The 113498-nt window shown below is 66.5% G+C and carries 107 protein-coding genes, 2 tRNA genes, 1 pseudogene and 4 riboswitches (2 of these 114 cut by a window edge); of the genes and pseudogenes, 44 read left to right on the top strand and 66 right to left on the bottom strand.

Annotated elements, in window-relative coordinates; all coding sequences use genetic code 11:
- Both OXR00_RS00835 and OXR00_RS00830 read left to right on the top strand, forming a co-directional pair.
- Nucleotides 1-167, top strand: the 3' portion of a protein-coding gene (locus OXR00_RS00835) for a Flp family type IVb pilin (protein ID WP_242146059.1). The gene continues 19 nt to the left of window position 1, outside the view; the window shows 167 of its 186 coding nt (coding positions 20-186); its start codon lies off the left edge, out of view; it ends in the stop codon at nucleotides 165-167.
- 133 nt (nucleotides 168-300) lie between these two features.
- Nucleotides 301-468, top strand: a complete 168-nt coding sequence (locus OXR00_RS00830; RefSeq protein ID WP_242146058.1) for a Flp family type IVb pilin — start codon at nucleotides 301-303, stop codon at nucleotides 466-468.
- Between the two features lie 203 nt (nucleotides 469-671).
- On the opposite strand, the gene OXR00_RS00825 is transcribed toward OXR00_RS00830, so the two are convergent.
- From OXR00_RS00825 to OXR00_RS00805, 5 genes are all read right to left on the bottom strand, one after another.
- A complete protein-coding gene (locus OXR00_RS00825; RefSeq protein ID WP_242146057.1) occupies nucleotides 672-1619 on the bottom strand; it encodes an acetyl-CoA carboxylase carboxyltransferase subunit alpha in 948 nt (315 codons plus the stop codon).
- A 146-nt stretch (nucleotides 1620-1765) separates the two neighbouring features.
- On the bottom strand, nucleotides 1766-2089 hold the full coding sequence (locus tag OXR00_RS00820) for a hypothetical protein (RefSeq protein ID WP_242146056.1): 324 nt from the start codon (nucleotides 2087-2089) through the stop codon (nucleotides 1766-1768).
- A gap of 111 nt (nucleotides 2090-2200) precedes the next feature.
- Complete coding sequence (locus OXR00_RS00815) at nucleotides 2201-3139, bottom strand: tyrosine-type recombinase/integrase (RefSeq protein ID WP_267386129.1); 939 nt, start codon at nucleotides 3137-3139, stop codon at nucleotides 2201-2203.
- Nucleotides 3140-3144: 5 nt separating this feature from the next.
- Nucleotides 3145-4908, bottom strand: a complete 1764-nt coding sequence (locus OXR00_RS00810; protein ID WP_267386128.1) for a hypothetical protein — start codon at nucleotides 4906-4908, stop codon at nucleotides 3145-3147.
- A 40-nt stretch (nucleotides 4909-4948) separates the two neighbouring features.
- Nucleotides 4949-5086, bottom strand: a complete 138-nt coding sequence (locus OXR00_RS00805; RefSeq protein WP_242146054.1) for a hypothetical protein — start codon at nucleotides 5084-5086, stop codon at nucleotides 4949-4951.
- Nucleotides 5087-5170: 84 nt separating this feature from the next.
- Between OXR00_RS00805 and OXR00_RS00800 the strand changes: the two genes are divergently transcribed.
- Genes OXR00_RS00800 through OXR00_RS00785 form a run of 4 tightly spaced genes read left to right on the top strand, consistent with a single transcriptional unit; the run spans nucleotide 5171 to nucleotide 8688 of the window.
- Nucleotides 5171-5710 (top strand): shikimate kinase, encoded by a 540-nt coding sequence (locus OXR00_RS00800; RefSeq protein WP_267386127.1) that lies wholly within the window; start codon nucleotides 5171-5173, stop codon nucleotides 5708-5710.
- Nucleotides 5707-6807 carry a 3-dehydroquinate synthase gene (aroB, locus tag OXR00_RS00795; protein ID WP_267386126.1) on the top strand — a complete coding sequence of 367 codons (1101 nt, stop codon included), beginning with the start codon at nucleotides 5707-5709 and terminating at the stop codon, nucleotides 6805-6807. The genes OXR00_RS00800 and aroB overlap by 4 nt, the downstream gene beginning before the upstream one ends.
- Nucleotides 6804-7949 carry a patatin-like phospholipase family protein gene (locus OXR00_RS00790; RefSeq protein ID WP_267386125.1) on the top strand — a complete coding sequence of 382 codons (1146 nt, stop codon included), beginning with the start codon at nucleotides 6804-6806 and terminating at the stop codon, nucleotides 7947-7949. Before aroB ends, OXR00_RS00790 begins: the two co-directional genes overlap by 4 nt.
- A gap of 49 nt (nucleotides 7950-7998) precedes the next feature.
- Nucleotides 7999-8688, top strand: coding sequence for an HPP family protein (locus OXR00_RS00785; protein ID WP_267386124.1), 690 nt, complete (start codon nucleotides 7999-8001; stop codon nucleotides 8686-8688).
- Between the two features lie 3 nt (nucleotides 8689-8691).
- Here OXR00_RS00785 and OXR00_RS00780 read toward each other — a convergent pair whose 3' ends face one another.
- The 5 genes from OXR00_RS00780 to radA all read right to left on the bottom strand — a co-directional run bounded on the left by OXR00_RS00780 (nucleotide 8692) and on the right by radA (nucleotide 13297).
- A complete protein-coding gene (locus tag OXR00_RS00780; protein ID WP_267386123.1) occupies nucleotides 8692-9021 on the bottom strand; it encodes a DUF423 domain-containing protein in 330 nt (109 codons plus the stop codon).
- A complete protein-coding gene (locus OXR00_RS00775) occupies nucleotides 9021-10778 on the bottom strand; it encodes a cation:proton antiporter (protein WP_267386122.1) in 1758 nt (585 codons plus the stop codon). The genes OXR00_RS00780 and OXR00_RS00775 overlap by 1 nt, the downstream gene beginning before the upstream one ends.
- Nucleotides 10775-11209, bottom strand: coding sequence for an iron-sulfur cluster assembly scaffold protein (locus OXR00_RS00770; RefSeq protein WP_242146047.1), 435 nt, complete (start codon nucleotides 11207-11209; stop codon nucleotides 10775-10777). The genes OXR00_RS00775 and OXR00_RS00770 overlap by 4 nt, the downstream gene beginning before the upstream one ends.
- A gap of 88 nt (nucleotides 11210-11297) precedes the next feature.
- On the bottom strand, nucleotides 11298-11858 hold the full coding sequence (locus tag OXR00_RS00765) for a CvpA family protein (protein WP_267386121.1): 561 nt from the start codon (nucleotides 11856-11858) through the stop codon (nucleotides 11298-11300).
- Between the two features lie 68 nt (nucleotides 11859-11926).
- A complete protein-coding gene (gene radA / locus OXR00_RS00760) occupies nucleotides 11927-13297 on the bottom strand; it encodes a DNA repair protein RadA (RefSeq protein WP_267386120.1) in 1371 nt (456 codons plus the stop codon).
- Nucleotides 13298-13791: 494 nt separating this feature from the next.
- On the opposite strand from radA, the gene OXR00_RS00755 reads away from it, so the two are divergent.
- Together OXR00_RS00755 and OXR00_RS00750 are read left to right on the top strand one after the other, a co-directional pair.
- Entirely contained in the window at nucleotides 13792-14964 is a 1173-nt protein-coding gene (locus OXR00_RS00755; protein ID WP_267386119.1) for a glycosyltransferase family 1 protein, read from the top strand.
- Between the two features lie 35 nt (nucleotides 14965-14999).
- Nucleotides 15000-15605: a DUF938 domain-containing protein gene (locus tag OXR00_RS00750; protein ID WP_267386118.1), complete on the top strand. Its 606-nt coding sequence runs from the start codon at nucleotides 15000-15002 to the stop codon at nucleotides 15603-15605.
- Between the two features lie 6 nt (nucleotides 15606-15611).
- On the opposite strand, the gene trxC is transcribed toward OXR00_RS00750, so the two are convergent.
- A complete protein-coding gene (trxC, locus tag OXR00_RS00745) occupies nucleotides 15612-16046 on the bottom strand; it encodes a thioredoxin TrxC (RefSeq protein ID WP_267386117.1) in 435 nt (144 codons plus the stop codon).
- A gap of 59 nt (nucleotides 16047-16105) precedes the next feature.
- Nucleotides 16106-16212, top strand: a riboswitch (SAM-I-IV-variant riboswitch).
- Between the two features lie 39 nt (nucleotides 16213-16251).
- Between trxC and metA the strand changes: the two genes are divergently transcribed.
- Nucleotides 16252-17169, top strand: coding sequence for a homoserine O-succinyltransferase (metA, locus tag OXR00_RS00740; RefSeq protein ID WP_267386116.1), 918 nt, complete (start codon nucleotides 16252-16254; stop codon nucleotides 17167-17169).
- 909 nt (nucleotides 17170-18078) lie between these two features.
- Here metA and OXR00_RS00735 read toward each other — a convergent pair.
- The 11 genes from OXR00_RS00735 to OXR00_RS00685 all read right to left on the bottom strand — a co-directional run bounded on the left by OXR00_RS00735 (nucleotide 18079) and on the right by OXR00_RS00685 (nucleotide 28293).
- Nucleotides 18079-19512 carry an efflux transporter outer membrane subunit gene (locus OXR00_RS00735; RefSeq protein ID WP_267386114.1) on the bottom strand — a complete coding sequence of 478 codons (1434 nt, stop codon included), beginning with the start codon at nucleotides 19510-19512 and terminating at the stop codon, nucleotides 18079-18081.
- A complete protein-coding gene (locus OXR00_RS00730) occupies nucleotides 19509-20438 on the bottom strand; it encodes an efflux RND transporter periplasmic adaptor subunit (RefSeq protein ID WP_267386112.1) in 930 nt (309 codons plus the stop codon). Before OXR00_RS00730 ends, OXR00_RS00735 begins: the two co-directional genes overlap by 4 nt.
- Complete coding sequence (locus OXR00_RS00725) at nucleotides 20435-20650, bottom strand: DUF1656 domain-containing protein (protein WP_242146038.1); 216 nt, start codon at nucleotides 20648-20650, stop codon at nucleotides 20435-20437. The genes OXR00_RS00730 and OXR00_RS00725 overlap by 4 nt, the downstream gene beginning before the upstream one ends.
- Entirely contained in the window at nucleotides 20647-22695 is a 2049-nt protein-coding gene (locus OXR00_RS00720; RefSeq protein WP_267386111.1) for an FUSC family protein, read from the bottom strand. Before OXR00_RS00720 ends, OXR00_RS00725 begins: the two co-directional genes overlap by 4 nt.
- Nucleotides 22692-23141, bottom strand: a complete 450-nt coding sequence (locus OXR00_RS00715; protein ID WP_267386110.1) for a MarR family transcriptional regulator — start codon at nucleotides 23139-23141, stop codon at nucleotides 22692-22694. Before OXR00_RS00715 ends, OXR00_RS00720 begins: the two co-directional genes overlap by 4 nt.
- Nucleotides 23142-23199: 58 nt before the next feature.
- A complete protein-coding gene (locus OXR00_RS00710) occupies nucleotides 23200-23835 on the bottom strand; it encodes a glutathione S-transferase (RefSeq protein WP_267386109.1) in 636 nt (211 codons plus the stop codon).
- On the bottom strand, nucleotides 23832-24191 hold the full coding sequence (locus tag OXR00_RS00705) for a reverse transcriptase-like protein (protein ID WP_267386108.1): 360 nt from the start codon (nucleotides 24189-24191) through the stop codon (nucleotides 23832-23834). Before OXR00_RS00705 ends, OXR00_RS00710 begins: the two co-directional genes overlap by 4 nt.
- A 32-nt stretch (nucleotides 24192-24223) precedes the next feature.
- Nucleotides 24224-25603 carry a HAMP domain-containing sensor histidine kinase gene (locus OXR00_RS00700; protein ID WP_267386107.1) on the bottom strand — a complete coding sequence of 460 codons (1380 nt, stop codon included), beginning with the start codon at nucleotides 25601-25603 and terminating at the stop codon, nucleotides 24224-24226.
- Complete coding sequence (locus OXR00_RS00695; RefSeq protein ID WP_267386106.1) at nucleotides 25600-26730, bottom strand: DUF2336 domain-containing protein; 1131 nt, start codon at nucleotides 26728-26730, stop codon at nucleotides 25600-25602. Before OXR00_RS00695 ends, OXR00_RS00700 begins: the two co-directional genes overlap by 4 nt.
- Before the next feature lie 35 nt (nucleotides 26731-26765).
- Nucleotides 26766-27926, bottom strand: a complete 1161-nt coding sequence (locus OXR00_RS00690) for a hypothetical protein (RefSeq protein WP_267386105.1) — start codon at nucleotides 27924-27926, stop codon at nucleotides 26766-26768.
- A 73-nt stretch (nucleotides 27927-27999) separates the two neighbouring features.
- A complete protein-coding gene (locus tag OXR00_RS00685; RefSeq protein ID WP_242146030.1) occupies nucleotides 28000-28293 on the bottom strand; it encodes an Hpt domain-containing protein in 294 nt (97 codons plus the stop codon).
- An 82-nt stretch (nucleotides 28294-28375) separates the two neighbouring features.
- Between OXR00_RS00685 and OXR00_RS00680 the strand changes: the two genes are divergently transcribed.
- Nucleotides 28376-30685 (top strand): hypothetical protein, encoded by a 2310-nt coding sequence (locus OXR00_RS00680; protein WP_267386104.1) that lies wholly within the window; start codon nucleotides 28376-28378, stop codon nucleotides 30683-30685.
- 40 nt (nucleotides 30686-30725) lie between these two features.
- Here the strand turns inward: OXR00_RS00680 and OXR00_RS00675 are convergent, their stop codons facing one another.
- The 5 genes from OXR00_RS00675 to panB all read right to left on the bottom strand — a co-directional run bounded on the left by OXR00_RS00675 (nucleotide 30726) and on the right by panB (nucleotide 35827).
- Nucleotides 30726-31133 carry an Hpt domain-containing protein gene (locus OXR00_RS00675; protein ID WP_242146028.1) on the bottom strand — a complete coding sequence of 136 codons (408 nt, stop codon included), beginning with the start codon at nucleotides 31131-31133 and terminating at the stop codon, nucleotides 30726-30728.
- 117 nt (nucleotides 31134-31250) lie between these two features.
- The gene (gene der, locus OXR00_RS00670) at nucleotides 31251-32612 is read right to left on the bottom strand and encodes a ribosome biogenesis GTPase Der (RefSeq protein WP_267386103.1); all 1362 of its coding nucleotides are present in this window, start codon (nucleotides 32610-32612) and stop codon (nucleotides 31251-31253) included.
- 194 nt (nucleotides 32613-32806) lie between these two features.
- The gene (locus tag OXR00_RS00665; protein ID WP_267386102.1) at nucleotides 32807-34195 is read right to left on the bottom strand and encodes a PQQ-binding-like beta-propeller repeat protein; all 1389 of its coding nucleotides are present in this window, start codon (nucleotides 34193-34195) and stop codon (nucleotides 32807-32809) included.
- Complete coding sequence (locus OXR00_RS00660; RefSeq protein WP_267386101.1) at nucleotides 34192-34890, bottom strand: tetratricopeptide repeat protein; 699 nt, start codon at nucleotides 34888-34890, stop codon at nucleotides 34192-34194. The genes OXR00_RS00665 and OXR00_RS00660 overlap by 4 nt, the downstream gene beginning before the upstream one ends.
- Before the next feature lie 64 nt (nucleotides 34891-34954).
- A complete protein-coding gene (gene panB, locus OXR00_RS00655; protein ID WP_267386100.1) occupies nucleotides 34955-35827 on the bottom strand; it encodes a 3-methyl-2-oxobutanoate hydroxymethyltransferase in 873 nt (290 codons plus the stop codon).
- A gap of 363 nt (nucleotides 35828-36190) precedes the next feature.
- Here panB and OXR00_RS00650 point away from each other — a divergent pair, with 363 nt between their 5' ends.
- Nucleotides 36191-36325, top strand: coding sequence for an entericidin A/B family lipoprotein (locus tag OXR00_RS00650; protein ID WP_267386099.1), 135 nt, complete (start codon nucleotides 36191-36193; stop codon nucleotides 36323-36325).
- 61 nt (nucleotides 36326-36386) lie between these two features.
- Here the strand turns inward: OXR00_RS00650 and tatC are convergent, their stop codons facing one another.
- The 10 genes from tatC to OXR00_RS00600 form a co-directional block, all read right to left on the bottom strand.
- Complete coding sequence (gene tatC, locus OXR00_RS00645) at nucleotides 36387-37166, bottom strand: twin-arginine translocase subunit TatC (protein ID WP_242146022.1); 780 nt, start codon at nucleotides 37164-37166, stop codon at nucleotides 36387-36389.
- Complete coding sequence (tatB, locus tag OXR00_RS00640; protein WP_267386097.1) at nucleotides 37163-37600, bottom strand: Sec-independent protein translocase protein TatB; 438 nt, start codon at nucleotides 37598-37600, stop codon at nucleotides 37163-37165. Before tatB ends, tatC begins: the two co-directional genes overlap by 4 nt.
- 44 nt (nucleotides 37601-37644) lie before the next feature.
- Nucleotides 37645-37878 (bottom strand): Sec-independent protein translocase TatA, encoded by a 234-nt coding sequence (locus tag OXR00_RS00635; protein ID WP_242146020.1) that lies wholly within the window; start codon nucleotides 37876-37878, stop codon nucleotides 37645-37647.
- Between the two features lie 26 nt (nucleotides 37879-37904).
- Nucleotides 37905-38495 (bottom strand): SMC-Scp complex subunit ScpB, encoded by a 591-nt coding sequence (scpB, locus tag OXR00_RS00630; protein ID WP_267386096.1) that lies wholly within the window; start codon nucleotides 38493-38495, stop codon nucleotides 37905-37907.
- A complete protein-coding gene (locus OXR00_RS00625; protein WP_267386095.1) occupies nucleotides 38492-39220 on the bottom strand; it encodes a ScpA family protein in 729 nt (242 codons plus the stop codon). Before OXR00_RS00625 ends, scpB begins: the two co-directional genes overlap by 4 nt.
- A gap of 76 nt (nucleotides 39221-39296) precedes the next feature.
- Nucleotides 39297-40304, bottom strand: coding sequence for a glycoside hydrolase family 3 N-terminal domain-containing protein (locus OXR00_RS00620; protein ID WP_267386094.1), 1008 nt, complete (start codon nucleotides 40302-40304; stop codon nucleotides 39297-39299).
- 116 nt (nucleotides 40305-40420) lie between these two features.
- Nucleotides 40421-41140, bottom strand: coding sequence for an SPOR domain-containing protein (locus OXR00_RS00615; RefSeq protein ID WP_267386093.1), 720 nt, complete (start codon nucleotides 41138-41140; stop codon nucleotides 40421-40423).
- Nucleotides 41140-42867, bottom strand: coding sequence for an arginine--tRNA ligase (gene argS / locus OXR00_RS00610; RefSeq protein WP_267386092.1), 1728 nt, complete (start codon nucleotides 42865-42867; stop codon nucleotides 41140-41142). The genes OXR00_RS00615 and argS overlap by 1 nt, the downstream gene beginning before the upstream one ends.
- 69 nt (nucleotides 42868-42936) lie before the next feature.
- Nucleotides 42937-44082 (bottom strand): DUF1501 domain-containing protein, encoded by a 1146-nt coding sequence (locus tag OXR00_RS00605; RefSeq protein ID WP_267386091.1) that lies wholly within the window; start codon nucleotides 44080-44082, stop codon nucleotides 42937-42939.
- 3 nt (nucleotides 44083-44085) lie between these two features.
- The gene (locus OXR00_RS00600) at nucleotides 44086-45591 is read right to left on the bottom strand and encodes a DUF1800 domain-containing protein (protein ID WP_267386090.1); all 1506 of its coding nucleotides are present in this window, start codon (nucleotides 45589-45591) and stop codon (nucleotides 44086-44088) included.
- A 206-nt stretch (nucleotides 45592-45797) separates the two neighbouring features.
- On the opposite strand from OXR00_RS00600, the gene OXR00_RS00595 reads away from it, so the two are divergent.
- Nucleotides 45798-46085, top strand: coding sequence for a hypothetical protein (locus OXR00_RS00595; RefSeq protein ID WP_242146011.1), 288 nt, complete (start codon nucleotides 45798-45800; stop codon nucleotides 46083-46085).
- A gap of 68 nt (nucleotides 46086-46153) precedes the next feature.
- Here OXR00_RS00595 and OXR00_RS00590 read toward each other — a convergent pair whose 3' ends face one another.
- From OXR00_RS00590 to OXR00_RS00550, 9 genes are all read right to left on the bottom strand, one after another.
- The gene (locus OXR00_RS00590; protein WP_267386089.1) at nucleotides 46154-46435 is read right to left on the bottom strand and encodes a DUF427 domain-containing protein; all 282 of its coding nucleotides are present in this window, start codon (nucleotides 46433-46435) and stop codon (nucleotides 46154-46156) included.
- A gap of 2 nt (nucleotides 46436-46437) precedes the next feature.
- Nucleotides 46438-46797 (bottom strand): arsenate reductase, encoded by a 360-nt coding sequence (locus OXR00_RS00585; RefSeq protein WP_267386088.1) that lies wholly within the window; start codon nucleotides 46795-46797, stop codon nucleotides 46438-46440.
- Nucleotides 46794-47213, bottom strand: coding sequence for a GNAT family acetyltransferase (locus OXR00_RS00580; RefSeq protein WP_267386087.1), 420 nt, complete (start codon nucleotides 47211-47213; stop codon nucleotides 46794-46796). The genes OXR00_RS00585 and OXR00_RS00580 overlap by 4 nt, the downstream gene beginning before the upstream one ends.
- Nucleotides 47210-47680 (bottom strand): GNAT family N-acetyltransferase, encoded by a 471-nt coding sequence (locus OXR00_RS00575; protein ID WP_267386086.1) that lies wholly within the window; start codon nucleotides 47678-47680, stop codon nucleotides 47210-47212. Before OXR00_RS00575 ends, OXR00_RS00580 begins: the two co-directional genes overlap by 4 nt.
- Entirely contained in the window at nucleotides 47677-48828 is a 1152-nt protein-coding gene (locus tag OXR00_RS00570; protein WP_267386085.1) for an acyl-CoA dehydrogenase family protein, read from the bottom strand. Before OXR00_RS00570 ends, OXR00_RS00575 begins: the two co-directional genes overlap by 4 nt.
- An 80-nt stretch (nucleotides 48829-48908) precedes the next feature.
- Entirely contained in the window at nucleotides 48909-50492 is a 1584-nt protein-coding gene (locus tag OXR00_RS00565; protein ID WP_267386084.1) for a DUF6311 domain-containing protein, read from the bottom strand.
- A 59-nt stretch (nucleotides 50493-50551) separates the two neighbouring features.
- Nucleotides 50552-50998, bottom strand: coding sequence for a DUF1810 domain-containing protein (locus OXR00_RS00560; RefSeq protein WP_267386083.1), 447 nt, complete (start codon nucleotides 50996-50998; stop codon nucleotides 50552-50554).
- Nucleotides 50995-52632 carry a cyclic nucleotide-binding domain-containing thioredoxin-disulfide reductase gene (locus tag OXR00_RS00555; protein ID WP_267386082.1) on the bottom strand — a complete coding sequence of 546 codons (1638 nt, stop codon included), beginning with the start codon at nucleotides 52630-52632 and terminating at the stop codon, nucleotides 50995-50997. The genes OXR00_RS00560 and OXR00_RS00555 overlap by 4 nt, the downstream gene beginning before the upstream one ends.
- Nucleotides 52633-52798: 166 nt before the next feature.
- A complete protein-coding gene (locus OXR00_RS00550) occupies nucleotides 52799-54127 on the bottom strand; it encodes a chloride channel protein (protein WP_267387105.1) in 1329 nt (442 codons plus the stop codon).
- A 99-nt stretch (nucleotides 54128-54226) separates the two neighbouring features.
- Here OXR00_RS00550 and OXR00_RS00545 point away from each other — a divergent pair, with 99 nt between their 5' ends.
- The 3 genes from OXR00_RS00545 (at nucleotide 54227) to OXR00_RS00535 (ending at nucleotide 56834) form a co-directional block, all read left to right on the top strand.
- The gene (locus tag OXR00_RS00545; protein WP_267386081.1) at nucleotides 54227-55159 is read left to right on the top strand and encodes a glutaminase; all 933 of its coding nucleotides are present in this window, start codon (nucleotides 54227-54229) and stop codon (nucleotides 55157-55159) included.
- A 71-nt stretch (nucleotides 55160-55230) separates the two neighbouring features.
- A complete protein-coding gene (locus tag OXR00_RS00540) occupies nucleotides 55231-56547 on the top strand; it encodes an Nramp family divalent metal transporter (protein ID WP_267386080.1) in 1317 nt (438 codons plus the stop codon).
- A gap of 65 nt (nucleotides 56548-56612) precedes the next feature.
- Complete coding sequence (locus OXR00_RS00535; RefSeq protein WP_242146000.1) at nucleotides 56613-56834, top strand: hypothetical protein; 222 nt, start codon at nucleotides 56613-56615, stop codon at nucleotides 56832-56834.
- A gap of 15 nt (nucleotides 56835-56849) precedes the next feature.
- On the opposite strand, the gene OXR00_RS00530 is transcribed toward OXR00_RS00535, so the two are convergent.
- Nucleotides 56850-57584: a Crp/Fnr family transcriptional regulator gene (locus OXR00_RS00530; protein WP_267386079.1), complete on the bottom strand. Its 735-nt coding sequence runs from the start codon at nucleotides 57582-57584 to the stop codon at nucleotides 56850-56852.
- 175 nt (nucleotides 57585-57759) lie between these two features.
- On the opposite strand from OXR00_RS00530, the gene OXR00_RS00525 reads away from it, so the two are divergent.
- The 3 genes from OXR00_RS00525 (at nucleotide 57760) to OXR00_RS00515 (ending at nucleotide 59404) form a co-directional block, all read left to right on the top strand.
- Nucleotides 57760-58032: a hypothetical protein gene (locus OXR00_RS00525; protein ID WP_242145998.1), complete on the top strand. Its 273-nt coding sequence runs from the start codon at nucleotides 57760-57762 to the stop codon at nucleotides 58030-58032.
- A gap of 80 nt (nucleotides 58033-58112) precedes the next feature.
- Nucleotides 58113-58817: a guanitoxin biosynthesis heme-dependent pre-guanitoxin N-hydroxylase GntA gene (gene gntA / locus OXR00_RS00520; protein WP_242145997.1), complete on the top strand. Its 705-nt coding sequence runs from the start codon at nucleotides 58113-58115 to the stop codon at nucleotides 58815-58817.
- The gene (locus tag OXR00_RS00515) at nucleotides 58814-59404 is read left to right on the top strand and encodes an urea carboxylase-associated family protein (protein ID WP_242145996.1); all 591 of its coding nucleotides are present in this window, start codon (nucleotides 58814-58816) and stop codon (nucleotides 59402-59404) included. Before gntA ends, OXR00_RS00515 begins: the two co-directional genes overlap by 4 nt.
- 42 nt (nucleotides 59405-59446) lie before the next feature.
- Here OXR00_RS00515 and OXR00_RS00510 read toward each other — a convergent pair whose 3' ends face one another.
- The 7 genes from OXR00_RS00510 to OXR00_RS19630 form a co-directional block, all read right to left on the bottom strand.
- A complete protein-coding gene (locus tag OXR00_RS00510) occupies nucleotides 59447-59989 on the bottom strand; it encodes a hemerythrin domain-containing protein (RefSeq protein ID WP_242145995.1) in 543 nt (180 codons plus the stop codon).
- 235 nt (nucleotides 59990-60224) lie between these two features.
- Nucleotides 60225-60566, bottom strand: a complete 342-nt coding sequence (locus tag OXR00_RS00505) for an SWIB/MDM2 domain-containing protein (protein WP_276592848.1) — start codon at nucleotides 60564-60566, stop codon at nucleotides 60225-60227.
- A gap of 133 nt (nucleotides 60567-60699) precedes the next feature.
- Nucleotides 60700-61779, bottom strand: coding sequence for an L-glyceraldehyde 3-phosphate reductase (gene mgrA, locus OXR00_RS00500; RefSeq protein ID WP_267386077.1), 1080 nt, complete (start codon nucleotides 61777-61779; stop codon nucleotides 60700-60702).
- A 99-nt stretch (nucleotides 61780-61878) separates the two neighbouring features.
- A complete protein-coding gene (locus OXR00_RS00495) occupies nucleotides 61879-62892 on the bottom strand; it encodes an inorganic phosphate transporter (RefSeq protein WP_267386076.1) in 1014 nt (337 codons plus the stop codon).
- A 6-nt stretch (nucleotides 62893-62898) separates the two neighbouring features.
- The gene (locus OXR00_RS00490; protein ID WP_242145992.1) at nucleotides 62899-63984 is read right to left on the bottom strand and encodes a DUF47 family protein; all 1086 of its coding nucleotides are present in this window, start codon (nucleotides 63982-63984) and stop codon (nucleotides 62899-62901) included.
- Nucleotides 63985-64114: 130 nt separating this feature from the next.
- Nucleotides 64115-64606 carry a hypothetical protein gene (locus OXR00_RS00485; RefSeq protein ID WP_267386074.1) on the bottom strand — a complete coding sequence of 164 codons (492 nt, stop codon included), beginning with the start codon at nucleotides 64604-64606 and terminating at the stop codon, nucleotides 64115-64117.
- Between the two features lie 85 nt (nucleotides 64607-64691).
- Complete coding sequence (locus tag OXR00_RS19630) at nucleotides 64692-65729, bottom strand: methyl-accepting chemotaxis protein (protein WP_276592847.1); 1038 nt, start codon at nucleotides 65727-65729, stop codon at nucleotides 64692-64694.
- 232 nt (nucleotides 65730-65961) lie between these two features.
- Between OXR00_RS19630 and OXR00_RS00475 the strand changes: the two genes are divergently transcribed.
- On the top strand, nucleotides 65962-66192 hold the full coding sequence (locus tag OXR00_RS00475; protein WP_267386073.1) for a hypothetical protein: 231 nt from the start codon (nucleotides 65962-65964) through the stop codon (nucleotides 66190-66192).
- A gap of 289 nt (nucleotides 66193-66481) precedes the next feature.
- Here OXR00_RS00475 and malQ read toward each other — a convergent pair whose 3' ends face one another.
- The 4 genes from malQ to OXR00_RS00455 are packed head-to-tail and all read right to left on the bottom strand — an operon-like array spanning nucleotide 66482 to nucleotide 76948.
- Nucleotides 66482-68518, bottom strand: a complete 2037-nt coding sequence (malQ, locus tag OXR00_RS00470) for a 4-alpha-glucanotransferase (RefSeq protein ID WP_267386072.1) — start codon at nucleotides 68516-68518, stop codon at nucleotides 66482-66484.
- Nucleotides 68515-70692: a 1,4-alpha-glucan branching protein GlgB gene (gene glgB, locus OXR00_RS00465; RefSeq protein WP_267386071.1), complete on the bottom strand. Its 2178-nt coding sequence runs from the start codon at nucleotides 70690-70692 to the stop codon at nucleotides 68515-68517. Before glgB ends, malQ begins: the two co-directional genes overlap by 4 nt.
- Entirely contained in the window at nucleotides 70689-73898 is a 3210-nt protein-coding gene (gene treS, locus OXR00_RS00460) for a maltose alpha-D-glucosyltransferase (RefSeq protein ID WP_267386070.1), read from the bottom strand. Before treS ends, glgB begins: the two co-directional genes overlap by 4 nt.
- Nucleotides 73895-76948, bottom strand: coding sequence for an alpha-1,4-glucan--maltose-1-phosphate maltosyltransferase (locus OXR00_RS00455; RefSeq protein WP_267386069.1), 3054 nt, complete (start codon nucleotides 76946-76948; stop codon nucleotides 73895-73897). The genes treS and OXR00_RS00455 overlap by 4 nt, the downstream gene beginning before the upstream one ends.
- A gap of 299 nt (nucleotides 76949-77247) precedes the next feature.
- Here OXR00_RS00455 and OXR00_RS00450 point away from each other — a divergent pair, with 299 nt between their 5' ends.
- On the top strand, nucleotides 77248-78273 hold the full coding sequence (locus OXR00_RS00450) for an alpha/beta hydrolase-fold protein (RefSeq protein WP_267386067.1): 1026 nt from the start codon (nucleotides 77248-77250) through the stop codon (nucleotides 78271-78273).
- Nucleotides 78274-78276: 3 nt separating this feature from the next.
- Here OXR00_RS00450 and OXR00_RS00445 read toward each other — a convergent pair whose 3' ends face one another.
- A complete protein-coding gene (locus tag OXR00_RS00445; protein WP_267386066.1) occupies nucleotides 78277-79167 on the bottom strand; it encodes a diacylglycerol kinase family protein in 891 nt (296 codons plus the stop codon).
- A 138-nt stretch (nucleotides 79168-79305) separates the two neighbouring features.
- Here OXR00_RS00445 and htpG point away from each other — a divergent pair, with 138 nt between their 5' ends.
- From htpG to cobJ, 10 genes are all read left to right on the top strand, one after another.
- Entirely contained in the window at nucleotides 79306-81192 is a 1887-nt protein-coding gene (gene htpG, locus OXR00_RS00440; RefSeq protein ID WP_267386065.1) for a molecular chaperone HtpG, read from the top strand.
- 102 nt (nucleotides 81193-81294) lie between these two features.
- Nucleotides 81295-81404: riboswitch (TPP riboswitch) on the top strand.
- A gap of 31 nt (nucleotides 81405-81435) precedes the next feature.
- Nucleotides 81436-83751, top strand: a complete 2316-nt coding sequence (locus OXR00_RS00435) for a TonB-dependent receptor (protein WP_267386064.1) — start codon at nucleotides 81436-81438, stop codon at nucleotides 83749-83751.
- 33 nt (nucleotides 83752-83784) lie between these two features.
- A complete protein-coding gene (locus OXR00_RS00430) occupies nucleotides 83785-84882 on the top strand; it encodes an aminoglycoside phosphotransferase family protein (RefSeq protein WP_267387104.1) in 1098 nt (365 codons plus the stop codon).
- Nucleotides 84882-85448: a nicotinamide riboside transporter PnuC gene (gene pnuC, locus OXR00_RS00425; protein WP_267386063.1), complete on the top strand. Its 567-nt coding sequence runs from the start codon at nucleotides 84882-84884 to the stop codon at nucleotides 85446-85448. The genes OXR00_RS00430 and pnuC overlap by 1 nt, the downstream gene beginning before the upstream one ends.
- Before the next feature lie 44 nt (nucleotides 85449-85492).
- Nucleotides 85493-85714: riboswitch (cobalamin riboswitch) on the top strand.
- Nucleotides 85715-85885: 171 nt separating this feature from the next.
- Complete coding sequence (cobW, locus tag OXR00_RS00420; protein WP_267386062.1) at nucleotides 85886-86923, top strand: cobalamin biosynthesis protein CobW; 1038 nt, start codon at nucleotides 85886-85888, stop codon at nucleotides 86921-86923.
- 6 nt (nucleotides 86924-86929) lie between these two features.
- A complete protein-coding gene (gene cobN, locus OXR00_RS00415; RefSeq protein ID WP_267386061.1) occupies nucleotides 86930-90190 on the top strand; it encodes a cobaltochelatase subunit CobN in 3261 nt (1086 codons plus the stop codon).
- Nucleotides 90187-91299, top strand: a complete 1113-nt coding sequence (locus tag OXR00_RS00410) for a cobalamin biosynthesis protein CobG (RefSeq protein WP_267386060.1) — start codon at nucleotides 90187-90189, stop codon at nucleotides 91297-91299. The genes cobN and OXR00_RS00410 overlap by 4 nt, the downstream gene beginning before the upstream one ends.
- Nucleotides 91299-91928 carry a precorrin-8X methylmutase gene (locus OXR00_RS00405; protein ID WP_267386059.1) on the top strand — a complete coding sequence of 210 codons (630 nt, stop codon included), beginning with the start codon at nucleotides 91299-91301 and terminating at the stop codon, nucleotides 91926-91928. Before OXR00_RS00410 ends, OXR00_RS00405 begins: the two co-directional genes overlap by 1 nt.
- Complete coding sequence (gene cobI, locus OXR00_RS00400) at nucleotides 91925-92650, top strand: precorrin-2 C(20)-methyltransferase (RefSeq protein ID WP_267386058.1); 726 nt, start codon at nucleotides 91925-91927, stop codon at nucleotides 92648-92650. Before OXR00_RS00405 ends, cobI begins: the two co-directional genes overlap by 4 nt.
- A complete protein-coding gene (cobJ, locus tag OXR00_RS00395) occupies nucleotides 92647-93396 on the top strand; it encodes a precorrin-3B C(17)-methyltransferase (protein ID WP_267386057.1) in 750 nt (249 codons plus the stop codon). The genes cobI and cobJ overlap by 4 nt, the downstream gene beginning before the upstream one ends.
- On the opposite strand, the gene OXR00_RS00390 is transcribed toward cobJ, so the two are convergent.
- Nucleotides 93372-94121 carry a cobalt-precorrin-6A reductase gene (locus tag OXR00_RS00390; protein ID WP_267386056.1) on the bottom strand — a complete coding sequence of 250 codons (750 nt, stop codon included), beginning with the start codon at nucleotides 94119-94121 and terminating at the stop codon, nucleotides 93372-93374. The genes cobJ and OXR00_RS00390 overlap by 25 nt on opposite strands.
- Here OXR00_RS00390 and cbiE point away from each other — a divergent pair.
- The 6 genes and pseudogenes from cbiE to bluB all read left to right on the top strand — a co-directional run bounded on the left by cbiE (nucleotide 94120) and on the right by bluB (nucleotide 99188).
- Nucleotides 94120-95319, top strand: a complete 1200-nt coding sequence (gene cbiE / locus OXR00_RS00385) for a precorrin-6y C5,15-methyltransferase (decarboxylating) subunit CbiE (RefSeq protein WP_267386055.1) — start codon at nucleotides 94120-94122, stop codon at nucleotides 95317-95319. The two genes, OXR00_RS00390 and cbiE, sit on opposite strands and share 2 nt — an antisense overlap.
- Nucleotides 95316-95681, top strand: coding sequence for a cobalamin biosynthesis protein (locus OXR00_RS00380; RefSeq protein WP_267386053.1), 366 nt, complete (start codon nucleotides 95316-95318; stop codon nucleotides 95679-95681). Before cbiE ends, OXR00_RS00380 begins: the two co-directional genes overlap by 4 nt.
- On the top strand, nucleotides 95678-96463 hold the full coding sequence (cobM, locus tag OXR00_RS00375; protein WP_267386051.1) for a precorrin-4 C(11)-methyltransferase: 786 nt from the start codon (nucleotides 95678-95680) through the stop codon (nucleotides 96461-96463). The genes OXR00_RS00380 and cobM overlap by 4 nt, the downstream gene beginning before the upstream one ends.
- Nucleotides 96460-97767 (top strand): cobyrinate a,c-diamide synthase, encoded by a 1308-nt coding sequence (locus OXR00_RS00370; protein ID WP_267386050.1) that lies wholly within the window; start codon nucleotides 96460-96462, stop codon nucleotides 97765-97767. Before cobM ends, OXR00_RS00370 begins: the two co-directional genes overlap by 4 nt.
- A gap of 29 nt (nucleotides 97768-97796) precedes the next feature.
- A pseudogene (cobF, locus tag OXR00_RS00365) lies at nucleotides 97797-98546 on the top strand (precorrin-6A synthase (deacetylating)); the annotation flags it as partial.
- Nucleotides 98547-98585: 39 nt separating this feature from the next.
- Nucleotides 98586-99188, top strand: coding sequence for a 5,6-dimethylbenzimidazole synthase (gene bluB, locus OXR00_RS00360; protein ID WP_267387103.1), 603 nt, complete (start codon nucleotides 98586-98588; stop codon nucleotides 99186-99188).
- Between the two features lie 13 nt (nucleotides 99189-99201).
- Here bluB and OXR00_RS00355 read toward each other — a convergent pair whose 3' ends face one another.
- The 3 genes from OXR00_RS00355 to OXR00_RS00345 form a co-directional block, all read right to left on the bottom strand.
- Nucleotides 99202-100239: a HoxN/HupN/NixA family nickel/cobalt transporter gene (locus tag OXR00_RS00355; protein ID WP_267386049.1), complete on the bottom strand. Its 1038-nt coding sequence runs from the start codon at nucleotides 100237-100239 to the stop codon at nucleotides 99202-99204.
- Nucleotides 100240-100415: 176 nt separating this feature from the next.
- Nucleotides 100416-100658: riboswitch (cobalamin riboswitch) on the bottom strand.
- A gap of 273 nt (nucleotides 100659-100931) precedes the next feature.
- Nucleotides 100932-101007 (bottom strand) — tRNA-Ala (locus OXR00_RS00350).
- 97 nt (nucleotides 101008-101104) lie between these two features.
- Nucleotides 101105-101419 (bottom strand): TIGR02300 family protein, encoded by a 315-nt coding sequence (locus OXR00_RS00345; RefSeq protein ID WP_242145968.1) that lies wholly within the window; start codon nucleotides 101417-101419, stop codon nucleotides 101105-101107.
- 121 nt (nucleotides 101420-101540) lie between these two features.
- On the opposite strand from OXR00_RS00345, the gene aroA reads away from it, so the two are divergent.
- From aroA to OXR00_RS00320, 5 genes are all read left to right on the top strand, one after another.
- Nucleotides 101541-102887 carry a 3-phosphoshikimate 1-carboxyvinyltransferase gene (gene aroA, locus OXR00_RS00340; protein ID WP_267386048.1) on the top strand — a complete coding sequence of 449 codons (1347 nt, stop codon included), beginning with the start codon at nucleotides 101541-101543 and terminating at the stop codon, nucleotides 102885-102887.
- Complete coding sequence (gene cmk / locus OXR00_RS00335) at nucleotides 102884-103525, top strand: (d)CMP kinase (RefSeq protein WP_267386047.1); 642 nt, start codon at nucleotides 102884-102886, stop codon at nucleotides 103523-103525. Before aroA ends, cmk begins: the two co-directional genes overlap by 4 nt.
- A 543-nt stretch (nucleotides 103526-104068) precedes the next feature.
- Nucleotides 104069-105787, top strand: a complete 1719-nt coding sequence (rpsA, locus tag OXR00_RS00330) for a 30S ribosomal protein S1 (RefSeq protein ID WP_267386046.1) — start codon at nucleotides 104069-104071, stop codon at nucleotides 105785-105787.
- 197 nt (nucleotides 105788-105984) lie between these two features.
- Nucleotides 105985-106263: an integration host factor subunit beta gene (locus OXR00_RS00325; protein WP_242145964.1), complete on the top strand. Its 279-nt coding sequence runs from the start codon at nucleotides 105985-105987 to the stop codon at nucleotides 106261-106263.
- Between the two features lie 52 nt (nucleotides 106264-106315).
- Nucleotides 106316-106398 (top strand) — tRNA-Leu (locus OXR00_RS00320).
- Between the two features lie 200 nt (nucleotides 106399-106598).
- On the opposite strand, the gene OXR00_RS00315 is transcribed toward OXR00_RS00320, so the two are convergent.
- Entirely contained in the window at nucleotides 106599-107411 is an 813-nt protein-coding gene (locus OXR00_RS00315) for a ferredoxin--NADP reductase (RefSeq protein ID WP_267386045.1), read from the bottom strand.
- A gap of 451 nt (nucleotides 107412-107862) precedes the next feature.
- Between OXR00_RS00315 and OXR00_RS00310 the strand changes: the two genes are divergently transcribed.
- Genes OXR00_RS00310 through xylA form a run of 3 tightly spaced genes read left to right on the top strand, consistent with a single transcriptional unit; the run spans nucleotide 107863 to nucleotide 111704 of the window.
- Complete coding sequence (locus OXR00_RS00310; RefSeq protein ID WP_267387102.1) at nucleotides 107863-108927, top strand: glycoside hydrolase family 43 protein; 1065 nt, start codon at nucleotides 107863-107865, stop codon at nucleotides 108925-108927.
- 6 nt (nucleotides 108928-108933) lie between these two features.
- On the top strand, nucleotides 108934-110394 hold the full coding sequence (gene xylB, locus OXR00_RS00305) for a xylulokinase (protein WP_267386044.1): 1461 nt from the start codon (nucleotides 108934-108936) through the stop codon (nucleotides 110392-110394).
- Entirely contained in the window at nucleotides 110394-111704 is a 1311-nt protein-coding gene (gene xylA / locus OXR00_RS00300; RefSeq protein ID WP_267386043.1) for a xylose isomerase, read from the top strand. The genes xylB and xylA overlap by 1 nt, the downstream gene beginning before the upstream one ends.
- Nucleotides 111705-111843: 139 nt before the next feature.
- On the opposite strand, the gene OXR00_RS00295 is transcribed toward xylA, so the two are convergent.
- Both OXR00_RS00295 and manD read right to left on the bottom strand, forming a co-directional pair.
- Nucleotides 111844-113067 carry an SGNH/GDSL hydrolase family protein gene (locus OXR00_RS00295; RefSeq protein ID WP_267386042.1) on the bottom strand — a complete coding sequence of 408 codons (1224 nt, stop codon included), beginning with the start codon at nucleotides 113065-113067 and terminating at the stop codon, nucleotides 111844-111846.
- 95 nt (nucleotides 113068-113162) lie between these two features.
- Nucleotides 113163-113498: the 3' portion of a D-mannonate dehydratase ManD gene (manD, locus tag OXR00_RS00290; protein WP_267386041.1), read on the bottom strand. Its footprint extends 876 nt past the window's final position; 336 of the gene's 1212 nt are visible here — the last part of the coding sequence; its start codon lies beyond the right edge, outside the window — the gene reads right to left on this strand; its stop codon occupies nucleotides 113163-113165.

Genomic DNA, 113498 nt, shown 5'->3' with positions numbered 1-113498 from the left:
AAACGGTTCTGCAGGATCGGCGGGGCGGCACCGCCATCGAATATGGCCTGATTGCCGCGCTGGTCGTCATCACGATGATTACCGCACTGGTTGAAATGGCAGGAACGACGACCGGCATCTGGAACAACGTCAGCTCCCAGGTTCAGCACGCCAGCAAGACCGGCTGAGCCGCAGGCTACGTAGAAGTTCTGCCCCGCCTTAAAGTTTTATCAAGAGTGACCGGCTAAACCAGCATCGCTGGCCCGGCACTCCCGGTTCAGCCGGGTAACTGAAGCTACTGAATCACTGGAGACCGGACACATGCAGACCATCCGCAAGTTTATCAAGAACAGCAAGGGCGCCACCGCAATCGAATACGGCCTGATCGCTGCTCTGATCGCCGTTGCCGCGATCGCCGCCATGCAGGGCCTGGGCAACCAGCTCAAGACCACCTTCGGCAACGTGTCGAGCAACATGAAGGCTTCGTAAGCGCCGAAAGCTTACATTACATAGGAAAGGGCGGCGGAACCAAGGTTCTGCCGCCCTTTTCTGTTACGGGACGTAACTGATCGCGTATTTGCTCGCGGTACTCGGCCACGCGTGACGCACCGCGATCCAACGACCCGGCGATCAGTTCACAGAGAGGTTTAGCAACCTCACCACTTTATCGAGGCGAGTTGCACGCCGACGGTTCAGAGGCGACCCATCGCCAGAAACTTCTCACGCCGAGCGCGGCGGAGCCCGTCCGCATCGAGCCCGCTTAATTCGCCAAGAGACTCGGCGATAGCATTGCCGAGCGCGCTGATCGCCGCAGTCGGATCACGATGCGCGCCACCAAGCGGCTCGGGCACGATCGTATCGATCACACCCAGGCCCTTAAGATCCTGCGCGGTGACTTTCATCGCCTCGGCAGCATCGGGCGCGCGCTCGTTGGTGCGCCACAGGATCGCGGCGCAACCCTCGGGCGAGATCACCGAATAGACCGCATTCTCGAACATCAGGACGCGACTTGCCGCCGCCAGCGCGATCGCGCCGCCGGATCCGCCCTCACCCACGATCGCCGCGATCATCGGCACGCCGAGCGCGAGACATTGTTCTGTAGACCGCGCGATCGCCTCGGCCTGCCCGCGCTCCTCCGCCTGCACGCCCGGGAACGCGCCGGAGGTGTCGACCAGCGTCAGAACCGGCAGACCGAAGCGATCGGCAAGCTGCATCAGGCGGATCGCTTTGCGGTAGCCCTCCGGCTTGCCGGACCCGAAGTTGTGACGGATGCGCGAGGCGGTGTCATTGCCCTTTTCGTGGCCGATCACCATCACGCGCTGGCCGCGAAAACGCGCGAAACCACCGAGGATCGCCTGATCGTCACCAAAAGCGCGATCACCGGCGAGAGGAACGAACCCCTCGAACAATCCGGCGACATAATCCTTGAAGTGCGGCCGCTCACCATGCCGTGCCACCAGCGTCTTCTGCCACGGCGTCAGCTTCGCGTAGGTATCGCGCAGCAATTTGTCGGATTTGGCCTGGAGCCTCGCGACATCGGCGGAAATGTCGACGGTACCGCCCGCGCCGGTTTCACGGAGTTCGTCGATGCGAGCCTGCAGCTCTGCGATCGGTTTTTCAAAGTCTAGAAAGCTTGCCATCAGGCCGTGTCGGTTACGGGCTGAGGGCGGAATTGGCAATGGTGCGCATCGCTGCAACCCCGTCTCGCCATCGCTAGCCCCACTCCAAAAATGCAATGGGCGCCGCATCGCCTTCGCAACGCGACGCCCAATAACTTCAATCGGGCTTAGTTGCCGTCCTTGACGCCCACGGTCGGTACGTCGACGGTCGTCTTCTTCGTCTCGACCTTCGGCACCGTCACGGTCTGCTTGCTGGTGCCGACGACAACTTCCTTGGAGTGCATGTCGACGTCTGGCATGTCACCGCCCTTGGCGCTGACGTTGACCTTGGGAAGCGATCCACCCTTCACGTCCGCGCTCCAGAAGCCGGTCGCGAACAAGATACCGACGACGATCACGATCGCGAGCAGGATAAGCCCGATAACCTTACCGGTGTTGCTGCGCTTCTCCACGTAGGTCGTGGTGCCGTCCGGATTGCGATACTCAGCCATTACATATCTCCCTTGTCGTAACGGCACAGAAACCAATCCGCGTTGAGAATGTTCCAGCGACGCAACGTTAGGACATGCGCAGAACGCGACGCACACACCGTGCTTTCCGCGTTACACGATGCGCTCTGACGCTCGCATGCCCCGATCGCGGCGCGCCTGCGCTTCGGCAAGAGGGTGCCGTTCGTTGACCAGCGCCACCAGCCGACTCGCGTCGACATGCGTATAGATTTCCGTCGTAGCGATATCGGCATGGCCGAGCATGGTCTGGAGCGCGCGCAGGTCCGCGCCGCCGGCGAGCAAATGCGTCGCGAAGGCATGGCGCAGCACATGCGGGGAAATCCGATCGTGCGGGATCCCCGCCGCCCCACCAAGATCGCGCAACACCTGGAACAATCGCACGCGCGACAAGAAGCTTTTTCCGGACGGGAACAGCCACGGCTGATCCGCCGGCACATGCACGCGCCAGGCGGCGACCGCCGCGCGCGCCCGGTCCGAAATCGGCACAAGCCGCTCGCGCCCTCCCTTACCGCGCAGGATGCAATATTGCCGGTCGGGCGCGACCGCACCGCGCGGCAGTGACACCAGTTCGGTCGCACGCAGGCCTGATCCGTACAACAACTCCACCAGCGCGGAGAGCCGCAGGTCGCGCGGATCGAGCGGTTCCGCCGCCAGCCGCTCGGCGATGACCGCGAACAGGCGATCGACGTCGGCATGGCTCAGCACTTTGGGGAGCGGACGGCGGGTGCCGGGCCGGGGCAGCGCCGCACCGGGATCGTCCGTGCGGTGCCCCTCATCCGCGAGAAACGCGAAGAAACGCCGTAACGCCGCGGACTTGCGCGCCACCGTCGCGTGCGACAGGTCCGCCCACATGCCGGCGAGCCGCATCAGATCGTCGGCGCTGGCCGCTGCCAACCTGCCTGCCAGAGAATCCGACGCGAGCGCGAGATCGCTGCGATAGGCAGCCAGCGTGTTCTTCGCAGCACCCCGCTCCGCCGCCATCATCTCGAGGAACCGCTCGATCAGCGCTCGGTCGGCGCCGGGAGGCGGCACCTCGATCAAAGCCGGGCGAGCGCCTCCGCCGCGATCATCCGTGCCTCGCCTTCGAGGCCGACCGTGCGTAGCGCCACGACGATATGGTACAGCGCTTCCGGCGAAACGCCGCCCCAAGTCGGCGTCTGCATGCCGACGGCCGCGAGCAACACCACCGTTCCCGGCTGATTCGACATTGCCGCCCGACCGATCGCACGGGTCCAGGCGTTTTCCTGCCCGATGCGGATGTCGAGTGATTGCGCGCCCTGCTCGACATCGCTCGCCGACATGCGCCCCAGCCCGGCCAGCCCGGCAAAGAACATGCGACGCTTCAACGTCGCATTGTTGCCCGCACCGGCATAGTTGCTGACCGCCGCAAAGCGATAGCGCGGCATTCCAGGATCGGCGAGCGCAAGCATCGCCCACGCGTCGCTCGACGTGGCGACGGCAGCGCGCCACTTCTGCGCGGTAACGTCATGGCCTGCCGCAAGCATCGCCGCGACGAGCCGGTCGGCATCCGCACCTTGCGTGCCGGCCGGCACGCGCGCGGCTGCCCCTGCGGTCAACACCAGCCGGGCATACCGGCCCGCGTCGGATTTCGGTGCGTCCCACAGCGATTTAATCGCGGTCAGCCGTGCGGAGATATCGCCGCCGCTATACGCGGTCTGCAAATCCCGCGCGATGGCTGCCTCCGGCAACGCCTCGTCCCCTTCCTCGGTGACCATACCGTAGAGGTCGACCAGCGCCGCGCTCGAGAACACACCGCGCGCTGCCGCCAGTTCTGCGCCCGGCGCGCGGACATGGGCGGCGAGCATCGGCGACAGCGCGCGCCACGCCATGACGTTGCGGCCGGTCGCGTCGAGCAGCGGCTGCGGAATTTCCGTCGCCGAAGCCATCGCGAGACCGTATCGCCAAGCGGTGAGGTGATCGACGTCATCCCACTCGATCGTCACCGCCTGACGGCCCCGCGCGCCGGCACCGGCGATCTTCTGCGCAAGCAACAGATCGATGCCGGTCGCCACGTGGCTTTTCTTCGCAGCGGCGATCAGCGGCGCGACCTTGCCCGGGTTGCCCGCCAGCCCGGCGCACATCGCGCGCGCCAGCACCCAGCCACGCTCGAAACCAAGTGCGTAGCCGCCCTCGGCAAGCGGACACAGTTCGGCCGGGTCGCCATTGGCAAGCGCCGACTGCATCGCAATCTCGTAGAGCTTGGGCGTGTAATCCTGATTGTCGACGCTCTGCACCACACCGCGCGCCGCAACCGAGTCGCCCATGCGCAGCAGCAGCCAGGCCCGCTCCGCCGCGAAGTCCGCGCCGTTGACCCCGGCGGGCGTATCGACTTTGGACACGAGGGCGCGGCGCAGCGCGATCGCGACCCAGCGCGACGCGATCGGCAGGTTTAGCCCGCGCATCAGTCCCTCGACATAGCGGCCGGACGCATTGCCGAACGCCTGCGCCGGCAGTCCACCGTCAGCCCGGCCGACCAGCCCGACCTGAGCCAGCGAGCGCCGCGCGTAAGCAGGCATGTCGTACCGCACCGGCAGCGCGATGGCGCCGGGAGTCGGCGTGCCGCTGGGCAGCGGTGTCGGCGTGCTGCTGGCGAGCGTGACCGGCGGCGGTGCGCCATTGCTGGCGGGCAGCGGTGCTGCGACAGGCGCAGGCACGCTGCGCACGACCGCGTTGCCCGCGGGCGACGGGCGTGCGGACGGGGTCGGCGTGGCGGCGGGATCGCCAAAGCCGGGCGGAAGGATCGACTGCGGCGAACTCTGGCCGAGTGCAGGGATCCCCACACCCAGCGCGATCGCCGTCACCAATGCGAGTAGCGGGAGATCAGCCCTGGAGATTCGCAAGCGTGACAACCTTCTCGACATGGGTCAGGGGCTTCTCGTGCGCGCGGCCAGCAAGCAGAAACATTCCGCCGACGAGCACGACGACCACGACCAGAAGCGAAAGCAGCGAGCGGGACATTGGCAAACCTTGTAACAATTGGGCGGAACCGGCCCGGCAGGCCCTTTTGCCCGAGCGGCGGGTGCGCTGTATAGCCCGTTTCCGATGTTGCAAAGCCCCGCCCCCAATCCTGTCTGGCATGGCCAGCCGATCGTCCTCGTCGGATTGATGGGCGCCGGCAAGTCGACCGTCGGCCGCCGGCTCGCCCAGCGCCTGCGTTTGCCCTTCGTCGATGCCGATACCGAGATCGAGACGGCGGCAGGCATGACGGTGTCCGACATCTTCTCCCGCTTTGGTGAAGCGCACTTTCGCGATGGCGAGCGCCGGGTGATCGCGCGGCTGATGAACGGCGAACCGCGTGTGATTGCCACCGGCGGCGGTGCGTTCATCCAGGACGATACGCGTGCGCTGATCCTCGCGAGCGCACTGGCGATATGGCTCGACGCCAGCCCTGAGGTGCTGGTCAGCCGCGTGGCAAGGCGCGATACCCGGCCGCTACTGCGCGACGGCGATCCGCGCCAGATTCTTGAAAATCTCGCGCGGGTGCGCAACCCGATCTATGCCCAATCCCACCTCCGCGTCGTCAGCCAGCATGCCCCGCATGATTTGACCGTCAACGCCATTCTCAAGGCTATCGGATTATGACGATCGTCCGTGTCGGACTCGGCACGCGCAGCTATGACGTGGTGATCGAAGCCGGGCTGCTCGCCCGCGCCGCCGAACACCTGAAGCCGCTCGCCCGTGGGCGGGTGATGGCGATCGTCACCGACGAGAACGTGCGGCCGCATCTCGACGTGCTGCGCGGCGCACTCTCCGACGCCGGGGTCGAAAGCGAGGCGATCGTGCTGCCGCCGGGCGAATCGACCAAAAGCTGGGCCATGCTGGAGCATCTGACGGATCGGCTGCTCGATCTCGGCATCGAACGTGGCGATCATGTCGTCGCGCTCGGCGGCGGTGTGATCGGCGATCTGGTCGGGTTTGCGTGCAGCATCCTCAAACGCGGCTGCGGCTTCGTGCAGGTGCCGACCACGCTGCTGGCGCAGGTCGATTCGTCGGTCGGCGGGAAAACCGCGATCAACACGCGGGCGGGCAAGAACCTGATCGGCGCATTCCATCAGCCGGCGCTGGTGTTGATCGACCCTGTCGTGCTGGAAACACTGCCGCTGCGGCAGGTGCGCGCGGGTTATGCCGAGGTGGTGAAATACGGCCTGATCGACGATGCCGATTTTTTTGCTTGGTGCGAGGCGAACGGCGCAGCCTTGCTCGCGGGCGATCTTGCCTTGCGCGAACATGCCATTGCATACTCCGTCGCCGCCAAGGCGCGCATCGTCGCGGAGGATGAACGCGAAACCAGGGGACGGCGGGCGCTACTGAACCTGGGCCACACGTTCGGGCATGCGCTTGAGGCGGAGGCGGGCTTTTCCGACCGGCTACTTCATGGCGAAGCGGTCGCCGCCGGCATGGCGCTGGCCTACGGGTTCTCGGCCGCGAAGGGTCTTGCGCCGCAGGCGGATGCGGCGCGCGTTGCCGCGCATCTGCGCAGCGTCGGCCTGCCGGACGGCCTTGCGGCTGCCAGCATCGTGGCCAGTGGCGAGGTGCTCGTCGCGCACATGCTGCACGACAAGAAGATGGATGCCGGCACCCTCCCCTTTCTGCTCGCACGTGGCATCGGGCAAAGTTTCGTCGACACGTCGGTGGATCTCGACGCGGTGGCAGCCTTCCTCAACCTGGACCCACGATGATACGCTCGTGGTACCGTGCCGGACTGGCGGCGCTGCTGCTCGCGACCAGCGGCTGCGTCACCATCCCGCGTGAGCCGTTCACGCAGGCCGAACATGCCATCGCCTATCCAGTCGGCTTCCCGCATGTGCGCTACGGTCCCGATGATCCGGCCGTACGCGCGATGTTCCACGCCGATGCCGCCGGCACCCCACCGATCATGCTGGCGCTGTCGGGCGGTGGCGCGAACGGAGCGTTCGGCGCGGGCGTGCTCTACGGCTGGACGCAGGCAGGCACCCGCCCCGAGTTCAGCATCGTGACCGGCGTGAGTACTGGCGCCCTGATCGCGCCCTTCGCGTTTTTAGGGCCCAAATGGGACGCCGAGATGAAGACCGGCTTCACCGACGGCCGCGCGTCGCATCTGCTGCCTTTCCCCTTTGTGAATCCACTATTCCGCGACAGTATCTACACCGGCAAGCGGTTGCGTGCTTTGGTCGACAGTTTTGTGACGCCGCGGCTGCTCGCCGCCGTCGCCGCCGAGAACGCACGCGGGCGCAAACTGCTGATCGCCACCACCGATCTCGACAGCCAGGATCTTGTCGTGTGGGACATGGGCGCGATCGCCGCACATGGCGGCACCGCCGCGCGCGCTCTGTTCGCGACCGTCCTCACCGCCTCCGCCGCGATCCCCGGCGTGTTTCCGCCGGTGATGATTGCAGCACAGATGGGCAACCACGTCGCGCAGGAACTGCACGTCGACGGCAGCACGATCGGCGCGTTCTTCGCGCTGCCCGACACCGCCCTGATCGCCCCCACCGGGCGCGGCAGCGGCGGCCGCATCTACGTGCTGATCAACGGCAAGGCGGATGACGAGTTCGCTGTGACCAAACGCTCGCTGATCTCGCTGCTGACGCGCAGTTTCGATACCGCAAGCAAGGCAACGCAGCGCACGTCACTGGCTACGGTGGCAGCCTTCGGCCAGCAGAATAACGTCGGTACGTATGTCGCGGCGGTGCCGCCGACAGAAACGTCTTCATCGCTCGACTTCCGGCAGCCCGCGATGCAGGCGCTGTTCGAGCTTGGCCGAACGCGCATGGTGGCCGGAACCGCCTGGGCAAACTTGACGACGGCGTTGAAGGTCCCGGATCCAACCCCCGAGCGCTGATCCGCGCCTTTGCTATTGTGAAAGGAGGGGCCTGCGCGGCCGATATTGCATGGCTCTGCTGTCCCGTCTCATGCCACCGGTGCTCGCCACCGGCCCGGCGGAGCGCCTTCGCGCCGGCTTTGGTGCGTTCCTCGGCATTCTCGTCACCGCGCTGGCGTCGACCTTGTGGCTCGGTACCGGCGCCACACCGCTGCTGCTGATCGCGCCGATGGGAGCATCGGCGGTGCTGCTGTTCGGCGTGCCGGCAAGCCCGCTCGCGCAGCCCTGGGCGATCCTTGGCGGTAATCTCGTCGCCGCGCTGATCGGCGTCACGGCGGCGCGGTGGATCGGCTCCCCGCTGCTCGCCGCGTCGCTGGCGGTGGGCGGCACCATGCTCGCCACGTCGCTGCTGCGTTGTGTCCATCCGCCGAGCGGCGCGGTCGCGCTAACGGCCGTACTCGGCGGCCCGCATATCGTCGCGCTCGGTTACGGCTTCGCGCTGGTTCCGGTCGGGCTGAATTCGGCGCTGCTGCTGGCGGTCGCTCTGGTCTACAACAATGTGACGCGACGCTCATATCCGCACCACGCGCATCCACCGGCGCACCCGCACCCGCCGAAAGCGCCGCTCGCCCTTGACGAAGGTGACATCGACGCGGTGCTTGCGGATTATGGCGAGCCGCTCGACATCAGTCGTGAGGATCTCGGAGTGTTGCTGCGCGAACTCCTCGGCCGCATCGAACAGCGCTCCAACGAACGCTGATCCTCAGCGCGCGGCGGCCCATGCCAGCCACAGCCAGCCCGCGATCAGCATCAACCCGCCGATCGGCGTCACTGCGCCGAGCCACTTCGGCAAGCCGAGCGCCATCAGATACAGCGTCCCGGAGAACACCAACGCCCCGCCGACGAACAACCACCCCGCTCCGCGCGCACCCATCTGCACCGCCACCAGCGCCGCGACCGCATGGATGAGCTGATACTCGCCGCCGGTCTTCAGCCAAGCCGCCGCGACACCACTCGCGCCGTGTGCACCGAATGCCCCCGCACCAACCGCCAACGCCCCCGAAAGCGCCGCCGCCACCACCAGCCAGTTCATCAGCCACCCTCCCGCAATTCTTCACGCGTGTCCTGCACCATCATGCGTGCCGCCTCGTCGCGGAAGTTGCCGGTGTCGAGTTGCACGCGCAGCCGCTCCTTGTCGCGGGCACGGTAATGCGCCTCGCTGCGGTTGATCTCCTCCTCGTCGATCTCGATACTGGCCATCGCGAGGCGCGCCATCTTGACCGCCGACTCGAGCACCTCACGCACCACCGCCGTCGCCGGGCTGCCCTTCAGCTTGATGAGCGAGCGGCGATCATAGGCGCGCACGAAAACCTTCGCCTCCGGAAAGGCGGTATGCACCGCCTCGACTAGGTCGGTCGTCACCTGATCCTGGTCGATGCAGAACAGGATCAGTTCCGCCTCGCTCGCCCCCGCCTGTCGCAGCAGGTCGAGCCGGGTGCCATCGCCGTAATACACCTTGGCGCCGAACTCACCCGCCACGTCGATCATCTCGATGTCGGTATCGATCAGCGTGACGGGAATGCCTTGCGCGATCAGCATCTGCGCGACCGTCTGGCCGAAGCGCCCGTAGCCGACGATCAGCGCGTTGGCGCCATCGGAACGCGGCCCCTCGCGATCGCCGCCATCCACGACCGGTTCGGTCCGCAGCCGCTTGGTGATCGCCATCAGGAACGGCGTCGTCGCCATCGACAGCGTGACGACCGCGCCGAACAGGCTCGCCGCCTCGGGTGCGATCAGATAGGCGTGCTGCGCCTGCGCGAACAGTACGAAGCCGAACTCGCCGCCCTGGCTCAGCAGCAGGCCGAGCGCGAACGCCTCGCGCCATCTCATGCGGAACAGCAGGCCGATGCCCATCATGATCGCCGCCTTGGTGACGATCAGCGCGAGCGCCATGCCGACCACGAACAACGGGCGCGCGGCGATCGCATGCAGATCGAGCATCATGCCGATGGCCAGGAAGAACAGGCCGAGCAGGATTGAGCGGAACGGCTCGACATCGGTTTCGATCTCGTGCCGATACGGGCTGTCCGCTAGCATCACGCCCGCGACGAACGCGCCGAGCGCGGTGGAGAGGCCGAGCGACTCCATGATCGCCGCCGCCGCCACGACGGTGAACAGCGCCGCGAAGACGAACATCTCGCGCTCACCGAGATTGCCGATCGCACGGAACATCGGCCGCAGCAGGTACCGCCCGGCCAGCACCAGCCCGGTAATCGCCAGCACGGTATAGAGGAACAACTGCCAGCCGGGCGGGCCGTTCGCATCGGCGGGATTGCGCGAAAGCACCGTGACGATGGTGATGAGCGGCACGATCGACAGATCCTGGAACAGCAGGATCGAAAAGGCGCGCTCCCCGAAGGGCGTACGCAACCGACCGGCGGATTGCAGCATCGGCAGCACCTGCGCGGTCGACGACAGCGCCAGCGGCAGACCGAGCGCGAGCGACGCGGCGAGCGAGAACCGCGCGATCAGCCACACCACGCCCGTCACTGCGATACCGCAGGTGATGACCTGCATCAGGCCAAGCCCGAAAATCTCCTTGCGCAGGCTCCACAGCCGCGACGGGTTGAGCTCCAGCCCGACGATGAACAGCAACAACGTGATGCCGAGTTCTGCAACGCCGATCTTCTGATCGGCGTCGCCGACCAGCCCCAGCACCTGCGGCCCGACGACGGCACCGGCAACGAGATAGCCCAGCGTCGCGCCGAGCCCCAGCCGGCGGAAGATCAGCACGAACAGCAGCCCGAACCCGCCGAGCGCTGCACCGTCGATCAGCAGACTTTCCGTCATGCCGCGCGGCTGAGCGCCGCGGCCGCAGCCGCTTCCGCCGCGGCCTCGAACGCGAGCCGGATCGAGGGGTGTCGCGCACTGTGCGGCAAAGCCGGCGTGAAGATGTCGAGACCGGGCCAGTCGGGCACGTCGCCCTCACCCGCCAGCCAGGCTGCCAACGCGTCGCGCGCGGCCGCGATCTCGGCCGGCGACCGCCCTACAACCTGCGCCGCCAGCAGCGAGGACGATGCTTGCCCGAGCGCACAGGCGCGCACCAACATGCCCACCTCGGCGACACGCCCGTCCTCACCCATATTCACGTCGACCGTGACCCGGCTCCCGCAGATTGGCGATCGCTTCTCCGAAGAGGCCATCGGATCGGCGAGCCGCTCCTGATACGGGATGGTTGCGGCGAGGCGCAGGATTTCGGTGTTGTAGAGCGTCGCGGTCATGCCGTGGATGTAGGGCCGATGCGGCGGCGCGTCACCCCACACGATGGCGGGTGCGAAACGAAGTTTGGCGCCGGCTCGGCCCGTCGCGTCAGTCGGTCCGGTTCTCCGTCGGGACGGCCGGTGCCATGGTGTGGCCGAAGACCGGCAAGCCCTTGCGGCGGCGATCAACGAAATCGGCGATGCTCGCGCTGGTTGCATTGAGCAGCGGGTAGGTTTTGGAGGCGGTCAGCCACTCCGGTCGGTGTGCGGGGCCACCATGTACGGTATCGGTCATCAATACGACGACCAGGAAGCCGAGGCTCGCCAGGATCAAGCCCTTCACCGCGCCGAACCCGAAGCCAAGCGCTCGGTCGATCGGTCCGACCGCCGAATCGCGGATACGACCGCCGATCGCGCGGGCTACCAGCCGGCCACCGAAGTAGGTGACACCGGCCAGAATCGCGAACGCCAGTACCGCCGCGCCGGTCACCGTGCCGACCATGCCGGTCAGCGCCGCCGCGAGCGGCGTGTGGAACAGCTTCACCGCGAACACGATCGCGACCCACGCGAACAGCGACAGCACCTCCGTCACGAAACCGCGCATCACGCCGAGGATCGCCGCGCCACCCACGGCCAGCAGAACGATGATGTCGAGCGCGCTTAGTCCCATGATGCGCCTGCGCTTACGATGGCCGCGGGTGCGAGTCGAGCGTGTCAGGCGGCTCGGTCGCCGACCCGCTACTTGCCCAGCATATGCTCGACCAAAGCGCCGAGCGTGCGGAAGCCGGTCAGCGCAAGCGGCGCCGGATCGGCGGCGGTGGTCGCCGGCACCAGCGCGCGTTCGAAGCCAAGTTTGGCGGCTTCCTTCATGCGAAGCGGTCCGTGCGCGACCGGGCGCACCTCGCCAGACAGCGCAATCTCGCCGAACGCGACCGCGTCGGCGGGGACCGGCCGCTCGGACAGGCCGGAGATCAGCGCCGCCGCGACCGCGAGATCTGCGGCCGGGTCCTGCACACGGTATCCTCCGGCGATGTTCAGATAGACTTCGCACGCCGAAAAACTCAGGCCGCAGCGCGCCTCCAGCACCGCAAGGATCATCGCCAGCCGCCCACTGTCCCAGCCGACCACCGCCCGCCTGGGCGTCGCGCCACTCGCCAGCCGCACCACCAGCGCCTGGATTTCGACCAGCACCGGCCGCGTCCCCTCCAGCGCGGGGAAAACGGTGGTGCCGGTCACGCCTTCGTCGCGCTGCGTCAGGAACAGTGCGGAAGGGTTGGAAATCTCCGTCAGGCCTTCCGCAACCATCGCGAACACGCCAATCTCGTCGGTGCCGCCGAAGCGGTTCTTGATCGCGCGCAGGATGCGATACTGGTGGCTGCGCTCGCCCTCGAAGCTCAGCACGGTATCGACCATGTGTTCCAGCACACGCGGACCGGCGATGCTGCCGTCCTTCGTGACATGGCCGACCAGCACCACCGCCGTGCCACGTTCCTTGGCGAAACGGATCAGTTCCTGCGCGGAGGCGCGGACCTGGCTGACCGTACCCGGTGCGCCCTCGATCAGATCGGAGTGCATCGTCTGGATCGAATCGATCACCAGCAGGTCGGGCGGCGTGCCTTGGGAGAGCGTCGTCAGGATATCGCGCGTAGAGGTGGCGGAGGCGAGTTGCACCGGTGCGTTGCCGAGCCCCAGCCGCCGCGCGCGAAGGCGCACCTGATCGGCTGCCTCTTCGCCAGAAACATAGGCGACGCTCTTGCCGGCAAGCGCCATCTTCGCGGCCGCCTGCAACAGCAGCGTCGACTTGCCGATCCCCGGATCGCCGCCGATCAACGTTGCCGATCCTTCCACGAAACCACCACCGAGCGCGCGGTCGAACTCGGCGATGCCGCTCGCCATCCGGTCGGGGAGTTCGACGTCGGTATCGAGGCCGGACAGCGTGATGAAACGCCCGCCACCTTGCAGGTTATGCTTGGCCTGGAACGGCGTGACGACGGCACCCGCCTCCTCGACCATCGTGTTCCATTCCGAACAATCCCCGCATTGCCCGGCCCAGCGATGAGAGACCGAGCCGCAAGATTGGCAGACGTAGCGCTTCTGTGGTTTCGCCATGCTGTGTCCGATACCCGAGCCGGAACGATTAGAGAACAAAAAACTTGCCCGAAGCGCGCGACCCGACCTGTGCGGCCGGGAGCTCTGCTAATTTGGGGACCGATGTTGCCTGGCTGCTTGGGACGGACTGGTACGATCGGTTGAGTGGACTGGACGATCATGGGCGATTTTTAGTGCGTCAGGCGGTCCTACCGACGGACTCTGCCGAAATCCGTGACATGCTCGTTCGGTGTGGAACCTCACTGGCATGCACCTCGCCTCCGTAGAAAGCCGGCGCCGCGACATCTCAGCGCGAGCGATCTGCTGATAATGATGCGGGGCTTTACGATCAGTCGCCACGCTTCTGAACACACGGACCGGTCTTCCGGCGGCTGCGGCCGAAACAGCGGATCGCCGCACACAAGCCGACCGCTAGCGAGCAAAAGAGACCCGCCGTTCCACCGCGTCCGAAACGTCCTGTTCCCAATCCGCCGACTCGACGCTATGGCGCGGCGATGCAGGCGACAGACCTCCGCGTTGCGCTTTTCAGCGGCAATTATAATTACACCCGCGACGGTGCCAACCAGACGCTAAACCTGCTGGTCGGCTATCTTCTCAAGCAGGGTGCGGCGGTGCGCGTCTATTCGCCGGTGAGCCGCAAGCCAGCGTTCGCGCCGACCGGCGATCTGGTCGGCACGCGCTCGGTCAAGATGCCGGGCGGCCGTGCCGAGTATAAGCTTGGGCTCGCCATTGATGCGCACGTTCGCGCCGATCTGGATGCGTTCGCGCCCAACCTCGTCCATGTCTCGGCGCCGGATTTCCTCAACCACTCGGCGGTACGCTATGCACGGGAAAAGGGCATTCCGGTGGTCGCGTCTTACCACACGCGCTTCGAGACCTATGTGCAATATTACGGCATCGGCTTCGTCGCGCCGCTGATCGTGCGCATGCAGCGCAAATTCTACCAAGGCGTCGATGAGGTGCTCGCCCCCAGCCAGATGATGGGCGAGATCCTGCGCGAATGGGGCGTGACAACGCCGGTCACGCGCTGGTCGCGCGGCGTGAACCACGATCGCTTCAGCCCGGCCCGGCGCAGCCTCGAATGGCGGCGTTCGCTCGGTATCGGCGATGACGAGATCGCGATCGGTTTCCTCGGCCGGCTGGTCAAGGAAAAAGGTCTCGATGTGTTCGCCAAGGCGATGCACGCGCTCGACGTGCGTGGCGTGCGGCACCGGACGCTGGTCGTCGGTGAAGGTCCCGCACGCGGCTGGTTCGCCAAGGAGATTCCCGATGCGGTGTTCGCAGGCTTCGTGACGGGCGACGATCTCGGCCGCGCGGTCGCATCAATGGACGTGTTCTTCAACCCGAGCGTGACCGAGACGTTCGGCAACGTAACGCTGGAGGCGATGGCGGCGGGTGTGCCGGTGGTGGCGGCGCGGGCGTCAGGCGCGGTCGGGCTGCTGGAAGACGGCTTGACCGGGCTGATCGTCGATCCGACCGATATCGAGGGCTATGCCGACGCGCTGCAACGCTTCTGCGAAGACGCCAGCTTCCGCGTCGGTGCAGGCCGCGCCGGCGTGGCGGAGGCGGCCGGCTATCGTTGGGAGCGGATCAACCAGACCGTGCTCGACACGTATCTGCGCGTGATCGCCCGCACCCCGGTACAGGCGGCGCATACGCCGGTTTGACTTGGCTTTGGCCGCGCCCTGTCGCAAGGCGCACCATGGACATAGACCACCGCCTGAGCAGTCCGGCAGCCCTTCGCAATCGCGAATCGATCCTGGACGTGTTGCGCACGGTGCTGCCGGAGCGCGGGACAGTGCTGGAGATCGCGAGCGGTTCCGGTGAGCATATCACGCACTTCGCCGCCGCCATGCCGACGCTGATCTGGCAGCCCAGCGACCCTTCGCTCGCGGCGCGGACCTCGATTGCGGCATGGCTGCACGACACACCGCTGGCGAACGTACGTGCGCCGCTCGACATCGATGCCGCAGCCGAGCCGTGGCCGATGGCGGACGCCGACGCGGTGCTGGCAATCAACATGGTGCACATCAGCCCGTGGCGGGCGACGCTGGGGCTGCTCGGCGGCGCGGCGCGGCTGCTGCCGGCGGGCGGTCACCTGTACCTTTACGGTCCGTTCCGACGCGCCGACGTTCCGCTGGTGGCGAGCAACGCTGCCTTTGACGCCGATCTCAAGGCGCGTGACCCGTCATGGGGCATCCGCGACCTCGACACCGTCGCGGCGGCGGCGACCCCGCTCGGACTCAATCTGGATCGCGTGATCGAGATGCCGGCCAACAATCTGTCGGTCGTGTTCGTGCGCGGATAACCGCCCTCACATCACCCCGCGTGCCCACCCGACGATCGCACTCGCGGGCATAGCGCCGGACTGGCGCGCCACTTCCCGGCCGCCGCGAAACAGGATCATCGTTGGGATCGAGCGGATTGCGTAGCGCGCCGCGATCGCGGCCTCCGCCTCGGTATCGAGCTTGCCGAGCCGCATTGCCGGTTCGAGCTGCTGTGCGGCAGCGGCGAACGCCGGCGCCATCTGGCGGCATGGCCCGCACCATTCCGCCCAGAAATCCACCAGCAGCGGCAGGTCGCCACGCCCGGCATGGGCATCGAAGTTGGCCGCGGTCAGCACGATCGGCGCACCGGAGAACAAAGGCGCATGGCAGCGCCCGCAGGTGCCGCCTGCGCCACGTTTCTCGATCGGCACGCGATTGGCGGTCGCGCAGGCAGGGCAGATCACGATATTGCTGTCGCTCATGCATGCCGATGTAGCGCGCTTGGTGGCATTGCCAAGCACCCCGCGACTTCGTATGAGTATCGCAACATCAAGAGTTGGGACGACGCCCAACGCCAACCTGCCGTCCGGGCAAGGTGGCACTCTCTCCAGAGAGGATGTGGCCGATCCGGCAACCAAACGGACCAGAGCCACGCAAGCGTCCGCCCCGTCAGAGGACCAAACGCCCGTGCCGATCAAAATCCCCGACGACCTGCCCGCCACCCGCACGCTGGAAGCGGAAGGCATCACCGTGATGCGCGAGGCCGATGCCGCCCGGCAGGACATCCGGCCATTGCGGATCGGGCTGCTCAACCTGATGCCCAACAAGATCAGCACCGAGACGCAGCTTGCCCGCCTGATCGGCGCCTCCCCGCTCCAGATCGACTTGACGCTGGTGCGGATGACCGATCACGTCGCGCGCAACACCCCGGCCGATCATATGGCGGCGTTCTACCGGCCGTGGTCCGACGTCCGCGACGAGCGGTTCGACGGCTTCATCATCACCGGCGCCCCGGTGGAGAAGCTGCCGTTCGAACAGGTCCGCTACTGGGACGAGATGCGGCAGGTGTTCGACTGGACGCAGACGCATGTGCACTCCTGTCTGACGATCTGCTGGGCGGCGCAGGCCGCCGCTTACCATTTCCACGATATCGGCAAGCACGCGCTGCCGGCGAAAGCGACCGGCGTATTCCCGCACCGCAACCTGATCCCCTCGTCGCCTTATCTGCGTGGCTTCTCGGACGATTTCGCCGTACCGGTATCGCGCTGGACCGAGCTGCGGCGCGAGGACGTGCTGCGCACGCCCGCATTGCGCATCCTCGCCGACAATGACGAGACCGGGCCGTGCCTGCTCGAAGATCCGGCGTATCGGCGGCTGTATATGTTCAACCACCTCGAATACGACACCACCACGCTCGCCGACGAATATGCGCGCGACGGCGGGCCGGTGCCGTCCAACTACTTCCCGAACGACGATCCGACACGCCCGCCCGCGAATCAGTGGCGCAGCCACGCGCACCTGTTGTTCGGCAACTGGATCAACGAGATATACCAGACCACGCCGTTCGAACTGAACACGCTCGGTCAGGTCGCAAAGGCGGCCTAGCGGAAGCTTTTCCCTCCAGGACCTCGGAATAACCAATAGGGGTGGCTAGCGATCCGTTCGCTTCCCTGTCGCCGTAGAGAGTGGTAGCCTTAGCCTAAGATGCCCCTAAGCGAGGTGGCGACCAAAGGAGATGCAGGATGATCTTCTACGCACCCCCTGCCGTTGAGCAGTGTGCCGCACCATCGCAAGACGTCATCCTCCGGGTCAGCGGCAAGCCTGATCAAGTCGCCTCCTTCATTAAAGATGTCGCTGCGCCCGGTAGCGCTTGGCGCATTGTCGAAGATACGCCGTCCGCAGCTTCCCGGTCGCTGACGCTTCAGGCGCGCGCGACCGTTCCTTACAGGACTGTCGTGGACGCGACCTCCAACGCAAATCTCCGCCTTATGACATCGCGTGTTACATTTGCAGCACCGGCATGTAGCTCCTCGTAAGTGCGCCGAACGTCCGAAGTCGGGCGAACTTGACCGGGCAGCTTTCCGCCCCGGTGGCTGCCGGTCGGCTTTAAGGCTATGTAAGCGTCGGAACGTGTTGGCTGGATGGTCCACAGCGCGGTGGCTTGCCAGTTCTAGCGGCAAAGCATACCGTAGCGGGTGACGTGGAGCAGATGTAATGAAGCCAGCACTTCTTTATCCCATAGCGGTTGGCGTTCTCGTTTTTCTAGTTCTACTTGGTTTAGATGCGCTGCACTTCGGGGAGAACTCCCTATGGCGTGCTGGTCTGGTGGGTGCGCTTTGTAGCATCGTCGTTAATCGGTTGGGACCAAAACTCATAGGCCGACAACGTCTTTAGCTGAGAGCATCGCCGCATGGGGCGCTCATGGCGTAGATTTCTGCTGCTCGTGTCACGAGTAGCGGGTTTCACGATCGAAATGTTCGGTCCGCAACGGCTGAATCTGGATGACTGCAGCCGTCACTTCCCACTCGGCACGGGCTCCGCTGTGTCCGGTGTCCAGCCGCCGCCCAGCGCCAGGAACAGATCGACCTCCGCATCCACCAGCGCAGCCTGCGCACTTGCCAGCGATGCTTCCGCGCTGGCAAGCGTCGCCTGCGCGCTCAACGTGTCGAGGAAGGTGCCGCGGCCGAAGCGTGTCAGGCGGTCCGCCTGCGCCACCGCCTTGGCTGCGCTGTCGCGCGCGCGGGTCAGGTCGGTCACCTGGTCGCGGGTGCGCGCATAGGCGGACAAGGCGGTTTCGGTCTGGCGCAGACCTTCCAGCACGGTGCCGTCGAAGCGGGCGAGCGCGGCGTCGGCATTCGCGCCCGCGCCTGCAATCTGCGCGCGTACGGCGATGCGGTTGGGGAAGCTCCAGCTTATCAGCGGCCCGAGTGAGAGGTTGAACGCCGTTCCAACGTTAAGCGGCGACAGCGGCCCGGTGAACCCGGCCGATCCGCCGAGGCTGACCTGCGGATACAGGCTCGCTGTCGCCACGCCGATCTGCGCGGTAGCGGAAGCAAGGTTGCGTTCCGCCTGACGGATGTCGGGGCGCCGGCGGATCAGCGCGGCGCCGTCGCCGACCGGGACGACGCTGCGCACCAAAGGCAGCTTACGGCAACTTTCCACCGCACGCGGATAGTCCGCCGGTGCCCGCCCGAGCAACGCCGCCAGTTCGAACAACGATGCCTGCCGCGCCGCGATCAGCGCGGGTAGCTGCGCGCGACTCTGCTCGACCGCGGCCTGCGCGCGCGTGACGTCGAAGGCGGTGTCACGGCCGCCGCGCTGCAGGCGTTGCGTGGCGGTAAGCGTCTGTTGCTGGATGCCGATGACGCGGTTGGCCGCCGCGATCCGCACGTTGGCGGTGCAGGTGGCGGCGTAACTGCGCGTCACCGCCGCCGCGACGGTGACGCGGACCTCGTCGCGCGCCGCTTCGATCGCCTCGGCATCGGCGCGCGCCGCTTCGATCTGGCGGCGGATGCGCCCGGCGAGATCGAGCGGGTAGGACAGGCCCCCACCGAGATCGTACCCGACCTGCCCGGGCAGCCCTGCGCCGGTGCCGTAGGGCCGCGCCAGCGTCGCTCCGCCAGAAAGTGTGGTCTGGATCGTACGGCCGGCCTCCGCTTCGCGCACAACCGCACTCGCCGCGCGCAGATTGGCGTCGGCGGCGCGCAGATCGGTGTTCGCAGCCAGCCCTTCGGTAACAAGGCCGTCGAGCAGCGCATCGTCATACAGCCGCCACCAATGGTCGGGCAGCGGGGCGGCGGTGAACGCTTTGTCCTTCCCTCCCAGAAAGGCGCCATTGGCAGCGGGCGCGCGCGCGACGGCGCCGTCGGGGAGGTGATAGTCCGGCCCGGCGGTACATGCGGACACGCTCGCCGCGAGCACCGCCGCCGCGACGACACGCCGGATCATCGCGCGACCCCCGGCGTCGCTGCCGGACGCGGTTGCGCGGTGGCAGTGCCCAAGGCGGTCGGCGTGATCGTCACCGTAGCGGTTCGTCCGGAGATCAACCGCAGATCGGCGGGTACGCGGTCGATCTTGACGCGCACGGGAATGCGCTGGGCGAGGCGGACCCAGGAGAAGGTCGCGTTGACGCTGGGTAGCAGGTTGCCGGTGTCGGTGCGCTCGCTGTCGCTGATGCCGGCGGCGATGCTTTCGACGTGACCGGTGAACACGCGCGGATCACCCATCAGCCGCACACGCGCGACCGCGCCGGGATGTACGCCGCCGAGCTTGGTCTCCTCGAAATACGCCTCGACCCGCAGCGAATCCGCGTCGATCAGCGCCAGCGCCTGCTGGCCGGCGGCGACGTAATCGCCCGGGTGGAGATCGAGGTTGGTGATCGTGCCGTTGACGCTGGCGTGCACCTGCGTGCGTTCCAGATTGAGCCGGGCGGTGTCCGCCTGTGCCTCGGCCTGGGCGAGTACCGCTTGCGCGGTAGCGACGCGGGCGACGTTCTGTTCGTGCGCCTCCGCCGCGACGAGATCGCCGAGCGCGAGATCGCGCGCGGCCTCGCGCCGATTCTGCGCAAGCGTGGCGCGGGCGCTGGCGATCGCCGCTTGTGCCTGCTCCAGCGCGAGCGCGTAGCGCGGGCGATCGACCACGAACAGCAGGTCACCGGCGTGGACGAGCTGGTTGTCGCGCACGGCCACGCTCGTGACCAGTCCGCCAACGTCCGGCGTCACGCGCACCACGTCGGCGCGGACGCGACCATCGCGGGTCCACGGATCGACCTCGTAGCGGTGCCACAGCCACAGCGCGACGAGGGCGGCGACGATGACGAGGACCAAAGTCGCGGTGAGGCGACCGGCGGGGGCGAGATAACGACTCCAGTTCACAGCGCAACTCCAGGGGGCGCAAAGGCGAGCACTAGCCCGCCGAGGATGAGGATATAGATCGCCACATCGACCAGCGGACGATAGGCAAACGCGCGGTACAGCCCGACAAGCGCGAACAAACGCGATGCTACCGCCGTCAGGATCGCGGCTGCGATCGCCAGCAGCAGCAACCCGGGCACGTAGACGCCGAACAGGCTCACCTCGCCGGTCATGCCGCCGCCTCCGCATGGTAGCCGGGTGCAGCCGGGAACAGGTTCCGGCGCAAACTGGTCAGCGCTAACAATGCGTCGCGGCGCTCGCCCGGTGCCGGATCGGCTGCGAAGGCGGTCATCGCGGTGTCGATCGCTGCAAGCAGGTCGGGATCCTCAACCGTCGGCGCGTCGAGCGTGCGCGCCCGATAATGCGCGCTTACCCGCGACAGCACCGGGTTGATGATGCCGCGCCCGAACTCGCCCGCCGCCAGCTTCACGCGGCGAAGCCCTGCCACCGAGATGCCGACACGCAGATCGACCAGCACGTCGAACAGCGGGCGGCCCGGGTCCTGGCCGCGCGCGACCAGGCGCGGGGCGAGCAAGCCGATCCGGTCGAGCATCTTGCTGACCCAGCCGATCTCGTCCGGTTCACCCGGCAGGATGCTGCGGCGCGCAAGGTCGCGCCACCCGGCGCGGATCAGGCGGGCGCTGCTCTGTTCGGCGCCGACCGTCTGGAACAGGCCGACCGTCACCACCGCGAAGCCAGTGCCGACGAGTTGCGCGATCGCGCCGTTGGCAAAGCTCGCGAAATCGCCTTCGTACGATGCATTCAGGCCAATCAGATTGGCGAGACCGAGCAACGCGCCCAGCGTGATGAGGTTGTACTTGGGAATTGCCAGCAGCGCCCCAAGCAGCAGGAACATCGGCGCGAGCACGGCGGCGACGGTCACGTAATCGGTCGCGCGTGGCAAGACCGCGAAGACGTAGAAGCCGGCGATGCACACGCCGATGATCGATCCCCACAAGAAGGTGCGGATCGCCGGCGCGGGATCATCGCTATTGCCGAACAAGGCACAGCACACGCCCGCGATCAGCACCGCGCCCGCGCCCTCCGGCCAGCCGGTGCCGATCCAGAACGCGCAGCCGAGCACCATCGTCGCGATCGTTCCCCACGCCGCGCGCAACGCCACGAAGCGGTCGCGGTGGAAGGTGCGGTTGGAGGCGGTGCGGAGCGCCGCGGCGACCGCCGGCGTGACGGCGGCGCGGGTCGGCGAGCGCATCTGATCGCGCAGGTCACGCACCGCGCTGTGCGATCGGACTAGGTCGGCGAGACGCGACGCCAGGCTGAGGATCAGCGCATCCCGCCATTGCAGCGGCGCCGCGACCGTCGGCTCCTCGGCGCGGATGTCCGCAACCAGAGTCTCCACCAGCGCGCCGCGTTCGGCGATCGATACGGCGGGCGTGGCGAGCCACTCACACGTCCGCACGATCAACGCCGCAAGACGCACGGGTACGCCGCCGTTCGCATTCAGTTCGGCGATGCGATCCTCCACCGCGCTGCCCAGTGGCAGCAAGAGCGAAAGTTGGTCCTGAAGCGCGCGCACCGTCCGCACGCGCGGCAGGAAGCGGGCCGTGTCGAACGGCAGATGGGTGGAAAGCTGGTGCAGTTCGTTGACGTCGAGCGCGAGCCGGCGGCGTTCGCGCAGCACCGTCTCGTCCGGCGCGCCGCTCAACGCGTCACGCGACCAACGTTCGACATCGGCGATGATCGCATCGACGCGCGTGAACAGCAGCCCCGTCACCGAACGCGGCAGGACCAGCGCGTGGATCAGGCTGCCGCACAGGATGCCGAGCGAGATTTCCTCGACACGCAGGATCGATGTCTGAAAGATCTGTCCCGGCGCCGCGACGCTCGGGAAGCCGATGATCGAGGCGGTATACCCCGCCAGCAGGAACACGTAGCTGCGCGGCGTGCGGTCCTGAAGCGAAATGAACAGGCACAGCCCCAGCCACAGCGCGAGCGCGAGCGACAGAAGTTCGGGCGCGTTGACGAGGTTGGGCACGAGGACGACCGCCGCCGTCGCGCCGAGCGCGGTGCCGAGCAGCCGGAACACCGCCTTGGAGATTACCGCGCCGGCGAGCGGCTGCGCGACGATGTACGACGTACTGACCGCCCAGTACGGACGCGTCAGCCCGATCTTGAGCGCGATGTAATAGGCCAACATGGCCGCGATGAAGCATTTGATCGAGAACAGCGCGATATCGAGGCCGTAACGGTCGTTCATCGTTCGCTCTCGGCAGCGGCGGCGGCGCTGATCCGTTCGAGCACGGCGGCAGTGGCGGCAAGCGTTTCCGCGTCGAAATCGCCGAGGATGCGGTGGCGCAGCGCCGCGAGCGAGCGTTCGCTTTCCGCGACGATCGGCCGGGCGCGCTCGGTCAGCGCGAGCCGCTTGGCACGGCGATCCTGATCGTCGGGGGTACGCGTGACGAGCTCCTGTTCGACGAGATGATCGAGCAGTCGCACCAGCGATGGCGCGGTCATCTCCGTGGCCTCGGCGAGGTCGGTCAGGCGCGCTTCGTCACCAAGCCGGCCAAGCTGGGTCAGTACCCATGCGGTCGCCGCGGACAAGCCCTGCGCCTCAAGCGCGTCGTCCGCCAGCTTGCGCCACACCCGTGCGAGCGGCAGCAGGCGGCCGGCGATCTGCGCCTCGGAAGTTGTTCGTGTAGACATAATTAGGACGCTAATTACATCGGTACGGCGATTCTTCAAGAGGCGACGCGCGCTGAATTCACGACGAGGTGTTGTCACCCAGAATGACGTACATCCCTGCCCGCCACGGTGCGAGCTTCGTCATCGCGCGCGCGAACAGCGGCGCGGAGAGATGGCGATCGAGCCATGCCCGCACGCCCGGAAGTTGTTGCGCGGCAAACCAGTCCGGCTCGACCGCGGCGAATTGCCGGACGAAAGGGAAGATTGCGATATCGGCCAGCTGCCGTCGCTCGCCACATACATTGGCGCGATTGGCGAGCCGGTGTTCCAGCGTCATCAGCCACGCCACGGCGGCGACGCGATGGTCTAGCGGGTCGCTGCCGTGGCGATCGGGATATTTGTAGCGATCGAGATGATGTTTGAACGTACCGTCGTTGCCGGCGATCAGCGCGGTGTCGTCTCCCGCCAGCCAGTCCTCCGGATCATGCCGCGCGAGCGCCCAGCGCAGGATGTCGAGACTTTGGTCGATCACTCGGCCATCCGACAGCACCAGCACCGGGACGGTCGCCTTCGGCGACACCGCGATCAGGTCGTCCGGCTTCGCGCGCAACGCCACTTCGCGGATCTCGCACAAGGTTTCGGACACGAGCAGACCCATTCGTGCGCGCATCGCGTACGGACATCGGCGGAAGCTGTAGAGGATCGGCAGCGTCATCGGTGCAGCCGGGCAAGTGCGATGCCAGCGAGGTTCTGCGTACGTTTGATGTGGCGGACGCGCAAGCGAAGCCCGGCGACAGCGGCAGCGAAGTCGGACGCGTGACCCGGCGCCGCTCGGCCGGCCAGCGCGGCGTTGGCCTGTGCGACGATCGCCGCCGAATCGCCGAGCAGCACCGCGTCCCGCACGCCCAGCGCGCGGAAATGGGCGACCGCACGCAGCAACGCCAGCCATTCGGCGTCGTGGCTGGACCCATAGCCGGCATCGCGGTCGACATACGCAACGCCGCGCGCGACGACGGCAAGTTCGATACGGCCGGGATTGGGACGGCAGCCACCGTCGAAGAAAATCTTCATGCGCGCGGGCTATGCCAGCCACCCGCGCCGGATCAAGCGGCGCCGGTGGCTTGTGCCGGGAGCGTCAGCACGAAGCGAGCGCCCTGCCCCGGCGCGCTGTCGACGGTGATCTCGCCGCCCATCGCCCGCGCCAGTCGACGCGCGATGTAGAGGCCGAGGCCGCTTCCGCCGGGTTCGCGCGGGTCGACGCGTTCGAACTTATCAAAGATGCGCGCCTGATCGTCCAGCGCGATGCCCTTGCCCTGATCCGCAACGATGATCGCGGCGAGATCGCCCTCACGCTCGGCCCGGACCCAGATCACGCCGCCCTCGGGCGAATAGCGCACCGCATTGCCGATCAGGTTGACGAGGATCTGCAACACGCGCCGGAATTCCCCGATCGCCGGCAGCGTCTCGCCAAGCGTGGGCTTGTCGATCCGGACCTTCATGTCGGATGCGCGCACCGCAAGCAGCCCGGCGGCGCGGCGGGCGAGATCGGCGAGATCGATGTGTTCGATCGCGACGTGAAAATCGGTACGCTCGATCGCTTGGAGATCGACGAGATCGTCGACCAGCCCCATCAGGTGGCGCGCGGCGCTGGCGATATCGGCGGCGTAATCGGCGTAATCCTGCCGCAGCGGGCCTTCGGTCTGTGCGTTGATGCTGTCGGCATTGGCGATGATCCGGCCGAGCGGCGAGCGCAACGCCGAATCGAGCCGCACCGCGAATGTGCCGCTGGCATCGTCGATCGTCTGCGGCTCGGATCTGGGCGGCGCGCGTTCGAGTGTCACCGCGCCGATGAAGCCGGCGAAATCGCCGCGCGCGTCGCGACGCGGCCGCGCGGCGAGGCGCACCGCCTCTCCGGTCGCGCGCAAGGTAGCAGGCTGATCCTCGAAGCGTTCGCGCAGCGCGAGACCACCGAGAATCGGGAAGCTGCCGCTCTTGTCCTCGGCCAGCGCGAACAGCCCGGTCAGCGGCGCGCCGAGCAGCATGTCGGCATCAAAGCCATGCCGCACGCCGACATCCGGCGTGAGGAAGGTCAACCGCAGCGCCGAATCGGTCTCCCAGTGCCAGTCGGCATCCGCGGCGAGCGCGGCGTGATCGGTGTCGCCGATCGCATCGGGCGCGGCCCACGCCGGGCGGTCCGCCCAGCCGGTGATGGTGAGCGACACGCCCGCCGCGACCGGCTCGGCCCGCACCCACAATTCAAGATCGCCCGGACCATCAGCAGCGACGATGCCGCGTGAGACGAGGATGCCGAGCCGCTGCGTAAGGTGCGCCAGCCTGGCGAGTTGCGGCACCGCGACCGTCTCGCCAAGCGCACCGCCTGCCCGCGCGTTGAGATCGTGCAGCCGCGAATCGGCCTCGACCAGCCGCCCGTCGCGATCGATGAGGCCGCGCACCAGCGGCAGGATCGGCTCGCCCGCGGTCATGCCTTGGCTCCGCGCGCGATCGCCAGCACGGCGGCGCGATATTCGGGATGTAGCAGCAACGGCGCGATGGCTGCGCGCGCCTGCGCCGGATCGACCGCGACGATGGTATCGAGCAGGTCGGCGAACTGCTCGACATCGCGGCGCGGATCGGCCTCGCACAGCGCCAGACCGATGCGGGCGATGGCGGGACGATCGAGTTCGAGCGCGCGGAGCACCAGCCACAGCCGCTCCGCATCCGGATCGAGGACGATGTCGCGCATGTCGGCATAATGCAGCCCAAGCGCATGGCCGAGCAGCGCGATGAACAGCGACAAACGCTGATCCGCCAGCGCTTCGGCGAGCAGGGCGGCAAGTTCCTCCGCGCGCGGATCGAGTGCGATCGCGAGCCGGGTGGCGGCGGCCTCCAGCCGATCGCTTTCGTCATGCGCGGCGACGCTGCGCTGCGCCGACTCGGCGAGCGCGCGGTCGAGCGGCTCGGTCGTGCCGGCACCGTCGGACGTGGTCGCCTCGCGCACGGTCGCGGCGACCCACCAGATCAGGCGCTGCTGGATAGCCGCAGGCAGATCGGTCCGGGTCGTCGCCCCAGCCACCAGCGGCGCCCTGCGGCGGCTTTCGGTGGCGAGCAGCGCGACCGCGCCGGTCGCGACGACATGATCGGCGTGACGCGACAACCGCGCGAGCAGGCTCGGCTGGTCCGCCTTGCCGCTGCTCCCGAGCGGCGCGGCCTCGACCGGCAGCGCCTCCGCGATCAGGCTCTGGCGTACCCGGCCAATCAGTTCGTGCATCACCGCGGAATCGCGCATCAGCCCGGCACCAAGCAGCCGGTCGAGCGCCACCGGAGCCCCGCTGCCGACGTCGACCGCAAGCGCGGTGAGCCCCCGCGCTGTGAGCAGGCGTGCGGCATGTGCGCGAATCGCCGCCTCGATCGCGCCGACCAGCGCCTCCAGCGTTGCGGCGAGACGCGCGCGAACGCGGTCGTCGAGCCGACCGTCGCCAGCAAGAAAGAAGTCGTCGATCGACGTTGCGAGCCGATGATCCGCGCGCAGTTCCGCACCCGCCGCCCGGGCGAGCAGCGCGCTGGCGGTCGCAGTGCCGCCTGTATCGGGATCGCGAGCGTGGATCGACATGCCGGCATGCTTAGCGCGGTATCGTTAAAACGCGCCTAAGGCTTTTCGACAAGCGTCTCAATCGCCACGGCCAGGGTGGCGGCGGCATACAGACCGACGCAGCCAAGTGCGGCGAGCGGCGCGCTCACGATCGCGAACGGCAGCATCACGATCGGCGCAGCGGTTAGGCTCGACCACCAGCGGCGCGGCCACGCCGCGAGCGAGACTCGCTCCACGAGCACGCCCGCCATGATCGCCGCCACCGCCAGCGCCCAGCCGAGCGCGCTGTGCGTGGCATCACCCACTGCCATCACGCTGCCCGCGCCGAGCACCGGGCCGACAACGGCGAGGATTCGCGCCGGCAAGGCCTCGTCTCGCAGCCAGGCCAGCATGTGTGCGGTGGTGGCAAGCAGCACCCCGAGGATGATGAGGACCAGCCCGACCGTCAGCCATGCCGACAGGATCGCGCCGATCCCTGCCAGCCCCACCACGCCCGCGCCAAGGCTGAACGCCCAACTCGGCGCGCCGCGTGCGAGCAGCGGCGGCAGCGCGAGTCGCGCCGGCAGCGCGGCGGCGTAGCGATCCGCCCAGCGATCCGGCTGCGCCATCAGCGTCACGACGATGGCGTTGCCCCAGCGCGCCAGTGCCTGCGAATCGCGTTCGATCCCGTGCGCGGCTTCAGCCGCCTTGGGCAAGCGGATCTGCTTGGCGCCGGCCTGCGCGACAATTCGCAACAGGGTGGACTGGAAATCGTAGTCGCGCGGCATCACCGCGACATCCTTGATCCGCGCGACATCGATCAGCGCGAGCCCGGCCCAGTTGGTCGACACGCCGATCCGCTCGAACTGCGGGTCCGCGTCGCCGGTCACCAGCAGCGCATCGCCACGCTCCGCCGCAAGCAGCGCGACGGTATCGCCGGTCGTGACCAGCCCGTCGGCCACCACCAGCACGCGCGCGAGCGGGTGAAGCTGCTCGACCGCCTCGACCGCGGTGCGCACCGCATCGACCGACACGCCGCGCCGCCCGATCCGGCTGATCGCGCCGAGCAGACCCGGCGTCATGCGGGCCACCGCAAGGATGATCTGGGTCGCGCCGGCCGCGATCAGCAGCCGCGCCTGGAACTCGATCAGCGTCAGGCCGCCGAACGGCAACGTCTCGCCAAGCGTTCCCGCACGATCGTCAGCATCTTCAGTCGCAAAAATCAGGCCGGCCAGCATCCGCGGGCCTTAAGCGCAGTCTCGCGCAAAGGCAAAGCGGTAGCAGTCCTTAGTCGATTAGCGGCAATCCGCCTCAGAGCCGCTCCACCGCACGGCGCAACCGGCGCACCATCGCCGCGTCCATCGGTTGCGCTTCCGCAGCCTCTCCGGCAATCGCCATCAGACGAATCGCACCGAAGCTTGCCGCAAGGCCTTTCAACCTGCTGGCCGCGAGGCGCCATTCTTCGGGACGGCGCGCCGCCTCCAGCAGACCCAGCGCGCGGTTCGCACTGTCGAGGAACGCGCCACGCAACTCCGCGATCAGCGCGGGTTCGTCACCTACCGCAGCCGCGAGCGTTGCATCGATTGCACCGGGATCATAAGCCATAGGAAGTGAATAGCCCGGCCCGTGTTAAGGCAAAGTTTCGCAATTCGCTTTGCCAGCACGCAAATCATGGTAAACGAAGCGTATGAACGGGGGTTCTCGCATCATTGATCTTCGCCCCGGCGCGGAAGATTCGTCCAGCAGCGGCAGCGCGGACATCACTGAGCATAATGGCGAAGCGGTTCCCGAATTTACCGACGACTTGCTGACGTTTGCTGATCCCGAAGAGCCGCCCACGCGTAGCTTGGCCTGGGTATTTCCCACGATTGGCGCGGTGGTTTCGTTCGGCTGGGTCGTCGGCATGCTTGCGCTGAGTTGGCCACATCTCGCCGCAACGCCGCCGATGGGCCTCACGGTGTTCATCGCGGCGTTGTGCGTGCCGCCCGCGCTGATCGGCATCCTGCTTCTGCTCGCGCTTCGCACCAGCCGCGCCGAGGCAACGCGCTTTGCCGGCACCGCACAGGCGATGCGGGCCGAAGCGGCGTATCTCGAACGCACGATCGCGGTGCTGTCGCGCAAAATCGAGGATAACCGCCAGCAACTCTCCGAACAGGCAGCGGCGATGGCGGCGATCGGCGAGACCGCGACCTTGCGACTCGCCGGTATCGGCAGCGGCATCGGCGCCGAAATCCAGCGCGCGGAGATCAACGCGCAGGCGCTCGCCGCCCTGTCCGGCAGCGCGCGCGCGGAACTCGAGACGCTGATCGCCATGCTGCCCGGCGCGGGGGAGGATACCGCCACCCTGACCGAGCAGATCAAGCAGACCGCGATCGTCGCGAGTGAAAGCGCGACTGCGCTGGACGTGCAGCTTTCCGCGCTGACCGAACGCGGACGTGAGGCGGATCAGGTTGCTGGTGGCGCCGCACAGAAGCTCGCCGCCAATCTGATGCGGATGAAGGCGACCAGCGAATCGGCGGCGGCGCGGCTGGAACAGGTCAGCTCGGAGATGTCGATCTCCGTTGACGCGCTGCTCGACCGGACCGCAGGCGCGGTTGATGAAGCGCGCAAGGGGATCGCCGCGCAGGGCGAGGCGATGCTGGCGATGCTCGGCACCAACCAGGCCGCGCTCGACCATGCCGCGCGCGACAGCGCCGAGGCGCTTGCGGCACGTATCGCCGTGATCGAAACGATGATCGACCGCATTTCCGACCGGCTCGCCACGCAGGGCGACGCCACCAGCGAAGTGGTCGAGATGCTCGGCACCGGCGTCCACCATCTGTCGGGCGAGTTCGACGCCTTCCACAATCGTCATGCCGCGCACACGCAGGAACTGGCGGTATCGATGGAGGCGCTGCGGGTATCTGCCGAGGGCATGACCGACACGATCCGCACCGGCGAGCAGATCGCCTCGACCACGATCGCGACGACGGAGCGGCTGCTCATCGCGCTCGATTCGGCGACGCGCGAGATCGACGAGACGATCCCGACCGCGTTGTCGCGACTCGATGCACGGATCATCGCCAGTCGCGGCATCGTCGGTGATGCCAAGCCCGAGTTGCTCGCGCTCGTCACCGCCGCCGAGAGCACGCACGACGCGATCGAGGCGATTGCCGCCGTGGTGTCCAGCCAGCGCGACCAGGTCGAGAAGCTGGCCGGCACGTTGCAGGACACGCTGGCGGTCAGCACCGAACAGGCAGCCGCACTCGGCACGTCAGTCGACGACACCGTGGCACAGGCGCACCGGTTTGCCGAGGATGCCGCGCCCCGGCTGCTGGAGGCGCTGTTGCGGGTGCGCGACACCGCGAATTCTGCCGCTGCGAGTGCGCGCGAGACGCTCGCCGACGTCATTCCCGAAGCAGCGGCGGCGTTGGAGGCCGCGACCTCCGACGCGATGCAGCGCGCAGCATCGGCGACGGTGGAGTTGCACCTCACCGCGATCGGCGAAGCGGCCGAGGCGGCGGCGGACGTGGCGGACCGGATTTCGGCGCGGCTGACCGATCAGATCGCGACGATCTCCCAGGCCAGCACGATCGTCGAGAACCGCATCGACCAGGCACGGACTGAGCGCGAGAAGGCCGACGAGGACAGCTTCGCACGCCGCGTCTCGCTGCTGATCGAGGCACTCAACTCCGCTTCGATCGACATCGCCAAAAGCTTCTCGACCGAAGTCGCCGACAGTGCGTGGGCCGCCTATCTGCGCGGCGATCGCGGGGTGTTCACCCGGCGCGCCGTGCGGTTGCTGGATGCAGCAGAGGCGCGAGATATCGCGCATCTGTATGACAGCGACAACCGCTTTCGCGATCACGTCAACCGCTACATCCACGATTTCGAGGCGATGCTGCGCGCGATCCTCGCGCAGCGCGACGGCTCGCCGATGGGCGTGACGTTGCTGTCTTCCGATATGGGCAAACTCTACGTCGCGCTGGCGCAAGCGATCGAGCGGCTACGGAGTTAAAGCGGCGCTTCTGCTTCGTTCCCGCGAGTGCGGGAAAAGGCTAGGCGACACGCCGTCCGAAGCCACCGCGCCGCGCCACGATGGGGTTCGCCTCGTGCTCCAGCACCGATAGCGTGCGTTCGAACAGCGGACGCAAGCTTGCCACCAGTGCAAGCGCCTCTTCGGGCGTATCACGGTTTTCGACACAATCCCGTGCGATCGTTTCGATCCGCTCCGCCAGCATGCCGAGCGGTTCGGCGCCGAACTGCCGAGACTCGCCCTTCAGCGTGTGCGCCGGCAGCACAAGACCGGCGGCGCTCTGCGCGCGCATCGCCGCTTCGATCGCCGCAACGGATTTCACGCCATCTTCGCGGAAATAGCCAAGGATACGTACGAAGCCCGCACCCAACTCGTTGCGCGCGCTTGCGAACGCCGTCCAGTCGACAAGATCCCGATCGTCGAGCGCCACTGTAAACCTCCTCCATCACGACCATGAGCGACCGAGATAGTTATAGGAAGCTTCTACGCGGTCCCGGTAAACGAGATATTGACGAGACACGCTTACTGCCGCGTCAACTATGGCGTCCTAGCGATCGAACGGGTTTTTCGGAGCCCGCAACGTCAGCCGCACCGGAACCGCACCAAAGCCGAGATCGCGCCGTATGCCATTGATAAGATAGCGCTGGTAGCTCATCGGCAGTTGGTCGACGCGCGTGCCGAACAGAACGAAACCGGGCGGGCGCGTCTTGGCCTGGGTAAGATACCGGAGCTTGATGCGCTTGCCGCCGGGCGCCGGTGGCGGATTGGCGTCGACCGCCTTTTCGAACCAGCGGTTAAGTTCGCCGGTGCCGACCCGCCGCGACCATGCTTCGCGCGTTTCGAACGCGACTTGGATCAGTGTGTCGATACCCTTGCCGGTTGCCGCCGAAACGGTGAGCACGGGCAGACCCTTGACCTGGCTTAGCCCATCTTCAAGCGCACCCCGAATGCCGTTGAACAGGCTGGAGCCATTCTCGGCCACGTCCCACTTGTTGATCGCGACGATCAGCGCGCGGCCTTCCTGCAGCGCGGCGTCGGCGATACGCAGATCCTGCGCCTCCAGCCCGCGTGTAGCGTCGAGCAACAGTACGACGACTTCAGCGAAATCAATCGCGTGCAGCGCGTCGGCAACCGACAGCTTCTCGAGCTTATCTTGTACGAGCGCCTTTTTACGCATGCCGGCCGTGTCGATCAGGCGAACCGGCCGCCCCTGCCAGGACCAGTCGATCGCGATGGAATCACGCGTAATCCCGGCCTCCGGACCGGTGATGAGGCGATCCTCGCCGAGGATCTTGTTGATGAGCGTCGATTTGCCCGCATTCGGGCGACCGATGATGGCAAGCTTCAGCGGCCCATGTTCGTAGAACTCGTCGTCCTCGGGCTCTTCCTCGATCGGCGCATCCGCGTCGCGTTCGACATGCGGTAGCAGCGCCTCGAACAATTCGCTGAGGCCTTCGCCGTGTTCGGCGGAAAGTTCGACCGGATCGCCGAAACCGAGCGCGAGCGCCTCGATGATGCCGGCCTCACCTGCACGGCCTTCGGCTTTGTTGGCGACCAGCACGATCGGCGTGGTCGAACCGCGAAGCCACCGCGCGATCTCCTCGTCGAGCGGAACGATGCCGGCACGCGCGTCGATCAAGAACAACGCGACGTCGGCCTGCGCGACGGCGGCCTCGGTCTGCTGCCGCATCCGACCAGGGAGCGAGGCGGCGTCCTGATCCTCATAGCCGGCGGTGTCGATCACGCGGAAGTCGAGCCCGATCAATGAGGCATCGCCCTCGCGACGATCACGCGTCACACCGGGACGATCGTCGACCAGCGCGAGCTTCTTGCCGACGAGGCGGTTGAACAGGGTCGATTTACCGACGTTCGGTCGGCCGATTATCGCGACCACGGGGAGGTTAGGCATCGCGCTCCCTTACGATACCCTCGCGCTTTCGTCACCCCCGGGGCGCTTCGTGCCGCCCGACGTTGCCTGAACCCGCGCCGGACGACCCGGCCGCACCAACGATGCGGCGCAGCATCTGCTCGGTGCTCGGGTCGATCTACACCCGCCGGCTCAGCGGCTCGCGGCTTTCGGTCGCGAACAGCATCGCCCCGCCGTCACTTATAGGCGACCACATGGCCTTTCTGATCGAGCACATAGAGCGTCTGATTCGCCACGATCGGCGGCAGCGTGAAGCTCTGTTTCGCGTTGATCGACGACACCACTTTCCCCGTTTCCGGCGCGGCGGACACGATCTGGCCGAGCGAGTTGGTCAGCACCAGCCGTCCGCCAGCCAGCACAGGGCCAAACCACGTGATCGGGTTCTTGTGCTTTTCCTTCTTCTTTTTCTTCTTCTTGTCAGTCGGAGCAACATCGTCCGCAGCGACCTTGTCGCTCTTGTAATGCTGGAGCTGGCTGATCCACCGCACCTTGCCGGTGGAACGCGCCAGGCAGACCAGACGCGCGTCATCGGTCACCAGGAACAGCCACTCGCCTGCCACCCACGGGGTCGAAATGCCGGCGAAGTTCTGCTCCCACTGACGCTGGCCGGAATTGATCTCCAGCGCGACCGTGCGGCCGCCCTGCCCGACCGCGAACACCGTGCCACGATCGATCACCGGATCAGCATCGATATCGGCAAGCGACGATACCGAGGTCGAGATGCTGGAGCGCGACAGCGCATCCTGCCACAGCGTGCGGCCGTTCTCGTAACGATAGGCAGTCAACTCGCCGGACGAGAAACCGGCGATCACCGTCCCTTGCGCCACCGCCGGTGCGGCCACGCCGAACACACCCTGCGTTTCGAGAGAACCCGAACCGGTCCACACCACCGATCCGTCCGCCTGCGACAGCGCGTAAAGCTGATTATCCTGCGTCAGCACATACAATTGGCCGAGTGCCACCGCCGGCGCGTTGCGCAGCGGTCCGCCCGGGCGTACTCGCCACAACTCCTTGCCGTCCTTGGCGTTGAACGCGACGACGTCACCAAGGCCATCGGTCGCAAAGATCTTGCCGTCATCGAAACTCGCGCCGCCGCCGAAGCGAGCCGCGCGGTTCTTCTTCTTCGAACCCGCCGCGATATCGGCGGTCCACATCTTGGCGCCAGTCGTGGCGTCGAACGCGTGAATGGTGGCGTCGACATCGACCGCGAACAACTTGCCATCCGCCACGATCGGCGCGGAGCCGAACCGCTGCCGGTTCGATCCGCCGTCGATCTGCGCGGTCCACTGCCGGGTGAGCGCGGTGCCAAGCGCAAGCTGACCTAGCGACTTGGCCGCGCTGCCGCCGGGCTGCGCCCAGCTCTCGTTGACGGTCGGCTCCGGCAAGGTGACCTGCACATCGGCGATTGTCTTGTCCGCGTCCGCCGCGCTTTCGGAGGCGAGGATCGGGATGCGCTCGCCTAACGTCGGGGTCTTATGACGCCCGCCGCCTTTGAGTGCGGCACAGCCGCTCAGCGCGAGCGAGGCAGAAGCCGCCGCGGCCAGGATTGCGGTACGCTTGTTCATTTGGCCTTCTTGTCCTCAACCTGATCGACAGCGTCGATGCCGAGCATACCCGTCATCTGGACGGCACGCTGGCGGATCGTGTCGGGTACATCATTATTGCGCGCGATCTGGGCGAACAGCGGGCCAGCCAGGTCGGGCTTGTTCATCCGCAGATAGGCCATCGCCACCAGCTCGCCGGCGCTGCCGAACCAAGGGTTCTCCGGCCTGGCGAGATCGCGCAGCCGTGCCACGACGACATCCGGCTTGAGGCCGTCGAATTCCGCACTGGTCTGGCGGATCAGCGCGAGATCGCGGAAGGGCTGGCCCACGCCGGTATCGGCTGCAATCGCTGCGAAAATCTTGGCCGCACCCGCCAGATCGTTCTTCTGGAGCAGCAGATCGGCCTGCGTGAACTTCGCCAGCGCTCGGTAGCCCGGCTCACCAGCGGTTGCGAGATCGGCGAGCGGCGTGTCCGCGCCCGGCGTCTTGGCGGCGATGCCGTCATACACCTTCTGCAACGTCTCGGCCTTTGCACCCGATACCGACTGTTCGTGATTGCGCCACAACAGGTATCCGCCGAACAGCGCCAGCGCGACGACCAGCGCGATGATGGCAAGCCGTCCGTAACGCTCCCAAGCGCCCGCCAACTGGTCGCGGCGGAGCTCTTCATCGACTTCGCGCAGGAATGCGGCATCGGTATTCGGCGTAACGGCCAACGCAAAGCTCCATCAGGCTGGGAAGACGCCGACCTTAGCGGTCCGCGGCAACAAGGGGAAGTGGTCAGTCCTTCGGCAGATACGTCTGGTCCACGCCCGGGAATTCCCGAGATCGTACATCGCGCGCATAGGTCTCAACCGCGGCGGAAATGCGGCCGGCCATATCGTCGAACTTCTTGACGAACCGCGCCGTGCGCTCGAACAGGCCGAGCATATCCTCGGTCACCAGCACCTGCCCGTCGCACTGCGCCGATGCGCCAATGCCGATGACCGGACAGGCGACCTGTTCCGTAATGGTGCGCGCCAGCGGCTCCAGCACACCCTCCGCTACGATTGCGAACGCGCCGGCGTTGGTGATGGCGTGCGCATCGGCGAGGATCTTGGCTTGTTCGGCTTCGCTGCGACCGCGCGCACCATACCCGCCGAGTGCATTCACCGCCTGGGGCGTGAGGCCGATATGCCCCATCACCGGAATGCCGCGCTCGGACAGAAACGCGACCGTCGACGCCATCGCCGCCCCGCCTTCGAGCTTGACCGCGGCCGCGCCGGTCTCCGCCATGATCCGCGCCGCCGAGGTGAACGCCAGCTGCGGGCTCGCCTCGTAACTGCCAAACGGCATGTCGATGACGACGACAGCGTGGTAGCTGCCGCGCACAACCGCCGCGCCGTGCGCGCACATCATGTCGAGCGTTACCGGCAGCGTGGACGGCAGACCGTAGATGACCTGGCCCAGACTGTCGCCGACCAGCAGGAGATCGCAATGCGGATCGAGCAATTGCGCCATCCGCACCGTGTAGGCGGTCAGCATCACCAGCGGTTCGCCGCCCCCATCGGCACCTTTGCGCTTGCGAATCGCGGGCACGGTCAGCCGTTTCATCGGGGTGGGCGTGGGATTGGCGCGGCTGGTCGCGGTATCGATCGTGAAGGTCGTGGACATATCGTTTCTCTAGCGGCACGAGGCCGACCGCGCCAGCGGCTCGCGTCCGCCGACAAACGACCCGGCCGGCCGCTACGCATGTCACACTTTTTTCCAGGTACCCGGAACCCAACTTGACTCGCCACGTTCTACACCTCGGATAGCGACTTTATGCCCCCCCCCCGCTCTCGCTATCCAAGACATGGGTCCGGACGCACTACCCTCCCCCCCCCCGGTAGTGCGCCGGACCCAAATTCTTTTCCGTGCAAACTCCGGCTCCCAAGACATTTTAAACGTCGCAGCGTTATGCATGCGGAACGTAGCGCGACCTCGAACATTGTTCGGGCACGAAGGCGTTTCCTTCGGAAGGTCAGGAGATTTCAAATGCGGAAGTTCGTAGGATTGGCGCTCGTCGCTGGTGCATTGCTGGTAAGCGCGTGCAACACGATCGAAGGCGCCGGCAAGGATGTTAAGTCAGCGGGCAACACCGTTGCCAAGACTGCTGACGACGCCAAGTAATCTTCGTCATTCCGTTTTGAACGAACCAGGGTACCGGTAACGCCGTGACCCTGGTTTTTCTTTATTCAGCGGGTTCGGCTTCGATCTCGACCGGAGGCCGCCGCCGCTCGGTAAACCAGATCGCGATCAACGCGAGTTCGTACAGCAGGATCAGCGGCACCGCGAGCATGATCATCGAACCCGCGTCAGGCGGCGCAAGCACCAACGCGACGCCGAAGCAGCCGACAATCGCGTAGCGTCGCGCGCCGACCAACTGCTTGCGGGTTACAATTCCCGCTCGTTCCAGCAGCATCAGCACGACCGGCAGCAGGAATGCGATGCCAAAGGCAAGCAGGAACTGCATCACGAAATCGAGATATTTGTCGACCGCCGGAAGAGCGGTCTGCTCGATGCCCCCGACGTTGCCCTGATAACTCAGCAGGAAATGCAGCGCCGTCGGCACCGCAACGAAATACGCCATCGCTGCACCGCTCGCGAACAGGAACGGAGTCGCGATCAGGAAAGGTAGGAGCGCGCGCTTCTCTTTCCGGTACAGACCCGGTGAAACGAACTGCCAAAGCTGGTTGGCGATCACTGGAAAGGCGACCATCAGTCCAGCAAACAGTCCGACCTTGAGCTGCACGAAGAAAGCCTCGAACAGACCGGTATAATAGATTCGCTTCTGACCCGCCTGAATGAGGGGATGGACCAGAATGCCAAAGATCGGTTCGGCAAAATACATGCAGACGCCGAACGCAACCGCCAGCGCGGCAATGCTGTAAAGCAACCGACGTCGCAATTCGACGAGGTGATCCAGCAACGGTGCGCGCGAGGCGTCGAGTTCGTCGGCCGGTGCGTTCATGACGGCGCCTTGTCACGGTCGGCCGGGGCGTGCGAAACAGCGTCGGCGGCGGGGGTGACCGTCGGATGCTCCACGTAAACCGGGGGGGCATCCTCGCTATACTGCCGCTCACTATCAGGCAGCGCTGGCATATCCGGCTGCGTGGTAGCAGGCACATGCTCGATCGCAGCCACGGGAGGTGCCTCGATCGCCGGTGTCGGCGGATGCTCACGCATGATGCGCTCGTTCTCCGCTGCCCACTTCTTTTCCATGTCCTGCAACTCGGCTTCGCGCACCATGGTGTCGAAACCGCTGCGAAACTGGTTGGCAACACCGCGCATCCGGCCGACCCAATAGCCGGCGACGCGCATTGCCTTGGGCAGATCCTTCGGCGGGATGACGACAAGCGCCACCGTCCCGAGGATCAGCAGTTCCATAGGCGCAATATCGAACATGTACGGGCAGAACCTTCAGCGAGGACGTTAAGGGAGTTGCGGCCTTAACGGTCTTCGCGAACCTTTTCGCCGTTCACGTCGAACGCCGGTTCCGCTGCGGCCTTCGCCTCGATGCGGCTTGCCGGGCGCGCAGGCTCGTCTTCCTCGGCCATGCCCTTCTTGAACGATTTGATGCCCTTTGCGACATCGCCCATCATGCTCGAAAAGCGGCCACCACCCAGAACGAGGATCGCCAAAACGCCGAAAATGAGCCAATGAATCGGACTACCGAAACCCATCACACTTCTCCTAGTACAAGACCTTTCTAGTCCTGTTCCGAACGCTTGACCACCTCGTTCGTGTCCGCTTGCATTTCTAGCGCAAGATCGAGGGGATCGAGCAGTCCGGCAGCACGCAAATCCTCAAGCCCCGGCAAGTCGCGGCGGCTCGCCAGACCGAAGTGCGCGAGAAACGCCGGCGTGGTCGCATAGAGCAGCGGCCGACCCGGGACCTCGCGTCGTCCGGCGGGGCGCACCCAACCGGCCTCCATCAGTACGTCGATGGTCCCCTTGGAAATCTGCACGCCGCGAATCGCCTCGATCTCCGCGCGGGTGACAGGTTCATGATAGGCGACGATCGCCAGAGTCTCGGTTCCGGCGCGGCTCAACCTGCGCGGTTCCTCGCGATCCCGTCTCAGCAGGTGGGCCATGTCGGCGGCAGTCTGGAAGTGCCAGCGGTCGCCACGCCGGACCAATTCGACACCGCGCCCGGCGTAATCGGCGGCGAGACGATCGAGCGCAGCCCGCACGTTCGCGCCCTCGCCGACATGTGCGCGAATTGCGTCGGCTGTCAGCGGCTCGGTGGCGGCGAACAGGATTGCCTCGACCGCTCGGACGAGAGGGTCGGGCACTGTCATCGCAGCGCGCGCAGGTACAGCGGTGCGAACGGGGACGCCTGTTGCAGTTCCACCCTCCCCTGCCGCGCAAGTTCCAGCGCCGCGAGGAACGAAGATGCGAGCGCAGACTTACGGAACACGTCGCTTGCGCCGTCGGGCAAAAAGCTTTCGATCACCGCCCAGTCGATCGCACTGCCGACCAGACGGGCGACACGATCGAGCGCGGCTTCCAGCGTCATCACCGGGCGATCGGCAACGATGTGCATGACCGGACGGGTCCGCGCGCTGATCCGCCCATACGCCGCAATAAGATCGAAGATTTCGGCCTGCCACAATGTTTTGCGCATGGTTCTCAAGCCTTCGGGCGAACCCCGCGCGAAGACGTCGCGACCGATCCGGTCGCGCGCCATCAGCCGAGCGCCCGCGTCGCGCATCGCGTTCAGCCGCTCCAGGCGCAGTTGCAGCCGCAAGGCGAGATCTTCAGGGGAAGGCTCGACCTCCGGATCGCGCGGCAGCAGTAAACCGGATTTGAGATATGCCAGCCACGCGGCCATCACCAGATAATCGGCGGCGAGTTCCAGCCTGATCTCGCGGGCTTGCTCGATAAAGGCGAGATACTGATCGACCAGCGCGAGGATCGAAATCTCCCGCAAATTGACCTTCTGATTACGCGCCAGCGCCAGCAGCAGATCGAGCGGCCCCTCCCAGCCATCCAGGTCGAGCGTAAGGGTTTCGGGTTCGGTCATGGTGCGGTGTAATCAGATCCGACACGTGTGCGACAACCGAGGTCACTTGTTCGCACGACCTGCCGGGTGCGTAGGATCAAACCAGCGCCAGCAACGCGTCGCGCTTGGCGACCAGTTTCGCGAATGCAACGTCACTCCTGCGTGCCGTTACTCCCGCCATCGCGCGGTCGAGCCGCGCGCGTGACACCGCAGAGATATCGTCAAGCCGCTCGACGATTTCGACCATCTCGTCCATGCGCCCCCAGCAGTCGAGCACCACATCACAGCCTGCAGCAATCGCCGCCGCAGCCTTCTCGCCCGCGGTGCCGGACAACGCTTTCATGTCGATGTCGTCCGTCATCAACAGCCCGTCGAATCCGATCTTGCCGCGGATTACCTGTTCGACGACGGTCGGCGATAGCGTTGCGGGGCGCGCTGCATCCCACACGTCGAACACGATATGTGTCGTCATCCCCATCGGTGCATCCGCAAGCCTGCGGAACGGTTCGAGATCAACCTCAAGCGCGGCTTCGTCGGCAGTCACGCGCGGCAGTTCGAGATGGCTGTCGACAAGCGCGCGGCCATGGCCCGGCATGTGCTTGACCACTCCGACCACACCAGCCCGCGCGAGGCCGTCAAGGATCGCGCGGCCCATCGCCGCGACACGCATCGGCTCGCGACCAAGCGCGCGGATGGTGATGATCTCGGCGGTATCCGGTTGCGCGATGTCGAGCATCGGCCAGCAATCGACGTTGATGCCGACTTCGGCCAGCATCACGCCGGTTGCCTCGGCATGCGCGCGCACCGCCTCGATGGCGGAGATCGGCGCCACATCATACAGGGCATCAAATGCCGGGCCGGCAGGGAATGCCGGCCATTCCGGTGGCCCCATCCTCGCGACGCGCCCGCCCTCTTGATCGATCAGGATCGGCAGATCGTCACGGCCCGTCATGGCGCGTAGTTCATCCGTCAGGGCAAGGAGTTGAACGCGGTTCTCGATGTTTCGTTTGAACAGGATGAAGCCGAGAGGTTCGGCTTCGACGAAAAACCGGCGCTCATCGGCGGTAACGGTAAGGCCCGACAGGCCAAAGATGACAGGCTTCATCCCAGCGGCATATCAGCCTTGGGCGGACCGTCCAACCGGGTTCAACCAGCGCCTGCGATTTGGAGCACCACCGGCGCGGCATTCACCGCCAACGCGACGCACGTTCGCCTTCTTTCTCAATCCTTGGCAACGAAACACGCCTCGCCGGCAACCTTCAGCTTGCCGCACAGCTCGCCGGCTTGGCTGGCACTTCCGGCGTTGACGCGCAGCCGGTAGGTGGTGCGACCGTTTACGTCGGCAACCTGCACCGACTTGCCGAGGGGCGCGAGATAGGTGATCCGCGCGGACAGCTTGCTCCATGCCGCATTTGCCGCCGCTTCGGACGGGAACGCGCCGAGCTGCACGAGTGCACCGCCGGAGGTGCCGTGCGCGACGGCAGGCGTCGTCGTTTTCGCCTCCAGCTTGCCGTGCGAAGGCGGCAACGCAACGACCGCCTTGCTGGTGCCAGCACCTTCCTTGACCACCGGAGCGGCCTTCTTGCCGATGATCGGCGCCTCGGGCACCGCCTTTACGTTGATCGACGCATTGCCGCTGCCTGCGCCGTTGCTGGTCGCAATGGCGCTATCGCCCTCGCCTTCGACCTTGAGGCCACCCGGCTCATCCGGCTTGACCTTGTAATCGCCCTCCTGCGCGGCGATCATCGCGCCGTTGCCCCCGGCATCGCGCGCATTGCGGATGAGCTGATAGCCGAGGATCGCCGCGGCGATCACCGCGAGCAACGCCGCCACGACCAGCGCGATATGCAGTGCTGACGGTCCTTCGTGATAATCATCCTCTGCGGTTTCCAGCCACGGCAGGCGATCGTCGTCGTGGGAATCCAGCTTGGGCGACGTCATCACTTCATCTCCTCGACAGCCTCAACCCCCATGATGGAGAGACCGTTGCGAATGATCTGCCCGATCGCGTCGGCGAGGAAAAGCCGCGCGCATGTGACGGCCGGATTGTCGATCAAAAGGAAGCGACGTTCCGGCCGATCGTTGCCGACATTCCACAACGCATGAAGTGAAGCGGCCAAGTCATAGAGATAAAATGCAATTCGGTGTGGCTCACGTGCCGCCGCAGCCGTCTCAACGATACGGGGGAACTGCGCCGCCAGCTTCACCAGCGCGAGATCTTCCGTATCAAGTTGAGACACGTCAACACCATCACACACGATATTCGCGTCGGCAGCCCGGCGGTGCAGCGAAGCAATCCGCGCATGTGCATATTGGACATAGAAGACAGGGTTGTCCTTCGATGCCTCGACAACCTTCGCGAAGTCAAAGTCCATCTGCGCATCGGCCTTGCGGGTCAGCATGGTGAAGCGCACCACGTCCTTGCCGACCTCGCGCACGACATCAGCAAGCGTCACGAAGTTACCGGAACGCTTGGACATTTTCACCGGCTCACCAGCACGCAGCAGGCGCACCATCTGCACCAGCTTGACGTCGAAGCGAGTCTTGCCCCCGGTCAGCGCCTGCACCGCAGCGGTGATGCGCTTGACGGTGCCGGCATGGTCAGCGCCCCAGATGTCGATCAGCGCGTCGGCGGCTTGCGCCTTCTGGAAATGGTAGGCGAGGTCGGCGCCGAAATACGTCCACTGCCCGTTCGACTTGCGAATCGGTCGGTCCTGATCGTCGCCGAACTGCGTCGAGCGGAACAGCGGCAACACCACCGGCTCCCAATCCTCGAGCTCCTGCCCCTTGGGCGCTTCCAGCACGCCGTCATAGATCAGACCACGCGCCCGTAGCTCCGCCTCGGCCGCCTCCGGCTTGCCCTCGGCCTGCAACTCGGCCTCGGACGAGAACAGATCATGGTGGATGCCGAGCAGCGCGAGATCGGCGCGGATCATCACCAGCATCGCCGCCACCGCGGTTTTGCGGAACAGCACCAGCCACTCGCTCTCATCGGCCGTTACGAAGCGGTCGCCATATTCGGCTGCAAGCTGTTGACCGACCGGGACAAGATAGTCGCCCGGATACAGACCCTCCGGGATCGCGCCAACATCTTCGCCCAGCGCCTCGCGGTAGCGCAGGTGCACCGAGCGGGCGAGCGTATCGACCTGTCCGCCGGCATCGTTGACGTAATATTCGCGGATCACGGTATGCCCGGCGAACTCCAGCAGGGCGGCGAGCGCATCGCCCACCACCGCGCCACGGCAATGGCCCATGTGCATCGGCCCGGTCGGGTTGGCCGAGACATATTCGATGTTGACGGTCGTGCCACGGCCCGTGGTGGAGCGGCCATAATCACCCGCCGCGTCCCGGATAGCGGACAGCTCGGCGCGCCAGCTATCATCGCTGAGCTTCATGTTAATGAAGCCCGGCCCGGCGATCGCCACGTCCTCGACCTCGTCGAGCTTGCGCAACTCTCCCGCGATCTTCTCGGCCAGCGCGCGCGGGTTGGTGGCAGCGGGCTTTGCGAGCACCATCGCCGCATTGGTGGCGAGGTCGCCGTGGCTCGCGTCGCGCGGCGGCTCGACCGTGACGGCCGCGCGGTTCAGCCCGGCGGGCAGGTCTCCGGCAGCAACAAGCGTGTCGAGCGCCGCATCGAGATGCGCGGCGAAACGGGCGTAAAGGGTCATGTCTGGTCCGGTCGTGTCTGGCGAGCGCGGGCCTTAGCGGAATGCGCGTCCGGGTTCAAACGGCGCGGTCTACGCCAGCCCGGTCACCGCCTTGCCGCCTCGCCCACCTGGGAACAACGCCGCCATCGCGCGGTCACCCTCGATCCCGAAGTGTGACGCGGTCGCACCGGCGATCAGCGCGTCGAGCTGCATGGTCGGCTTCAGATCGCGGTTTTCGTACAAGGCGCTCGTCGCCAAACCGGGCCAGTCGGCCAGCACGCGCCCACCCTTCACCGCACCACCGAGCAGCATCGCCGCCGTGCCGGTGCCGTGATCGGTGCCACCGGTACCGTTCACCGCCACCGTCCGCCCGAACTCGGTGGCGACCAGCACCATCGTATCCGCCCACACCGGCCCGAGACCGCTCTGGAGCGCACCGATCATGCCATCGAGCCCCTTCAACTGCGCCGCCAGTCGCCCGCGCTGGCCGGTGTGCGTATCCCAGCCGCCAGTCTCGATCATGGCGATGCGTGCGCCGTTGGCAGGGGCGAGCAACTTGGCTGCCAGCGCGCCGGTCGCCGCCGCGTTCTTGCCGTTGTCGGCCGCCATGTCGCCGGTCAGGCTGCGTGTGGCGAGCGCATCGCTCCACAACGCATGCAACTGGCTGTCCCCCGCATAGAGCATCGACACCCGCTGCATCAGATCGTCCGATGCTTGCGGCAGCGCCGCGCTAGCGTAGGACGACACCTCATGCGGGCCACGCAAGGCCATCGGCATCGTCGCGGAGATCGCGATCGCCTTGGCCTCATCAGGCGATAGCAGGCCAAGCATGCGGTTGAGCCAGCCGTCGCGCACCTGATAGGCGCTCGCACCGCCAGTCTCGAGCACGTTCTGTCCGTCGAAGTGCGATCGATCCCGGTACGGCGAGGCGATCGCATGCGCGAACAACGCCTGTTTCTGGCCGTACAGCCGGTTCACCGCGCCGAGCGCCGGATGCAGCGCGAAGGTCGCGTCGAGCTTCGGCGCGGTCGCGAAATCCTCGGCAAAGGCGCCGCGCGCAGCCGCATACGCCGGATCACCCACAGGCGCGACGATATGCAGCCCGTCCGCCGCGCCACGTTGGATGATGAAAACAAAGCGCCGGTCGGTCGCCGCCTTGGCGAACGCCATGCGCGGCGCAAGCACGCCGGCAAGACCCAGCGCACCGGTACCGATGAAGGAGCGACGATCGAGCATGTTCTATCTCCGCAGGAATTCGGGTGCGACAAGCAGCAGCGCAAGCGCCTGGCCGGGGCTTTCCGCGCGGGCGAGCGCCTGCGTGGTGGCATCGCTGACAGCCGCCGGGAACAGCTTCGGCGCGAGCGCGCGCGCGTCGATCGTGGTGGGTGCGCGCTGCGCGAAGCGTTCCGCCGCCTCGACCCGGCGCATCACCGCGTCCGGCCCCGCCCAGGTCGCGGCGAGATCGTCGTAGCCGACCGGTTGGCCCGGCTTCCACACCGGCTGGCCGAGCTGGTTCATCAATCCGGTCACCGCCTGCGGGTCGACCGTCTTCTGGCCAAGCGCGCGCATCGTCGCGATTCCCCATTCCCACGGATCGCGGAATTTGCGCGGTGCCTCCACCCAAGCCTCGGGCGAATCGATGATCGCGCGGTATACCGTCGGCAGGTCGCCGCGCGATTGCAGGTATGCAGACTGCAGCCGCTTCACCATCGCCGGCGGCGGCGTGTCGCCCGCGAAATGCCGGGCGAGCTTGGTGGCGAGGTGGGTCGCGGTCGCCGGATTCAGCGCCACTTCATCGAGCACCGCCTGCGCCTGCTCGACGCCGCCGGCCGGGTACGTCTTGCCGATGATGGTGCGGTCGCCCGGTTGGTGCATCGCGCCGACGAACAGGAAATCGCCAGGCAGACCGTCCGTCCCCGCCATGCGCGCGCCGGGCGCCTGGCCGATGCCGGCGACGGTCCACCCGGTCAGCGCCCGCGCGAACTCGGTCACGTCGGCCTGTCCGTAACCGCTGCGCACTCCAAGGGTGTGAAGTTCCAGTATTTCGCGCGCGAGGTTCTCGTTCAGGCCAACCTTGCCCTTGCCGCGCGCGGCGTTGCGCAGGCCGATCGCGCTGTCCGGGCCGATCGACACCGCCTGATCGAGATAAAGCAGCATCGCCGGATGCCGCTCGACCGCGACGAGCATATCGCCGAACCGGCCGAGCAGGTGCGGGCGGATCGCCTCGAACTCCAGCGTTCCGGCAAGACCGGTGAGTTCCAGTTTGTCGGCGGAGACAGCGAAGTGATTCGACCAGAACTGCACCAGCCGCTCGACGAAGGGCGTATCGGTCATCAGCGCCGACTGCGCGCGGGCGCCGACCGCACCGGCATAATCCTGTCGCCCGGCGCGACGGGCGAACTGCGCGGCCTGACGCATCTCGGGGGTCCGCTCCACTTGACCAGGATTCGACATGCCCGGAGCGGGCGCCATGGTCGCAGTCGCAGGGCTGACGCCCATCGCCGGCGAGGGCCCGCGTGCGGCAGCGGTCATCTGCGCCTGCTGGCGCAGCGCCCGGCGTTCGCGATAATAGCTGGCGAGTTCGGCGGAAACACCCGCGCTGGTCGGTGCGGCGAGGATCGCATCCGGCTTCGCATCGTAACGCGTGAATTGCGCGATCAGCCACGCCTTGGGATCAGCGGGGATCGGCTGGTCCGGCCGGTTGCCGAGGCCGAATCGGTTGAGGGCGATACTGGCAGCGCTCATCGACATCTGTCTCCTGCCCCCGGATCCTCGTCATAACCCCGCAACGTCGCGAAAGTGTGTCAGCCGCGCGGCTTGGCGTTCGTTTCGTGCATCCGGGCGCGCGTTTTTTGCGTTTGGCGGCATTGCTGCACTGCAATAATCCGGGCTTCGCCAACGAGAACATACAGGATGCTGATCTGGCTTTCGACCAACCGAAAGGAAAGATCATGAACAAGACCCTCCTCCTCGCCGCCTCGCTTTTCGCGGCCGTTTCGACCCCGGCGCTTGCCGACACCGCGCCGCAGCACACCTTCACCCGCGATGGCGATACCTATGTCTACACGACGCAACAGGTCGCCAACCACACCGTCATTTCCGGTCGCGTGCTTAACACCGGCGATACGTTCCGTCTCAGCGTTCGCGGCAACCGCGTGACCGGCTTCTCGGGCCGTCGCGAAGTGTCGTTCGACGTGCCGGCATCCTCGGCGAAGGCGCTCGCGTCGAGCGCCAACTGATCGGCCCCAGCAATTAATGAGGAAGCGCCGCCGCCGCGATAGGATCGCGCGGCGGCGTTTCGATGTGGTCAGGCGACGGTCACGCCCTTCCAGAACGCGAAGCGGCCCTTGATCTCGGCGGCAGCCGATTTCGGATCGGGGTAGAACCACGCCGCATCCGGGTTGCGTGCGCCATCCACCACCAGCGTCTTGTAGCTGGCCGTACCCTTCCACGGGCAGATCGTCTGCGTGGCGCTGTCTTCCAGTACGGCAAGATCGACCGAGTCGGCCGGGAAATAGTGGTTACCCTCGACCACTACAGTGTCATCCGATTGCGCGATGACGGCGCCGTTCCAGCTGGCGGTCGGCATGGTTATCTCTCCTGAACGTTCAAACCGGCCGCAACATAGGCTTCCGGCCTGAAGCCCACCAGCAGCGTCGCGCCGCTTTCCAGCACCGGGCGTTTGATCATCGAAGGCTGCGCGATCATCAGGTCGATGGCGGTGTCACGGGTGAGGTCGTTCTTGGCGCTGTCCGGCAGCTTGCGGAAGGTCGTCCCGGCGCGGTTGAGCAGCACCTCCCAGCCAAGCGCATCGCTCCAGCGCTCCAGCGTAGCGCGATCTATCCCCGTCTTCTTGTAGTCGTGCACCGTATAGGCGACGTCATGCGCGTCTAGCCACGTCCACGCCTTCTTCATCGTGTCGCAGTTGCGGATGCCATAGAGTATGGTCATGGCTTCACCATCCCATTGAGAAAGCGGCCGAGCGTCACCACCGCCTGCGGCGCATAACCGAGCCGCGCGTAGAAGCCGAGCGCTGCATCGTTGGTGTCGCGCACCATCAACTGCACCTTGGGCGCGTCATGCTCCGCCAGCCACGCTTCCGCCGCCGCCATCAGCGCACGGCCGATACCGCCACGCCGGCGATTCGGCGCGACCGCCAGGTAGTAGATCCAGCCGCGATGTCCGTTGAAACCGACCATCACGCTGCCGATCAGCGTATCTCCGTCCCGCGCCAACAATATTGTCGAGGTCGAAGTGGCAAGCGCCAGCGCAAAATCGGCATGGGGATCGTTCCACGGCCGCGTCAGGCCGCAGGCGTGCCACAGCGCGACCGTCTCGACAGCATCGGCGTTCGTCGCCGCGATCATGCGCCGCCGTCCAGGGTAAGTTTGTAGCCGAGGTGGCTGCGCTCCCAGCCAAGCCGGTCGTAGAAGCGATGCGCGTCGACGCGGTCGCGCTGGGTGGTGAGTTGCACCATCCCGCACCCGGCGGCGCGGCACCAGTCGACCGCCCAGCCGATCAGCTCGGCGCCCAGGCCCTGCCCGCGCAGGTCGCTCGCGATGCGCACCGCCTCGATATAACCGCGCGCCATTCCCTTGCGCGACAGACCGGGCAGCGCCGCAAGCTGCACCGTGCCGACCACGCGCCCGTCCAGCTCCGCCACCGCGAGCAGCAGCTTGGGATCGGCGGCGAGCGCCTCGAACGCGGCAACGTAGCCTAGATCGAGCGGCAGGCTGGCATCCTCGCGCGCCGCGCCCTTGATATCGTCGGCCAACATCGCGACGATTTCGGGCAGGTCGTCGCGCGTCGCGGCGCGCACCCGCAGCCGGCTCATGCCGCGCCGATCAACTCGCGACCGATCAGCATGCGGCGGATCTCGTTGGTACCCGCCCCGATATCGAGCAGCTTGGCGTCACGCGCGAAGCGTTCGACCGGCCAGTCCTTGGTATAGCCCGCCCCGCCAAGCGCCTGGATCGCCTCGAGACTGACCCGCACCGCGTTTTCGGACGCGAGCAGGATCGCCCCCGCCGCATCGAACCGCGTCGTTCGGCCTGCATCGCAGTTGCGCGCAACGGTGTAGATATACGCCCGCGCCGAATTGAGCGCGACGTACATGTCGGCGATCTTGGCCTGCATCAGCTGAAATCCGCCGACCGGCTGACCGAACTGCTTGCGCTCCCGCACATAGGGCAGCACCACGTCGAGACACGCCTGCATGATGCCGGTCTGAATACCGGCCAGCACGGTGCGCTCGTAGTCGAGGCCGGACATCAGTACGCCGACGCCGCCGCCGACCGTGGCCATGACGTTCGCCTCCGGCACCTCGCAATCGGTAAACACCAGTTCGGCGGTGGGCGAGCCGCGCATCCCCATCTTGTCGATCTTCTGGCCGATCGCGAAGCCCGGCATGTCCTTCTCGATCAGGAAGGTGGTGATGCCGCGCGACCCCTCGCCCGTCTTGGCATAGACCACCAGCACATCGGCATAAGGTGCGTTGGTGATCCAGAACTTGGTGCCGTTGAGCACGTAACCGGCATCGGTCTTCACCGCGCGCAGCTTCATGCCGACCACGTCCGATCCGGCGCCCACTTCAGACATGGCGAGGCTGCCGACATGCTCGCCCGAAATCAGCTTGGGCAGATACTTCGCCTTCTGCTCCGGGTTGGCCCAGCGCGCGATTTGGTTGATGCACAGGTTGGAATGCGCGCCGTAGCTGAGGCCCACCGACGCGGAAGCCCGCGCGATCTCCTCGATCGCGACGACATGCTCGAGATAGCCGAGACCTAGCCCGCCGTCCGCCTCCGCCACGGTGATGCCGTGCAGACCGAGCGCGCCCATCTCCGGCCACAGCGCTTGCGGGAACCAGTCCTCCGCATCGATACGCGCGGCGAGCGGCGCGATCCGTTCGGCGGCAAAGCGTTCGGTCGTGTCGCGGATCATATCCGCCGTTTCGCCCAGCGCGAAATCGAGTTGAAGGCTCATCATCCTGCTCCGTATTCTTTTGATCGGCGGCAGATAGCATAGCCGGCGCGCAGCGGAACCCCACGCGGCACGGCAAGGGGTCAGGGGCGGCGAGACGTCGGGCCGGCCTGAACCAGCCGCACGCCATCGAGCACCAAGACGGGTCGCCCCGGCGGTGCATCCATGCCGGGAAGCACCACGTATAGCCGGTCGGGTACCAGCCGTCCGCTGCTGAAATCGCGCGTTTCCCTCTCCTGCCGCGCGATCGTGATGGCATTGTCGCGCGCTGCGTACACCAGCCGCATCGGTTTGCCGGCATCGATCGCGCGCCACGCAACCTCCTGAAACAGAGCGAGATGGGTGACTGCATCCGCCGGCACGAACGTGATGTCGCGTGCGCGCGCGATCACTGCTGCCCAGCGCGGGTCGCGCGTGCGCAGCCATCTGGTGCGGTTCTCGGCAATGCTGGCGTCGTGCCGCATCAAGGTGGCGAGCGGCACCAGATCGACCATCTGAACCGCCAGCACCAGCGCGAGCAGCAGTTGCGCCGCTTGCGGCGGCAACCGATAGGCGCTCGTCACCGCCCATAGCACCAGCACATAGGCGACCGGCCAGAACAGCCGTGCCGATGCGCGCACCGGATCGAGCAGCGCGACGGCGTGCGCCGACATCGGCACGGTCAGCAACGTCTCGCCCGCCCAGTCCACCCGTCGCGATATCGCGAGCAGCGTCAGCACCACCAGTGCGGGAAGCAGCCACAGCAGTCGCCGGTGCAGCGCCGAGATCGCTGGCGCAGTGCGACGTGACAGGAACGGCGTCATCACCACCAGCAGCAGGATGCCCGCGCCAAGGTACTGAAACGCCTCGACCTGGCGGTCCACCGCCTGCGGATGCGCGGGCAGGAACGGCGACATGCCGGCCAAGGCGGGATTCCACGGCGCGTCGAGCGGCATGCCGTATCGTCCGAACGATCCTGTCGACACCAACGCGCCGCCGCCGACCAGCAGCAACACGATGCCGACCGTAACGCCGAACGTCGCTACCGCGCCCGTCACCAGCCGGAGCCGGGCGGGCGCACCCTGCACGAAGCGTTCGAGCATTGCCGAACCCCAGATGCACGCGACCATCACAAGCAGATAGGCGTGGATCATCGCCGCCACCGCCATCACCGGCAGCCACCAGCGCCAGTTTCCGGCGCGGTGCGGCGACACGTGGATCCACAGCGCCCACAGGATCAGCCAATGCGCGCACAGATTGGCATGCAACTGCCGCACGAACAGCGTCGGCAGGAGCGTGAGCAGCAGCACGCCGCACCACAGACCCAGCGATGTGGCCGCATACGGCGCCAGCAGCGCCCGCGCGAAGCCGAGGTGCAGGACAAGGCACAGCAGGAACCACAGCCCGATGATCTGAAAGTCACCTCGGGGCGCGAACGGCTTTACCAGCAGTGCGGTCAGGGGATTGCTGTCGGTGAACAGCAGGCTGACGCCCTCCGGCGCGTTCAGCAGGTGCGTCCAGAAGCCGCGCGCGTCGGGATCGTTGAGCCAGGCATGAAGCCCAAGCGCGTTTTCGCCGTTGTCCGTGCCGCGCAGGAGCCAGCCGATATTGCCCGGATCGAGCATCGCGACATCGTGGAAACACACGAACAGGATACCGGCGAACACTACGATCAGAACCAGTTCCAACGGTGATCGATGAAGTGCCCGCATCGTGGCCGTGTAAGGCACAACGAACAAAGATGTGGTTAATGCGGCGTTTGCGATGCCCTGCCATCGGCCAATTGCGCAACGGTCGCTGCGTCACGATGGCCCCCGAACCAACGGTCGAGCGCCGCGCCGAACATCGCGCCACCGCCTGCCGCTTCAAACAAGGTTAACGACGAGCGTAGCTTCACCGCATCATTCCCGCCGAACACCGCCTCCGGCGATGGGTTCGGCAAATGCTCCAGCGCGCCGACGATCTCGCGCAGCCGCGCGCCCAGCAGCGGGTGCGCGAGATATGCCCGGGCCTCGTCGAGCGACCGAATTGCATAGTGGCGCGCCATCGCGCTTGATCCAAGGCCGGCGATCTGCGGAAAGATAAACCACATCCAGTGGCTGCGCTTGGCGCCCCGCCGCACCTCGACGAGCGCGGTCGCATAGCTGTCAGCCTGTGCCGCGACGAAGCGACCGAGATCGTAGGGATCACTCATTCGGCCAACATCATGTGGATCTGCGCCACCACCGCCGCGCCCTCGCCCACCGCCGCCGCGACGCGCTTGGTCGATCCGGCACGCACATCGCCGATCGCGAATACGCCGGGCAGGCTGGTCTGAAGCGGCAGCGCCGACCCGCCGGTCACGATGAAGCCCTTCGCATCTGTGTCGACGCAACCGTCCAGCCAGCCCGCATTGGGGTCCGCACCAATGAACAGGAAGAGGTGCCGCAAGGCACAGCGTCTGGTCGCGCCGGTCGCCCTATCCTTGAAGATCGCCGCGGTCAGCCCGGTCGTGCGATCGCCCTCCAGCCCGACGACTTCGGAGCCGACGTGGATCGTCACATTGGGCAACGCGGCGATGCGGTCGATCAGATACCGCGACATCGTCTCCCGGAGATCGCGGCGTACCACCAGATCGAGGTGCTTGACCTTGGCGGCGAGGAATACCACCGCCTGCCCGGCCGAGTTGCCGCCGCCGACCAGTGCGATACACTCGCCTTCGCACAGCTTCGCTTCGATCGGCGACGCCCAATATGACACACCATCACCGTCGAACATGGCGAGATTGTCGATGGCGGGGCGGCGATACCGTGCGCCGCTCGCCACGATGACGGCGCGCGCCCTCACCGTACCGCCGTTGGTCAGCACCAGCGTATGCGGATCGCCGGCACGGTGCGTCTCGCCGCAATCAAGCCGCTCGACAGCGAGCGGCACCGCCACCTCTACCCCGAACTTCAGCGCCTGCGTCAGCGCGCGGCCGGCGAGCGCGCGGCCGGAGATGCCGGTCGGGAAGCCAAGATAGTTCTCGATCCGCGCGGATGCGCCCGCCTGTCCGCCCGTCGCGCGTTCGTCCAGCACAACGACCGACAGCCCTTCGGATGCTGCATAGACCGATGCCGCCAGCCCTGCCGGCCCAGCGCCGACGATCGCGACATCGTAGACTTCCGCAGGATCGAGATCGGGAGTCATACCGAGGCAGGCGGCGGCCTCGGCATCGCTCGGTCGCTTGAGGATCGCCCCGTTCGGGCAGACCATCAACGGCAGTTCCTCGGGCAGGATACCACTACGCTCGATCAGCGCGCGCCCTTCGTCGTCCGAGGCGGCGTCGAGCACCAGATTCGGGTAACCGTTGCGCGTCATGAAGCCTTGCAGCCGCACGACATCGGCGCTGCCGGGCGTGCCGATCAGGATCGAGCCTGCGCCCCCTTCCTCGATCAGGCCGACGCGGCGCAGGATCAGCGCCCGCATCACGATTTCGCCAAGATCGGCCGATCCGACCATCAGCGCGCGCAGATGCGCGGCATCGAACGGCAACGCGGTACAGCCATCCTTACCGGCATGGCCCGCAGCGATGGTGGGACGGCCGGACAACTGCGCCACCTCACCGCTGAACTGGCCGGGCATATGGACGGTGATGACCGCCTCATCGCGAAGCCCGGCGCGGCGAGTGACGTCGATGCTGCCCGCCAGAACCAGCCATGCCGGCGCGGCGAGATCGCCGATACCGTAGACCAGTTCACCGGCCGCGAAGTCGCGCGCAGGCGCACTGGCGAAGCGTCGCGCGACCTCGATCTGCATCGAGTCGAGCGTCGGGAACATCTGATCGGTGCGCGTGTCGAGCGTGCTCATGGCGCGATCATCGGGCATGTGCGGGGGACATGGCAACCGCTACGTTCTGACCGATGTGGTGTGTCGTGCGGGGTATGGGCTACGCTTTGCTTCGTCAGCCGTTCTCATGGTTGCGCTGACAGCTGCAATCGACATGCCGGCCGCTCCCGCCGCCAACTGGCGAGCGTTACTTGGCCCGAACTGCGGTGCCGCTTGGAGGTTCGTCACGTTCAGGGTCTTTCGGCGCCCCGGGCTCAAGGAATCCGCGCGAAAGGCCATGATACAGGCGCTCGCGCGAGATGACCGAACTCACGCCATCCGCGATCAGCGCGGTCGCGAACAGCGGCAGGATCATGCCACGGCTCGCGGTCGCCTCGCTGATGATGATGACGGCGGTGAGTGGCGCGCGCACCACCCCGACGAAATACGCCACCATACCGAGCGTCACCACCGCACCGCCGGGATCACTCGGGAACGCCGCCGCGATCAGATGACCGATGCCGGCCCCCACCGCCAGCGACGGCGCGAAGATGCCGCCGGGCGTACCGCTCAGTGTCGTCGCCAGCGTGGTGATGAGCTTGGCCGGCCCGAACCACAGGGTTCCTGTGCCGCCCTCGACCAACTGCTTGGTCGCATCATAGCCGGTGCCCCACACCTCGCCGCGCGTGGCTATGCCGAGGATCGCCACCACCAGACCGCAGCCGGCGGAAAACAGGACCGGGCGTGAGCGCATACGCTTCAGCAGCGGGTGCGACGGCGACGTGAAGGCCAGCACGGCGCGACTGAACAGCCCACCGCTGGCACCGCCCACCACCCCCGCCACGGGGCAGATCAGCACGACCGATGCCAGCGACAGCGTCTGCCGCATCGACCCGAAATAGACGTAATCGCCCGCGATACCGAGGCTGACGAGGCCGGAGATCATCACCGCCGCCATCACCAGCACGGCCACGCGCTGTTCGTAGGCGGAGGCGAGCTCCTCGATCGCAAAGGCGACACCGGCAAGCGGCGTGTTGAACGCCGCCGCCACGCCCGCCGCGCCGCCCGCGATCAGCACGCCGGCGGTGATCGGCACGCGCAGCACCTTGTGCACCGCGATCATGATCGCGGCGCTGACCTGGACGGTCGGGCCCTCTCGCCCAACGCTTGCGCCGGCGAACAGCATGACCACCGTCATCGCGATCTTGGCGAAGGCGGTGCGCAGCGACACGAGCGGCCCCTGCGATGAGCGTTCGGGCGTGCGGCTCGCGGCGATGACCTGCGGGATGCCCGACCCGCGCGCCTGCGGAACCCAGCGCAGCGTCGCCCAGGTTATCACCGCGAAGATTGCCGGGCTCGCCAGCAGCGGCGCGTAAGGCCAGCGCGCCACGTCGGCCGCGAACACATGCTGCGCCCAATCGCCCGCCTTTGCGAACAGCAAGGCGACAATGCCGAGCAGAACCGCGCCGATCCCGGTGGCGATGCGTCGCCGGAACACGCCGAGCGGCAGCACCAGCCCGTCCTTGCGCAAACGCATCCAGTTGGTGATGTGCTGGCCCAGCCCCGCTACCGACGATCGCTTCATTCCGGCCGTGTGACAGATGGCGGCGCGGCGCGCTACCCGTTAAGCCGGCGCATGACCGACCTTTCCGCAATCGTTGCAGACATCGCCGCCGAGATGGCCGACGCGCCTGATCGCGGCACCGTGGCCGATTACATAGCTCCGCTCGGCGCGGTCGATCCGCGCCGGTTCGGCATGGCCGTGATCGCCGCCGACGGCACCTGCCACCTCGCCGGGGATGCCGAGCAGCCATTCTCGGTGCAGAGCGTCGCCAAGGTATTCGGCCTGACGCTGGCGCTTGGCGCGGCGGGTGATGCGGTATGGCAGCGGGTCGGTCGCGAACCCTCCGGGACAGCGTTCAACTCAATTGTGCAACTGGAGGCGGAGTTCGGCATCCCGCGCAATCCCTTTATCAACGCGGGCGCAATCGTCGTGTCCGACATCCTGCTCGGCCGCCGCGAGCCGGCCGAGGCGATCGCGGAGATCCTGCGGTTCGTGCGCGCACTGGCGGGTGAAGACGACATTTTCATCGATGCTACCGTCGCCGATGCGGAGGCGACTACAGGCTACCGCAACAAGGCGCTCGCCAATTACATGCGCGCGTTCGGCAATCTGCACCACGAGGTCGACCGCGTGCTCGGCGTGTATTTTCACCAATGCGCGCTGGCGATGAGTTGCCGGCAACTGGCGCTGGCCGGGCGCTATCTGATGAACGGCGGGCGTAATCCTTCGACGGGCCATTCGGTGGTGTCGTCGCGCCGCGCTCTGCGCATTAACGCGCTGATGCTGACCTGTGGCCATTACGATGGTTCGGGTGAGTTCGCTTTCCGTGTCGGCCTGCCCGCGAAATCCGGGGTCGGCGGCGGGATCCTGGCGATCGCGCCGGGCAAGGCGAGCATCGCGGTATGGTCGCCCGGGCTGAATGCGCGCGGCAACTCGCAACTCGGTACGCTCGCGCTGGAGCGACTGGTGCAGCGTACCGGCTGGTCGGTGTTCGAGGCGGACTGATCGCCGATTGCGATCAACGACATCGATCGATGATGGTGGCACCGCCGCGTCGCTGTTGATACAGCCTAGGCATGTCTGTCCAACTGCCGCGCGTTGCGACCGCGCCCTTCTGCCCGTCCGAGGTGCGCGGTTCGGTCGCGATCGCCGACGCCGCACCGTTGTGGCGCAAGCTGCTGCGCGCGACGGGACCTGGGCTGCTCGTGGCGGTCGGCTATATGGACCCGGGCAATTGGGCGACCGATATCGCCGCAGGGTCGCGTTTCGGCTACGACCTGCTGTTTGTCGTATTGATGTCGAGCATCGCCGCGATCCTGCTGCAATCGCTGGCGATGCGGCTAGGCGTCGTGGCGGGCGAGGACCTCGCACGGATGGCGCGCACCGAATATCGTCCGGCGGCGACCTATGGCCTTTGGCTGCTCGCCGAGATCGCGATCATCGCGACCGATATCGCGGAAGTTCTGGGGAGCGCCCTCGCCTTCAACCTGCTGCTCGGCGTGCCACTATGGGCGGGCGTACTGCTGACCGGGCTCGACACGATCGTCGTGCTCGGGCTGAAGGGCAATGGGTTCCGACAGATCGAGGCGATCGTGCTGGGGCTGGTGCTCACGATCGCCACCTGCTTCATCGCGCAGCTCGTCATCGCCGGGCCGAGCGTGGGCGGCATTCTGCATGGCATGGTGCCGAAGCTGTCGATCTTCGCGGACCATCAGGCGATCTACCTCGCGGTCGGCATCCTCGGCGCGACGGTGATGCCGCACAACCTCTACCTTCACTCCTCGATCGTGCAGACGCGCGTGACCAATAGCGACCCGGCCGGTGTGCGTGAATCGCTGCGGTTCGCCACTGTCGATATCGTCGTGGCGCTGCTGCTCGCCACGCTTGTCAACGGTGCGATCCTGACGCTGGCGGCGGCGACGTTCCACGCCAGCGGGCACGGCGATGTCGCAGAGATCGAGGATGCGTACCGTCTGCTCGCACCGATCACCGGCGCGACGGCGGCGGCGATCCTGTTCGGCATCGCGCTGTTTGCCTCCGGCCAGAGTGCGACCTTCACCGGCACGATCGCGGGGCAGGTGATCCTGGAGGGGTTCCTCGACCTCAAGATCCCGTGCTGGTTGCGTCGTGTCATCACGCGCGGCCTCGCATTGCTGCCGGCGTTGGTTGGCGTACTGTGGCTGGGCGATCACGCCGTCGGCAAGTTGCTGGTGTTGACGCAGGTGGTGCTGTCGCTGCAACTGCCGTTCGCCATCTATCCGCTGATCCGCTTCACCAGCAGCCGGCGCATCATGGGCGTTCACGCAAATGGCGTGGTGGTGCGGATCGCCTCCTGGTGCGTGTTTGCAGGCATTGTCACCGCCAATGTATGGCTGATCGCGCAAAGCCTGTAACCCTGGCTGTGGAACCTCGCGCAACGCGGAGCATTTCCCCTGCATAACTGACTGGAGCTACGTTTTTGCCAAACACCAAGCCGCCGAGGAATGCCGGCAAGGCAGCCATCGTCATCATCGCGATCGTGGCGGCGGTCTGGGCTGTCGTGTTCTTCGGATTCAACATAGCGCACCACAATTCCGCGCAGAGTGAAGAGCAGGGCCAGGTCCCGCCCGACACCAACGCGCAGGACGCGAAGCCGCAAGGCCCGCACGATCTTGGTACGGAACCGCGCTCGCATAAGTAAGGCGCGTGGACGCCGTCAGCGTCGACCAGGCTGAATATAGGCCGGGTCGAACTGGCCCAGTCGTATCAGGCGCTGCTCGTCTAGGATTCGCACGTGGTCCGGGTTCTTCACCGCGACGCCGTCGTCCGCCAGCCGCTTCAGCATGCGATTGAGGTGAACCGGCGTCAGGCCCACCGCGTCGGCGAGATCGACCTGCGTGATGGGAAACGGAAAGCCACCGCTCGGTTCCCCGATCAGTTGGTAGCGCACGTGCATCTCGGCAAACAGATGCGCGATACGCGCCAACGCGTTCTTGCGGCCGAGGTTGGCGTTCCAGTGCGCGAGAATGCTGGCATCGACGGCGCAGTCACGCCAAAAAGCGGCGGCGATGCTCGGGTAGCGTGTGGCGAGCTCCCGCAACGCCTCGTGCGGGATGCGCAGGATGCGGGTCGGGGTCAGCGCGTGCAGCGCCCAGGTGACCTGCGGCGCCACCACCGAATGCAGATCAGCCATGTCGCCGGGAATATGGATCGCCACGATCCCGCGATCGCCATTGCGGGTCTGGGCGAAGCGCGCCACCAGTCCATGAATGATGAGGCAGGCGTGATGCACCGGTTCGCCGACCCGCACGAAATCCCGCTCCACGTCGACTAAGGTCGCGATCCCCGGCGTCGCGAGCAGCGCGGCGCGTTCCTCATCGCCGAGCGGTGAACGGCCGGACAGCCGCCGAAGGTAGAGCGCGAGCGCCGTCTCGGTGCTTGATCGCGTCACGTAGAAACACCCCCTGCTAATCCGATACGCACACGTCTCCGTGTTAATGTCGTGCCCGCCGACAGGTTCCGGTGAGAGTGTCGAATTGAACCGACACCGCGTCACCGCGTCTTGACCCTCGCGGTTGCCTGATCGAAGGCGATCCACCAACCGCTTTATACCTGAAGGAACGATCATGGCTGCAGACAAGATGGACATCGACCTGGCAACCGCTCTCGACAATATCGACGAGCGGATGGTCGAGTTCACCGCCGAGGTAGACGGCGATGAGTATCAGTTCGGCGTGCAATATGCCGTTCTGGAGGCATTGAGCGGCGACGTTCCCGAAGACGACGCGATCGAGATGTTCACCCGTTTCAGCGACACGATCGGCGAAGCGGGGCTGGTAGCGCTGCGCCGCGACGACTCGGCCGATCTGATCGTCATAAGCGAAAACGACCTCGAATAACGAGTGACCGTATTAACCTGACTTGCTTTCGATCAGGGCGAATTTCCGGAACATCGCTCCGGACCGGGCGTAGTCGTGGGATGAAATCCGCGACCTCGCCGCTCTTTCCCTGGCAGCATCCTGCCCAGGGGGAACTCGAACTCCTGATGAAAGATCATGTCGGTGCGGCCGACTTCCCGTGCGTCGGCGCGAAGTCCGCGCTGGCGCACGGTACGCTGGAAGTCCTGGCGTGCAATGCGATCGACAGCGCGTGGGACGATCTGCGCATCCACGACGGGCTGATGACCTGGGCGGAACGGTATCGGGACGACCCCGGCCTGTTCCGCAGCTTTGCGGTGATCTTCGAAGGCCCGACGGACTTCACCGAGACGGAATTCGAGGGAGCGCTTTGGACGCGCATCCAGTCGCTGTCCGACAAGGATATCTGGCGTGGCCAGCGCTACGATACCCGGGTCAGCGCCGATCCCGGCGATCCGCATTTTTCGCTGAGCTTCGGCGGCGAAGCGTTCTTCGTCGTCGGGTTGCACCCGCAGGCCAGTCGTCCCGCCCGTCGCTTCTCGCGGCCGACGATGATCTTCAACCTGCATGACCAGTTCGAGGCGCTGCGCGCGATGGGCAAATATGAAGGGATGCGCGAAAAGATCATGGTTCGTGACGAGGCGCTGGCCGGATCGCGCAACCCGATGCTGGCCCGGCATGGTGACATGAGCGAGGCGCGGCAATATTCGGGCCGCGCGGTCGATACCGAATGGCGCTGCCCGTTCCAGTACAAGGGCGAGCAATGAGCGCCCCCGCCGTCGTCATCCCCGAACGCAGCGGCACCGCCTTCGCGCTACCGCGCGGGGCAACGTTGACCGTGATCGACCCGCGCGGTGAGCAGGTTGCCGATCTGCTCGCGTTTAACGCCGATGATCTCGACGAGGTGATCTCTTCGGGGCGAACGCTGGATTATGCGGAAACGATTCGGCTCACCACCGGCCACAAACTCTATTCGAACCGTAGTCGGGTGATGCTCGAGATCATCGCCGATACTGTCGGGATCCACGATTTCCTGCTGACCCCGTGTTCGACCGATACGTTTCTGCACTTCTATCCGACGCTACCGGTGCATCGTGGCTGTTTCGGCAACCTCGCGGAGGCACTGGCGCCGTATGGCGTAACGCCGGATCGCATTCCGATCGCGTTCAACTGTTTCATGAACGTGCCGATCGACAGTGAAACCGGCAAGCTGAAGGTTCTGCCACCGGTCAGCAAGGCGGGCGATCACGTCGTGTTTCGTGCTGACATGGACCTGATTATCGGCCTGACGGCATGTTCGGCGCCGGACTCGAACGGTGGCACCTTCAAGCCCATCGAGTATCGTATCGACTGATGTGCTCGCCCGCCACGCGGTGTGGCGGGCGATGCGCCGGGGTCAGACCGCGTCCGATCCCATGTACCGGCTAAACTCTTCCTTATACCGCTGCGAGATCATCGACTGCTCGTCGGCGGAAGCTTCCTGCTTCAACTGGAGGAACCACGTGCCTTCCTCGGAATAGATGTGGTGCGTCACCGCACCGCGGATGTGGCCAAGCTTGTCGAGATAATCCTGGCTCATCGGATCAAGCCGTTCGAGCAGACCGAGTTCCATCTTCGCGGCGGACTGCTCCTGATAGGCGAGCTCCGCATGACCGACCTGATGTTCCTCGGCCATTGCAGGATAGATCGCCGCCTCCTCCGCGACCGCGTGGCCGGTCAGGATGACGCCCAGCGCCTTCTGCGCGGCGATCCGCTCGGCCGGGGCGGCGGCAGCCTCAACCGCATCGAACGCGCGCTCGATCTGGCGGTGATGATCAAGGATCAGTGACAACCAGTCGCCGGGCGTCGCGGCGGCTTCCGCCTTCGCGCGTGCTTCCACGCGAGCTTCCTCGCTCTCGGGCGGGGTGATGGCGGCGATGGCTTTATCGATAACGGACATTGTGGCTGCTCCAGCTTGCTCAAGCCCGCTTTGGGTCTCTACTTTACAATGCACACGATCGAGGCGCGTTCCTCGACTTGATGTGCATCATGCAGTGAGCGCGTACCGAACGTGGAGCGCCACGCCGACGCCGGTTGTGACCTGCGTCGAGCGCACAAAAAACGGGGCGGAAGCATCATCTGCTTCCGCCCCGCTCCCCGATGTCACACGTTCCCGCATCGGGAACGCGCCACGATCAATCCTTCTTCGCAGTCAGATGTGCGCTGAGGTGCTTGTTCATCTCGAACATGCTGACCGACTTCTTGCCGAAGATCTTCTGCAACTTGTCGTCGCCGTTGATCTGGCGGCGATCCTTGGCGTCCTGAAGATCGTGCTTCTTGATGTATTCCCACACCTTTTTCACGACCTCGCTGCGCGGGAGATCATCCTTGCCGACGATCTCGGCCAGATCCTCCGACGGCGTGACCGGGGCGGTGATGCCGCCACGTGCGCCTGCGGCCGGCTTGCCGGTCGCCTTGACCTTCTTTTCCGCGGCTGCCGTTTCGTCCTTGCCGCGCTTTTCCGCTGATCGTGCCATGATTGCTCTCCCTCAAATACCTAGTCGTCGAATTACAGTGTGCCGCACATATACGCTGCGCAACCCCGTTCGTTGCTCGGCACACTCAGAAAGGCGCGGTATCGGCCCGATCTTCACCACGTTCCCATCGTCTTCACCGCGCCGGCACACCCTGCGCCGCAGGCAGATCGACAATATCCGACGATGAAGACCAGATGTTGATCCCACCATCTTCTGCCGCCTTGTCGATCGCCGCAAGGTCTTCCGGCGAAAAATCAAGCCGCTTTACCGCGTCGAGCGAATCATCGAGCTGTTCGAGGGTACGCGCACCGATCAACGCAGATGTCACACGGGCGTCGCGCAGCACCCACGCGATCGCCATCTGCGCCAGCGTCTGGCCGCGCCCTTTGGCGATACCGTCGAGCGTACGGATCGCGGCGAGGTTCTGATCGGACAGCAGCGTCTGCGCGAGTGAGCCGCCACGACTGGCGCGCGCATCCTCCGGCACGCCGCCAAGGTATTTGGCGGTGAGCATCCCTTGCGCCAGCGGCGAGAACGCGATGCAGCCGGTGCCGAGATCCTCCAGCGTGTCGAGCAGGTCCCGCTCGATCCAGCGGTTGAGGATCGAATAGCTCGGCTGGTGGATGAACAGCGGCACCTTCTCCTCCGCCAGAATCGCGGCGGCCTGACGGGTCAAACCCGGTTCGTAGGACGAGATGCCGACGTACAGCGCCTTGCCTTGCCGGTGGAGCTGGACCAGCGCGCCCATCGTCTCCTCAAGCGGCGTATCCGGGTCGACCCGGTGCGAGTAGAAGATGTCGACGTAATCGACCCCCATCCGCTTCAGGCTCTGCTCGCAACTGGCGATGAGATACTTTTTGGACGAGCCGATATCGCCATATGGCCCCGGCCACATGTCCCACCCCGCCTTGGTCGAGAGAATCAGTTCGTCACGATGCGCGGCGAAGTCGGCGGCGAATACCCGGCCAAAGTTCTCCTCGGCCGAACCGTAGGGCGGACCGTAATTGTTGGCAAGATCGAAATGCGTCACGCCCCGGTCGAACGCGCGGCGCAGGATAGAACGGCCGGTTTCGAACACATCGGTGCCGCCGAAGTTCTGCCACAGGCCAAGGCTGATCGCCGGCAGTTTCAGCCCGCTGCGGCCGGTGCGACGATACGGCATGCGATCGTCGTAGCGGGCGGCGTCGGCAACATAGGGCGAGGGGAACGGCATGGGCAATCTCCGGACAAGGCGTTCGTTACTGTCGCCTTTTCAGGCGCGGTCGCGGGTAGCAACGATTGCCACACCATTCCGCTCCCCGTCCCGCGCGGTTTAGAACAGCAGCGTCAGGCTGTAGAACAGCGCGCCCACCGCCGCCGAAGCCGGGATGGTGATGATCCACGCGATCACAACATTGCCAGCCACGCCCCAACGCACCGCCGACGCGCGCCGCGCCGTGCCTGCGCCGATCACCGCGCCGGTGATGGTGTGCGTGGTCGACACCGGTATGCCGAGCCACGAGGCGGAGAACAGGATGATCGACCCGCTGAGCGATGCGCTGAACCCCTGATGCTGTGACAGCTTGGTGATGCGCGAGCCCATCGTCTCGATGATCTTCCACCCGCCGGTCATCGTACCCATCGCGATTGCGACGTAGCAGGCAATCGCCACCCAGTGCGGCACCGCAAACGTCCCGTGCAGATAGCCGGTCGAGTAGAGCAGCACCGTGATGATCCCCATCGTCTTCTGCGCGTCGTTCAGGCCGTGGCTGAGCGAGTAGGCGGCGGAAGAGCACAGGTGCAGATTGCGGAACGTCTTTTCCGCGCGGTGCGCGCTCACACGGTGTAGCGCCCAACTGGTCACCAGCATGATGAGCATCGCCAGGATCATGCCGAGCGTCGGCGACAATACGATCGCGATCAGCGTCTTGTTGAGGCCGACCCACTTGATCGTGCCGATGCCCGCATGCGCCACCCCCGCGCCGATCATGCCGCCGACGAGCGCATGGCTGGACGAGGAAGGAATGCCCTTCAGCCAGGTCACCACGTTCCATACCATCGCGCCGGCCAGCGCGCCGAATACGACGCCCGGCGTGATCAGGTTCTTTTCGATCAAGCCCTGCCCAATCGTATCCGCCACCTTGTGCAGGCTGGGAAAGGTGATCGTCAGGAAATACGCGGCGAAGTTGCAGAACGCCGCCATGCCGACCGCGTGGACGGGTTTAAGCAGCCGCGTCGCAACCACGGTCGCGATCGAATTGGCCGCGTCGTGCAGGCCGTTGAGGAAATCGAAGGCCAGCGCGACGGCGATCAGGCCGATCAGCAGCGGCAGGGAAAGTTCGTACATGATGGATCAGCTATGATCGATGACGATGCCGTCGATCTCGTTCGCGACCGCCTTGAACGCGTCGACAATGCGTTCGAGGTGATCGTACACCTCCCGCGCGACGATGAAGCCCTGTACGTCGTCCGCCTTCAGTTCGGCAAACGCGCGTTTCACGCCGATCCGGTAGATGTCGTCGGACTGGCTTTCCATCCGCACCAACCGCTCGGTCAGTTCGTGCAGCCGCACGCCGTTGGCGGCGACATCCCGCAGCAGCGGCATCGCCTCCGCCGTCAGCCGCGCGGCATCGACAATGATCGCGCCGATATCCTTCATTTCCTGCTCGAACCCACGCAGTTCGTACAGATCGATCGCCTGAACCGCAGCCTGCATCTCGTCGATCGCATCATCCAGCGAGCTGATCAGGCTGGTGATCGCGCCACGGTCGAACGGCGTCAGGAACGTCTCGCGCACTGTGCGCAGCACCTCGCGGTTGATCTCGTCCGCGTCGCTCTCGCGCTCGATAACCTCGCGGATATGGTCGCGGTTGCCGTCTTGCAACAGCCGCGCCAGCGCGTCGGCGGCGGCGACGACCGTGACGACATGCGCCTCGAACATATCGAAGAAATTGCCGCTTTTGGGCAGCAGCCGTTGAAACCAGGCGAACATGCTTCCCACCCTTGATGTGCTGGCGACCGCGCTCAGGATTCCCCCCCGGCGCGTCGCGGCTTTGAAATCGGTTGGCCCGAACGATCGGATCAGGTCGCGCAGATCGGGCTCGTCGACAGCTTGCGCCGCATCGGCCAGGCTGAACCAGCGGCGTTCGCGCTCGGGCTGTTCCTTCCACGCGCCAAGCTCGGTGTTTACCGCCAGGCAGAACACATCCACGTCGATCATCAGCGAAGCGCCGTTGCCACGCCGCTTGCGATACCGGTACGACCCGAGCGGGGTCGGGCAGACCAGACCTAACACCCCCGCCTCCTCCTCCGCCTCGACGGCGGCCGCGCGGTGCAGCGGCAGGCCAGTCATGATGTTCCCCTTTGGGATCACCCAGCGCTTGGTCTGTCGCGACGTCACCAGCAAAATGTTGATGGGCGCGTCGATACCTTGTCCCATCACACGGTACGGCAAGGCAGCGATCTGGCGAATGTTGCGGGCTCCAAACGCCACTGCGGCGGAACGACCCGTTACACGCTCGGAGTGGCGATCCGCAACCTGCCGATTGCAAGACTCCTGGTGAAACGCGTCAACAGCGCCGATCGCGCGTGTTGGTCTGCGGCAATATGCGCAGCCGGCGCTTCGCCCAATAACTCAGGTCCATCGAAATCCTGACCTTCGCGCCGGCGTGGGTGTAGATCAGCTGATCGCCCTTTTCGTCAGGCGTGGCGGTGCTGCAATTCTGCCACCCGGCGTGTTCCAGCCCCTCGGTGATCTTGTAGACGGCATATTGATCGGTGTCGTGCCACAGCACCACCTCGTAAAAACCGCCGCCGCCATCGCCGCCGATCAGGTCGACCGCTGCCTCATAGGGGCCACCGCCTTCCAGCATCACACCATGCTTGCGGCAGCGCATGCTGATGTAATCGGGCTGTACGCAATCCGTGAAGCCGGCGCGCCGCGCATCGGCGAGACTGCCGGTGACGGGCAGCCCCTCGAACATCAATCGGGGCGGCGGCTTTCGCTGCGGGCCGCACCCGGCGAGCAGGAGCAACGCAAGCCACGCTGATACATGTTTCATCGAGAAAGCCCTGCCCCGCTGCGGAACGCGTCGGGCAGGTCATACGCTGTTTTCGCCGCTACGCCATTCACGTCGCGCACGCCGCTCAGCGATGTCGTTGAGCCAGCGCGCTGACGATCTCCTGCTCGGTCGCGACATGCTCCTCGATAATGCAGCGCAGGCCAAGATCGCTGATGCCATGATCGGACATGACATGCGCCTGGGCGACGTTGAGGCCATCGGAGGATCGTACCGACGTGCCCGCCGCAACAAAGGCGTGCGGGTGCTGGGCGTGCCATGCATAGGTGCCGGTGGTCGCGACCACGCAGTCGTTCGGATCGACGATCGAGGCGACGGCATTGGTCGCGGTCTTGTTGATGACATTCATGATCGACCCTGCCTGCCCCTCGAAATCGAATTCGAGGTAGCAGACACCGATCGTCGCCCCCTCGTACCGCACCGGCGCGACGAAGATCAGGACCTTGCGATCCGCGGACCACGGATTTTTCCAGACTTCGTCGGTCATCCACCCGACATTGGCCGGTGCCGCCATCGCCTTTTCAAACTGCGAATAGCCTTTGAAATTGACCCGGCGAACGGCGGCATTCTCATGCGCGCAGACCGCCACTCGCCCCTCCGCATCGACCATGAAGGCGTTGATAAAATAGGGCGAACACCCCAGCAACGTGCGCAGGCGCTCCAGCGCGCGTGCCTCGGTGCGCGGCGCGGCATGGTCGAGCAACAAAGCCTCTGCAACCGAATGGTCGGTCGCGAGCATGCGGATATCGATCGACCGATCGTAGATCGTGCGCGCCAGCGTATCGGCGACCGACTGCGCCAGGTCGGCGAGACGTCCGCCCTCGATTTCGCGCGCTAGTTCGTCGGCGATCGCGCTGCCGTGGTGCAGGTAGCCAAGCACCTCGTCCCGGAAGCTCGCGGCGGCGGTGCGCGCCAGCCCGGCAAGTGTCTTGACCTCCTGCGCCACCACCGAAAATCCACGACCGGCGTCGCCGGCGCGCGCCGCCTCGATCGTCGCGTTCAGCGCAAGCAAATTGGTTCGCCCCGCAATATCTTCGGCTTGTTGCGCGTGGGCGGTAACCTCGTCGCTGAGGGAACTGAGCAGGGATCGGATACGGCGTGGCATCTACGGCTTTCGTCGCTGAGCCATCTGTATTGCACGAACGTGATTAAAATTTGGTAGGCTGGTGCGAACCGGGAGTGCGAAACCAGTCCAGCAAGTCCGTGCGACATATCGCATTCGCACGCACGCTGCGCGTTGCGGCTGAACCGGGCAGCGACGGCCCCTTTAAGAGCCAGCATCGTTCAACTCCGGGATGGCGGGTGCTGATTTACATAAAGGAATGTCCGCGCGTAATGTGTATAGTCGATCGGTCGACCACACCCCAGCCGAGGTAAAGGCAATGGCCTCCTGCCCTGTTCCCGATAAGAACGACTACCTTTATCGGCGCGCCGAGCAGGAACTGGAACAGGCACAAAGGGCCGCGCACCCGGCAGCGGTAAAGGCACATTACGTGCTGGCGGGATATTATCTGGATCAGGTCTACGGCGGCGGTGAACAGCCGGCCGATGGTAAGGGTTTCGACTAAACGAGTCGCCGATCAGAGTCGTTCGCCATCCAGGTCGATCGGCGATCAGTTCGCACGATTGAGTGGTGAGCAGTAACGGCCCGGTTTGACGTCCCGGCCAGCGAAGATCGCGCCAATCTCCTCGTAGCGTCAGACTATGCACATCGGTACTGCTCCCGGCACAGAACGATCTCCGCGAGGCGTTCGATCCGTATCCGGACCATGCCAGCGCGGATCCTGCCGAAGGCGTCATCGACAGATCCGCTCCAGGACTGCGTCGTTATCGGTCACAGCGAGCAGAACCTCAACGTCAGGTTGCTCGTGCTGCTTTGATCGCCGCCAGCCTGGCCATGACTTCCGGCCGTCCCAGCAGCGTTTCGGTCGTGTCCGGCATCCTGCGTCGCCAGTTGGGGTGCTCATCGATCGTGCCAGGGAGATTGGGCTGCTCAATCGCACCGATGATATCTTCCAGCGGCATGACAGCCAGGCTCGACGGCGCGCGCGCCACGAAGGCGAGAGCCGCGTCGACCGGGCGATCGCCATCATGCGGCGCGGGCTGCGGCTCGGCTGCCACGCCAGCCTCGACGAACGCGCTCCACAGCTTGGCGCGCTCTTTGCCACGCGCGGCTTGATCCTCGGCCTGATCGGCGGCACGCGAAGTCCGCCCGAGGTTCCAGTTCCACTCGATATCACGCCCACGCCACCAGCCGGCGACGGTCGCGAGATCGTGCGTGCCGGTCATCGCCGCAGCGTCCCGGCCGTAGCGCTCCGGTGGCAGGAAATCGCCATTCTCATCACGCTCGAACCACAGAACGCGCATGCCGAGCATCGCCTTCTCGTCCATTGCCGGTCGAAAGCCATCGGGTACGGTACCGAGATCCTCACCAATCACCACCGCGCGGGCGCGATGCGATTCGAGCGCAAGCAGGCGAAGCATGTCGTCCATCGGCATCGTCAGATACGCCCCCTGCTTGGCAGAAGCGCCGTCCGGCACCACCCACAGCCGTCGCAGCCCCAACGCATGGTCGATACGAATGCCGCCGGCGTGGCCGAGCGTCGCGCGCAGGGTCGCGATGAACGGCGCGAAGCCGCTGCGCTGCAGGGCACGGGGCGAGAAGCCGGTGATGCCCCAATTCTGGCCGTCGGGGCCGAGCAGATCAGGCGGCGCACCGATCGAAAGGCCTGTGAGCAGATCGTCCGGCCGGCTCCAGGCGTGGCTCCCGCCCGGGTCCATGCCGACCGCCAGATCGGCGATCAGCCCCAGTGCCATACCCGCACCGGTCGCTGCCTGCTGCGCAGCATTAAGACTACGCTTGGCGAGCCATTGCAGGAACAGAAAGAAGCCGACATCGTCCTGCCGCTCCGCCGCGAACAGCGCGACCGCAGCGCCGGCGGGATCGTGGTACGCGGCCGGCCACTCCTGCCAGCCACGCGCGCCCGATTGCGAGAAGAAGTAGGCGTGGAGCGCATCGAAACGGGCGTGCCGCTCAAGTTCACCGCCGCCTTCGGCCGCGAACGCCGCGACCGACGCGCGCACCGCATCGGATCGCGCGTCATACGCCTGCCGCAGCGACTGCAGCCGCGCGGGGATTGCCTGCTCCCAGTCGATCAGGTCGGTGATGGGGGCATCCGACGCGACGCCGACCAGCGCGGGATCGGCGTATAGGACGTTGAGGAACAGTCGGCTCGATGGCGCATAGGGGCTGTAGCGGCTGCTGTCCGCGGGAAACAGCGCATGCACCGGGCTGATCGCGAGCGCATCCGCACCGCGCGCGGCAAAGGCCCGTGCGGTATCGGCGAGCGTCCCGAAATCGCCGAACGCGGTGGCGCGGTCGTCACGCAGCGCCGCGATCTGCACCGCTGGTCCCCATAGGCGGCGACCCCCAGCGGCATCATCGACGGCGAAGCAATGCGGTGGAGTGACTGCGACGCTGATTTCAAGATTGCCGATCATCAACCGGTGGTAGCCGAGCGTGGTGATCGCCGGCAGCCGCAGACCCTCGTCCGTTGCCTCCAGCATGATCGCCTGACGGGTGCCGTCCTCCAGGACCAGCTCCGCCGCTCCAGCCGCACCGCAAGCCGACGACAGCACGATCGGTTCGCCCGCCACGCCCGACACGAAGGCGCAAGGAGCCTCGCTATCTTCGGCTAGCTGCGCCGCACTGCGGGCGATCGCAGCATCACCATCCGCAGGAAAGCCCAGTGCGGCAAGGATCGCGACCAGCGAGTCGTCGGAAACGCGGTGCGCCTCGCCAAGCGCGTCCTCCCATACGATCTGAAGCCCTGCCGCTTCGGCCAATCGGTGCAGTGCGCTGTCGCTACCTTTAGTTTCCGAGACGCCCGTCATGCGGCAGCATCCTCGAAGCGGAGGATCAGTCCCGCCAACGGCGGCACCGTGATGTCCGCGCTCGCGGGTTGCCCGTCGAGGTCGGCTGCGACGGAATGGATTGCACCACCGTTGCCGATGTTCGCGCCACCATAGATACCGGCATCGCTATTAAGCACCTCCCGCCACACACCAGCCCGCGGCAGGCCGATACGGTAGCCATGATGTGGGTTGGCGCTCATGTTCAGCACCACAACCACGGGCACATCGCCCGGCGCGCCGTAGCGGGCATAGACGAACACGTTGCGTTCGGTATCGCCCCCGACGATCCACTGGAAACCCGCAGGATCGGTGTCGCGCGCATGCAGCGCTGGCTCGGCCGTATAGAGATGATTGAGATCCCGCACGAGCCGCTGCATCGCGGCATGCTGCGGTTGATCGAGCAGATCCCACGCCACCTGCGCATCGTGATTCCATTCGCGTTCCTGCGCGATCTCGCAGCCCATGAAGAGCAGCTTCTTGCCGGGATGCGTCCACATCAGACTGAAATAGGCGCGCAGATTGGCGAAGCGTTGCCACGGATCGCCCGGCATCTTGCCGATCAGCGACCCCTTGCCGTGCACCACCTCATCGTGGCTGATCGGCAGCACGAATCGCTCGGAGAAGGCATAAACGAGCCCGAACGTCACCTCATTATGGTGCCAGCCACGATACAGCGGGTCACGCTCCACATAGCGGAGCGTGTCGTTCATCCAGCCCATGTTCCACTTGTACGAAAAGCCGAGGCCGCCCTCCGACACCGGCGCGGATACGCCCGGCCAGGCGGTCGATTCCTCCGCGATTGTGATCGCGCCGGGCACACGTTCGGCTACGACCTCGTTCATGCGCTTCAGGAACGCGACCGACTCGAGGTTCTCACGGCCGCCGTAGATGTTGGGCACCCACTCGCCGGCGTTGCGGCTGTAGTCACGGTACAGCATCGAGGCGACCGCATCGACGCGCAGGCCGTCGACATGGAACGCCTCGAGCCACCAGAACGCCGAGGCGAGCAGGAACCCCGACACCTCTCGCCGACCGAGATTGTAGATCAAGGTGTTCCAATCCTGATGGAACCCCTCGCGTGGATCGGCATGTTCGTAGAGCGGCGTGCCGTCGAACCGCGCAAGGCCATGCGCGTCGGTCGGGAAGTGCGCTGGTACCCAGTCGAGGATCACGCCGATGCCGTAGCGATGACACACATCGACGAACGCCGCGAACTGATCGGGCGTGCCGAACCGCGCGGAGGGCGCGAACTGCGACAGCGGCTGATAGCCCCATGACCCGCCGAACGGATGCTCCATGATCGGCATCAATTCGACATGGGTGAACCCCATGTCCGCCACGTACGGGATCAGCCGTTCGGCCAGCCCCTGCCAGTCGAGCGTGCCGTCGGCATCGCCGTCCGGCCGCAGCCATGATCCGGCGTGGATCTCGTAGACCGAAAGCGGCGCATCGGGGGCATGGCGCTTAGCGCGTTCGGCCAGCCAGTCGGCGTCGGACCAGACGAAATCCGGCGCAGGCGCGACGATCGATCCGGTCCTGGGCGGCAGTTCGGTCTGCCGGGCGAGCGGATCGGCCTTCTGCATCACGCTGCCGTCGGCGCCGGCGATCTCGAACTTGTAATGCGCACCCACGCCGATGCGCGGCACGAACAACTCCCAAACGCCTGCGCCCTGGCGCGAGCGCATCGGGTGGCGGCGGCCATCCCAACTGTTGAAATCGCCCACCACCGACACGCGGCGCGCGTTGGGTGCCCAGACCGAGAAGGCAACGCCTTCCACTCCGTCCATCGTGCGCGGCTGCGCGCCCATCGCGCGCGCGAGTTCCCAATGCCGGCCCTCGTTGAACAGGTAGAGATCGAGGTCGCTGAGGACGAGGCCGAAGCTGTAAGCGTCCTCGGTCTCCTGCACCGCACCGTCCGGCCACGCGATCCGCAGCGCATATGGCACAGGTTCGGCGAGCGCACCCGAGAACAGACCGGGCGCACTCTCCTCCAGCGTGCCGATCGGGCGTGCATCGTCGCGCGCGATCAGCGTGACCGATCGCGCACCAGGCTGGAAGGTCAGCACCGCGCCGTCATGCGCGCCCAACACCGCGAAGGGATCGTTCAACCGCGCTTCGAGGATCGCGGCGGCGGTATCGTCATGAACGCTCATGCCGCGTTCTCCTGCAACAGCCGTTCGGCGGCGCGAGCGAGGCCGGCGATCGGCACGCCGATCCAGTCGGGCCGGTTCGCCGCCTCATAGGCGATTTCGTAGGCTGCTTTTTCCAGCACGAACAGGTCGAGCAGCGGCTCGTGCATTGCCGTCACCTCGCTGTAGCCGCCCAGGAACGCGTCGACCGCGCTGCGCCGGAACTCGTCGTAACGCATGTCGGCCCGCGTCTCATCGGCATCAGCCAGCGCCGGGCGGGCACGCTCGGCAACCGCAGCGGCATAGTCGAACGATCGCAGCATCCCCGCCACGTCCCGCTCGGGCAGATCCTTCGCTCTCCGGTCGTCGAGTGATTTCACCGGCTCGCCCTCGAAATCGATCAGCATCACATCACTACCGGTCACCAGCATCTGGCCAAGATGCAGGTCGCCGTGAATACGCGTGCGGGTGCGCCCTTCCGCCGCGCGCGCCACGCTGCGGATGCGCGCCATCAGATCGCCGCGATGGTCACGCAGATATTCCGCCGCCGCCGCATCCGCCTCGCTCAGCGTCGCACCGCTCAGGATGCCAAGCGCCTTATCGACCTGCCCCTCGATCCGCCCCGACAAACGGTCGGCATCGCCCAGCGACAGCGCTTCCGGCGCAAACGCCGCGTCATCGCTCGGGCGGGCCAGCACCGCGTGCATCTCGGCCAGCCGCCGCCCGACATTCTGCGCGAAGTTTTCGTAGTTAGAGGAGCTCCAGTGCGCATCGGTGGCGAGCCGGTCGAGCAACCCAAGCGTCCACCCCCAACCATCACCCTGGTTGTAGACGAAGCGCTGGACCAGCATGACGAGACTCGACGTCTCACGCTCGTCGAGCCACACCTCTCCGAGGATCGCCGGCACGTTCTCGAACCCGCCGGCAACGAGATAGCGCACCATCTCGGCGTCGGGGTGGATGCCCGCCTGCACCTTGCGCAGCAGCTTCAGCACCGCGCGCTCACCAAGGATCATGGTGCTGTTTGATTGTTCCGCGCCGATCCATTCCGGCGCTGCATCGGTGCCGATGTCGAGGTCTTCGGTGCCGACGAAGCGCAGTGCGCCGCCGTCGACCGCAACCTCGTCACCGCGCCCGATCGCGCCGATCACCGCCGCCGCGAAGCTCGACACGGTGAAGCCGTCGGTCAGCAGCCCGACGCGGCGTTCGCGCCGCACCCGCCCGATCGCGAGATTGGAGGCGAACGGCCCCTGCAACTCGCCCTCCCACGCGATGCCGAGCGGCAACGTGTAGGTCTGCGTGCCCGCGTCGGTGGTCACCTCGATCAGCGTCAGCACGAGGTCCTCGACTTCGGGCAGCGCAACCGTGCGCGCGACGCGGACGCCCCGGATCGTCTCGTCCTTCTCCCCGAACCAGCGGCGCTGCGCGACGTACGACGGAAGGATCTCGCTCTCCAGCACCTGCGCATTGCGCCCGCGCGTCACCCCGGCAAGCTCGGGACGCAGCACGAATGTATAGCGTTCGACATCGCCGCCCGGTGCTGCGCTCGACCATTCCGGCGCGGCGACGTTGCTCGACAGGCAGAACCACAGGAAACCGTAGGGCGGCAGCGTTAGCAGATACGGCAATTGCCCCACCGCCGGGAACGACGCACCACCCGACAGCTCGACCGGCGTGCTGCCCGCATAATCGTGCAGGTCGAGTTCCACCGCCTGCGCGGTGCGGCTGAGGTTCGCGACGCACAGCACTGCATTGCCGTCATGTTCGCGCAGGTACGCAAGGATCTTGCGGTTGGCGGGGCGCAGGAAGCGCTGCGTGCCGCGCCCGAACGCCTGATGCTCGCGCCGCACCGCCAGCATCCGCTTTACCCAGTTGAGCAGCGAATGTTGATCGCGCTCCTGCGCCTCGACGTTGATCGCCTGAAAGCCGTAAAGCGGGTCCATGATCGGCGGCAGCGTCAGGCTGGCCGGATCGGCGCGGCTGAAACCGCCGTTGCGATCCGACGACCATTGCATCGGCGTACGCACCCCGTCGCGATCGCCCAGATAGACGTTATCGCCCATGCCGATCTCGTCGCCATAGTATAGCACCGGCGTGCCGGGCATGGTCAGCAGCAGCGCGTTCATCAGCTCGATGCGCCGACGGTCGCGCTCCATCAGCGGCGCAAGACGACGCCGAATGCCGAGGTTGATGCGTGCGCGCTTATCGGCGGCGTAGGTGTTCCACAGGTAATCGCGCTCGGCGTCGGTCACCATTTCGAGCGTCAGCTCGTCGTGGTTGCGTAAGAAAATCGCCCACTGGCAGTTGACCGGGATTTCCGGCGTCTGGCGCATGATGTCGGTGATCGGGAAGCGATCCTCCTGCGCGACCGCCATGTACATGCGCGGCATCAGCGGGAAGTGGAACGACATGTGGCACTCGTCGCCCCAGCCGTTCTCATCGACCTCGCCGAAATATTGCTGGGTATCCTCGGGCCACATGTTCGCTTCGGCAAGCAGCATCCGGTCCGGATAATGCGCGTCGAGATCGGCGCGGATCTTCTTCAGCACCGCATGCGTCTCGGGCAAATTCTCGTTCGAGGTGCCGTCCCGCTCGACCAGATAGGGGATCGCGTCGAGCCGCAGCCCGTCCACGCCCGCGTCCAGCCAGAAGTGCATCACCGACAGCACTTCTTCAAGCACCTTCGGATTGTCGAAGTTGAGATCGGGCTGGTGCGAATAGAAGCGGTGCCAGAAATAGGCTTGCGCCTCATCGTCCCACGTCCAGTTCGATTTCTCGGTATCGCAGAAGATGATGCGCGTGCCGGAATACAGCTTGTCGGTGTCCGACCACACGTAGAAGTCGCGCTCCGGGCTGCCAGCGGGCGCCTTACGCGCAGCCTGGAACCACGGATGCTGGTCCGAGGTATGATTGATGACGAGTTCGGTGATGACGCGCATACCGCGATCGTGCGCGGCGGTAACGAAGGCGCGCACGTCCTCCATCGTCCCGTAATCCGGGCTGACATCGCGATATTCGCCGATATCATAGCCATCGTCGCGGCGCGGGCTCGGATAGAACGGCAGCAGCCAGATCGCGGTTACGCCGAGTTCGGCGATGTAATCGAGCTTCGCCATCAATCCGGCGAAGTCGCCGATGCCGTCATTGTTCGAATCAAAGAACGATTTGACGTGCACCTGATAGATGACGGCGTCTTTGTACCAGAGCGGGTCCTGGTCGAGCGCTGTCATGCTTTGTCTCCCGGTGCGATGCGCCATAGGCGATAGGGTTGGTCCGGCGTGAGCCGGATGTGCTGGGTCTTGCCGTGCCAATTGAAACGATAGCCCTCAGCGAGATCCTCCACCGCGATGCTAGCGGTATCGGACAGGCCGAACTCCCACAGCGGAACCTCGAAATCAGCCTCCTGCGGGTTGTGCGGGTCAAGACTGACCATGACGAGGATCATGTCCGTGCCGTCGAGCGATGGCTTGGCGTAATAGAGGATGTTGTCATTATACGCCGCGTAGAAGCGTGTGTTCAGATGCGTCTGCAGCGCCGGATGTGCGCGACGCAGCCGATTGAGCATGGTGATATCGGCGATGATGTTGCCGCGTGCGTTCCAGTCGCGCGGGCGCAGTTCGAACTTCTCGGAATCGAGATACTCTTCCTTGCCAGGGATCGGCGCGGCCTCGCACAATTCGAACCCCGAATAGACGCCGAACAGCCCCGACAACGTCGCCGCCAGCACCGCACGGATGCGGAAACCCGGCCGCCCGGAGGTCTGCAGGAATATCGGGTTGATGTCGGGCGTGTTGACGAAGAAGTGCGGGCGATAGAACTCCTTCGGCGCGGTGGTGGTGAGTTCGGTGATATACTCGATCAGCTCCGCCTTGCGATCGCGCCAGGTGAAATAGGTGTAGCTCTGCGAGAAGCCGACCTTGGCGAGCCGGTACATCATCGCCGGCTTGGTGAATGCCTCCGCCAGGAAGATCACCTCGGGGTGGCGACCGCGCACATCGCCGATCATCCACTCCCAGAACGGCAGCGTCTTGGTGTGCGGATTGTCGACCCGGAAGGTTTTTACACCGCGTTCCACCCACAAAAGGATGACGTCGCGCAATTCAGTCCACAGCCCCGGCACCGCGTCCGGACCATAGAAGTCGACGTTGACGATATCCTGATACTTCTTCGGTGGGTTCTCGGCGTATTTCATCGACCCGTCGGGTCGCCACGCGAACCAGCCGGGATGATCCTTGAGCCACGGATGATCCGGAGAACACTGGATCGCGAAGTCGAGCGCGATCTCCAGCCCATGCTCGTGCGCGGCGTCGATCAGCGCGAGGAAATCGTCGAGACTGCCCAGTTCCGGATGGATCGCGTCATGCCCGCCCGCAGCCGCGCCAATCGCATAGGGGCTACCGGGATCACCCGGCGCCGGAGTCAACGTGTTGTTCGGCCCCTTGCGATTGGTCGTGCCGATCGGGTGGATCGGCGGGAAATACAGCGTGTCGAACCCCATATCGCGCACCGCCGGCAGTCGCTCGATCACGTCGGCAAACGTGCCGTGACGACCGACCGCCTGCGATCGCGGGAACAATTCGTACCAGCTCGAATAGCGCGCCGCCAAACGTTCGGCATCGAGCGGCTGGACGGCGGATCGCAGCCGGTGCGGGCGATCGTCCGCCTGCTGCATGACGGCGGCAAGATCGTCCGACAGGAGAAGCAGCGCATCGTCGTCCCGCGCCAGCGCATCCGCAAACCGGGTCAGCTCCACCTGCAACGCGCCGGTGGTGCGGTCGCGCGCTTGCTCGACCAGCAGACGCCCCTCGGCATGGTCGACCGTTTGCGCGACGCCCGCGTCCAGCTTCTTGCGGAAATCCCGCGTGAAGCCGCCGAACCGGTCCAGCCAAGCCTCAACCACGAACTCATGCCGGCCAAGCCGCAACGGCACGAACTGGGCATGCCAGCGATAGTTCGGTCGCTCCTCCAGCGGGACGACCGTCCATTCCTCTTCGTCGGCGCACCGCCACAGCAACTCGGCGGCGAGTTGCTCATGCCCGTCGGCGAAGATCGTCGCTTCGACCATCACCACCTCGCCGGTTACGCGCTTGACCGGGAAGCCACCGTCGACATGCGGGATCACGTCCTCGACCACCAAGCGCGGCGCCTGTGCCGCTGCGGCAAGGTCGGGCACGGCATCCAGCGTGATTGACGCGCCACGCTTAGCCGTCAGCATCCGCACCTCGCCGGCATCGAGCGGTTCGAACGCGTCGGCACCGAAAGATTCGAAGGCAGCCCCGATCGTCTGGAGCACGATCGACGGGTCGGGAGCGGGCCGCCCCTCTGAACTCGTGTTTACGAATGTGAGCAGCGCCGCCTCCGCCCGGCGGACGTCGCGCGAGTCGGCGCGCAGCCATGCGGTCACCGCACCGCCGGAGCCGCCGACCCGCCGCATCTCGCCACCAAACGCCGCGACGGCCTGCACTGCGGCGACTGCGCGGCCGGCGATTGCCGGATCGCGCTCGAACACGTCGAGCGGGACGATGATGCCGTCGGCGCTTACCGCCGCCGCCAACAGGCTGCGCGGGGCATTCGCTTGCGAAAGCTGCGCACCACGCGGCTCGGCCAACAGCGGCGCGACCGAGCGGAGGTCTTCCTGCTCCTCGACAAGCCAGGCCGCGCGCATGTCCCACCAGCCGAACGATGACATGATCCCGTCGAGCGGCAGCCCTCGCAACGCACGCGCCGCCTCTCGCGACAGGCCCGGTCCGGCGATCACCACCACTGCTTCGTCCTGCGCGCGCAACCGCGTGACGAGGGCGGCAAGGAACTCGGGGGCAATCCGCTCCGGATGAAGCAAGCGGAAGCCTCGCACGCCAGCGGCGACGAACCCCAGCAACCGCTCGGCAATCGGTGCCAGCAGGACACGTGTCGCATCGTCCGACCGAAGCCGGGCCAGTGCCTCGCCGGACATGGCCATTGGCTTGCGTGGATCGACCGGTCGTTCGGGATCGGCCGCACGTCGCATGGCGAACAGCGCAGGCTCCTGCGCGACGAGCGGATGCGCAACCGGGAAATCGCTGATGTCGATGTCGAGCAGCAATGCCAGCCCTGCTGCCGCGCAGACGGATTGTGCGGCACCGATCAAGCTATCGCTGGACCCGCCCGAGCCTGCGGGCACTTGCCACAATACCGCCTGGTATCCGGCCTCCGCCGCTGCGGTCAGGACGCGATCATTTATTCGGTCTTGGTCCGCCGACACGTCGCCGACGGAAAGGATGCAGGACAGGGATGACGGCAAGCAGGATCTCCGGTCTGGCTGGCGATGTGATAACCCCTCGCCTATCGAACACGTTCCGCCCGATTTTCTAAGTCGCTGTGGTCGAGGTGGAAATCGCCAGCGGTTTTTCCCGCCAATCCGGCCGAAAGCCGTTGCATCGCAGAAAGTGGTTCGGTGGTCATGACGCGCGATACTTCTGAAGAAGCGACAGGCGGTGCCAACGCGCAAGGAGGTCCATCGCTACGCTTGGCACCAGCAGCCTCTTGACGCACATTCGGCCAAACGCCTGCCTCTCGCGGGCCAATCAATGGAGCGGCACGATGGCACCGAAAGCTTTGGCAATGATCGCGGCGGCCCTTGCCGCGACGGCAGCGTCCGCCGACGAGGTTCGTATCGCGCCACCGTACCGCGACGCGACGGAGATGACAGCGCTTCCGGGTCGGGTCAGCGGAACATTGCACAGCTTCATCATGCGCTCTAGCGAGAGCGGCATCTACCCTGGCATCCGCCAGATCGATACCGACTCCACGCGCCGCCGCGACGCGTATGGCAACCGGCTCGCCGCCCCGGCGGAGCAGCAATCCGCACCCGCGCCGTACCGCCGGGACGTGTTCGTTTACATTCCCAACGGCTACCGGGCGGGAACGGCAGTGCCGTTGCTGGTGGTGCAGGACGGGCGGGACTATGCGGCCCGTGTCGCCGCCGCGCTCGACAGTCTGATCGCGCAGCACCGCGTGCCGCCGATGGTGGCGGTGATGATCCAGTCGGGCGGCGGCGACGCGCAAGGGTCGCAGCGCGGTCTCGAGTACGACACCGTGTCCGACCGCTATGCGCGGTTTGTCGAGCAAGAAGTCCTGCCGCGCGTACAGGCGCTGTACGGTGTGCGGTTCACCAGCGACCCCAATGGGCGCGCGACGATGGGCGGCAGTTCGGGCGCGGCGGCCGCCTTCACCATGGCCTGGTTCCACCCGGAATGGTATGGCAAGGTGCTGTCTTACTCAGGCACCTTCGTGAATCAGGCATCCCCTGCCGACCCGGCCACGCCGCACGGGGCATGGGACTATGCCGCCCGGCTGATCCCGGCGGCGCCCCGTAAGCCGATCCGCATCTGGATGGAAGTCGGCGAGCATGATCTTCACTGGCAGGACCCGGAGGAGAGCTACCACAACTGGCCGCTCGCGAACGACCGCATGGCCGCCGCGCTCGATGCCAAAGGGTACGACTATCGCTACGTCAAAGCGGCAGACGCGGTTCACGTCGACGGGGATGTCGTCGCCCAGACGCTGCCGGGCGCGCTGGAGTGGCTGTGGCGGGACTACCCGCGCGCGGGCGGCGGCGCCAACTAGCGGTTACGCCGTCACCGCCACCTCGATCGCGGCGGGCGCGACGCTCGCGGTGACCGGGGTGCACGCCAGCACCTCCCCGTCGATCGAGATGCGCTGTGGTGGGTCAGTTACGATGCGGAACGTCTTGCCGCGAAAATCCCTGCTCCCGGCATTACGATCGCGCAGCTTGAAGAACTTCGCCGACCAGTCCTTGGCGAGCGCCAGCTTGCTGGTGCCGACTACCGCTTGGATCAGCAGGTCGCGCGACGCCACGCCACCTTCCTCCGACAGCTCGACGCCGCCGTGGTGCGTCCCGTTGAGGATGCGGACCTCGGTCGCCCAGAGGCGGTGGAGCTGCGTGCCGTCATCCAGTTCAAGCCGGAATGCGCAGAACCGCACCGCGCACTTCAACGCCCACGCCAGATAGCCGACGCGCCCGGCATACCGCTTGAGCTTGTGCGGCACGGTTTCGCCGATCATCGTCGACAGGCCGATCGACGCGCCGTTCACGAAATGGTCGCCATCGATCATGCCGAGATCTACGCGCCTGCGTCGCCCATGCGCGATCGCCGCGATCGCGGAGTCGAGATCGAGCGGCAGGCCGAGCGACCGAGCGAAGCTGTTGGCGGTGCCGAGCGGAAGCACCCCGAACACGCAGACCTTGCCGACCAGTTCGTCGACCACGCCCGCCAGAGTGCCATCGCCACCGCCAACGATCACCATCGGCGCCCCCTCCGCGATCGCCTTGCGGGCGACGGTGGCAAGATCCTTGGGATCATCGACCGCGTGGGTCGCCAGCAGCGTGATGCCGGCCGCCGCCAGCTTGGTGCGCGCCTCCTCGTAAAGATCTTGCCCTTTACGCGAATGCGTGTTGACGATCAGCACGGCGTCGCGTGGCAGCGGCTTCATTTCCATTCCGCAACAACTCCCCAGCATCGCGACGGCTCCGCTGCTTCGTACATCATCGACAGGAAGATGGCGTGCAGCATCTTGAAAGCCTCCGACCGCTCGGCCATCTGCGGCGTTCAACCTGAAAGATCATGGGGAACCAGCATGACGACGACGATCGAAACCACGCCCGAAACCCGTTCTTTCGAGGCCGATGTCGCCAAGCTTCTGCACCTGATGGTGCACTCGGTCTATTCGGACAAGGACGTCTTCCTGCGCGAGTTGATCTCGAACGCGGCCGATGCTTGCGAGAAGCTGCGCTACGAGGGGCTGAGCGACGCCAGCCTGCTCGGCGACGACGGCCAGCCGCGCATCACCGTCACGCTCGACGCCGAGGCGCGGCGCCTGACCATCGAGGACAACGGCATCGGCATGACCGAGGCCGAGCTTGGCGAGGCGCTGGGCACGATCGCGCGCTCGGGCACCAAGGCGTTCATGGACAAGATCGCCGGCGCCAAGGATGCCGGGGACAGCCACCTGATCGGCCAGTTCGGCGTCGGTTTCTATTCGGCGTTCATGGTCGCGGATCGGGTCGAGGTTTTCTCGCGCCGGGCTGGTGGCGACACGGCAGCATCCTGGTCATCGGACGGGCTCGGCACCTATACGATCCAGCCGGTCGATACAGCCGAGGCGCCGGCGCGGGGTACGCGCGTGCTGCTCCACCTCAAGGAGGATGCCGCGAACTACACCGACGCCTTCGCGGTCGAGCGCACGATCAAGACGCAGTCGGGTCACGTGCCGGTGCCGATCTTCCTGAAGGAAAACCCCGACGCCGAGCCGAAGCAGATCGCCGACGGCGCTGCGCTGTGGACCAAGCCGAAATCCGAAATCACGCCCGAGGAATACAAGGATTTCTACCGCAGCGCCGCCGGTCAGTTCGACGAGCCCGCGCTGACGCTGCACTACCGCGCCGAGGGTCTGCACGAATATACCGTGCTGGCGTTCGTGCCGGAAACCAAGCCGTTCGACCTGTTCGATCCCGATCGCGCCGGCCGCATGAAGCTCTATGTTCGCCGCGTTTTCATCACCGACGATGCGGAGATCCTGCCGCGCTACCTGCGCTTCGTGCGCGGGTTGGTGCATTCCAACGATCTGCCGCTCAACGTCTCGCGCGAGATGATCCAGGAGAGCCCGGTGCTCGCCGCGATTCAGAAGGCGGTCGCCAACCGCGTGCTGTCGGAACTCGATAAACTGGCCGCCAACGACACCGAACGGTACCTCAAGCTGTGGGACAATTTCGGCGCGGTTCTGAAAGAGGGTTTGTACGAGGATTTCAGCCGCCGCGAGACGTTGCTCGGCCTCGCGCGCTTCAAGACCACCACCTCCAATGGTGAATGGCGTTCGCTGAAGGACTATGCCGCCGGTCTGAAGGACAATCAGACCGCGATCTATTACGCGACCGGCACGGATCTCGAGCGGCTCGCCACCTCGCCGCAGCTCGAAGGGTTCCGCGCGCGTGGTATCGAAGTGCTGCTGCTCGCCGATCACGTCGACAGCTTCTGGATTACCGCCGGGGTGGATTATGACGGCAAGCCGTTCAAGTCGGTCACGCAGGGTCTTGCCGATCTCAGCCTTATCCCGCTGCCGGACGGCGCCGAGCCCGCTGCCGCCGCGTCGGATGCGGTCAACGGCTTCATCGCCTTCGTGAAGGAAACACTCGGCGATGCGGTCTCGGACGTGCGCGTGTCCGATCGCCTCACCGAAAGCGCGGTGTGCCTGGTTGCGCCGGAACACGGCATGGACCGCCAGCTTGAAAAGCTGCTCGCCAACGCCGGCCGGCTCGACGCGGCGGCAAAGCCAGTGCTGGAAATCAACCCGCGCCACGCGCTCGTCGAGAAACTGAGCGCGGTTGACGACGGTGATCAGGCGGCGCGCGCTGACGCGGCGCACCTGCTGTTCGACGAGGCGCGCATCGCCGATGGCGAACTCCCGGTCGATCCGCGCGCGTTCTCTAGCCGGTTGATGCGCCTGCTGGAACGCGGCATCGGCTGACGGCACGACGGCGATAGCCCGATCCTCCGGGATCGGGCACCGCTCCCGTCGACCACCACCGACACATTACGACTTCCCACATTGCTGCCGACCGCCTAAGCGACGCCATCCCCGGGGGGCCGCTGATGTGTGGCTGAGAGGTGGGCAGCAGCTCACGACCCGCTGAACCTGATCCGGTTGATACCGGCGTAGGGAGGGCTGGCGGTCTCCCGTTGTCCCTTCGCATGGAGTGGACGCGAGACGATGCCGGTACGTTCTAATTTCCGACTAGAGATCCAAACAGCGGGTCTGAGCGCCGTCGTGCTGCCCGCGCTGCTGCTCGCCGCGCCCGCCGCCGCCGCGCCCGGCCCGGACGATACGCCGCCCGCCGACATCCGCGTCGTCGGCAATCCCGACCCCGAAGGGCTGCTGCCCGACCAGAGCGCGCCACAAGCGCGCAGCGCGATCTCCGCCGACTTCATCACCAAACAGGCGCCGACGCTCAACGCGTTCCAGCTCGTCAACCTGCTACCCGGCGCCAACGTCTCGTCAAGCGACCCGTACGGCCTGTCGACCACCTCCAGCCTGACCCTGCGCGGGTTGGGGCAGGACGAGATCGGCGTGCTGATGGAGGGCGCACCGCAGAACGACATCGGCTATTATTACGCCTACCCCGCGCAGTTCGCCGATGCCGAGAACCTCCGCCAGATCACGCTGGCGCAAGGCGCGGTCGATATCGATTCCCCCACCGTCGGCGGCGCGGGCGGGCTGTTGTCGCTGTCGCTCGACAATCCCAAGTCGGAGCGTGGCGGGCTGGTCGATCTGTCGATCGGCGAATACAACATGCGGCGCGCCTTCGCGCGGTTCGATACTGGCACGATCGGCAACACCGGCCTCAAGGCGTTCCTCTCCTATTCGAACACGCGCGCGGACAACTGGCGTGGCGCGGGCTACGATCTGCGCCAGCACGTTGACGCCAAGCTGCTCAACGAATGGGGCGACGGCAACCGCGCCAGCCTGTCGGTGTCGTTCAACGACGCCAACTCCTCGACCTATCCCAGCCCCACCCTCGCCGACTGGCAGGCGGAAGGGCGCGGCTTCAACTACGACAAAAGCTATAGCGACGGCGACACCAACTACTGGCGGCTGTACCGCGCGCCGTTCCGCAACATCTACGTGTCCGCGCCGCTGCATGTGAAATTGTCGGACCGGCTGACGCTCGACACCACGGGTTACCTGCAGTTCGGCTATGGCAACTCGCCTTACGGCACGCAGCTATCCACCAGCGGTAATTTCCTCGGCACCGAGGAACTCAGTCAACCGATCGCGCTGCCCGGCGCGGTGGATGGCACCGCCACCGTGCTCGGCAACTTCACCGGGGACCAATTCCGTGGCGGCGGCGTCGGCAAGCTGACGCTGGAGGCGGGTGCGCACACCCTCACCGCCGGGCTGTGGTTCGACTATGGCACGGACCGCGTGCTGCAGACCTATACGGCGATCCGCGACGATGGCCGCCCGGTCGATCCGTGGGGCTATCAGGACAAAGCGATCCGCACCGCCGATGGCCGCCTGCTCGCCTATGAGAACGAACGCACCGTCACCGTCACAAAGAGTTTCTTCGTGGCGGACAGTATCGCGCTCACTCCGCGCCTGCGTGTCGATATCGGCTTCAAGGGCGTCGACGTACTGCACAACGGCCGCAACTATTTGCCCGGCCCGCAGGACCGCGTGCGGTTCGACAGTTTCGCCGCCCTCCCCCGCGCGGCGGTGCATTACCAGCTCGACGACCGGCAGCAATTGTTCGCCAACATCACCACCAATTTCCGCGCGCCAGACGAGTACACGCTCTACAACAGCTACGATTCCGGTGAGCTCGTGGGCAAAGGCACCACCGCGCTGAAGAACGAATATTCGGTGTCGGAGGAAATCGGCTACCGCTACATCGGCCCGAGCCTGTCCGGGTCTGTAACGGGCTTCCACTACCATTTCCGCAACCGTCAGCTTGGCACCGTGGTCGATCTCGGCGGCGCGCAGATCAACTCGACGCTCAACGCCGGCAGTCAGACCAGCTACGGCGTGGATGCCGAGATCGACTATCGCCCGGCCAGGGGCGTGAGCTTCTACTTGTCGGGCGAGTATCTCCACGCCCGGCTCGACGACGATATCCCGATCGGCGACGATCTGCTGCCGACCAAGGGCAAGCATGCCGTTTCCAGCCCGACCTACCAGATCGGCTTCGGCGGCACCTATGACGACGGGCGGCTGTTCGGCAGCTTCGCGCTGAAATACGTCGATCGCCAATATGCCACCTTCGTCAACGACGAGAGCATCAAGGAATATGCCACGCTCGACCTGTCGATCGGCATGCACCTCGCCGACCTGCTCGACGGCAAGCGCACCGACCTGCGCCTCAACGCGATCAACGTCACCGACCCGCACGTCCTGTCCGGCGTGGAGGCGGTCACCCCCAACGCGCATGATACGGTCGGGCGTGGCGGCACGGGCATCGCCGGCGCCGCCCCCGCTTATTACATCGGCAGCGGGCGCGCGGTAAGCGCAACGCTGTCGCGCGCGTTCTAAGGCGTGGCGACCGCCAGCCATCAGGTCCACGGCATGGGCACCCAGACGGTCGCGCCGACCTGGGCACCGATCACGGTGGACGAGGCGGCGGCGGTGCTCGCTCACTTCCCCGACGCCGGGGAGATGCACGCTCTGCGCTGGCACTCGCCGCGCCCATTCTCCGCCGCGACTTTGGTGGAGGCGCAGCGCGGCACCTTCCTGCTCAAACGGCACGATCTCCGCGTACGCTCTGCCGAGGGACTCGCGGAGGAACACGGGTTCATCGCCCATCTCCGCACTGCCGGCATAACGGTGCCCGAGGTGATGCACACGGGAGACCGCACCAGCGTGGTCGCCACCCACGCCGGCAGCTACGAACTCCACCGCCAGTCCCCCGGCGCGGACCTGTACCGGGATCGTCATTCGTGGACGCCGTTCCTGTCGCACACCCACGCCCACGCCGCCGGCGTTGCGCTGGCGCGGCTGCACGATGCGGCGCAGGGCTACCCCGCGCCTGCCCGCCGCGCGCAGCCGCTGGTGGCGAGCCTCTCGATCCTCCCCGCAGCCGATCCGCTCGCCGCTGCCGACACGTATGTCGCCGCGCGACCGGCGCTGGCCGCCTATCTCGCCGACCGGCCATGGCGCGCAGAGCTGGCGCGGCTGTTCGCCACCTTCGGCACCGGGCTGGCCGATCGCCTCGCCGCGCAGCCGCCACTGTGGACGCATAACGACTGGCACCCCTCCAACCTGCTGTGGACCAACACCGGCAAGGTCGCGACCGTGTTCGACTTCGGCCTCGCCGATCGCACCTCCGCGCTGCACGATCTCGCCACCGCGATCGAGCGCACCGCCTTCCAGTGGCTGCACCCGAACTGGCAGGCGACCGACTTCGCGGATGCAGGCGCGGCGCAGGCCCTGCTCGCCGGCTATGCGACGATCCGCCCGTTGAGCAACGACGACCGCGAGACCATCGCCGCGCTGCTCCCGCTCGTCCACGTCGAGTTCGCGCTGTCCGAAGTCGACTATTTCGCCGGCATCGTCGCCGCGCCCGCCGATGCCGCGCTGGCGTGGGACGGCTATCTGATCGCCCATGCCGACTGGTTCGGCAGCCCGGCCGGGCGCGCCTTCCTCCACAATCTGCGCGCATCCTGATGTCGCCGCTGGAGATCGCCGCCGTTATCGCCAGTATCCTCGGCGTGTGGCTCACCGCCAAGCGGCGGATGCTGTGCTGGCCGGTCAACCTGCTGGCCTGCGCGCTCTATTTCAAGCTGTTCCTAGACGTGCGGCTCTATGCCGACATGGCGTTGCAGGCGGTGTTCGGCGCCGCGATCGTCTACGGCTGGTCGGCATGGTCGCGCCGCACCGATGATAGCGGCGCGGTGCTGGTGGCGCCGCTCGCCCCGCGCCACGCCATCGCCGCGCTCGCCGCCGGCGCGGTCGGCGCGGTGGCGATCGGGTGGTTCACCAGCCGCTATACCAATGCCGCGCTGCCGTGGGCGGATGCGACGCTGAGCAGCTTCAGCCTCGTCGCGCAATATTGGGTGGCGCGCCGCCACGCCGCCAACTGGCTGCTGTGGATCGTGGTCGACACGCTCTACGTCGCGATGTTCGTCGCCAAGGGGCTGTGGCTGACCGCCGGGCTGTACCTCGCGATGACGATTCTGGCAGGTATCGGCTACCGCCGCTGGCAGGCGGCAAGACGAAGCGAATTGGCATGACCCGCTTTTCGGTCTAAGCCGCGCGATGAGGGCCGGTTTCACCGCTCCTCACTGATCGCGTCGGTGCCCCGCGAGGGGCTTGAATGGGAATGTGGTGCGGGGGTTCGCCTCCAATGCCACGGCTGTCCCTGCAACTGTAAGCGGTGAGCGAGATGCGCAACGCCCCGTCACGCACAGGGCAGCCACTGGGCCGATCGGCCTGGGAAGGCGCGCAATCGAGCTTTGACCCGTGAGCCAGGAGACCTGCCGGCGTCTGGTCGCTCTTGCCTTGGTCCAGGGGATGGCCGCGGCACGGTTCTCCGTCTGAGCGACGAATCCGTGCGGCTGGGGTCGCATCGGTCTGTTGCGACAGGCGCCGAGACGCGCCCGCCTGCCGCTGCCTGGCCGTGCCACATGGCGCCCCGTCCGTCTCTGCTCAGGCGCGTGCGGAGAATACCATGACCGATCTTTTGAAGATCCCCGTCACCATCGTTACCGGCTTCCTTGGCGCCGGCAAGACGACGCTCATCAGCCACCTGATCCGCAACGCAGGCGGCAAACGCCTCGCGGTGATCGTCAACGAATTCGGTACGCTCGGCGTCGATGGCGATATCCTGAAAGGCTGCGCGATCCCGGATTGCCCGGCAGAGAACGTGATCGAACTCGCCAACGGCTGCATCTGCTGCACCGTCGCAGATGACTTCATCCCCACTGTCGAGACGCTGCTCGCGCTCGATCCCCGGCCCGACCATATCCTCATCGAAACCTCCGGCCTCGCGCTGCCCAAGCCTCTGCTCAAAGCGTTCGACTGGCCGGCGATCCGGTCGCGCATCACCGTCGACGGCGTAATCGCGCTGGCGGATGCGGAGGCGGTCGCCGCCGGGCGGTTCGCGCCCGATCTCGCCGCCGTCGACGCGCAACGCGCCGCCGATCCGAGCGTCGACCATGAGACGCCTTTGTCCGAAGTGTTCGAGGATCAGCTCGCCTGCGCCGACATGGTGCTGCTCACCAAGGTCGATCTCGCCGGGCCGGAAGGCGTTGCGGCGGCGCGCGCAGTGATCGCCGCCGAATCGGTACGCCCGCTGCCGGTGGTCGAGCTGATCGACGGCGTGGTCGATCCGCGCGTGATCCTCGGCCTTGGCGCGGCGGCGGAGGACGATATCGCCGCCCGCCCCTCGCATCACGATGGCGAAGACGATCATGAGCATGACGATTTCGACAGCATCGTCGTCGAACTGGGTGACGTCTCGACCCCCGCCGATCTCGCCGCGCGGATCGAGCGGCTCGCCACCGAACACGCCATCCTGCGCGTCAAGGGCTATGCGGCGGTGGCGGGCAAGCCGATGCGGCTGCTGGTGCAGGCGGTCGGCGCGCGGGTGCGCACGCAATACGACCGGCCGTGGCGTGGCGACGAGCGCCGCACCACGCAACTGGTGGTGATCGCCGAGCGCGGCCACATCGACACGCCGGCAATCACGGCGGCGCTGGCGGGCTGAGCGACGATGCACGTCGTCTTCCGCGAGAGCCACGGGCTGGAGGAGACCGCATCGCCGCAGGATCTCGGGCAAAGCCCCGCCGATCTGGTGATGCTGTCCTTCTCCGACAGCGATCTCGGCGCGTTCGCGGGCGGGTGGCGACGTGCTCGGGCGACCGGCGCGCCGCTGCCGGGGTTGCGCCTCGCCAATCTCGCCGCGCTCGCGCACCCGCTGTCGGTGGATACCTACGTCGCGCAGACGCTGAGCGGCGCGCGCGGCATCCTCGTCCGGCTGATCGGCGGGCAATCCTACTGGCCCTACGGCCTGCAACAGCTTGCGCTGCTGGCGCGCACGCGCGGCATCGCGCTGGCGGTGCTGCCTGCGGACGGGCGGATCGACGCACAGCTTGATGCCGCCTCCACCCTGCCGACCGACGTGCTGCGGCGGCTCGCCGAGCTGTGCGATGCCGGTGGCGCGGTGGCGGCGCAGGCGGCACTGGCGCTGCTCGCGATGGCTGCGGGGTTCGAGAGCGCGCCGGTGGCGGAGGCCGGGCCAATCGCCGAGGTCGGCGGGTGGCAGCGGCAAGCCGGCGTCACCTGCCCCGCCGCATTCGCGCTGACCGCGCGGCGGCCGGTGGTGCTGGTGGTCTTCTACCGCTCCTACCTCACCGCCGCCGATCTGCACCCGATCGAAACGCTGCACGATGCGCTGGATGCGCGCGGGTTCGACGTGCTCGCCCTGTTCGTGCCATCGCTGAAGGCACCCGGCGCGGGCGGCTGGCTGCGGCGCTGGGTGGCGGCACTGGCGCCGGTGGCGATCCTCAACGCCACCGCCTTTTCCGCGCGGGGGCAAGGCGACGACACTCCGCTCGATGCGGCGGACGTGCCGGTGTTCCAGCTCGCGCTCGCTACCTCGGATCGCGCCGCGTGGGCAGCGGCGGCGCGCGGGCTGTCCCCGGCCGATCTCGCCATGCATGTCGTGCTGCCGGAGGTCGACGGGCGCATTTTCGCTGGGGTCGCCAGCTTCAAGGAGGCCGCCCCGCGCGACGACGATCTCCAGTTCGCACGCCGCGAGCATCGCGCCGATCCCGCCCGCATCGCCGCCATCGTCGATCGGGTGACGGCGTGGGTCGCGCTCGCCACCCGCCCGCGCGCGACACAGCGGCTCGCGCTGGTGCTGTCCACATACCCGGGCAAGGCCTATCAGATGGCGCACGCGGTCGGGCTCGATGCGCTCGCTTCGGCGGAAGCGATCCTCGCCGATCTCGCCGGCGCGGGCTATGCGGTTACAACGGGTGACACGCTCGCGGGTGGCCTCACCACCCGCGAAATGGCGTGGCCGCTGTCGACCTATCGCGCCGCGCTGGCGACCCTGCCGGAAACACTGCGCGCCGATCTGACCGCCACCTGGGGCGAGCCGGAGGCCGATCCCGCCGTACACGCCGACGCGTTCCACTTCGCCGCCGTCCGCCGTGGCGCGGCGATCGTCGCGTTGCAGCCCGAGCGCGGCGACCCCGCCGACCGGACCGCGCAATATCACGACCTGTCGCGCACCCCGCGCCACGGTTATGTCGCCTTCTACCTGTGGCTCCGCACGCAGGCGGACGCGCTAATCCATATCGGCGCGCACGGCACGCTCGAATGGCTGCCGGGCAAATCGGTCGCATTGTCCGACGCCTGCTGGCCGGAGGCGCTGACCGGGGCGCTGCCGGTGATCTACCCGTTCATCGTCAATGATCCCGGCGAGGCGGCGCAGGCGAAGCGCCGCATAGGCGCGGTCACGCTCGGCCACGTACCCCCGCCGCTGGCGACCACCACCACCGGCGCCGGCCTCGGCCGTCTCGAAGCGCTGCTAGACGAGTTCTCCAACGCCGACGGGCTCGACCCCGCGCGCCGCACCCGCCTGCAGGCCGACATCCGCGACGAGGCGCGCGCCGCCGGTCTCGAAGACACGCTCGCGCTCGCCACCGCGCCCGACGATGCGGCGGCGATCACCCGGATCGACACCTTCGTGTGCGACGTGAAGGCCAGCCAGTTCGGCGATGGCCTGCACGTCTTCGGGCGCGGGCCACACGGGGCGGCGGAACGCGCCGGGCTGCTCGCGGCGGTGGGCGGGCGGCGCGTCGCCCCCGGTCCGTCCGGCTCGCCCTACCGTGGTCGCACCGACGTGCTGCCGACCGGGCGCAACCTCTACACCACCGATCCGCGCGCGGTGCCGTCGCGGTCCGCGCATGCGCAAGGCATGATGCTCGCGGACGAACTGATCCGCCGCCATTTGCAGGACGAGGGCGATTATCCGCGCGGCCTCGTCGTCGATCTGTGGGCGTCGGCGACGATGCGTACCGCCGGCGAGGAGTTCGCAATGGCGCTCCACCTGCTCGGCGCGGAGCCAGTGTGGGACATGGCGTCTGACCGTGTCACCGGCGTGGAAATCCTGCCGCTTGCCCGGCTCGACCGCCCGCGTATCGACGTGACGCTGCGCGTGTCCGGCCTGTTCCGCGATGCCTTTCCGGCGTTGTGCGCGATGTTTGGGCAGGCGGTGGACGCGCTCGCCCGCCGCGACGAAGCCGCCGACTGGAACCCGTTCGTCGGCACCAGCCCCGGTGCGCGCGTCTATGGCCCCGCCCCCGGTGGCTACGGCATCGGCATGGGCGACGCGGGCGAGACCTATACCGACGCTGCCCGCCTCGCCGCCGGCGAAGCCTGGCTGGCGGCTTCCGCCCACGCGCTCGACGGTGGCGAGGGTCGCGCCGATCCCGCCGGCATCGCCGCACGCGTCGCCGCCGCCGACGCCTTCGTCCACCTCCAGGACCTGCCCGAGACCGACCTGCTGCTCGCCGTCGATTACGCCGCGCATCAGGCCGGGTTCGCCGCCGCGCAGGCGATCACCGGTGGCAGCGCGGCGCTGTATCACCTCGACGCGCGCGACCCCGCCCGCCCCACCGCGCGGCCGCTCCGCGAGGAAATCGCCCGCGTCGTCCACGCCCGCGCTGCGCACCCCGGCTGGGTCGAGGGCATGATGCGCCACGGTTTTCGCGGCGGCGCCCAGATCGCCGCCACGCTCGACCACCTCGGCGCGTTCGCGCATCTCGCCGGCGTCGTCGGCGTGGAGCTGATCGACGCCTATTACGACGCCACGCTCGGCCGCGACGAGGTGCGCGCCTTCCTCGCCCGCGACAATCCACAGGCGCTGGCGGCGATGGAGGCGCGCTTCGCCGCACTCCATGCGAGCGGGCTGTGGCCGACCCGGCGCAACTCGATCCTCGCCCGGCTGGAAGCGGCATCGTGAGCGGGTTCGTGGTGAAGGGCTGGTGCCCGGACGCATACCGACCGATGGCGGCCGGCGACGGCCTGCTGGTGCGCGTGCGCCCGCGCCTCGCCCGGCTCACCCGCGAACAGGCGCTCGGCCTGTGCGCCGCCGCGCTCGCCCATGGCAACGGCGAGATCGATGCGACCAGCCGCGCCAACCTCCAGATCCGCGGCGTCACCGAAGCAGGCTGGCCGACGATGGTCGAGCGGCTGGTCGCGATCGGCCTGACTGACGCCGATCCGGCGCGCGAGGCCCACGCCAATCTCCTCGTCGCGCCCAACTGGTGCATCGGCGACGACACCCACCGCCTCGCCACCGAGTTGCGCGCACGTCTGAACGACCTGCCGGTTCTACCAAGCAAGTTCGGATTCGTGATCGATGCGGGCACGGCACCGGTGCTGCTGGGCGACCCCGGCGACCTGCGCATCGAACGCAGCGCAGCGGGCGCACTGATGCTGCGTGCCGAGGGCCGTGCCACCGGCGTGCCGCTCGCACCCGGCGCGGAGATCGCCACACTGATTGCGCTGGCGCACTGGTTCGTCGCCAGCGGCGGACGCGAGGCGGGGCGCATAACCCGCCACCCCGTCCCACTGCCGGATTGGGCGAGCGGTAACGCCCGCCCCGCCGCCGCCGATCTGCGCGCGCCGGCCTCGCCGCTGCCGTTCGGTCGCATCCACGCCAACACGCTGGCACGCTACCTGACCGCCCATGCGGTGCGCACGGTGCGGGTGACGCCGTGGCGCGCGCTGATCTTCGAGGGCATCGCTCCGGGCACACCCCCGCTGTTCCCCGCCGATGAAGCAGCGATCCGCGCCGATGCCTGTGTCGGCGCACCCGCCTGCCCGCAGGCCAGCGTCGCCACCCGCGCGCTCGCCCAGCGGCTCGCGCCACACGTCGCCGGCACGCTCCACGTCTCGGGCTGCGCCAAGGGCTGCGCGCGCGCGCTGTCGGCCGACGTGGTGCTGGTCGGGCGCGACGGTCGCTTCGATCTGGTCCGCCACGGACGCGCCAGTGATCCGCCGATCCGCACCGGGCTCCACCCCGATACCATCCCCGACCACATACTCGCCGAACCCGGAGCCGTCTGATGCCGTATACCTACCAGACCGACGGCGCGGCGATCTATCGCCAGTCCTTCGCGATGATCCGCGCCGAGGCCGATCTTGCCCGCTTCGCCGAGGATGAGGAAGCCGTCGCCGTACGCATGATCCACGCCGCCGGCATCGTCGATCTCGCCGCGCACATCCGCTTCTCCGCCGGCTTCGTCGCCGCCGCCCGCCACGCGCTGCAGGCGGGCGCGCCGATCCTGTGCGATGCGCATATGGTGAGCGAGGGCATCACCCGCGCGCGCCTGCCCGCCACCAACCCGGTGATCTGCACGCTGCGCGACCCGCGCGTGGCCGAGCTTTCCCGCGAAATGGCCAACACCCGCTCCGCCGCCGCGCTGGAATTGTGGCGCCCGCAGCTCGCCGGTGCGGTGGTGGCGATCGGCAACGCCCCGACCGCGCTGTTCCACTTGCTCAACATGCTTGAGGATCCGGACTGTCCGCGCCCCGCCGCGATCATCGGTTGCCCGGTCGGCTTCGTCGGCGCGGTGGAATCCAAGGACGCGCTGTGGGCGGCGCAACCGGTGCCGTGCGGGATCGTGCACGGCCGCATGGGGGGCAGCGCGATCACCGTCGCCGCCGTCAACGCGCTGGCAAGCACTAAAGAATGACGACTGGAACCATCCACGGTGTCGGCCTCGGCCCCGGCGCCGCCGATCTGATGAGCGTTCGCGCCGACCGGCTGGTGCGGCAGGCGCGCCACATCGCCTATTTTCGCAAGGCCGGTCGCGCCGGACAGGCGCGGAAAATCGTCGAGGGGATGCTGCGCGCCGATGTTTGCGAACACGCCATGGAATATCCCGTCACCACCGAAATCCCGGTGAGCGACCCGCGCTACAACCAACAGCTTGCCGCCTTCTACGCGCGCTGTGTCGATCATCTGCGCGGCCTCACCGGAACCGGCGAGGACGTGGTAGTGCTGTGCGAGGGCGATCCGTTCTTCTACGGATCGTTCATGCACCTCTACACCCGCCTGCAAGCGCAGGCCGAGGTGCGCATCGTCCCCGGCATCACCGGCATGTCTGGCGCGTGGACGGCGAGCGGCGCGCCTATCACCTGGGGCGACGACGTGCTGACCGTGCTGATGGGAACGATGCCGGAGGACGAGCTCACCCGCCGCATCCGCGATACCGATGCGCTGGTGGTGATGAAGATCGGCCGCCACCTCGACAAGCTGCGCCGCGCGGTCGCCGCCGCCGGTCGCACGGAGGCGGCGTGGCTGGTCGAATATGCCGCCATGCCCGAACAGCGCGTGACACGGCTGTGCGATGCCGCTGCGGTCGCGCCGTATTTCTCGATCCTGCTGATCCATGGCCAGGGGCGCAGGCCATGACGGGCTGGCTCGCCATCGCCGGCCTCGGCCCGGGCGACGCGGCGCTGGTTACCCCAGAAGTCACCGAGGCACTCGCGCAGGCGACCGACGTGATCGGCTACATCCCCTATGTCGCCCGCATCGCCCCGCGCGAGGGGTTGCGGCTGCACGCCACCGACAACCGCGTCGAGCTTGATCGCGCCGGCCACGCCCTGACCCTCGCCGCGGCGGGCGCGCGCGTGGTGGTGGTGTCTTCGGGTGATCCCGGCGTGTTCGCGATGGCGGCGGCGGTGTTTGAAGCCGTCGAGGCTGGGCCACCGGCATGGCGCGATCTCGATATCCGGGTGCTGCCCGGCATCACCGCTATGCTGGCGGCGAGTGCGCGCGCGGGCGCCCCGCTCGGCCATGATTTCTGCGCGATTAACCTGTCCGACAATCTCAAGCCCTGGGATTTGATCGAGCGCCGCGTGCGGCTCGCGGCGGAGGCGGATTTCGCGATCGCCTTCTATAATCCACGCTCGAAGGCGCGACCGGACGGGTTCGGCCGCGCGCTGGCGGTGCTGCGCGAGACTTGCCGTGACGATCGACCGGTGCTGTTCGCGCGCGCCGTTTCCACGCCGGAGGAGCACTTGCACATCGTCGCGCTGCCCGATGCAAGGGCGGAAATGGCCGACATGCGCACGATGGTGATCGTCGGCTCCAGCCTAACCCGCGTCATCGCACGGCCGCGCGGACCGATCCTCTACACGCCCCGGTCCGCCACATGATCTATCCAGTCCAGCACCTCATCGACGCGGCTGTACTCGGTCCGCAGCGGCAGCACCGGGCGGTCGATCAGCAGCACCGGCAGGCCGAGTGCGCGCGCGGCGATCAGCTTGGCCTCGGCCCCGCTGCCGCCGGCATTCTTGCACACCACCAGATCGACCCCGTGCGCCACCATCAGCCGCCGGTCGCCCTCGGCGGTGAACGGCCCGCGATCCACCACCAGATCGTGCTGGGGCAGCGGCGGCAGTGTGTCGGGCGTATCGACGAAGCGCAGCAGATAGTGGTGCTGCGGTTGCGCGAGGAACGCTTCGACATGCATCCGCCCGAGCGCGAGCATCACCCGGCGCGCCGGCCCGGCGAGCGCCGCCACCGCCGCGTCGATATCCGCGACGTGCATCCAGCGATCGCCCGCCACCGCCTGCCACGCGGGCCGGGTCAGCGCGACGAGCGGCACGCCGACCGCCGTACAGGCGGCGACCGCGTTGGCGCTGATCCGCGCCGCGAACGGGTGCGTCGCATCGACGACATGGCTGACGCGGTGGTCGCGCAGATAGCTGGCGAGCCCGTCCATTCCACCGAACCCGCCGACGCGTACCGGCAGCGGCTGCGCCTTGGGCGTCGCCACCCGACCGGCATAGCTCAGCACCGCCAGATCGCCCCGCGCCGCCAACCGCACGGCGAGCGCACTGGCCTCGGTCGTGCCGCCGAGCAGGAGGAGATTGGGCATGGCTGACGCTCCCTGGCTGACCATCATCGGCATCGGAGAGGACGGCATGGACGGCCTGTCCGCCCCCGCCCGCGCCGCGCTGGCTGTGGCAGAGATCGTCACCGGCGCGACGCGCCATCTCGCGCTGCTGCCCGGCTCTACGGTTCTGGTGCAGCCGTGGCCAGTCCCGTTCGAGGCGGGGCTGCCGTGGCTGCTCGGCCAGCGTGGCCGCCGGGTGGTGATGCTCGCGTCGGGCGATCCGTTCTGGTTCGGCGCGGGCAGCGTGCTGGCGCGCCACCTCGCCGCCGGTGAGTGGGTAGCACATCCGGTGCCCGGCACCTTCAGCCTCGCCGCCGCGCGGCTCGGCTGGCCGCTGGAGGATACCGCCTGCCTCGGCCTGCACGCTGCGCCGCTGACCCGGTTGCGCCCGCACCTCGCGCCCGGCCGCCGCGCCATCGTGTTGCTGCGTGACGGGGCGGCGGTGGCGACGCTTGCCGAATACCTCGTCAGCCGCAGCTTCGGCGCATCGGCGCTTTCGATACTGGAGTCGCTCGGCGGCCCGCACGAACGCATCCGCACGACGACCGCAGCGGACCTTGCGTTCACGGACATCGGTCACCCGGTTGCGGTCGGGGTAGTGTGCGCGGGCGACGGCGAAACCCTGCCCCACACCAGTGGCCTAGCCGACGCTTGGTTCGATCACGACGGGCAGTTGAGCAAGCGCCCGGTCCGCGCGCTAACTCTCTCCGCGCTTGCCCCCCGCGCGCATGAGACGCTGTGGGATATCGGCGCCGGGTCGGGGTCGATCGGCATCGAGTGGCTGCTCGCCCACCCCTCTACGCAAGCCACCGCGTTCGAGGTCGATCCGGTTCGCGCCGCCCGCGTTCGCGCCAACGCCGCAGCGTTGGGCGTCGACCGGCTGCGCGTCGTCGAAGGACGTGCGCCGGCCGTTCTGGTTGGACACCCCCCGCCGCAAGCCGTGTTCGTCGGTGGCGGCCTGTCTGACGATCTACTGGTCGCCCTCTGGCCGCTGATGGCTCCGAAGACGCGGCTGGTCGCCAATGCGGTGACGCTGGAATCGGAGGCTTTGCTGTCGCGTTGGCATGCGCAGCGGGGCGGTAGCCTGCTGCGGATCGAACTGTCCGAAGCCGCCGCGCTCGGTTCACGGCGTGGCTGGCGGGCGAGCTACCCGGTCGTGCAATGGACGGTAACGGCATGATCGTCGCCGGCTTCGGCTTCCGCGCGACCGCCGATCTCGGCGCGTTGCATGCGGCACTGGACATCGCGCAAACGGGTCATCCCCGCGTAACCGCACTCGCAGCACCCACCGACAAGATCATGCTTGTCGAACGTCTGGGCGACGCGCTCGGCCTGCCTGTCATTTCGGTCGCTGCCGGCGCGCTGACGGCTGTGCCGACACTAACCCGCGCATCGGCAAGCCTGCGCTACCGGGGCACCGGCAGCGTCGCCGAAGCCGCCGCGCTCGCCGCTGCCGGTCCGGGGGCACGTCTGCTCGCCAGCCGCCATATCTCCCCAGACCGCATGGCGAGCTGTGCCATCGCGCAAGGATTTGACCAATGACCGTCCACTTCATCGGCGCCGGCCCCGGCGCGCCCGACCTGCTGACGCTGCGCGGCCGTGATCGCATCGCCGGTTCGGCGGTATGCCTGTATGCGGGTTCCCTGGTGCCGGAGGCGCTTCTCGACTACTGTCCGCCGGGCGCACATATCGTCAACACCGCGCCGCTGACCCTCGATGAAATTATGACGGAAGTTCGCGCCGCGCACGATTGCGGCCATGACATCGCACGGCTGCACTCGGGCGATATGTCGATCTGGTCCGCGATGGGCGAACAGCTTCGTCGGCTGCGTGCGATGGATATTCCCTTCACGATCACGCCGGGCGTACCCGCCTTCGCCGCCGCGGCCGCCGTGCTGGAGGTCGAACTGACGCTGCCCGGCGTGGCGCAGTCGGTGGTGCTGACCCGGACGCCCGGCCGGGCGAGCGCGATGCCGCCGTCCGAGACGCTGGCCACGTTCGCCCGGTCGGGGGCAACGCTGGCCATCCATCTGTCGATCCACAATCTGCCCCATGTCGTTGCCGAACTCACGCCCGTATATGGCGGACATTGCCCCGTCGCGGTCGTGTGGCGGGCAAGCTGGCCCGATCAACAGATCATCCGCGCGACACTCGCCACCCTATCGCAGGCGGTTGCAGGCAAACCGGAGCGTACGGCGCTGATCTTCGTGGGAAAGGTGCTCGACGACACCGGGTTCGTCGAAAGCAGCCTGTATGCCGAAGGCTACGACCGTCGCTTCCGCCCGCAGAGTGCGGACTCCCGCTTTGCCGGGGGCGTGGCATGACGCCGGGGCTGCTGATCGCCGCACCGGCATCGGGCACCGGCAAGACGACGGTGATGCTCGGTCTGCTGCGCGCGCTCCGCAATGATGGCGTGGTAGTCCAGCCCTTCAAGAGCGGCCCCGATTACATCGACCCCGCCTTTCACCGCGCCGCCAGCGGTCGTGCATCGTTCAACCTCGACAGTTGGGCGATGCCAGCCGCCATGCTCGACGGGATCGCCGCCCATGCGCGCGACGCGGAACTGGTACTGGCGGAAGGGTCGATGGGGCTGTTCGACGGTGTGGCGCGCGCCGGCGCAACGGGCAACGGCGCGAGCGCGGACCTCGCCAGACACATGGGCTGGCCGGTCGTGCTGGTGATCGACGTGTCCGGCCAGGCGCAGTCGGCGGCGGCAACCGCGCTCGGCTTTGCGCGCTTCGATCAGAGCATCGATGTGGCCGGCGTTATCCTGAACCGTGTCGCAAGTCCGCGCCACGAACGGCTCGCGCGCAACGGCATGGCGGCGGCGGGTATCCGGGTGTTTGGCGCATTGCCGCGTCGGGGCGACCTCAAGCTGCCGGAGCGGCATCTGGGGCTAGTGCAGGCGGCGGAACATGCCGATCTGGATGAGCGGATCGAAGGCTATTCGGCGTTCGTGCGCGCGCATATCGACATCGCGGCGCTTCGGGCGGTCGCTGCCGCCGGCAACAGTCTTGCTGCCGCCGCCACGACGGGGACACCGCCCGCGCAGCGGATTGCGCTGGCGCAGGACGCGGCCTTCTCCTTCACCTATCCCCATATGCTCGATGAGTGGAGACGTGTCGGGGCAGAGATCCTGCCGTTCTCGCCGCTTGCCGACGAACGGCCGGCCGCACATGCCGATCTGGTCTGGCTGCCCGGCGGCTATCCGGAACTTCACGCGGGCAGGCTGGCTGCGGCGCGGAACTTCCACGCCGGCCTGCACGACCATGCCCTCACACGGCCTGTTCATGGCGAGTGCGGCGGGTACATGGTGCTCGGCGAAGGACTGGTCGACGCGGATGGCGTGCGGCATCGCATGACGGGTCTGCTCGGCCTGGTCACGAGCTTCGCGCAGCGCAGGATGCACCTCGGCTACCGACGGGCCACCCTGAACGCGCCGCTCGGTGCGCTCCCCACCGGCGCGATCCTGACCGGTCATGAGTTTCATTATTCGACCATAGCCGAACAGCCCGATGCGGAACTCGCCAGCGTCGTCGACGCGGAGGGAACCGAGGTGACGGAGAGCGGGTCGTATCGGGGCGCCATCACCGGCACGTTCTTCCACATGATCGCGCAGCAACGTTGAGCGGCAACGGCGAACTTCGGGGCGCGGACATCGTCATCGATCTCCACCTGATCGGCATCGGCACCGGCGACCCCGCACAGCTGACGGACGCGGCGCGCACGGCGATGAACGCGGCCGACCTCATCCTGTTGCCGCGCAAGGGCGAGCGCGCCTCGGATCTGATGGCGCTGCGGCGGGCAATCTGCGCGGCGGTGCTCACCGGTCCGACGCGTGTCGTCGCGTTCGATCTGCCCGAACGAGACGATGCGGCGCCCTACCACGCCGCGGTTGATGCATGGCATGACGGCATCGCGGCCGCGTGGCGAACCCAGATCAGCACGCACCTGCCGGATGGCGGCAAGCTGGCGTTGCTGGTGTGGGGTGACCCCTCGCTGTACGACAGCACGCTGCGCATCGCCGAACGACTGCGGGCGGGCGGTATGGACATGCGGGTGCGCGTCGTGCCGGGTATCACCGCGCTCCAGGCGCTGACCGCCGCGCACGCCATCCCGCTCAACGACCTTGCCGCGCCGGTCCTCATTACGACCGGACGGCGGCTGCGCGACGGCGGCTGGCCGGCGGGCGTCGACACGCTTGCCGTGATGCTCGACGGCGGCGGCGCGTTCGAGACGCTGGATACCGAGGGCATTGAGATCTGGTGGGGCGCTTATCTCGGCATGGCGCAACAGACGCTCATCGCCGGCCCTTTGCGCGCGGTCGGTCAGGAGATTGTGCTGCGGCGCGCGGCACTGCGGCGCGAACATGGCTGGATCATGGACATCTATCTGCTGCGCCGGAGCCTCGTGCAGAACGAGGCACCTCGTCGGTTCGAGACAGGCCTGACCGATGTACTGCAATGGCGCCGCGACGTGCGCCATTTCCGAGCCGAGCCGGTCGCAGAAGCGGACATGCAGCACCTCCTGCACAGCGCCGCGCTCGCGCCATCGGTCGGAAATGCCCAGCCCTGGCGCTTCGTGCGCGTCCGCTCGCCCGATCTGCGGGAAGCCTTGGCGGGCCACGTCGACACCTGTAGCGCGGCTGCGGCGGCTTCGCTGGCGGACGAGGATATCCGGCAACGGTATCGCAGGCTGAAGCTGCACGGCCTCCGGGAAGCGCCCGAGATCATGGCAGTGTTCTCGGACGAAGCGCCCAGTGCAGGACAACGCCTCGGCATCGCTACCATGCCCGAGGCGCTGCGCTATTCGACCGTGATGGCGATACACACGATGTGGCTCGCCGCAGCCGCACGCGGCATCGGCCTCGGCTGGGTGTCGATCCTTGACCCGGCCGTCGTCACGGCGATGCTGGACGTGCCGGGGGACTGGACGCTGATCGGCCTGCTCTGCATCGGCTACCCGGCAGAACCCGCGACGGTCCCCGAACTCGAGCGACGCGGCTGGCAGGCGCGCGAGCCGATCGCGGACCGCGTGATCGAGCGCTGACGGGAATGCGCGATCACACCCCCTGCCGCACCTCGATCTCGTCGAAGCGCTGCCAGCGGAAAATCGCCCAGCTCGCCGCCCAGCACAGCAGGAACAGACCGATAATGCCGAAGCCGAGCAGGTTGAACCGCGCACCGAGATCGGCCGCCGCCGACCAGATGCCGCCATGCAGGCCCAGCTTGTCGCCCAGCAGCGACAGCGTTTCGATGCCCCCGATCACGATCGCGACCAGCGCGGAAACCGCCGTGATGGTAATGTTGTAGTAGAGTTTTCGAATCGGCTTCACGAACGCCCATTCGTATGCGCCGAGCATGAGGATGCCGTCGGTGGTGTCGACCAGCGCCATCCCGGCTGCGAACAGCACCGGCAGCACCAGCACCGGCCCGATCGCGAATGCATGGCTCGCCTGCGCCGCCGACAGGCCGAGGATCGCCACCTCGGTCGCGGTGTCGAAGCCGAGCCCGAACAGGAATCCGAGCGGCGCCATGTGCCAGCTTGTCGAGACGAGCCGGAACAACGGCCGGAACAACCGCGCGAGCAACCCGCGCCCGCCGAGCAGGATGTCGAGATCCTCGTCGACATAGATGCCGCCTGCGCGGACATGCTGGAACGTGCGCCAGACCGCCCGCAGGATGACGAGGTTCATCGCCGCGATCGTGAACAGGAACCCGGCGGACACGATCGTTGCCACCACGCCGCCGGTCGCTTTCAGCGCCTCGAACCGCGCGAGAGCGGAGGCGGTGAAGGCGATGCCGACGGATGCCAGCAGGATGATCGTACTGTGGCCAATGGCGAACCAGAAACCAACGGTAGCGGGCCGCTTTCCGTCCTGCATCAGCTTGCGCGTGACGTTGTCGATCGCGGCGATGTGGTCGGCATCGACCGCATGGCGCAGCCCAAGCCCCCACGCCAGCAGTGCAGTACCCAGCATCAGCGGTTGCGCATGGAACAGCGCGAACGCCCATAGCCACGCCGCGACGTTGGCCGCGATCAGGAACGCGTAAACGCCGCCGATCCGGTGACGGTAAGGTGTCGTATCGATTGGCCGCATCGACCATATCCCCCGGGCGCCGAGCAACGTCGGGCGGGGGCCTACCGTCAACGACGGTCGACGCAGCGGACCCGCCGGACGCCCTGCGCCGGACCCACGACACCGATGCGGCCCCCGCCGCTGGTGACGTCGCTCGAACGGACAGGTCCGTGCCACGGCCATCCCCTGGACCAGGGCGAGAGCGACCGGACGCTGGCAGGTCTCCTGGCTCACGGGTCGTCGCATGCTTCACGGCCTTCCCAGGCGCCTGCACGATATCGTGTTAGGCCCAGTGGCTGCCCCATCCGGCATTGGAGGGGACGAAGTGCATCACACTCGCCGCTTACAGTTGCAGGGACAGCCTCGGCTTCGGGAGCAGACCTCCCTCACCGCGTTCCCGTTTTAAGCCCGTTACAGGCACCAGCGCGATCATGAGACCGGCGGATTGACCCGCCAGGCTCGCCAACCGCGTAGCCGGATGCGGGAGACACGGCAAGGTCCGCCGCAGAGTGACGCAAGCGAGGGGAAGCATCGTCTGCAAAGCGGCGAACGCAAGCGACGGCATTTCAGGGAAAGGCAAATACCGCCATAAGGACGCGATTGATCAGCCAACTACCGCCGCGCCTTTGATTGGGCACAGCGCCATCGGGCTTTTGAGATAGCGGTTTATGTCGCGTGCGGCGGGCGAAAACCTTGCGACCGCGGTGGAGGAATGGTGGAGCCGAGGGGGATCGAACCCCTGACCTTTCGCATGCCATGCGAACGCTCTCCCAGCTGAGCTACGGCCCCATTCGTCTAGGCCTTCCGGCCTTGGGAGGCGACGCCCTAGCCGGGCGTCGCTGGCTTGGCAAGCGGCGAAATCGCCGCTTGCCAGCATTTTTTCAGATCAATGCTCTTCGTCTTCGGTCGGTGCCTCGACCCCGAGATCGTCGTCGCCGCCGAGATCGACCTCGTCATCGGGCGACGGCTCCTCGTCCTCGCCGATGTCCAACGTCTCGTCGTCACCGCTCAGATCCTCGTCCTTCTTCGCGTCGGGCTTCGGCGCGTCGAACGGCAGCGGCTGCTTCGATTTGAGGATGGGCTCAGGCTGCCAGGTCGACCCGCATTCGATGCAGGTGACGGGATCGTCCTTGCCGAGATCATAGAAACGCGTTGCGCATTTCGGGCACGAGCGCTTCGTGCCCCATTCCGGCTTAATCATGTGCCGAGTGGACCTTTCAATCTGATAATACCCTGAGGGTTGTCGTCGTCAAAGTGGCGCGCGCCTTGCCATAGCGCAAGGGCGCTGTCAAAAGCCCGGACCCGCAGATACTCGGAAACACATGCCCCACCCTACTCCCTCGCCGCGTGAGATCTTCGCCTCCGGCCCACTGACCGGCCACGTTGCCGTACCCGGCGACAAGTCGATCAGCCACCGCGCGCTGATGTTCTCTGCGCTGGCGGTCGGCGAGAGCCGCGTTGAAGGGCTGCTGGAGGGGGAGGACGTGCTCGCCACCGCCGCCGCGCTGCGTGCGATGGGCGCGCAGATAGAACGTGGCGCGGACGGCATCTGGCGCATTAACGGCGTCGGCGTGGGCGGGCTGCTCCAGCCGCAGGGCGCGCTGGAGATGGGCAATTCCGGCACCTCGACCCGGCTGCTGATGGGGCTGGTCGCAAGCCATGCCATTACCGCCGCGTTCACCGGCGACGCCTCGCTCACCAAACGACCGATGGGCCGGGTGATCGAGCCGCTGTCGCGGATGGGTGCCGAGTTTACCGCATATCCCGGCGGTCGCCTGCCGTTGATCCTGCGCGGCATTAATCCGGCGGTGCCGATCGACTATACGTTGCCGGTCGCGTCGGCACAGGTGAAGTCGGCCGTGCTGCTCGCCGGCCTCAACACGCCCGGGATCACGCGCGTGATCGAGCCGATCGCGACCCGCGATCACAGCGAGCGGATGCTGCGCGGGTTCGGCGCTACCGTAACCGTGGAGGACGATGCCGCGGGCAAGATCATCGCGATCACGGGTGAGGCCGAGCTGCGCCCACAACGGATCGTCGTACCGGGTGATCCGTCGTCCGCCGCGTTCCTCGTCGTCGCGGCGACGATCGTGCCGGGATCAGACATAGTGGTCGAGAACGTCGGCCTCAATCCGACACGGGCGGGCATCTTCACCGCGCTACGCATGATGGGCGCCGATATCACCGAACTGAACCCGCGCGAGGTCGGCGGCGAACCGGTCGCGGACCTGCGCGTCCGCCATGCGCATTTACGCGCGATCGAGGTGCCGGCAGAACTCGCGCCAAGCATGATCGACGAATATCCGATTCTGTTTGTGGCCGCAGCGTTTGCCGAGGGCCGCACGGTTGCGCGCGGCGCGCACGAATTGCGGGTAAAGGAGTCCGACCGGATCGCAGCGATGGCAGCCGCGCTCGGCGCGTGCGGCGTGCGGACGGAGGAGTATGAGGACGGGCTCTGCGTGCAGGGCAATGGCGGCGGCGCGATAGCTGGTGGCGGGACGGTGCGGACTCACCTCGACCACCGTATCGCGATGAGCATGGCGATTGCCGCGCTCAACGCCCGCGCCTCGATCACGCTTGACGACGCATCGCCGATCGCGACGAGCTATCCCGTCTTCTTCCAGTCGCTCGATCTGTTGCGCGGCGAAACCTTGGTGCCTGCCGCATGATTATCGCCGTCGATGGACCCGCCGCCTCCGGCAAAGGCACGATCGCACGCGCGCTCGCCACGCATTATCGCCTGCCTTATCTAGACACCGGCCTGTTGTACCGCGCGGTCGCGGCAAACGTCACGCGGCACGAACTCGATCCCGCCATCGAGGCCGATGCGGTCGCGGCGTGCGATTTCGACGAGAGCCTGCTGGCCGATCCGGTGCTGCGCGATGACGAAATGGGCAAATGTGCGTCGATCGTGTCGGCGCACCCGCTGGTGCGCGCGGCGTTGCTGCACCGGCAGCGCCGCTTCGCCAACCAGCCGGGTGGCGCGGTGCTGGACGGGCGCGACATCGGCACGGTAATCGCGCCAGATGCAGACGCCAAGCTGTTCGTCAAGGCGACCCCGACGATCCGCGCGCGCCGCCGCCATGCCGAACTGCGCGAGCGTGGTGGTCAGGTGAGCATGGACAAGGTGCTGGCGGACATCCGCGCACGTGACCAGCGGGACTCGATGCGGTCGAGCGCACCGCTGGTGGCGGCGAACGACGCCGCACTGCTCGATACCAGCTTTCTTTCGATCGAGGCTGCCGTCAAACGCGCGGTCGAACTCGTCGATAGGCAAGTCAGACTGAAAGCGGAACGCACGCAGTAGACTGCCGGTCGAGTGCTTCCGGTAGGGGAAGCGGCGTTGTTCGCCGCCGCTTCCGGTCGCGTTCAGATCGCCGCCAGCGCCGGGCCGATCAACCGGTCCACCTCCGCGTCGCGCCGCGCCCGTTCCAGCAACACCCCGCTCACGCGAACCTCGAGCGCAACCACAGCTCCCCGCCTGCATCGCAGCATCATTACGCACCCTCTCCACAGCCCGTTTTCTCAGCCGGCTATTACCGACGGCACAGGCTCCGCTTCTGCCCCCCGGCAGTCAACGCTGTACTTAACCGGAGGTGTAACGATAAAGGACACCAACTTGCTATCGGTCGCGCTACCCGCTATGAGCATTGGGTCCGGCGGGCAGGTGCTCGCGGAGGAAGGCGCGGAGGTTTGTCCTCCTGCGCCCTTTTCGCTTTGAAAGGGTCATCCTCCGCTTCATTGGTTTGCCAGGATGCCGCGACGGCATGAGGCCTTCGCGGCGGATCGGCTAGAAGACCGCCGGAGACAACCGGCCGGCCGGAACAGAAGACTAGGAACCCTCTCCTTTATGGCGACTCTCGCATCCCCCTCCCGCGACGATTTCGCGGCTCTCCTCGAACAGACGCTCGGCGGCGCCGACAGCTTTGAAGGTCGCGTCGTCAAGGGCACCGTCACCGGCATCGAGAACGATCTCGCCGTGATCGACGTTGGCCTCAAGTCCGAGGGCCGCGTGCCGCTGCGCGAATTCGCGGCGCCGGGCCAGAAGGCCGATCTCAAGGTTGGCGACGAAGTCGAAGTCTATGTCGATCGCGTCGAGAACGTGCACGGCGAAGCGATGCTGTCGCGCGATCGCGCCCGCCGCGAAGCCGCATGGGACACGCTCGAAACCGAATTCGCCAAGACCGCACGCGTCGAGGGCGTCATCTTCGGCCGCGTCAAGGGCGGCTTCACGGTCGACCTGAACGGCGCCGTGGCGTTCCTGCCGGGTTCGCAGGTCGATATTCGTCCGGTTCGTGACGTCACGCCGCTGATGGATATCCCCCAGCCCTTCCAGATCCTGAAGATGGACCGCAAGCGCGGCAACATCGTCGTGTCGCGTCGCGCGATCCTCGAGGAAACCCGCGCCGAGCAGCGTTCGGGCTTGATCCTGAGCCTTGCCGAGGGTCAGATCATCGACGGCGTCGTCAAGAACATCACCGATTACGGTGCGTTCGTCGACCTCGGCGGTATCGATGGCCTGCTGCACGTCACCGATCTCAGCTACAAGCGCGTCGGCCATCCTTCGGAAGTTCTCAACATTGGCGATACCGTCAAGGTTCAGATCATCCGCATCAACAAGGACACGCAACGCATCTCGCTCGGCATGAAGCAGCTCGAGAGCGATCCGTGGGATGGTGCATCGGCCAAGTATCCGGTTGGTGCGAAGCTCACCGGCCGCGTCACGAACATCACCGAATATGGTGCGTTCGTCGAGCTGGAAGCGGGCATCGAGGGCCTCGTCCACGTGTCCGAAATGTCGTGGACCAAGAAGAACGTCCATCCCGGCAAGATCGTCTCGACCTCGCAGGAAGTCGATGTCGTCGTGCTCGAGGTCGATCCCGACAAGCGCCGCATCTCGCTCGGCCTCAAGCAGGCACAGGCCAATCCGTGGGAGGCTTTCCTGGAGGCGCATCCGATCGGTTCGACCGTCGAGGGCGAAGTCAAGAACGCAACCGAATTCGGCCTGTTCATCGGCCTCGACAACGACGTCGACGGCATGGTCCACATGTCGGACATCGCCTGGGGCGTATCGGGCGAGGACGCGCTCAACCTGCATCGCAAGGGCGAGGTCGTTCAGGCGGTCGTGCTCGACATCGATGCCGAGAAGGAGCGTATCTCGCTTGGCATGAAGCAGCTTGAGCGTGGCGCGCCGTCGGGTGCCCCGGCAGCGGGCGGTGGTTCGGGTTCGGGCCTGAACAAGAACGCGGTCGTCACCGTGACGGTTCTCGAAGTTCGCGATGCGGGCCTCGAGGTTCAGGTCGGCGACGATGGCGCGACCGGCTTCATCAAGCGCACCGATCTCGGCCGCGACCGCGACGAGCAGCGTCCGGAGCGGTTCCAGGTCGGGCAGAAGTTCGACGCGATGGTGACCGGCTTCGATCGTTCGAAGAAGCCGACCTTCTCGGTCAAGGCGATGCAGATCTCCGAAGAGAAGCAGGCCGTGGCGCAGTATGGTTCGTCCGACTCGGGCGCGTCGCTGGGCGACATCCTCGGCCTCGCGCTCAAGGCGCGCGACGAGAAGCGCTAAGCTGATCTAAGAGTGGCCGGCAGCGTCGGCCACCGACATCCCGGAATGGGACCGAACGCTCAACTAAGACGCGTTCGGTCCCATTTTGCGTTTACATTCGGGTGGATTGATCTAAGTGTATGCAAGAGATGCGCGCCGAAAGGGGATGATCGACGCGGCATTCTGCTTCGATTCGCCTCTCGGGAGCTTATAGCGCAATGATTCGATCGGAACTGGTCCAGATGCTGGCCGATGAAAATCCCGATCTTGCGCTGCGTGACATCGAGGCGATCGTCACCACGTTTTTCGACGAGATCTGCAAGCGGCTTGCTGCCGGGGGCCGAGTCGAACTGCGCGGCTTTGGTGCCTTTTCAACGCGCGCCCGCGACGCTCGCACGGGTCGCAATCCGCGCACGGGCGAAGTGGTCGACGTCACCGCCAAGCGGGTGCCGTATTTCAAACCGGGCAAAGAAATGCGCCTGCGACTTAACGTCTGAGACATCATCGTCTTGACGACTGGCGCATCCTGCGGTTTGGCGGATCGCACATGCGGACGTGGCGAAATCGGTAGACGCAGGAGACTTAAAATCTCCCTCTTCGGAGTGCGGGTTCGAGTCCCGCCGTCCGCACCACTTCAAAGGGCGATCGCGCCTCAACACTTCGCGACGGCGTCGCGCGGCACCTTTCTCGACCTCAGCTAACAGCGCAACGCCGCGCCACCGCCTTGTCAGCGGCAGTGCCTCCGACACGGCTAGGCGCGGTTGAGGTCGTCCATCTCATGATATGGACAGGGTACGACCGGCGTTGCGCAGAGACGCGACGCAGCCGCGCGTCAGCCGACGAAGGCGCGTTCGATTACGAAATGTCCCGGGTTGGCGTTCGAGCCTTCGCTGAAGCCTTCGGACTCCAGCATCGTGGCGAATTCGTGGATCATCGCATTACTGCCACACAGCATCACCCGGTCGGTCTCCGGATCGAGCTTGTTGGCGCCGACGAGGTCCTTGAACAGCGTGCCGTCCTCGATCAGGCCGTTGATGCGCTTCGACGTGTGGAACGGCTCGCGCGTGACGGTCGGGATATAGTGGAACTGCTCGGCAGCCTGATCCGCGACGAGCGGATCATCGGCGAGACGGCCGGCGAGTTCGTCGTGATAGGCGAGATCGCTGACACGGCGCACGCTGTGGACGACGATGATCTGCGAGAAGCGATCGTACACGTCGGGATCGCGGATCAGGCTGAGGAACGGCGCAAGGCCGGTTCCGGTCGATAGCAGGAATAGCCGGCTGCCGGGCAGCAGCGCATCACACACCAGCGTACCAACGGGCTTGCGCGCCAGGTAAAGTTGGTCGCCCGGTTGGATCGCTTGCAACCGCGAGGTGAGCGGGCCGTCCTGGACCTTGATCGACAGAAACTCGAGTTCCTCGGCATAGGCCGGGCTGGCGATCGAATAGGCGCGCATCAGCGGCTTGGCACCGTCATCAAGGCCGATCATCACGAACTCGCCCGAGCGGAAGCGCAGCGACGCCGGCCGTTCGATCGCGAAGCTGAACAGATGCTCGTTCCAGTGGCGCACCCAATTCACCGCGACGGCGTGGAAGCTGGTATGTTCGGGCAGCAGGCGCGGCGTGTGGACAGGCGCGTTCATGAGGCAGGTTCCGTTTCGTCTAACCAGGACTCGCGGCTGAACGACCGGCCGCGCTGGCGGCGCTGCGTCGCCGCGAGCGTAACCCGCAGCGCTCTACAGACCCGCCCGGCAACGTCAACCGCCCCTGCCCGCCTTTTCGCGAACCCATCGCAACAGGCTGGGTGACGTATTTCTCCGCAAAGGCGCGCGCGATCACATGGTCGCCAAGCTCCCCGACCCCCCGGAGACACCGCGAAGCCGCGTTAGTCGAGCCGTATGAAAAGATCGGCGTGCATCGCCGCGCTGCCGCTTCATTTAATAGCGCGGCGGCATTGCTATGCCCGCACAAAGCCTGCCCACACGGCGTTGCCACAGCCGATCTTCGCGGATATGGTAGCGCTATCTATTCAATGCGAGCCTCACGAGAAGGCTAAAGAGGGTGATGAACGGCATGACATTTCGCAAACGCCTGATGGTCGCCGCGCTGCTGTGCGCGGGCGCGACCGCCGCAACCGCTCAAAACGGTGGCGCGGATAAATCCAAGTTCCTGTCTCAGCCGCTGGTCACGTCGATCTACACCGCCGACCCTTCGGCGCACGTCTTCAACGGCAAGATCTACGTCTATCCGTCGCACGACGTGCCGACCGATACGCCCGACGACGATCTCGGCAACGAATATGCCATGCATGACTACCGTGTGTTGCGCATGGACCGGATCGGCGGCCCGGTCACGATCGGCCCGGTCGCGCTCGACGCCAAGGACGTGCCGTGGGTGTCCAAGCAGATGTGGGCGCCGGATGCCGCCTATAAGAACGGCACCTATTATCTGTACTTCCCGGCCCGCGACAAATCCAAGGACAAGAACGGCCTCGGCGCGTTCAAGATCGGCGTCGCCACCTCGAAGAACCCGATGGGCCCGTTCAAGGCCGATCCCAAGCCGATCGCCGGCAGCTTCTCGATGGACCCGGCGGTGTTCACCGACACAGACGGCAAGACCTACATGTATTTCGGCGGTATCTGGGGTGGCCAGCTTCAGCGCTGGAAGAACGGCGTGTACGATCCCAACGGCAGCGATACCGATCTGCTCAAGGACGACCAGCCCGCGCTGTCGGGTCAGGTCGTGCGGATGAACGCGGACATGAAGAGCTTTGCCGAGAAGCCGCGCAACGCGGTGATCCTAGGCGCGGACGGCCAGCCGGTGAAGGGCGGCGAACATGACAAGCGCTTCTTCGAAGGCTCGTGGATGTTCAAGCGCGGCGGCACCTATTATTACACCTATTCGACCGGCGACACGCACTTCCTCGCCTATGCGACCGGCACCAGCCCATATGGTCCGTTCAAATATCGCGGGCATTTCCTGCTGCCGGTGCAGGGGTGGACGACGCATCATTCGATCATCCAGGACGCCGGCAAGTGGTGGCTGTTCTATGCCGACACGCAGCTCAGCAACAAGAACCACCTGCGCAACGTCAAGGTGACCGAGCTGTTCTTCAATCCCGATGGTTCGATCAAGACCATCGATCCGATGGTGAAATAAGCCCGCATGTTCCTCGGCATCGATATCGGCACGTCGGGCGTAAAGGCCGTCGTGATAGACGTACATGGCACGGTGATCGGGCAAGGCACCGCCCCGCTCACCGTGCAGCGTCCCCAGCCTTTGTGGTCGGAGCAGGACCCGGATAGCTGGTGGACGGCGACCACCGCCGCCGTGCAGGCGATCGACGCGGACGTGCGGCGCGAAGTGCGCGGCATCGGCCTCGCCGGGCATATGCACGGCGCGACCCTGCTCGGCGCGGACGACAAGCCGCTGCGCCCGGCGATCCTGTGGAACGATGGCCGCAGCGCCGCCGAATGTGCCGAGCTGGAGGCGGCGACGCCCGCGTTCCGCACGATCGGCGGCAACATCGTCATGCCCGGCTTCACCGCGCCGAAACTGGCGTGGGTGCGCAAGCACGAGCCGGAGGTGTTCGCCAAAACCCGGCTGGTATTGCTGCCCAAGGATTACGTGCGGCTGCTGATGACCGGCGAAAAGGCATCGGACATGTCCGACGCCGCCGGCACGCTGTGGCTGGACGTGGCTGGTCGCAGGTGGAGCGACGAACTCCTCGCCGCGTGCGGGCTGGACGTGAGCCAGATGCCCGCGCTGGTCGAAGGGCCGGACGCGACCGGACGGTTGAGCGCGGCGGTTTCCGAACTGTGGGGCGTGCCGCAGGTGCCGGTCGCCGGCGGCGGCGGTGACAATGCGGCAGGCGCGGCCGGCGTCGGCGTGGTCAAGGATGGCGATGCATTGCTGTCGCTCGGCACGTCGGGCGTGATCTTTGTAGCGAACGACCGCTTCAAGCCCAATCCTGCCAGCGCGGTCCACGCCTTCTGCCACTGCCTGCCTGAGATGTGGCACCAGATGGCGGTGCACCTCTCGGCCGCGTCCTGCATCGACTGGGTGGCGCGGCTGACCGGTGCGGCCGGTGCCGCCGATCTGTTCGCGCGCGCCGAAACCGTTGGCCCGGCGAGCGGCCCGGAGCTGTTCCTCCCGTATCTGTCAGGCGAACGTACCCCGCATAACGATGCCGAGGTGCGCGGCGCGTTCCTCCGCCTCGACAACGATACCGGGCCGGAGCGGCTCGCGCAGACGGTGCTGGAAGGCGTCGCGTTCGCGCTGGCCGATGGGCTGGACGCGCTACGCGGTGCCGGCACCGAGGTGAAGCAATTGTCGGTGATCGGGGGCGGCGCGCGCTCGCGCTACTGGGGGCAGACGTTGGCCGCCGCACTGAACACGCCGCTGGTCTATCTGCAGGGCGGCGAGGTCGGCCCGGCGCTCGGCGCGGCGCGGCTCGCGCAGCTTGCCGTCGATGGCGGCAGCCCGGCGGAGGTCTGCGTCGCACCACCGGTCGCGCATACCATCGAACCCGACGCATCTCTGGTTGACCGGCTCGCTCCGAAGCTCGACGCGTTCCGCCAAGCCTATTCCAAGATCACCCCTCTCAACGCATCCAGGAGTGCCTGATGGCCATCGACTATTTCGCCAATATCCCGAAGATCACGTACGAAGGCCCGGACAGCACCAACGAGCTGGCCTATCGGTTCTACGACAAGGACAAGATGGTCCTCGGCAAGCGCATGGAGGATCACCTCCGCTTCGCCGCATGCTTCTGGCATACCTTCTGCTGGCCGGGCAGCGACGTGTTCGGCGGCGGCACCTTCAACCGCCCGTGGCATGCCGGCGCCAACGATAGCGCCGCCGCGACGATGAAGCGTGAGGTCGCGTTCGACTTCTTCCAGAAGCTCGACCTGCCATTCTACTGCTTCCACGACGTCGATGTGATGGCCGATGCCAAGAACGTCACCGAGCATCGCCAGTTCTTCGCCGAAGCGGTCGACCACCTCGAGAAATTGCAGGCTTCATCGGGCCGCAAGTTGCTGTGGGGTACCGCCAACCTGTTCAGCCACCCGCGCTTCGCCGCCGGCGGCGCGACCAATCCCGACCCCGAGGTCTATGCATTCGGCGCGATGCAGGTGCGTGACGCACTTGAGGCGACGCATCGGCTCGGCGGCTCGAACTACGTTTTGTGGGGTGGTCGCGAGGGTTACGAGACGCTGCTCAACACCGATCTTAAGCGCGAACTCGACAATTTCGGGCGTTTCTTGAGCCTCGTCGTCGAGCACAAGCACAAGATTGGCTTCAAGGGCACGATCCTGATCGAACCGAAGCCGCACGAGCCGACCAAGCACCAGTACGACTTCGACACCGCAACGGTGTACGGCTTCCTCAAGCGCTATGGCCTCGAGAACGAAGTGCGCGTCAACATCGAGGCGAACCACGCGACCCTCGCCGGCCACACTTTCGAGCATGAGATCGCGACGGCCAACGCGCTCGGCCTGTTCGGTTCGATCGACGCCAACCGCGGCGACCATCAGAACGGCTGGGATACCGACCAATTCCCCAACTCGGCGGAAGAGTTGACGCTGGCGATGGTCGAGATCATCCGCGCCGGCGGCTTCACCGATGGCGGCTTCAACTTCGATTCGAAGGTGCGGCGCCAGTCGATGGACCCGGTCGACCTGTTCTACGGTCATATCGGCGGCATCGACACGGTGGCGCGCGGCCTGCTCGCGGCGGCCGCACTGATCGAGGACGGTCGCGTCGACCAGATCAAGACCGAGCGTTATGCCGGCTGGACGGGTGATCTCGGTACGCAGATCGGTGGGCTGGACCTTGCCGGCATCGCCGACCTCGCAGTCGAGAAGCAGCTTGATCCCAAGCCGCGGTCGGGCCAGCAGGAGCGGCTCGAGAACCTCGTCAACCGCTTCGTGTGATCGGGTGGGGAGGGTTGCCCCTCCCCGTTCTCTCCAAAACAGCAGGCCCGGAACCGCGTGGTTCCGGGCCTGCTTTCGTTTGGTGCAGGGTGTTGCCCGCGGCGAACGGGCCGAGCTGAACGCTTGCTTTTCGCAAACGTTACCGCAGTAGCGCCAGCGGCACTGCATCACCCATCGCCTTGTAGCCGGCGGGGCCGGGATGCAGGTGATCGCCTGAATCGAACGCCGCCGCGAGGCGCGACGGATCTGCGGGATCGCGCGTCACCTTGTCGAAATCGACCACGCCGTCGAAGTGGCCGGGCGCACGGATCCAGCTATTGATCGCTTGGCGGTCGGCCTCGCTACCCGCGTCGGGGTGGTAGTAGTCGCTGCCCATGTACGGCGTCAGCGTCGCGCCATAAACCTTGATCCCGCGCGCATGCGCCCGCTCGACGATTTGCGCGTACCCCGCCGTCAGTTGCGCGACGAAGGCGCGGCGCTGCTCGGGTGTCTTCGTCTCCAGCCGGGTGAACGTACCGAGATCGTTGATCCCTTCCAGCAGGATGACGGAGCGCGCACCCGGCAGCGCCAGCACGTCGCGGTCGAGCCGCGACACCGCATTCGGTCCGAGTCCATCGAGCAACACGCGGTTGCCACCGATCCCTTCATTCAGCACCGCCGTCTGGCCGCCGAGCCGCCGCGCCAGCACGTCTGTCCAGCGATCGTTGCCGTTCGTGGTGGCGCCGTGGCCGTCCGTAATCGAGTCGCCCAGCGCGACGACGCCATTCGGTGGCGCGCACCGCTGCACCTCCACGCCGGATAGCATGTACCAGTGGTCGAACTTGGTCGCGCCGGGCAGGCTTTCCGCCGCGACACTGTCGCCGGGCGCGAGATATGAGGTCGCGCGCGACCCCGGGTGGGAGGTCTGGCTCGCCACATCGCCGTTGACGCGCAGGGAGATTGCGAGATCGTCGAACGCGGCAAGATCGAACGATACAGGGTCCGACAGCCAGTCGCCGCCGGCCGGGATGGTGATGCTGTTCATGCCTGAGAATGTCAGCGTCCGCCGCGATGCGGCGACGATGCGATCGCTGTGGTTGTCGGCGGAACGCGCCACGCCCGCACCAAGGATGACGAGTGGCTCCCGCCCGAACGCGTTGGAAAACCGCACCCGCAGCGTCTTGCCCGCAAGCGTCGGGCGGACGACTTCGCGCAGCGTGGCGCCGGCCATCCCATTGGCGGGCAAAGCGTCGGCGGTGGCGGGCGCCATTTGCGAGGACGCCCAGGCCGCCTGCCACGAACAACCGGGCCCTGCCGCCTGTGCGGCGGTGGCGACACCGCCCGTGCTCAGCAGCAACAGCGCAAAGTTCAACATCGGACGCATCGCGGATCCTCCAAAAGAAAACGGGGCCGGCCAGGCGACCGGCCCCGAGGATTACACTGGGAATCGTAACGGTGAAAACATTCGCACGGCAGCGATCACCAGCTGAACATCGTGCCGTCTCCAAGACGGTTTACCGGCAGGAACGCGCGCTTGTACTCGTACCCCTTGGCGAGTTCCTCGTCGATGTCGACGCCCAGGCCGGGCGCGTCACCGGGATGCATCGCGCCGTTTTCGAACGTGTAGGCGTGCGGAAATACCGCGTCGGTTTCGGGTGTGTGGCGCATATATTCCTGAACGCCGAAGTTCGGCACCGACAAATCGAAGTGCAGCGCCGCCGCCATGCATACCGGCGACAGATCGGTCGCGCCGTGGCAGCCGGTGCGGACCTGATACATGTCCGCGAACGCCGCGATGCGGCGCAGGTGCGTGAT

Source organism: Sphingomonas sp. GC_Shp_3 (assembly GCF_026540945.1).
In the GTDB taxonomy this organism is placed as follows: Bacteria; Pseudomonadota; Alphaproteobacteria; order Sphingomonadales; family Sphingomonadaceae; genus Sphingomonas.
Note: the sequence above shows the minus strand (reverse complement) of the source record. Positions and strands in the feature narration are given on the sequence as shown.

Coding starts and splice junctions, on each gene's coding strand:
- OXR00_RS00830 (WP_242146058.1), top strand. CDS start 301: ATGCAGACCATCCGCAAGTTTATCAAGAACAGCAAGGGCGCCACCGCA.
- OXR00_RS00825 (WP_242146057.1), bottom strand. CDS start 1,619: ATGGCAAGCTTTCTAGACTTTGAAAAACCGATCGCAGAGCTGCAGGCT.
- OXR00_RS00820 (WP_242146056.1), bottom strand. CDS start 2,089: ATGGCTGAGTATCGCAATCCGGACGGCACCACGACCTACGTGGAGAAG.
- OXR00_RS00805 (WP_242146054.1), bottom strand. CDS start 5,086: ATGTCCCGCTCGCTGCTTTCGCTTCTGGTCGTGGTCGTCGTGCTCGTC.
- OXR00_RS00800 (WP_267386127.1), top strand. CDS start 5,171: ATGTTGCAAAGCCCCGCCCCCAATCCTGTCTGGCATGGCCAGCCGATC.
- aroB (WP_267386126.1), top strand. CDS start 5,707: ATGACGATCGTCCGTGTCGGACTCGGCACGCGCAGCTATGACGTGGTG.
- OXR00_RS00790 (WP_267386125.1), top strand. CDS start 6,804: ATGATACGCTCGTGGTACCGTGCCGGACTGGCGGCGCTGCTGCTCGCG.
- OXR00_RS00785 (WP_267386124.1), top strand. CDS start 7,999: ATGGCTCTGCTGTCCCGTCTCATGCCACCGGTGCTCGCCACCGGCCCG.
- OXR00_RS00780 (WP_267386123.1), bottom strand. CDS start 9,021: ATGAACTGGCTGGTGGTGGCGGCGGCGCTTTCGGGGGCGTTGGCGGTT.
- OXR00_RS00775 (WP_267386122.1), bottom strand. CDS start 10,778: ATGACGGAAAGTCTGCTGATCGACGGTGCAGCGCTCGGCGGGTTCGGG.
- OXR00_RS00770 (WP_242146047.1), bottom strand. CDS start 11,209: ATGACCGCGACGCTCTACAACACCGAAATCCTGCGCCTCGCCGCAACC.
- OXR00_RS00765 (WP_267386121.1), bottom strand. CDS start 11,858: ATGGGACTAAGCGCGCTCGACATCATCGTTCTGCTGGCCGTGGGTGGC.
- radA (WP_267386120.1), bottom strand. CDS start 13,297: ATGGCGAAACCACAGAAGCGCTACGTCTGCCAATCTTGCGGCTCGGTC.
- OXR00_RS00755 (WP_267386119.1), top strand. CDS start 13,792: ATGCAGGCGACAGACCTCCGCGTTGCGCTTTTCAGCGGCAATTATAAT.
- OXR00_RS00750 (WP_267386118.1), top strand. CDS start 15,000: ATGGACATAGACCACCGCCTGAGCAGTCCGGCAGCCCTTCGCAATCGC.
- trxC (WP_267386117.1), bottom strand. CDS start 16,046: ATGAGCGACAGCAATATCGTGATCTGCCCTGCCTGCGCGACCGCCAAT.
- OXR00_RS00735 (WP_267386114.1), bottom strand. CDS start 19,512: ATGATCCGGCGTGTCGTCGCGGCGGCGGTGCTCGCGGCGAGCGTGTCC.
- OXR00_RS00725 (WP_242146038.1), bottom strand. CDS start 20,650: ATGACCGGCGAGGTGAGCCTGTTCGGCGTCTACGTGCCCGGGTTGCTG.
- OXR00_RS00720 (WP_267386111.1), bottom strand. CDS start 22,695: ATGAACGACCGTTACGGCCTCGATATCGCGCTGTTCTCGATCAAATGC.
- OXR00_RS00715 (WP_267386110.1), bottom strand. CDS start 23,141: ATGTCTACACGAACAACTTCCGAGGCGCAGATCGCCGGCCGCCTGCTG.
- OXR00_RS00710 (WP_267386109.1), bottom strand. CDS start 23,835: ATGACGCTGCCGATCCTCTACAGCTTCCGCCGATGTCCGTACGCGATG.
- OXR00_RS00705 (WP_267386108.1), bottom strand. CDS start 24,191: ATGAAGATTTTCTTCGACGGTGGCTGCCGTCCCAATCCCGGCCGTATC.
- OXR00_RS00700 (WP_267386107.1), bottom strand. CDS start 25,603: ATGACCGCGGGCGAGCCGATCCTGCCGCTGGTGCGCGGCCTCATCGAT.
- OXR00_RS00695 (WP_267386106.1), bottom strand. CDS start 26,730: ATGTCGATCCACGCTCGCGATCCCGATACAGGCGGCACTGCGACCGCC.
- OXR00_RS00690 (WP_267386105.1), bottom strand. CDS start 27,926: ATGCTGGCCGGCCTGATTTTTGCGACTGAAGATGCTGACGATCGTGCG.
- OXR00_RS00685 (WP_242146030.1), bottom strand. CDS start 28,293: ATGGCTTATGATCCCGGTGCAATCGATGCAACGCTCGCGGCTGCGGTA.
- OXR00_RS00680 (WP_267386104.1), top strand. CDS start 28,376: ATGAACGGGGGTTCTCGCATCATTGATCTTCGCCCCGGCGCGGAAGAT.
- der (WP_267386103.1), bottom strand. CDS start 32,612: ATGCCTAACCTCCCCGTGGTCGCGATAATCGGCCGACCGAACGTCGGT.
- OXR00_RS00665 (WP_267386102.1), bottom strand. CDS start 34,195: ATGAACAAGCGTACCGCAATCCTGGCCGCGGCGGCTTCTGCCTCGCTC.
- panB (WP_267386100.1), bottom strand. CDS start 35,827: ATGTCCACGACCTTCACGATCGATACCGCGACCAGCCGCGCCAATCCC.
- OXR00_RS00650 (WP_267386099.1), top strand. CDS start 36,191: ATGCGGAAGTTCGTAGGATTGGCGCTCGTCGCTGGTGCATTGCTGGTA.
- tatC (WP_242146022.1), bottom strand. CDS start 37,166: ATGAACGCACCGGCCGACGAACTCGACGCCTCGCGCGCACCGTTGCTG.
- tatB (WP_267386097.1), bottom strand. CDS start 37,600: ATGTTCGATATTGCGCCTATGGAACTGCTGATCCTCGGGACGGTGGCG.
- OXR00_RS00635 (WP_242146020.1), bottom strand. CDS start 37,878: ATGGGTTTCGGTAGTCCGATTCATTGGCTCATTTTCGGCGTTTTGGCG.
- scpB (WP_267386096.1), bottom strand. CDS start 38,495: ATGACAGTGCCCGACCCTCTCGTCCGAGCGGTCGAGGCAATCCTGTTC.
- OXR00_RS00625 (WP_267386095.1), bottom strand. CDS start 39,220: ATGACCGAACCCGAAACCCTTACGCTCGACCTGGATGGCTGGGAGGGG.
- OXR00_RS00620 (WP_267386094.1), bottom strand. CDS start 40,304: ATGAAGCCTGTCATCTTTGGCCTGTCGGGCCTTACCGTTACCGCCGAT.
- OXR00_RS00615 (WP_267386093.1), bottom strand. CDS start 41,140: ATGACGTCGCCCAAGCTGGATTCCCACGACGACGATCGCCTGCCGTGG.
- argS (WP_267386092.1), bottom strand. CDS start 42,867: ATGACCCTTTACGCCCGTTTCGCCGCGCATCTCGATGCGGCGCTCGAC.
- OXR00_RS00605 (WP_267386091.1), bottom strand. CDS start 44,082: ATGCTCGATCGTCGCTCCTTCATCGGTACCGGTGCGCTGGGTCTTGCC.
- OXR00_RS00600 (WP_267386090.1), bottom strand. CDS start 45,591: ATGAGCGCTGCCAGTATCGCCCTCAACCGATTCGGCCTCGGCAACCGG.
- OXR00_RS00595 (WP_242146011.1), top strand. CDS start 45,798: ATGAACAAGACCCTCCTCCTCGCCGCCTCGCTTTTCGCGGCCGTTTCG.
- OXR00_RS00590 (WP_267386089.1), bottom strand. CDS start 46,435: ATGCCGACCGCCAGCTGGAACGGCGCCGTCATCGCGCAATCGGATGAC.
- OXR00_RS00585 (WP_267386088.1), bottom strand. CDS start 46,797: ATGACCATACTCTATGGCATCCGCAACTGCGACACGATGAAGAAGGCG.
- OXR00_RS00580 (WP_267386087.1), bottom strand. CDS start 47,213: ATGATCGCGGCGACGAACGCCGATGCTGTCGAGACGGTCGCGCTGTGG.
- OXR00_RS00575 (WP_267386086.1), bottom strand. CDS start 47,680: ATGAGCCGGCTGCGGGTGCGCGCCGCGACGCGCGACGACCTGCCCGAA.
- OXR00_RS00570 (WP_267386085.1), bottom strand. CDS start 48,828: ATGAGCCTTCAACTCGATTTCGCGCTGGGCGAAACGGCGGATATGATC.
- OXR00_RS00560 (WP_267386083.1), bottom strand. CDS start 50,998: ATGAGTGATCCCTACGATCTCGGTCGCTTCGTCGCGGCACAGGCTGAC.
- OXR00_RS00555 (WP_267386082.1), bottom strand. CDS start 52,632: ATGAGCACGCTCGACACGCGCACCGATCAGATGTTCCCGACGCTCGAC.
- OXR00_RS00550 (WP_267387105.1), bottom strand. CDS start 54,127: ATGCGTTTGCGCAAGGACGGGCTGGTGCTGCCGCTCGGCGTGTTCCGG.
- OXR00_RS00545 (WP_267386081.1), top strand. CDS start 54,227: ATGACCGACCTTTCCGCAATCGTTGCAGACATCGCCGCCGAGATGGCC.
- OXR00_RS00540 (WP_267386080.1), top strand. CDS start 55,231: ATGTCTGTCCAACTGCCGCGCGTTGCGACCGCGCCCTTCTGCCCGTCC.
- OXR00_RS00525 (WP_242145998.1), top strand. CDS start 57,760: ATGGCTGCAGACAAGATGGACATCGACCTGGCAACCGCTCTCGACAAT.
- gntA (WP_242145997.1), top strand. CDS start 58,113: ATGAAATCCGCGACCTCGCCGCTCTTTCCCTGGCAGCATCCTGCCCAG.
- OXR00_RS00515 (WP_242145996.1), top strand. CDS start 58,814: ATGAGCGCCCCCGCCGTCGTCATCCCCGAACGCAGCGGCACCGCCTTC.
- OXR00_RS00510 (WP_242145995.1), bottom strand. CDS start 59,989: ATGTCCGTTATCGATAAAGCCATCGCCGCCATCACCCCGCCCGAGAGC.
- OXR00_RS00505 (WP_276592848.1), bottom strand. CDS start 60,566: ATGGCACGATCAGCGGAAAAGCGCGGCAAGGACGAAACGGCAGCCGCG.
- mgrA (WP_267386077.1), bottom strand. CDS start 61,779: ATGCCGTTCCCCTCGCCCTATGTTGCCGACGCCGCCCGCTACGACGAT.
- OXR00_RS00495 (WP_267386076.1), bottom strand. CDS start 62,892: ATGTACGAACTTTCCCTGCCGCTGCTGATCGGCCTGATCGCCGTCGCG.
- OXR00_RS00490 (WP_242145992.1), bottom strand. CDS start 63,984: ATGGGACAAGGTATCGACGCGCCCATCAACATTTTGCTGGTGACGTCG.
- OXR00_RS00485 (WP_267386074.1), bottom strand. CDS start 64,606: ATGAAACATGTATCAGCGTGGCTTGCGTTGCTCCTGCTCGCCGGGTGC.
- OXR00_RS19630 (WP_276592847.1), bottom strand. CDS start 65,729: ATGCCACGCCGTATCCGATCCCTGCTCAGTTCCCTCAGCGACGAGGTT.
- malQ (WP_267386072.1), bottom strand. CDS start 68,518: ATGACGGGCGTCTCGGAAACTAAAGGTAGCGACAGCGCACTGCACCGA.
- glgB (WP_267386071.1), bottom strand. CDS start 70,692: ATGAGCGTTCATGACGATACCGCCGCCGCGATCCTCGAAGCGCGGTTG.
- treS (WP_267386070.1), bottom strand. CDS start 73,898: ATGACAGCGCTCGACCAGGACCCGCTCTGGTACAAAGACGCCGTCATC.
- OXR00_RS00450 (WP_267386067.1), top strand. CDS start 77,248: ATGGCACCGAAAGCTTTGGCAATGATCGCGGCGGCCCTTGCCGCGACG.
- OXR00_RS00445 (WP_267386066.1), bottom strand. CDS start 79,167: ATGGAAATGAAGCCGCTGCCACGCGACGCCGTGCTGATCGTCAACACG.
- htpG (WP_267386065.1), top strand. CDS start 79,306: ATGACGACGACGATCGAAACCACGCCCGAAACCCGTTCTTTCGAGGCC.
- OXR00_RS00435 (WP_267386064.1), top strand. CDS start 81,436: ATGCCGGTACGTTCTAATTTCCGACTAGAGATCCAAACAGCGGGTCTG.
- OXR00_RS00430 (WP_267387104.1), top strand. CDS start 83,785: ATGGGCACCCAGACGGTCGCGCCGACCTGGGCACCGATCACGGTGGAC.
- pnuC (WP_267386063.1), top strand. CDS start 84,882: ATGTCGCCGCTGGAGATCGCCGCCGTTATCGCCAGTATCCTCGGCGTG.
- cobW (WP_267386062.1), top strand. CDS start 85,886: ATGACCGATCTTTTGAAGATCCCCGTCACCATCGTTACCGGCTTCCTT.
- cobN (WP_267386061.1), top strand. CDS start 86,930: ATGCACGTCGTCTTCCGCGAGAGCCACGGGCTGGAGGAGACCGCATCG.
- OXR00_RS00405 (WP_267386059.1), top strand. CDS start 91,299: ATGCCGTATACCTACCAGACCGACGGCGCGGCGATCTATCGCCAGTCC.
- cobI (WP_267386058.1), top strand. CDS start 91,925: ATGACGACTGGAACCATCCACGGTGTCGGCCTCGGCCCCGGCGCCGCC.
- cobJ (WP_267386057.1), top strand. CDS start 92,647: ATGACGGGCTGGCTCGCCATCGCCGGCCTCGGCCCGGGCGACGCGGCG.
- cbiE (WP_267386055.1), top strand. CDS start 94,120: ATGGCTGACGCTCCCTGGCTGACCATCATCGGCATCGGAGAGGACGGC.
- OXR00_RS00390 (WP_267386056.1), bottom strand. CDS start 94,121: ATGCCCAATCTCCTCCTGCTCGGCGGCACGACCGAGGCCAGTGCGCTC.
- OXR00_RS00380 (WP_267386053.1), top strand. CDS start 95,316: ATGATCGTCGCCGGCTTCGGCTTCCGCGCGACCGCCGATCTCGGCGCG.
- cobM (WP_267386051.1), top strand. CDS start 95,678: ATGACCGTCCACTTCATCGGCGCCGGCCCCGGCGCGCCCGACCTGCTG.
- OXR00_RS00370 (WP_267386050.1), top strand. CDS start 96,460: ATGACGCCGGGGCTGCTGATCGCCGCACCGGCATCGGGCACCGGCAAG.
- OXR00_RS00355 (WP_267386049.1), bottom strand. CDS start 100,239: ATGCGGCCAATCGATACGACACCTTACCGTCACCGGATCGGCGGCGTT.
- OXR00_RS00345 (WP_242145968.1), bottom strand. CDS start 101,419: ATGATTAAGCCGGAATGGGGCACGAAGCGCTCGTGCCCGAAATGCGCA.
- aroA (WP_267386048.1), top strand. CDS start 101,541: ATGCCCCACCCTACTCCCTCGCCGCGTGAGATCTTCGCCTCCGGCCCA.
- cmk (WP_267386047.1), top strand. CDS start 102,884: ATGATTATCGCCGTCGATGGACCCGCCGCCTCCGGCAAAGGCACGATC.
- rpsA (WP_267386046.1), top strand. CDS start 104,069: ATGGCGACTCTCGCATCCCCCTCCCGCGACGATTTCGCGGCTCTCCTC.
- OXR00_RS00325 (WP_242145964.1), top strand. CDS start 105,985: ATGATTCGATCGGAACTGGTCCAGATGCTGGCCGATGAAAATCCCGAT.
- OXR00_RS00315 (WP_267386045.1), bottom strand. CDS start 107,411: ATGAACGCGCCTGTCCACACGCCGCGCCTGCTGCCCGAACATACCAGC.
- OXR00_RS00310 (WP_267387102.1), top strand. CDS start 107,863: ATGGTCGCCGCGCTGCTGTGCGCGGGCGCGACCGCCGCAACCGCTCAA.
- xylB (WP_267386044.1), top strand. CDS start 108,934: ATGTTCCTCGGCATCGATATCGGCACGTCGGGCGTAAAGGCCGTCGTG.
- xylA (WP_267386043.1), top strand. CDS start 110,394: ATGGCCATCGACTATTTCGCCAATATCCCGAAGATCACGTACGAAGGC.
- OXR00_RS00295 (WP_267386042.1), bottom strand. CDS start 113,067: ATGCGTCCGATGTTGAACTTTGCGCTGTTGCTGCTGAGCACGGGCGGT.